The following is a 111912-nucleotide window of genomic DNA, read 5'->3' as shown; positions in this document are numbered from 1 at the left end:
ATGTCCTCGGCGCGGTGGATCCGCTTGCCCGCCCAGGCTGCGGCGACCTTCGCCGGGTCGCGGTGGGTGTAGACGGCGGCACGGTCGGCGAGCTTGGCGCCGCGGTGCAGGCGTTCGGCGTCCGGGGCGCCGATCTCGATCCACGCAACCATGCGCCCGGTGTCGTCGCGCACGAGCACCGCGGGTTCGTCGGTGGCGGCGATGCCCTCGCTGAAGGCGATGCCCTCCTCGTACTCGAGGCAGTAGGCGAGCAGGCGCGTGACCATGAACGCGTCCGTCTCGGACGGGTGGCGAGCCATGCGGAGCGTCAGGCTCTCGTAGCGGCCGCGGTCGACGTCCGCGAGTTGCACATCGAACGTGTGGATCGTCGCACCGAGGGCCATGGTCAACGAGCCTACGGGGCTGCCCGGCGGCTAGGCTGCGGGGCATGCGCCGGGTCCTCCGCTCGTTCGTCCTTCCGGGGCTTGGCGCGATCGCGGTGCTCGCCGCGGCCGGCCGGGCGGTGCGACTCGTCGGCGGCGACGACCCGCGCGAGGATGGCGCGGTGCGCGCGCTCCAGGGGGCGAGCGGCCATCCGCCCGTCGACGGCGGTGCCGTGGAGGACGACTCGGTCGACCGGGCCGAGCCGCGCGAGCCGCTCGATCGCATCACCGCCCCGCTCTCGTGGTACTCGGGAGTGCCGCAGACGATCGCCAACGGAGCGCTCTGGTGCGGCGTCACCTGGGTGCTCACGCGCGACCGGCGTTCCGCGATCGCCCCCGCCGCCGCGCTCGCGCTCGAGACCGCCTGCTTCGTGGCATCCGCCGCCCTGGTGGGACGACCGCGACCGCAGGGCGTGTGGCGGCCCGAGCCGCCGCACGCGACGTCGTCGTTCCCGTCGGGGCACACCGCGGCATCCGTGGCACTGCACACCACGCTCGCCGACCTGCTCGACCGGTACGACGCGCGCGGCGCGCGGACGCTGGGACCGGTGCTGCGGTACGCGATTCCGGCCGCCATCGCGTTCTCGCGCATCCACCGCGGGCAGCACCACATCTCGGACACGGTTGCGGGCGCGCTGCTCGGCCGCTGGAGCGCCGGAGTCGTGCGGCGGGAGCTCCTCTGAGGTCGTCGGGGACACGAGTGCCCGGACCGTAATGCGAACGATATTCGCGGGACCTACCCTGTTCACATGGCACCCGTTCCGCGGCGCACGGCCGCTCGACCCGCGATCACGTCGACGTCTCGCCGGGGGGTTCGCGGCGGGTTGGCGGTGGCGGTCGTCGCTGCGACGGCGCTCGCCCTGAGCGCGTGCACGTTCGGCCAGGACGACGTCGACTCCGGGCCGATCGACGGCGGCGACTTCGCCGACGACGGCTGCACGAGCGTCGTCGTCGCGACCTCGTCGGAGAAGGTCAACATGCTCGACGCGCTGGCCGCCGCCTTCAAGGAGTCGCCGGAGCATGCGGGCCTCGACGAGTGCGCGACCGTTCGGCCGGTCAACGTGTCGTCGGGCGACGCGACGCGGTTCCTCACCGCGGGCGGAGATTGGCCCGACGAGGACGCGCGTCGCTGGCCGACCCTCTGGTCGCCCGCCTCGACGGTGTGGACCGAGCGGGTCGCGGCCGCGGCATCCGCGTCGCTCGTGGGTGAACCGGTGTCGTTCACCCACACGCCGATCATCTTCGCGATGCCCGAGACGATGGCGAAGGCGCTCGGCTGGCCCGACGCCGAGATCGGCATCTCCGACTTCGAGGCGCTGTGCGCCGACCCCGACGGGTGGAGCAGTGCGGGCAAGCCGATCTGGGGCTCGTTCAAGATCTCCAAGACCAACCCGAACACGTCGACCACTGGCCTGTCGGCGATCCTGATGCAGTCGTACGAGGCATCCGGCAAGACGGCCGACCTCACGGCAGCGGATGTCGCGGGCGCCGAGGAGTTCTCGCGGGTGTTCGAGGAGTGCGTGATCCACTACGGCGACACGACGGGCAAGGTGCTCACGACGCTGTACGACGAGACGCAGAACGGTGCCGGGGGTTCCGGCTACGTCTCGGCCGTGGCGCTCGAGGAGACCTCGATGCTCAACTACAACCAGGGCAATCCCGACTCCCACACGGTGCAGCCGGGCGAGACCCTGACGCCGCCGAAGGAGAAGCTCGTCGCGATCTACCCGTCGGGCGGGTCGATGTGGTCGGACAACCCGATCACCGTGCTCGGCGCCGACTGGGTGACCGACGTGCAGCGCACCGCCGGCGCGGCGTTCGTGGACTTCCTCGCCACCGAGCCGGCGCAGCGGATCCTGCCCGAGTACGGGTTCCGGCCGCTCGACGAGTCCCTGCCGCTCGGCGACCTCTTCACCGAGCAGTACGGCGTCGACCCCGCCGGCCCGGCGATCACGCTGCCCCGACCGGCCGTCGACGTCGTCTCGGCGGCGCTCGACCAGTGGACGCAGATCCGCAAGCCGTCGTCGGTGCTCGAGCTCATCGACGTCTCCGGTTCGATGGACGACCCGATCGGCGACGGCCGCTCGAAGCTCGACGGCGCCATCGAGGGCGCCCAGGCGACGCTCGGCCACTTCCGCGGCACCGACGAGGTCGGCATGTGGGCGTTCACCACCGGCGTCGACTCGTCGGCGGGGGAGAACCTCATCGTGCTGCGGGATGTCTCGGCGCTCGGGTCCGATCGCGAGACGCTGAGTGCGTCGATCGACGATCTGCGGTACGCGAACCGCGAGGGCACGCCGCTCTACGACGCGATCGCCGTCGCGTACGACGAGATGGTCGAACGCGCGGAACCCGGTCGCATCAATGCCATCGTCGTGCTCTCCGACGGGCAGGACACCGATTCGTCGATCTCGATCGACTCGCTCATCGCGAAGATCGGCGGTGCCTCGCGTGAGGGCGGCGATGCGGCGCCCGTGCGGATCTTCCCCATCGCCTACGGCGAGGGCGCCGACACGGGCTCGCTGCAGCGGATCGCCGAGGCCACCGGCGGCCAGTGGTTCGACGCGTCGGATGCCGCGAAGATCGACCTCGTGTTCGCCTCGGTCATCAACAACTTCTAGGGGCGGCGGATGGCTGACCTGTTCCTCGCCGCGGCGGACGGATACGTCGACGACGCATCCGACGCGCTGCAGACCTCACCCGTCTACGTCTCGTCCGAGGTGGACGGCGCCTCCGCCCTGCAGGGCGCACTGCTGGCGCAGGTCGGCGACGACTCGATCGGCGTCGCCGTGTTCTCGGACAACGCCGCGCTCGAGGCATCCGGACCGGAGATCGTCACCCAGCTCGCCGAGACCACCGGCTACGACACGATCATCGTCGCGGTCGGCGACGACCTGTCCGCCGGGTCGCGCGTGCTCGAGGCGGGCGAGGCGATGCAGATCGCGAACGAGGCGGAGGCCGACGCCGACGGCATCGATGCCGCGCTCACCGAGACGGTGCAGGGCGTGCAGGCCGCAGACCAGCCGCCGCCGCTCGTCGTCGGCGGCGACGGCGGGGCCGGGATCGGCCCGGTCCTCGGGCTCGTGATCGGCGCGGCGGTGCTCGTCGCCGCGGCCGGCGCGGTGTTCGGGGTGGTCCGGACGCGACGGCGCCGTGGACGCGGTGGCGTCGACGCGAAGATCCCCGAGCCGATCCGCCGGAACGTGGCGATCCTGCGGGCGCTCGCCGCCGAGTACGCCCAGGTCGGGGCGCGCGGCAACGCCGTCGCCGCGCAGACCGCGAACGACATGATGGGCATCGCCCAGAACGTCGAGGAGCTGTTCGTCCGGCTCGACCGTGCGGGCGGCGGGCAGGCGGACGGACAGCGCGGCCTCGCCGCGATCGAGTACGACGACACGCTCCGCAAGCTCACCGCGGCCCTCGATCGCGACTACCTGCTCGACATCCTCACCCACCCGCACCTCTGGGACGATCCCGACGTGCGCGTGCGAGAGGTGCGCGACGCGGTCGTCGAGGTGTCGGGCGAACTCGTGCAGAACATCCGGCAGGTGAACGCCCGTCGCGGGCTGCACTTCCAGGTGTCGCTCGACGGCCTCATCGGCGGGCGCAAGGAACTGCAGGAGTGGGAGCGCGCGTTCGAGCGCGCGGCGGGCGAAGGCGACGGCCCGCCGACGGCGTCGCCGACGGCGTCGTGATGTCCTACTGCTTCCGATATCGGGCGCGAAGCACCAGATCGGGGTCGTGCTCCGCGTCGGGGGCGATGTCGATCGTGACGGTGGCGATCGTGCCGGTGAACGCACCCTTCGGCGTCGCATAGTCCTCGACGACGGGGTCGAGGCTGTCGCAGCCGATGTCCAGGCCCTCATCGAACGAGAACAGGCCGGGCACGGTCCGGTCGACGCGGCCCTCGCCGATGCGCGCGCCGTCGGCGAAGAGGCCGACATCGCCGCCCCTGCCCGCTCCGCCGCCGTCGTACGAGAATCGCAGCTCGAGCACGTGGTCGCCTGCCCCGACCGGTGCGTCGCTCCGCACCGTCGAGGTGTGCATCCCGACGAAATTATGCGCGTAGCAGAGGTGTCCGTCGCGGAGGTACAGCGCCCACCCGCCGAAGCTTCCGCCCTGGGCGATGAGCGCGCCCTGCGCGGGGCCATCCGTCGGCAACGTCACGACCGCGGTGACGGTGAACGAGCGGTTCTTGACGTTGAGCACCGTGTTCTCGTTCAGTCGCGACATGCCGGGCCGGAGGGTGAGGCGGGTGCGGCCGCGCATCAGGTCGGGCCGGCCGGCCACGACCGGGTCGAACCGCTCGCGTTGCCGGTCGTCGATGGGCAGGACGTTGTACTTCGCACCCTCGATCAGGAACCGCTGCTGCAGTTCGGCGAGCTTCTCGGGATGCTCCGCCGCGAGGTCGTGCGCCTGGGTCCAGTCGTCCGGGCCGTAGAGCTCCCACGTGTCATCCGCCAGCGCCGGGACGACGTCGTTCGGATCCGGCCACGGCAGCCAATGCTGTGTGACCGCGGTCCAGCCGTCGTGGTAGATCCCGCGGTTGCCGCCGATCTCGAAGTACTGGGTGCTGTGGCGTTCAGCGGCATCCGCATCGTCGATCGCGTAGGCGAAGCTCACGCCCTCGAGCGGCTTCTGCGCGATGCCGTCGACCTGTTCCGGTTCAGGAAGGCCCGCGTACTCGAGGATCGTGGGCACGATGTCGATGACGTGCGTGAACTGGGCGCGCCGCTCGCCCGCCGGGACGCGTGCCGGGTAGCGGACGATCATGCCGGTGCGGGTGCCGCCCCAGTGCGACGCGACGATCTTGCTCCACTGGTACGGGGTGTTCATCGCGTGCGCCCAACCCGACGGCATGTGGTTGAACGCCTTCGGGCCGCCGATGTCGTCGAGCCTCGGCTTGATGTCGGCCGTCGTCATGAGCACGTTGTTCTGGTACGCCATTTCGTTGAACGTGCCGTACGGACCGGCCTCGGCCGATGCGCCGTTGTCGCCGAGGATGTAGAAGACCAGCGTGTCGTCGAGCACGCCCTGCTCCTCGAGGGCATCGAGCAACCGACCCACCTGCTCGTCGGTGTGCGTCGCCATCGCCGCGTACGCCTCGAACAGTCGCGTGCCGACGAGCCGGTCGTCGTCGTCGAGATCGTCCCAGGCCGGGATCCTCCCGTTGGGCGCGGTCAGCTCGGCGTCGGGCGGGATGACGCCGAGCTCGCGCTGCCGTTCGAAGGTGAGCTCGCGCTCGCGATCGTACCCGTGGTCGAACCGGCCGCGGACGGCGTCGAGGTAGCGCTGCGGCACGTGATGGGGCGCATGCGTCGCGCCGAACGACAGGTAGGTGAACCACGGCTTGTCGGGCGTCAGGGCGTTCAGCCCGCCGAGCCACGCGATCGCCTGGTCGACGAGGTCCTCCGAGAGGTGGTACCCCTCCTCGGGCGTGCGCGGCGGCTCGATGGGCTTCGTGCCGTCGACGAGCGCCGGGACCCACTGGTGCGTGTCGCCGCCGATGAACCCGTAGAACTTCTCGAACCCCTCACCGGTCGGCCAGCGGTCGAAGGGCCCTGACGGGCTGGTCTCCCACGGCGGGGTCTGGTGATGCTTGCCGAACATGCCCGTCGAGTAGCCGTTCATCCGCAGCACCTGGGCGAGCGTGGCGCAGTCGTCCGGCCTCACCCCCGTGTACCCGGGGAAGGAGGTCGCCACCTCGGCGAGGGCGCCCATCTCGGCGGTGTGGTGGTTCCGGCCGGTGAGCAGGGCCTGCCGCGTCGGCGAACACAGCGCCGTCGTATGGAAGCGCGTGAACCTCGTGCCTTCGGCGCCGACGCGCTCGGCGACCGGCATCGCGCACGGACCGCCGAACGCGCTGCTCGCGCCGAAGCCCATGTCGTCGATGAGGATGATCAGGACGTTCGGCGCGCCGGTCGGCGGTCGGAGCGGTTCGGCAGGAGTCGGCTTCACCGCGTCGCGCGCATCGACCGGGGTGTCTGCCACGGTGCGCGACCGCCCGATCGGAAGGCGGCGCCGGTCGGGCTCGCTCGGTACGTCAGACGTCGACATCATCACTCCCCACCGCCGTCGGGCCCCGGATCGAGTCCGGCCGGACCGACGTCGTTCCCCCTGTGCACGGGTCGGTCGACCGCGTGTCACCTCCGATCCTGTCATCCGCGACCGCCGCGGAGTAGGACCCGGCGGTCATCGGAGTGGTCGCCGGTCCGGTAGGCTCATCCAGCCGGCCCGAAGCCCGGCGCACGGAGCGGCTGAGCCGCCCCACGCGGATGTAGCGCAGTTGGTAGCGCGTCACCTTGCCAAGGTGAAGGTCGCGGGTTCGAACCCCGTCATCCGCTCCGTTTCCCGTCAAGGTCTCGTCCACCCGTTCGCCGTCCCATACTCTGGGCGGACGAATGATCGCGATCGAGATTGGACCGCGCGTGCGCACACGGAACTGCTGGACGATCGGAGCCGTGCTCCTCGCCGCGGTCGGGCTCGCCGGATGCTCGGAACCCGCGGCGCCGCCGACGGCGAGCGACCCCGCGACATCCGCCGCCGACATGGCCGACGCGGCCGCGTACTGCGAGCAGAAGGGCGGCGAGGTGCAGCAGCGGCAGCCTGCGTGGCGCACCAACCTCGACGAGGAGGATTGGGTTCCGCTCGGCGACCCCGTGGCGGTGTGCCGGTTCCAGACCCTCGACGACGACGCCGATTCGCGGATCTACGTCGACCTCGTCACGATCACCTCCGACGAGCCGACGCTCGCCGCCCTCGCCTACCTGTCGCGGACCGAGATCCCCGACGATCCGCCCGGGAACCCGGCGTCGGCGCTCTGCGCGTCGCTCGGCGGCACGACGAGCTACGGCCCGAGCGTCGACGGCGGGGGCCTGACCGCGCCCGACGATCCCGACGACCCGGTCGTCGCGGCGTGCACCTTCGCCGACGGCTCGTTCATCGACGAATGGGGCATCGCGTACTACGCCGAGGGCACCGTACGCGGCATCGACCTCGCGGGCGTGTTCAGCTTCGACCGGTCGACCCTGCCCGACGTGTTCTGAGCCGTCGCCCGCTACGCCTGTGCGAGCGGGAGCACGTCCGCGCCCGGAAGCGCGGCGAGGAACGAACCCGTCACGAGCAGCTTCGAGCCGCGGATGCCGCTGCCGACGATGAGACGCCCGTGGGATGCGACGGCCTCGTCGACGAGGATCGTCCAGTCGGCGGGAAGACCGACGGGCGTGATGCCGCCGTACTCCATCCCCGTCAGGCGGACCGCGTCGTCCATCGAGGCGAACGAGAGCTTCCGCGCACCGAGATGGCGACGGACGACGCCGTTGAGGTCGGCTCGATCCGATCCGCGGACGAGGCAGGCGGCGTACCACGTGCGCTCGCCGCGACGGGCCTGCACGACGACGCAGTTCGCACCGTCGGCCATCGAGATCTCGTAGTGCTCGCAGAACGTGGCGGTGTCGGCCAGGTCGGGATCGATGGCGGCGACGAGCACGCCGCCGTCAGCGGCATCCGTCGCCCTCAGCGCCGCCACCGTCGGAGCGGCGAGCAGTTCGGGAGCCTCGAGGGCGGGAAGGAAGTCGAGCGTGCCGAAGCGCATGGCGCTCAGGCTACGACGGATGCCGCGGAGCGCGCGCGTCGTGCCGGGCCCAACGACCCGGTGGCGCCCGACGCGATCGGGTTGGCTGGATGGGTGGATCCGGTGCGGACCCCGGCGCGCACGAACGGAGGAGGTGACGCCGATGATGTGGGACTACGGCTTCGGCGGATGGTGGATGTGGCTTCCCGGACTGCTGTTCGGCGCGCTCGTCATCGGCGGCATCGTGGTGCTCGTCGTGCTGCTGGTTCGGTCGGCGTCGGGGCACGGCGGGACCGGCACCGCGTTCGGACCGGGCCCCGGTGGGGTCGCACGGCCCGACCGGGCGAAGGAGATCCTCGAGGAGCGGCTCGCTCGCGGCGAGATCACGCCCGACGAGTTCCGGTCGCTTTCGACGACCCTCGACGAGGGGCGGCGCGGCGGCGGACCGGCGTAGTTCAGTCGTGGGCGTCGAGCCGCAGCGTCACGCCGCGGACCTCGTCGCCGAGCACGGTCGCCATCACGTGCGCCGCATGGTTCGGTCCGTACTTGCGCCGGTACTCGGCGTCGAGCGCCTCGTGCAGTGCCGTGTCATCCGCCGGCACGGCGACGAAGGCGACATCGCGGATGACGCCGCCCGACTTGATCCGGCCGACGCCGGTCGCCTTCGCGCGCCGGTACCACCCGTTCTCTGGTCCGTAGGCGGAGCGAACGAACAGCTCGTCGCCGATCCGGACGACCCAGACGGTCGTGAACGGGCGCAGCGATCCGTCGTCGCGCACCGAGGCGATCTCGAGCTGGTCGGCGTCGCCCACGCGGTCGAGTTGGTCGTCGGTCCAGTCGGTCATGGTCGGTCCTCTCTCATACGGGAGCGGGCAGCGGGATTCACACGAGCGTCGGGTCGTCGCCGAGCGGTTCGATCAGCGTCGGGTCGTGCGGGTCGATGCGGCGGTGGTTGTTCACGCGAGGGTCGACCTCGTACTCGGAGATCGTCGGCGCGACGCGATCGGACTGCGCGATGAGGAAGTCGACCATCGCCGAGGCGTCGGCGGGGGAGAGCTTCTCGGGATCGAGGTAGTGGTCGATCGCGTCGAGGGGCAGGTACACGGGCATCCGGTCGTGGACCTCGCCGGAGGCGTCGCGCGCCTCGCGCGTGATGATCGAGGCGGACACCTCCCACGTGCCGTCGTCGAGCTTGCGAGCGGTGGAGATGCCGGCGGCGGCGAGCAGGTCGTCCTGGCCGTGCAGGTAATGCGCACGCTTCCGCCCCGGCTCGCCGGTCCACTCGAAGTACCCGCGCATCGGCACGACGCACCGGCCCGAGGCGAACGCGCCCTTCCACAACCCGTTCGTCGCCACGCTCTCGATGCGGCTGTTGAACTGGGGCCGCTTCGACTCCTTCATGAACGCGGGGTGGAAGTCCCAGCGAGCGGGCTCGAGGCGGCGCACGAACTCGCCCGTGTCGGAGCGGGCCCGCTCCCGGACGATCGGCACCGTGTCGGTCGGCGCGAGGCTGTAGGACGGCCGCCAGTCGGCGAAGTCGTTCTCGGCGTCGAAGACCGCGGTGAGGTCGTCTGCCTGCTGCGAGACCACGAATCGTCCGCACATGTCGGGTCGCCCTTCGATTTCCGGATGTCGCGAGCCTACGCCGCGCCCCCGACGCCCGTCACGGGCGCACTCGCACCGTCCCGTGGAAAACGCATCCTGTTGCAAATGCATTCGCATCGGTAGCGTGAGACGCAGAGATCGGCCCGTCCGGGCCGGCGAGCCGCCCGAAGTCGTGCGGCTCGCTCGTCGGAGGGCGTCGATCGACCGTGGAACACGTACGTGATGCGAAGAGAGAGGTCCCGATGATGAGATCCGATCCCAGACCAGTGCGGTGGCGCAGACGCGCGATCGCGGCATCCGGAGCACTGCTGCTGGGGGCGTCGCTGATGACGGCCACCGCCGCAGCCGCCGGTGACGACCCCCGCGAAGGGCTCGGCGGCGGCCTGTACGACGCCGAGATCGCCGCGAGCGGCGTCGAGCTGCTCGAGAGCCTGCCCATCCCCGACGGTTTCGTGATCAACTCCGACCTCGCGTTCACGGGCGACAAGGCCGTCGTCGGCAGCTTCGCGGGCTTCCAGGTCTTCGACATCTCGGATCCGGCCGCGCCGGTCCTCGAGACGGCGTTCGTGTGCCCCGGTGGCCAGGGCGACGTCTCGATCCACGGCGACCTGATGTTCATGTCGGTCGAGGCGACGAACGGTCGCATCGACTGCGGTACGCAGGGCGCTCCCGGCAGCGTGAACCTCGAGCGCTTCCGCGGGGTTCGCATCTTCGACATCAGCGACCTCTCGAACCCGGTGCAGCTGCCGGGCGTGCAGACGTGTCGCGGGTCGCACACGCACACCATCGTGACCGACCCGGATGACGCGGAGAACGTGTACATCTACAACTCGGGCACCTCGAGCGTCCGCTCGCCCCTCGAGCTCGCGGGCTGTGAGAACGCGGCGCTGACGACGGAGCCCGTGACGGCGGGCAACCCGACGCAGTGGCGCATCGACGTCATCAAGGTGCCGCTCGCGGCGCCCGAGACGGCGGCGATCGTCAGCCAGCCGCGCATCTTCACCGATGTCGAGACCGGTGCGTACAACGGCCTGCAGAACACGCTGCCCGGTTCGGCGCAGCACCCGAGCGGATCGGTGTACTCGCCCACGCCGAACACGAACACCTGCCACGACGTCACCGCGTTCCCCGAGATCGGGCTCCTCGCCGGAGCCTGCCAGGGCAACGGCATCCTCGTCGACATCAGCGACCCGGTGAACCCGGTGCGCATCGACGCGGTCGCCGACCCGAACTTCTCGTACTGGCACTCGGCGACGTTCAGCAACGACGGCACGAAGGTCGTGTTCACGGACGAGTGGGGCGGCGGCACCGGTGCCCGCTGCCTCGATTCGCACGAACCGTCGTGGGGTGCCGACGCGCTGTTCGACATCGTCGACGGCAAGCTGGAGTTCGCGAGCTACTACAAGCTCCCGGCCGCGCAGACCACGGCCGAGAACTGCGTCGCGCACAACGGCTCGATCATCCCCGTCCCGGGACGCGACATCATGGTGCAGGCCTGGTACCAGGGCGGTGTGTCGATCATCGACTTCACCGACACGGCGAACCCGGTCGAGATCGCGTACCTCGACCGCGGCCCGATCGACCCGAGCGCGCTCGTCCTCGGCGGGTACTGGTCGACCTACTGGTACAACGGCAACGTGCTGGGCAGCGAGATCGCCCGCGGCTTCGACAGCCTCGCGCTGACCGCGAGCGACTGGATGTCGGCGAACGAGATCGCGGCGGCCGGAGAGATCCAGCTCGACGTGTTCAACGCCCAGACGCAGTCGATGCTCGTGCACGCGCCGAGCTTCGCCGTGGCGGGGTCGTACGTCGACCAGGCCGAGCGGTCGGGCGACCTCAGCGCCAAGCAGCTCGCGCAGGTGCGCAAGCACCTGGCCGAGGCGGCGGCGCTCGAGGCCGGCGGATCGAGCAGCCGCGCGGTGATCGCGCAGCTCGACAACGCCATCAAGAAGTCGGGCGCTCCGTCCGACTCGGCGGTCGTGCAGGCGATCCTCGACCTGAAGGCGACCTTCAGCTGAACCGCAGGCCGGGGAGGCCCCGCGGCCTCCCCGGCATGACCTGACGATGCCCGGCGATCCGAGGACCGCCGGGCATCGCCATGTCCGCGGTGGCGCGGGGTGGTCGGGCGTCGTCGATGCCGCGCGCTACGAGCCCAGCTCGGCGAGCATCTGCTGCATCCGCGCGATCTCGATGCCCTGGTCGCCCTCGACGTCGTTGGCGAATCGGCTGACCATGACCTCCATGCCGCCGCCGGCTGCACGGAGGTCGGCGACCATCTGGAGGGCGCCGCTGTGGTGCTGGATCATGTACTCGAGGAAGAGGCGCTCGAAGTCCTCGCCGGTGGCCGCCTCGAGTTCCTCGAGCTGCTCGTCGGTGAGCATCCCGGGCATCATCTCGGCGCCGTGACTCGCGTGGTCGCCACGCAGCGGAGTGCCGCGGTCGCGCAGCCAGTCCGACATGAACTCGATCTCGTCCGACTGGCTGACGCGCATGCGCTCGGCCATGAGCCGGAGATCGCGGTCGGTCGTGCGCCCGTCGACCCACTCCGTCATCGTCACGGCCTGATCGTGGTGCAGGATCATCATCTGCATGAAGGCGATGTCGGCGTCGGTGTGCTCCGGCTGCTCGATCGCGGCGGCCTCGTCGGGCGAGAGCGTGCGGTTCTCCTCGCCGGGAGCGCCGAGCTGGACCACGGGACCGGTCGACTCGGGGTCGTCGCCGCCTGCGGTGCACCCGGTCAGGCCGAGTGCGACCAGGAGCGCCGCCGCGACACCGAAGGACCGAGCCGAAGCCGCCATGCGAGTACCTCATCCACGTCGAAGGGAACGTCACGCGAGCGGTCGGGCGACCCGCCGCGCCGCAGTCACGTCAGGCTAACCCGGATCCCCGCCTCGTGCGAACGTCGAGCCCGCGGCATCCGCTCGTTCCCACCCGGCAGGGTGCAGGATGACCGCATGGCCATCGGACTGCGCGCGGACGTGCTGCGTCCCTCGGATTCCGAGCGGGCGGATCGCGTCACCTACGTGGAGCTCTTCTTCGACCTCGTCTTCGTGTTCGGGCTGACGCAGCTCGGGGCGTACCTCTACGAGCACCAGACGCCGCTCGGCGCACTCGAGGGCACGATCATGGTGTGCGCGCTCTGGTGGGCGTGGGTGTCGACGACGTGGGTGACGAACTGGCTCGATCCGGTCCGGGTGCCGGTGCGGGTCGCGGTCATCGTGCTCGCATCGGTCGCGTTCGTCATGAGCGCGGCCATCGCGGAGGCCTTCGGCGACCGGGCGTGGACGTTCGCGCTCGCGTACATCGTGCTGAAGCTCGGTCGGGCGGTGTTCATGGTGTGGGCGACCGCGCGCCACGAGCGGCAGGTCTCGCGCGAGTTCGGCAACGTGCTCGTGTGGGCGCTGGCGGCGTCGGTGCTCTGGGTCGTCGGGGCCCTGCTCCCGCTCCCGGCGCAGCTGCCGTTCTGGGCGGCCGCCCTCGGGCTCGAGCTGACCGGCAGCATCCTCGGCTACCCCGTTCCCGGCCGGGGCCGCATGGAGATCGGCCGGTGGGACGTCTCCGGCCCGCACATCGCCGAGCGCACTGCGCTCTTCGTGCTCATCGCGCTCGGCGAGGGCCTGCTCGTGACCGGGTTCGCGTTCGTCGCCGAGGAGTCGTCGCCCGAGCGCATCGTCGCCGTGGCGACGGCCTTCGTCGCGGCCGCCGCGTGCTGGTGGATCTACTTCGACCACGGCGAGCGGATCGGGTCGGAGGCGATCGAGGCGGCCGAGGCGTCGGGCCGCCTGGCGCGGACCGCCTACTCGTGGGTGCACCTGCTCATCGTCGGTGGCATCGTGCTGCTCGGCGTCGGCGACAAGGAGATGCTGGGTCATCCGCACGAGCAGAGCGTCGCCGCGGTCTCGACCGTGCTCGGCGGTCCGCTGCTGTTCCTCGGCGGCACGGTGCTGTTCCGTCGGGTGCTCGAGCGGCGCTGGATGCGAGCGCAGCTGGCGGGCATCGGCGGCATCCTCGTCCTCGCGGCCGCGACGCCATGGCTGGAGCCCCTCGGCACCGGCGTGCTCGCGGCGCTCGTGCTCACCGCGACGGCGGTCGGGGAGAGCGTCGAGCGGATGCGGCGGCGCGCGCCGAAGGGCGGGTGAACGGCGCCGTCACCTGACCGTTGCCGATTCGAGACTTGACGCGATCTGAGTTCTGTATACAAAATACTGAGTGCTGGGAAGCTCCCGGCGGAACTCGATGACGGAAGAGGTGGGGCGCGATGCGCCGTGCGAACTCAATGACGAGGCGTCTGCTCGCGATCGGAGCTGTCGGCGCGATGACGGTCGGCCTGGCGGCCTGCAGCGGTGGCGGGGGAGGTTCGGACGAGAACACCGTCGTGTGGTCGACCTGGGGCACCCCCGAGGAGCTGACCCGCTTCGAGGAGTTCAACGAGGAGTTCATGGCGCGGCACCCCGACATCACGGTCGAGCTTCAGCCCGTCGCGAGCTACGGCGACTACCATTCGAAGCTGCTCGCCCAGCTCACGAGCGGCACCGCCCCCGACGTCTTCTACATCGGCGACGACAAGATCGGCCAGTTCGTCGACGCCGACGTCCTCCTGCCCCTCACCGGGCTCATGGAGTCCGATGCGAGCCAGACGCACCCCGACGACTTCTTCCCCGGTCTGTTCGGCGCGGCCGAGACCGACGGCGAGATCTACGCCGCCCCGAACGACTCGAACCCCGACGTGCTCTGGTACGACCGGCAGGCCCTCGAGGCCGCGGGCATCACCGAGGACCCCGCGACGCTCGCCGAGAACGGCGAGTGGACGACCGAGAAGTACCTCGAGATGAACGACGCGCTCGCCGAGGCCGGCCTCATCGGTTCGATGTTCTGGAACTACTGGGCGACGCACTACAGCTGGATCTCGGCGCAGGGCGGCACGGCGTACGACGAGTCGGGCGCGTTCGTCGGCAACGACGACGCCGCGACCGTCGACGCGGTCGAGACGCTCGGAGACTACTTCCAGGACGGCACCTTCGTCGTCGCCGACACGATGCCCGAGGGCGCGGGCGCCGACAGCGTCTTCGTCACCCACGAGGCCGGCTTCTTCGCCCAGGGTCGCTACACGATCGGCACCGTGACCAGCGCGGGCGAGCAGGACTCGTACGACATCGTGCGCTGGCCGACGCCCGACGGGCAGCCCGCGCCGACCGGCGTCGCCACCTCCTACCTCGCCATCAACGCCAAGACGGATGCCACGGACGCCGCGTTCACGTTCTGGACCGAGTTCCTCTCGGCCGAGGGGCAGATCTTCCGCCTCTCCGGCGGCGGCAACGCGGTGCCGTCGATCGCGGGCGCCGACGAGGTCGTGCTCGAGGACGGCTACCCGGCCCACGCGCAGACCTTCCTCGACATGCGCGACATCGGCTTCGAGGACTACGCCTCCGAGGCGCGCGTGCCCGGCCTCTCGACGGACATCAGCGACCTGTTCCTGAAGCTCTACGAGGGCAAGTCCGACGCGCAGTCGACCCTCGACGAGGTCGCCGACCTCGTCGCGGAGAAGACCGCGGAGTGAGCCACCCATGGTGATCACCTCGGGCGGCGCGGCCGGAGCCCCGGCCGCGTCGCCCGCGCCCGCCGCGGCATCCGCCCCGCCCCTGATCGGAGCGACCGGGACCGAACCCGGTCGCTCCGGCCGCCGGGCGCCACGACCCGAGGCCGCATGGCGCCGCCGCGACCGCCGGTGGGGGTACGTCTTCGTCGGCCCGCAGCTCATCGGCATGGCCCTGTTCGTCCTGCTGCCGTTCGTCGCGAGCCTCGTGCTCGCCTTCGCATCGTGGGACGGACTCACCGAACTCGAGTGGGTCGGGTTCGAGAACTTCACGGCCCAGCTGCAGGACGAACTGCTGCTCCGCTCGATCGTGAACACGCTGCTCATCGCGCTCATCACCGTGCCGGTCGGCCTCGGCCTCGCGGTCGTCGTCGCCGTCGCGCTCGAGAAGCTGCGCACCCGCACGCTCTACCTGATCCTCTTCTTCGCGCCCGTGGTCACGAGCACCGTCGCCGTCGCCATGATCTGGCAGCAGCTCTTCCGGGCCGACGGCGTGCTGAGCGGAGCGATCGCGAGCGTCTTCGGCATCGCACCGCCCGACTGGCTCGGCGACCCGCGCCTCGCGCTCATCGCGGTGTGCATCGTCTCGATCTGGTCGTCGCTCGGCCTGAACGTGATCATCTTCCTGGCCGGCCTGCAGAACATCTCGCCGTCGGTCATCGAGGCGGCGCGCATCGACGGCGCGGGCGCGTGGCGGCTCTTCCGCAGCATCCGCCTGCCGCTGCTGTCGCCCATCGTGTTCTTCTCCTCGATCGTCGCGTTCATCTCGTCGCTGCAGACCTTCGACACCGTCTTCGTCCTCACGGCGAACGCCGGACCGGACAACGCCACGCGCACGATCGTCTACCACATCTACGACCTGGGCTTCGGACGGTTCGAGTTCGGACCCTCCAGTGCCGCCTCCGTGATCCTGCTGCTGCTGACGCTCGTCATCACCGCGATCCAGTTCGGCGCGCAGAAGAAGTTCGTGCACTACGAGGACGATTCCGCATGACCGCCGCAGACCTCGAGTCGACGCTCGTCGGCCGCCCCGACCTCGAACGCACGAGCCGCCGCGCGCCAGGCGGGCGTGCCCGCCGATCCGTCGGCCGCATCCTGATCCACACGGCACTCGTCGTCGCGGGCCTGGCGATGGTGTTCCCGTTCCTGTGGATGCTGCTCACGTCGTTCAAGACGTTGCCGCAGCTGCTGCAGGACCCGCTCAGCCTCTGGCCCGACCCGTGGACGGTCGAGAAGTACGTCGACGCCTGGAATGCGGTGCCGTTCGGCCAGGCGTACCTCAACAGCATCTACATCTGCGTGCTGTCGGTCGTGGGCACGCTGCTCACGGCGTCGATGGCCGGGTACGCCTTCGCGCGCATCCGGTTCCGCGGCAGCCGGATCCTCTTCATCGTCTTCCTCGCGACGCAGATGATCCCGAAGCAGGTGACGCTCATCCCGTTCTACCTGCTGATGTCGAAGTTCGGCTGGGTCGACTCGCACCTCTCGCTCATCGTGCCCGCGATGCTCGTGAACCCGTTCGCGGTCTTCCTCATGCGACAGTTCGTGCTGAGCCTGCCCAAGGAACTCGAGGAGGCCGCACTCGTCGACGGCGCCGGTCGCTGGCGCACGTTCTGGAGCATCATCCTCCCGAACCTCAAGCCGGGCCTCGGCGCGCTCAGCATCATCGTCGCGCTCGACGTGTGGAACAGCTTCCTGTTCCCGCTCGTGCTGCTGAACTCGCCCGACCTGTTCACCGTGCCGCTCCTGCTCGCGAGCTTCCGCGGCCAGTTCGGATCGGTCGACTACGGCCTCGTGATGGCGGCCTCGGCCCTCGCGACGATCCCGATGCTCGTCGCGTTCGTGATCGGCCAGCGTCGGATCCTCAACAGCATGGCCGCGTCGGGCCTGGGCGGCCGATGAGCGCCGCGTCGACGCTGTCGCGCCGGGTCGTGGGGCGAGCGGATGCCGCGGCCGCAGCGTCACGGGCAGGGGAGCACCTCGACCTGGTCGAGGCGCCGTTCACGCTGCCGCGATCGCGCCTGATGGTGTTCCGCGACGGCGAGCGGCTCCGCGTGCACACGTCGGAGTACGAGCGCTCGCTCGAGGAATGCGTCGTGCTCGATGCGCTCGAGGTGCGCGACGTCGCGGGTGCGGCGCTCCCCGTCACCCGGGTCCTCCCGCACGCGGTCGAACTGGGCGACGCGGCGGTGACCCTCACCTTCGCCGGCCCCCACGCCCTGGGCATCGGCGTCGCCGGCGGCGGTGAGGCGGTGGTCTCCTGGACGGCGCGGGCGGGCGATGAACGGGAGGAGCTCCGGATCGGCGGGCGGCACGCGGCATCCGTCGTCCTCACGGTCGGCGACGACCGCGGCGTCGAATTCGCACGCAGCGACGCGCACGCCGAGCACCTCGCCTCGACCGAAGCGACCTGGCTCGACTGGTTCGCGCGCTGCCCCGTGGTGCGTGCGGACCTCCAGGGCATGGCCGCGTTCTGCTGGTGGGTGCTCGGCGCCAACATCGTCGAGCTGCCGCAGCTCGGCGACGCGCGCGCCGTCGTTCCGTCGAAGATCGGCTACGTCGGGCTCTGGCAGTGGGACGCGTACTTCATCGCGGTCGGGCTGCGGCACGGCGACCCGGAGCTGGCGCGCGAGCAGCTCGACCTCGCGCTCCGGTTCCCGTCGGCCGACGGGCAGCTGCCCGACGTCGTCCACGAACTCGGGGTGCTCGCCACGAGCGATGACCTGCCCCCGGCCGACCGCGAGAACCTGCGCCGAGCGGGATCGGCCGTGGCCGACCCGACCGCGCCAGTGCCGCTGACCAAGCCGCCGCTCGCGGCGTGGGCCCTCGCGAAGGTGCTCGAGGTCGAGGATGCGCCCGAGTGGGCGCGCGAGCGACTCGCGGTGATCCGCCGCTCGCAGGACTGGTGGTTCGCGCACTCCGACCTCGACGGCGACGGGCTCCCGGAGTACGGACATCCGTACTCGTCCGGTCTGGACGACAGTCCGGTCTTCGACGGCCCGCTGCCGACGACGACGCCCGATCTCGCCGCGTACCTCGTGCTGCAGGACACGGAGCTCGCGAGGCTCGCCGAACGCTACGGGGCGGACGCCGCGGGCGACCCGGTCGCGCACCGTGCGCGTGCCGCGCGCACGCTCGACCTGCTGCTCGGCATGTGGAATCCCGGCGCGGGCCGATTCGAGGGCCGCGCCGCGGGCGAGCGGGTCGCGACCGACGCGATCGTGGGGTTCATGCCGCTGCTCACGGGCCGCCTGCCGGAGCCCGTGCTCGACGCGCTGCTGGGCGCCCTCGCGGACCCCGACCGGTACGCACTGCCGTGGTCGGTGCCGACGGTCTCGGCGGCGGACCCCGATTTCTCCGCCACGCGCATGTGGCGCGGCCCGGTCTGGGTGAACACCAACCGTCTCATCGTCGCGGGCCTTCGCGCCTCGGGGCGAACGGACCTCGCCGACGATCTCGCCGAGCGCACGGTCGCGCTCGTCGTGCACGGCGGAGGCCCCCACGAGTACTTCGACCCGCTCACGGGGCGGAAGGCGCCGACCGCGACGACGGCCTTCGGGTGGTCTGCGGCGCTGTTCATCGACCTCGCGGTCGAGCTCTCGGCGGAGACCCGCATCCCCACGCATCACTCACGACAGACAAGGAAGTCAGCATGAAGACACGGACCCTGTTCGCCTCGACGGCAGCCCTCGCGGGCGTCGCCCTGCTTGCCGGATGCGCGATGGGCAGCGGTGCGCCCGCGGCATCCGTCGACCTCGACCCGAATGCGAAGCTCGAGGGGGAGATCACCGTCTGGTCGTGGGACGTCGCGGCGACCGCCCTCGACCGGCTCGGGGACGCATTCGAGGCCGAGCACCCCGGCACCACGGTGAACGTCGTCGACGTCGGCTACGACAACGCCTACGACAAGCTCTCGGTCGGCCTCCAGGCCGGCAGCGGGCTTCCCGATGTCGTCACGATCGAGACCGACCGCGCGCCCGGCTACATCAACGAGTTCCCGACCGGGCTCGTCGACCTCGACCCCGTGCTCGGCGACGACCAGGCCGACTTCGACCCATTCAAGTGGCACGCCCAGTCCGACGCTGACGGCGCTCTGAAGGTCGCGCCGTGGGATTCCGGCACCGTCGGGCTGTTCTACCGCACCGACTACTTCGACGAGGCCGGCGTCGACCCCGCATCGATCGGCACCTGGGACGACCTCGTCGCCGCGGGCGAGACCATCAAGGCGACGACCGGCCACACGCTGCTCTCGCTCGACGTCGCCACGGGTGGCGGCTTCCAGATGCTGCTCCAGCAGCAGGGGCAGGGGCTCTTCGACGAGGCCGGCGACATCACCGTCAACTCGTCGGAGGCCGTGGAGGCCCTCACCCTGCTGCAGACCCTCAACGACAAGGGATTGCTGAAGAACGTCTCCGGCTGGGACGGCCGCGTCACGAGCGCCAAGGACGGCGACTCCGCCGTGACCCCCGAGGCCGTCTGGTGGATCGGCACGCTCCTGGGCGACGCACCCGAGCTGAGCGGAACCTACGGCGTCACCGAACTGCCCGCCTTCGAGGAGGGCGGCGCGCGAACGTCGAACAGCGGCGGCTCGGGCCTCGCCGTGCCGACACAGGCGAAGAACCCGCAGCTCGCGGCCGCGTTCATCGCGTTCGCGCTCGCCGACGCCGACAACCAGGTGTCGATGATGGCGAACGAGGGCCTGTTCCCGTCGTACCTGCCGGCCCTCGAGGACGACACGTTCTCGGCGCCGCAGGAGTACTTCGGCGGCCAGCCCGTCTACGAGCTCTTCGCCGAGCAGACCGCGAACATCCCCGCGATCACGTTCACGACCGACAACGCCGAGGCGAGTGACATCGTCGCCAACGCGGTCGTCGCCGCCGTGCTGAACGGGGCCGACCCCCAGCAGGTGCTCGACGACGCCGCGAAGCAGATCGCGACCGCCACCGGGCGCGAGATCGCCGAGTAGCCATGACCGCCACCTCGCTCGAACCCGGGCAGAGGCAGGCGCAGCGGCGCGGCATCCCCTCGAATCGATCGGATGCCGCGCCCAGGCGCTCCCGGACGCTGGCACGCCGCCTGCAACGTCCGGGGGCGTGGTTCGCGCTGCCCGCTGCCGGCCTGCTCGCGATCTTCTTCGCCTACCCGCTCGTCACCTCGCTCTGGCAGAGCTTCTTCGCCACGTCGGGGGGCGTGTCGACGTGGGTCGGACTCGACCAGTACGCACGCCTCCTCGAGGACCCGCTCATCGCGAAGAGCCTCGCGAACGCGGGCATCATCCTCGTGGTGCAGGTGCCGCTCATGATCGCGCTCGCGGTCGGCCTCGCATACCTGCTGAACCAGTCATGGCTGCGGTTCCGTTCGGGCTTCCGACTCCTCACCTTCCTGCCGGCCGTGACCACCCTCGTCGCTTACGCGGTCGTGTTCCGGGTCATGCTCGCCACTGACGGCGGCGCCGTGAACCAGATGCTCGGCCTCGTCGGCGTCGCACCCGTCGACTGGTTGCACAACGAATGGTGGGCGCGCGTCGCGCTCATCGCGGCGATCACCTGGCGGTGGACCGGCTACAACATGGTCATCATCCTCGCGGGGCTCCAATCCATTCCCGGCGAGCTCTACGAGGCGGCGCGCATCGATGGCGCGGGACGGTGGCAGATCTTCACGCGTATCGTCATCCCGCAGCTGCGTCCGGTGCTCATCTTCACCACGGTGACCTCGACCATCGGCGCGCTTCAGCTCTTCGACGAGAACTGGATCCTCACCGAGGGCGGGCCGAGCGACGCGACCCTCACGCCCGTGCTCTACCTGTACAAGGTCGGGTTCCGGCAGTTCGACTTCGGCTACGCCTCGGCGATCGCGTGGCTGCTCGTGACGATCACCGCGGTCATCGCCGTCGTCCAGTTCCGACTCATGAGGGAGAAGCCGTGACTGCGACGAGCGCACTGACCAGCGTCAACCCGACGCACCGGCCCGGTGGGTACGGGGCGGGGAGCGGCACCGGCACGACTGCCCGACGCCCGGGGCTCGCCCGCGGCATCCTTCGCACGCCCGTCTACGTGCTGCTCTCCGTGGCGAGCGTGTTCTCGGTGCTGCCGTTCGCATGGATGGTGATCGCGTCGACGCACGAGACCAAGGACCTCTTCGGGACACCGCTACCGGTACTGCCGGGTGGGGCGTTGTGGGAGAACCTCGCGCGCCTGCAGGAGTCGGTGAACTTCAGCCAGGTGATGCTGAACAGTCTCGTCATCGCCGTGCTGTACACGGTGTTCTCGTCGGTGGTGAGCGCCATGGCGGGTTACGGGCTCGCGATGTACCGGTTCCGCGGACGCGGCGTGCTGCTCGCGGTCGTGCTCGTGACCATGATGATCCCGATGCAGGTGCTGCTCGTTCCGCTCTTTCAGATGATGGCGAGCGCCGGATGGATCGACAGCACGCAGGCCGTCATCCTGCCGTTCCTCGCCAACGCGTTCGGCATCTTCCTCATGCGGCAGTCGTTCCTGGACTTCCCGGTGACGCTCGTCGAGGCGGCCCGCATCGACGGCGCGTCGGAGCTGCGCACCTTCTACCGCATCGTGCTGCCGGTCGCTCGGCCGCAGCTCGCAGCCCTCGTGATCTACACGTTCATCAGCCAGTGGAACGCGTTCATCTGGCCGCTGCTCATGCTGAATACGGAGGACAAGTACACCGTGCCGGTCGCGCTGAACACCATGATCGGGATGTCGCGCGTGGACTACTCGGGGCTCATGCTGGGGTCGCTCCTCGCGACGCTGCCGCTCATGCTGCTGTTCCTGGTGTTCCAGAAGCAGTTCGTATCAGGGCTGCTGGGGGGTGCGGTCAAGGGATGACGAGAACCCGCTCAGGCGCTGAAGTACGAACTCGACGCGTTGTCGAGGATCCGGCGCATGCCGTTCATCCAGTTCGCCTTGAGGGCGACGGATGCCGCGGCCACGTCGCCGTCGGCGAGGTGCCGGGCGATCTCTGCATGTTCGGCGGCGACGCGCTCGATCATCACGTCGTTCGGGACGAGGAGGGACTCGTAGCGGTGGAAGGCGCCGCGCGTGGCCTCGATGGTGTCGAGGAGGCGCCGGTTCGGGCACGCCGAGAGCATGATCGCGTGCCACTCGTCGTCCTTCGTGACGACGAGGGAGTGCTCGACGACCTCCTGGTGGAAGTCGGCGGCGAGCTCAGACAGGCGGCGACCGATGGCGCGCAGCTCGTCGGGCGGGCTGAGCTCGAGGGCGAGCGATTCGAGCGCGGCCATGACGGGGGCGAGTTCCTCGAACTCGGTCGCCGACAGCGGCACGAAGCGGAACCCCTTGCCGTTCTGGCTCGTGATCTGGCCCTCGCTTTCGAGCGCGATGAGTGCTTCGCGGAGCGGAGTGCGGCTGACGCCGAGCTCGGCCGCGAGCTGGACCTCGTTGATGCCCTCGCCGGGGCTGACCAGCCCGGCGCGCATGCGCGCGAGCAGTTCTTCTCGCACCTGGGAACGCAGGTTCTTGCGTTCGATCGCCATCCATCCTCCAGCCGGTCGACCGACGCCGTAAGCCTAGGGCTTGACCCTCTTCGACTTGCGGCCTAACGTGTCTGTATACAAAATACAGTGCGCAAGGCGATCTGTACACCCCGACGGAGAGGACACCACGTGACGAACGCGACGCCGAGGCCGCTCCGCCTCGACGCGCTCGCCTACGGCGGCGACTACAACCCCGACCAGTGGCCGGAGGAGATCTGGCACGAAGACGTGCGGCTCATGCGCGAGGCGGGCGTGAACCTCGTGAGCCTCCCCGTGTTCTCGTGGCCGCAGCTCGAGGTCGAGCCGGGCGTGTACGAGTGGGCGTGGCTCGACCGCGTGATCGAGGTGCTCTGGGCCGGAGGCATCCGCGTCGACCTCGCGACGGCCACCGCGACCCCGCCGGCCTGGCTCGTCCGCAGCCACCCCGAGATGCTGCCGTGCGACGCCGACGGCCGCCGCCTCGAGTTCGGCTCTCGCCAGGCGTACTGCCCGAGCTCGCCGGTCTGGCGCGAGCACGTCGCGCGCATGGCGCGCGCAATGGCCGAGCGCTACGGCGAGCACCCGGCGGTCGTGCTCTGGCACGTCTCGAACGAGTACGGCGACCACGTCGCGCGCTGCTGGTGCCCCGAGTCGGCACGGCACTTCCGGCGCTGGCTCGAGGCGCGCTACCGCGACCTCGATGGGCTCAACGAGGCGTGGGGCGTCAACGTGTGGGGCCAGCGCTACACCGCATGGGACCAGATCGAGCCGCCGCGACGCGCGACCGGCCCGATCAACCCGACCCAGCTCCTCGACTTCGAGCGGTTCTCGTCCGACGCGCTGCTCGAACTCTTCCGGATCGAGGTCGACGTGCTGCGCGAGGTGACGCCCGAGCTGCCGGTCACCACGAACTTCATGAGCCTGTTCCGCGAACTCGACTACTGGCGCTTCGCGGAGGCCCTGGACCTCGTCACCGACGACGCCTACCCCGACCCCGCCGACCCGCGCGCCCACGTGCCCGCGGCGCTCAACTACGGCCTCATGCGATCCCTGAAGGGCGGGCAGCCCTGGTTGCTCCTCGAGCAGGCCGCGAGCGCCGTGAGCTGGCGCGACGTCAACGTGCCCAAGGCGCCGGGTCGCATGCGGATCGACAGCATGCAGGCGATCGCGCACGGCTCCGACGGCGCGATGTTCTTCCAGTGGCGCCAGGCCCGGTACGGGCAGGAGAAGTTCCACTCGGCGATGCTCGGACACCGCGGAGAGCGGTCGCGGACGTTCCGCGAGACCGCCGCGCTTGGCCGTGAGCTCCGTCGTCTCGCGCCGGTGAAGGGCACGCGCGTGCGCACTCGCGTCGCACTCGTCGTCGACTGGGACTCCTGGTGGGGATCGAGTGCGACCGAGTCCCTCCCCTCGCAGCGACTCTCCTGGGTCGCGCAGGCACGGGCCTGGCACGGCGCCCTCCACGCGCTCGGCCACTCGGTCGACACGGTGCGGGCGACCGGGCCGTTCGAGGGCTACGACCTCGTGCTCGTCCCGAACCTCTACGTGACGGATGCCGCGCAGGCCGTGGCGCTCGAATCGTACGCAGCGGCCGGTGGCACCGTGGCGGTCGGACCGTTCTCGGGCGTCGTCGACGGGACCGAGAAGGTCCACCCCGGAGGCGCACCCGGGCCGCTCCGCGCGCTGCTCGGCGTCGAGGTCGACGAGCCGTGGCCCGTGCCCGACGGCACGGCCGAGCAGGTCGAGCTCGACGGGCACCGCTACGACGCACCGGTCTGGACGGAGTGGATGGAGGCCGGCGACGAGGCATCCGTCATCGCCCGCTTCGCGACCGGCGCGCTCGCCGGACGCCCCGCCGTCACGCGGCGCGAGCACGGAGCCGGCACCGCCTGGTACGTCGGCGCCGCGCTCGCCGAGGACGGCCTCGTCACCGTCATGCGGCGCGCCCTCGCCGACGCCGAGCTGCCGGCGCGCCGTCGGATCGAGCGCGACCTCGAGAGCGTCACGCGATCCGACGACGAGCGCGACTACACCTTCGTCCTCAACCACGGCCCGCGCGAGATCGCGGTCGACGTGCCCGACGGCGCAGAGGACCTGCTCGACGGCGACCGACCCACCGGCGGGCGACTCGTCCTCGCCCCGCTCGGCGTCGCCGTCCTCGCGACCCCGCGCGCCGCCGAACCCCCGTTCATCACCCCGTCCGAGACCACCGAGTGAAGGCACCACCCATGAGCGAACCCTTCGTGCATCCGTACATCCCGAACACCGCGCCGGACGTCCGCGCCGAGATGCTCGCCGCCGTCGGCGCGGCATCCGTCGACGAGTTCTACGCCGACGTCCCCGCCGACCTCCGCCTCGGGCGCGCCCTCGACCTGCCCGAGCCGCTCGTCGCCGAGCAGGACCTCGTCCGCCACGTCTCGGGCCTGCTCGCACGGAACGTCCCGACGACGGAGCGGCTCAGCTTCCTCGGCCAGGGCACCTACGCCCACCACGTCCCCGCCGTCGTCGACGAGGTCATCGGCCGAAGCGAGTTCCTCACGGCGTACGCGGGCGAGCCGTACGAGGACCACGGTCGCTTCCAGGCGCTCTGGCAGTACCAGTCGCTCATGGGCGAGCTGCTCGCGATGGACGTCGTGAACGTGCCGACCTACGACGGGTTCCAGGCGACGGGCACCGCGCTGGCGATGGCCGGTCGGATGACCGGACGGCGACGCGTGCTCGTCGCGAGCGACGTGCTGCCCGCGAAGCTCTCCAAGGTCCACGACTACGTGCGCGTCCACCTCGACCTCGAGTTCGTGCCGCCCGTCGACGGGACGGCGGATGTCGCCGGCGTCACCGGCCGACTCGGCGACGACGTCGCGGCCGTGTGGGTCGAGACCCCCAGCCGTACCGGCGCGGTCGAGCATCGGCTCCAGGCGCTCGCCGACGCCGCGCACGCCGTCGGCGCCGTCCTCGTCGTCGGCACCGACCCGATCGGGTACGGCGTCCTGACGCCCCCGGCCGAGCAGGGCGCCGACATCGTCTGCGGCGACATCCAATCGCTCGGCCTCCACCAGTGGTACGGCGGCGCACACGGTGGGTTCATCGCGGTGCACGACGACCCGCGCTTCGTGATGGAGATGCCCTCGCGCCTCTTCGGGCTCGCCACGACCGATGTCCCCGGCGAGGTCGGCTTCGGCGACGTCGCCTACGACCGGACCTCCTTCGCCCACCGCGAGGAAGGGAAGGAGTGGGTCGGCACGGCCGCCGCGCTCTGGGGCATCGCCGCGGGCGTGCACCTCGCGCTGATGGGCCCGCAGGGCATGCGCGACCTCGGCGAGGTGCTGCTCGCCCGAACCGCGTACGCGCAGCGCGCCCTCGGCGCCATCCCCGGCATCCGCCTCACCGACGGTGCGGTGCACCTTCGCGAGTTCGCGATCGACGTCGCGGGCGCCGGTCTCACCGCACCCGGCGTCGTCGCGGCGCTGCGCGCGGAGGGCATCGAACCGGGCGTTCCCTCCGGCGAGCACGAACTCGTCGTGTGCGTCACCGAGCTGACCACCCAGCACGACATCGACCGGCTCGCCACCGCCGTCACCGGACTCGTCGCGGCATCCGCCGCCGAGGCCGCCGCAACCCTGGAGACCGCCGCGACCCCCGAGGAGCACCGCGCATGAGCCTGCCCATCGCCCCCAAGCCCGCCCACCGCCGCTTCCACCAGGCGCGCTGGGACGAGCCCGTCATCTTCGAGTTGTCGACGCCCGGAGAGCGCGGCGTGCTCGTCACCCCGCTCGAGCGAGGGGTCCGCGAGGTCGTCGGCGACGTCGTCGCGAGCCTGCCCGAGGGGTTGGCGCGTCGTACCCCGCCAGCGCTGCCCGAGATGGGCCAGATGCGAGTGCTGAAGCACTACCTCCGCCTCTCGCAGGAGAACCTCGGCGCCGACCTCAACGTCGATGTCGGGCAGGGCACCTGCACCATGAAGTACGCGCCGAAGGTCAACGAGCAGCTCATCGCCACCCCGAAGCTCTCGGCGATGCATCCCCTCCAGGACCCGGCCGACGCGCAGGGCGCCCTCGAGATCATCTGGCGCACCGAGCGGATGCTCGCCGAGATCTCCGGCATGGACGAGGTCTCGCTGCACACGCAGGGCGGATCGGCCGCGATCTGGGCGAACATCGCCATGATCCGCGCATATCACGAGGCCAACGGCGAGGGCGACCAGCGTCGAGAGGTCATCACCACGATCTTCAGCCATCCGTCGAACGCCGCCGCTGCGAAGGCCGCCGGCTACGAGGTCATCACGCTGCACCCCGACGCCGACGGATATCCCGACCTCGAGGCGCTGAAGCGTGCGCTCTCGCCGCGAACGGCGGCGATCATGGTCACGAACCCCGAGGACACCGGCATCTACAACCCGGCGATCCGGGAATGGGTCGATGCCGCGCACGCCGTCGGCGCGCTCGCATCGTACGACCAGGCGAACGCGAACGGCATCCTCGGCATCACGCGCGCCCGCGACGCGGGCTTCGACGTGTGCCACTTCAACGTGCACAAGACCTTCGGCACGCCGCACGGTTCGGGCGGCCCGGGGACGGGCGCGAACGGCGTCAGTGCCGCCCTGGCGCCGTTCCTGCCGGGCCCGCGGGTCGTGCGCGACGGCGACCGCTACACCGTTCGGGACGGCGACCCGCAGTCGATCGGCGCGATCGGGCCGTTCCACGGGGTCGTGCCCAACATCGTGCGCGCCTACGCCTGGATGATGGCGCTCGGCGCGGAGGGTCTCCGAGCGGTCGCCGAGACGGCCGTGCTGAACAACAACTACCTCATGAAGCGCATCCTCGAGATCCCCGGCGTCTCGGCGCCGTACGCCACGGGCCGCAGACGCATCGAGCAGGTGCGCTACTCGTGGCAGGAGCTGTTCGAGGAGACCGGCATCAGTTCGGAGGAGATCGGGATCCGCGCGAGCGACTTCGGCATGCACTACTGGACGAGCCACCACCCGTACGTCGTCCCGCAGCCGTTCACGCTGGAACCGACCGAGTCGTACTCGAAGGCCGAGCTCGACGAGTACGCCGACGTGCTCGCCGAGGTGGCGCGCGAGGCGCGTGAGACGCCGGAGGTCGTGCGGACCGCGCCGCACCGCCAGACGGTGCACCACACGCACCACGACGACCTCGACGACCCCGAGAGCTGGGCGATCACCTGGCGTGCGTACCGTCGCAAGTACCCGGACGCCGTCGGAGCCTGATGTGATCGGCCTCATCGTGAACCCCGTCGCGGGGATCGGCGGCCCGGCCGGGCTCGCCGGCAGCGACGGCGCCGACGTGCAACGCCGTGCGGGCGAGCGCGGCGCGCGACCTCGTGCGGGCGAGCGCGCCGCGGCGGCCCTGGCGGTCGTCGCGGCGGCGCGGCCCGACGAGCACGTCGTCACCGCGGCGGGCGCGATGGGCGAAGACGCGGTCTGGGCCGCCGGGCTCCGCCCGATCGTCGTCTGGCATCCGCACGCTCCGACATCGCCGGGCGACACGACGGATGCGGCGCGTGCCCTCGCCGACGTCGGCGTCGAGCTCGTGCTGTTCGCGGGCGGCGACGGCACGGCGCGGGATGTCGCCGCCGGTCTCCCGGCGACCGCCGTCGCACTCGGCATCCCCGCCGGGGTCAAGATGTACTCCCCGGTCTTCGCGGTCGGCCCGAGCGCCGCCGGCGCGCTCGCGGCGGCCTGGCTCGACGAGCGCGGACTGCCGACCGCCGAACGCGAGGTGCTCGACGTGGATGAGGAGCAGCTGCGCCGCGCCCGCGTCGAGCCGCGCCTCTTCGGCACGCTCCGTGTGCCCTACCGGGCGGGCCGCACCCAGGCGCGGAAGGCGGCGACGCCCGCCGACGAGCAGGCCGCGGTGCGACTCGCGGCGCGCGGCGCCGCCGCGCGCCTGCGGCCCGGCATCCGCTACCTGCTCGGACCCGGCGGCACCATGGCCGAGGTCGCGCGCGAACTCGGCCTCGAGAAGACTCCGCTGGGCGTCGACGTCGTCCTCGACGGCCGCGTCGTCACCGCGGGGGCGAGCGAGCAGGAGCTGCTCGAGGAGGTCCGACGCGGCCCGGCCCAGGCGGTCGTGTCGATCATCGGCGGGCAGGGGTTCCTGCTCGGTCGCGGCAACCAGCAGCTCTCGGCCCGGGTCGTCGAGGCGATCGGCGAGGACCCCGTGATGGTCGTCGCCCCGGAGCAGAAGCTGATCGACCTGGCCGGGCGTCCGCTCCTCGTCGACACCGGTGATGCGGGTGTCGACGCGCGGCTCGCCGGGTTCGCGCACGTCGTCACCGGCCCGTCCACCACCAGCATCTACCCAGTCCACGCACCAGAGAACGAAGGAGCGCTCCATGCGCCTTGACCAGAAGCAGGCCATCGTCACCGGCGGGGCGGGCGGCATCGGCCGCGCCACCGCCACGGCCCTCGCGGCCGAAGGGGCGGCCGTCGCCGTCGTCGACGTGAACGGTGCCGCGGCCGAGACGGTCGCCGCCGAGATCCGCGATGCGGGGTTCACCGCGATCGCGATCCAGGCGGACGTCTCGAACGAGGCCGACATCGAACGGGTCGTCAGCACCACCGTCGCCGAGTTCGGCGGCGTGAACGTCGTCTTCAACAACGCCGGCATCATCCGGCGCACCACCGCGGTCGAGACGAGCGTCGAGGAGTGGGACCGCGTCTTCGGCGTGAACGTCCGCTCGATCTTCCTCATGTGCAAGCACGTCGTGCCGGTCATGGCCGCGGCCGGCGGAGGCTCGATCGTCAACACCGGATCGGGCTGGGGCCTGAAGGGCGGCGGCCGGGCGATCTCGTACTGCGCGTCCAAGGGCGCCGTCGTGAACATGACCCGTGCGCTCGCGATCGACCACGGACCTCAGGGCATCCGCGTGAACTCGGTGAACCCTGGCGACGTGAACACCGGGATGCTGCGCGACGAGGCCAGCCAACTCGGCCAGGACGCCGACGCCTTCCTCGCCGAGGCGGCCGACCGGCCGCTGCGCCGAATGGGCGAGCCGCGCGAGATCGCCGCGGCCGTGGTGTGGCTCGCGAGCGACGAGTCGAGCTACGTCACCGGGTCGGCGCTCGTCGTCGACGGCGGAGGCATCGCGTAGCGGAGGTCGCGGAGACGGGTTCGGCGGCGCGCTCAGCGTCCGCCGAACTCCTCCTGGTCGTCCTCGGGGTCGGCGACCTCCTCCATGACGAACTCGACGTCGTCCTCGCCGACGCCCTCCGCCTCGAGCTCCTCCTCGTACTCGATCTCGGCCTCCTGGCCGCGGCTGAACGGTCCCTCGAGCGGGTCGACGAAGCTGCTCATGGCATCCCCTTCCGGCGGCCGGTCCGAGCGACGTCGACCGCGTGCCCTCAGGGTAGACCCGAGCCCCGCCGCGAGGGAACGGGGACGCAGGAACCTCCCACCTCAGCCTCGGGGGAGAGCGAGGATGCGCTCGAACGCGCCATCCGCCACCGGGTCGACGACCTGCAGGTCGGGGTGCGCGTCGTAGAAGTCGACGATGCGCCGGGCGCCGTCGTCGAAGGTGACCGTGGTGCGGAACTCGGGGACGAGGGCCTTCACCTTGGCGTTGTCGAAGACCATCGAGTGCGCCTTGTCGCCGAGGAGGCCCGGGCCCCACTCGGGGTGCACGGCGGCGATGGTCTCGGATGCCACGTGCACGAGCTCGGCGTCGGGCGCACCGGCGGCCTCGGCGAGCCAGCGGTAGATCTGGTTCCAGGTCGGGGCGTGGTCACCGGTGATGTGGAACGCGTCGCCGACGGCCATCGGATTGCCGAGGAGGCCGACGAACGCGACCGCGAAGTCGTCGTGGTGGGTGATGGTCCAGAGACTGGTGCCGTCTCCGTGCACGACGACGGGCTGCCCGGCGCGCATGCGCGCGAGGTCGGTCCAGTGGCCGAGGGTGGGGATGAGGGTGGCGTCGTAGGTGTGCGACGGCCGCACGATCGTCGCGGGGAACGCTCGTTCGCGCACCGCGTCGACGAGCAGCTGCTCGCAGGCGATCTTGTCGCGCGAGTACTGCCACTCGGGGTTCACGAGTGGCGTCGATTCGGTCACCGGCAGGCGGCTCGGCGGGGTCTGATAGGCCGACGCCGAGCTGATGAACACGTACTGCCCGATGCGTCCCTCGAACAGGTCGAGGTCGGTCTGCACGTGCTCCGGCGTGAACGCGAGGAACTCGCAGACGACGTCGAACTCGAGCGGATCGCCGGTGCCGTGTCCGAGCGCCTCGCGCACGGTGTCGGGGCGACGGATGTCTCCGACGACCTGCCGCACGTCGGCGGGCGACGGACGCAGCGACGATGATCCGCCGCGGTTCAGGACGGTCACGTCGTGGCCGACCGCGACGGCCCGCCTCACGCACGCCGAGCTGATGACGCCGCTGCCGCCGATGAAGAGGATCCGCTTCGCACTCATCGTCCAATGCTGTCACCCGCCGCGATGGTCGAGTAGTGCGGGCGGCGCGTATCCGGTCTCGATACGGTCGCTCCGCGGCCTACTCGACCACCGGGGTGGGAGGTCGCTCCGCGTCCTACTCGACCACCGGGGTGGGAAGTCGCTCCGCGTCCTCCTCGACCACGGGGTGATCAGGCGGCGGACCAGCCGCCGTCGGAGGCGAGCACGACGCCGTTGACGTTCACGCCGTCGTCGGACAGCAGGAACGTGATCGATGCGGCGAGGGCCTCGGCCTCCGCGGCATCCGGGAGCACCGCCATGGCCTGGCGCACGCGCTGCGCGCCGAGCGGCGAGGCGAAGGTGGCCTCGATGTTGGTGATGGTCGGGCCGGGGGCCACGGCGTTCACGCGGAGGCCGCTCGGGCCGTACATGAATGCGGTCGACTTGGTGAGGCCGACGACCGCGTGCTTCGACGCGGTGTAGGCGACGCCGGCGGCCGACCCGCGGAGGGCGGCCTCGGAGGCGGTGTTCACGATGGAGCCCGAGCCCTGCGCCAGCATGCCGGGGACGACCGCGCGCATGAGCTTCATGGTGCCGTCGACGTTCACGCGCATGACGCGCTCCCACACGGCGTCGGTGAGCTCGCCGACCGGGGTCATGTCGTCCATGATCCCGGCGATGTTCGCGAGGCCGTCGATGCGGCCGCCCGCGGCGGCGATGACCTCGTCGATCTTCTCGTCGTCGGTGATGTCGGCGACGAGCGTCACCACCTCGGCGCCGTCGTGCTCTGCAGCGAAGTCGTCGAGGCGCTCCTGCGACACGTCGACGGCGACGACCTTGCCGCCCTCGCGGACGATGCGCGAGGCGGTGGCGCGGCCGATGCCGGAGCCGGCACCCGTCACGATGACGGTCTTGCCGGTGAAGCGGCCCCGGTCGATGCGCTCGACCCACTCGGGACGCTCGACGGCGTCGGTCGCGTCGGTCGCGTCGGTCTCGTCGGCGACCTCCTCGACCGCGGTTCCGGCGCCGGTGGCGGATGCCGCGGGCGCGCCCGCCGGGACGTCGCCGGTTGCGGCCCGCGCAACGAGCTGGTCGACGAGCTCCTGGGAGAACTGGCCCTTGCTCAGCTTGACGAGGCGCTTGAGCGCGAGTCGACGCACCGGGCGGAGGACGTCGGGGTCCTGCCCGGACTGGGAGAGGAGGTCGCGGATGATGGGCCCGCCGACGGGGTCCTCGAGCCAGGTCTTGATCGAGGAGTCGCCGGTGAGGGGCGTGGTGGGGCTCATGAGGGATTCCTTACTTTTTCCGGTCCCGTGTCCTCGGAGGACACCGGACAACCTTGTCCGGTAGTAACCTAACACCCATGCCCGAGCGTCGACAGGGAGAAGGTCCCAAGCCGCGCAAGCCGAACCTCGGCCCGAGCGCCGGACCGGCGAACCGCCGCGCCCTGCTCGCGGCCGCGCGCGAGATCTTCGCGGCCGACGGGCTCTCCGCGCCCTTCAGCGCCATCGCCAAACGTGCCGGCGTCGGCCAGGGCAGCCTCTACCGGCACTTCCCCGACCGGCTCTCGCTGGCGGTCGCCGTCTACGAGGAGAACCTCGACGAACTCGAGGCCGCCGTGGCGCCACCCGAGGCCGGTCTCGACGAACTGCTCCACGGCGTCATCGCGCAGGCCCTCGTCTCGACGGCCCTCATCGACCTCATCAGCGCCAACCCGCACGACCCGCGCGTCGAGCGACTCGGTGCACGCGTGCGCGAGATCGCGATCGCCGCCGTCGAGCACGAGCGGGACGCCGGCCGGTTCGGCGAGCACGTCGACGTCGACGACGTGCTGCTCGCGATCTCGATGGTCGCCGGACTCGTCGCGCGCACCGAGCCGGACCATCGCGCTGCCACGGCCGAGCGGGCGTGGTCGCTGCTGCACTCGGCCTTCGCGCCTCGGCCCGCCGAGCGCGAATCGCACATCGCCTAGGCTCCCGGCCCGTCGGCCGGAATCGTGCGCCCGCTCGGTCGCATCCACGAGCGGGCGGATGCGGCAGCACGGTCTCGGACACCCCGTGCCGTCCGAGCGCAAGGGGGTGCGCGGGCGTCGCGCCCGCCATACCGTTCGAACGTGGGCGAGACGAGGAGCCGACCGACGCACGTGCGACGCGACCATGTCCGCGTTGCGCGCGCCGCGGCATCCGCCCTGGCCCTCTCGATCGCGTTCGCCCTCGCCGGCTGCACCCCGCCGTCCGAGGTCCTGGAGGATGCCGTCGAACAGGGCATCGCGTCGACGGCGACGGCCGGAATCGCGCTCGAACTCGAAGCCGACGGACGACTGCTCCGCACCACGGCGCTGAACGCGGTGGAGGACGCGAGGTCGCAGGCCGCGGACGCCGCCAGGACCGCGACCCTCGTCCGAGCCGGCGATGAGGTCGACGCCGGCCGTCAGGCGGAGGCGAGCGCGGCGCTCCAGGAGGCCGTCGACGCCCTCTCGGGCGCGGCCGACGCGCTCGACGGCATCGGCGATCCCGCGGACGCCGCCACCGAACTCGCCGCCGCCGAGGACGCACTCCGCGCGCTCACGAGGCAGGGCCGCCCGTGAAGCGCCTCTTCGCCGTCGCGCTCGGCATCCTGACCGCGATCGGGGGGTTCCTCGACATCGGCGACATGGTCACGAACGCCGTCGTCGGGTCGCGTTTCGGGCTCGGGCTCGCGTGGGCCGTCGTCCTCGGCGTGGTCGGCATCTGCGTCTACGCCCACATGGCCGGTCGGGTGGCGGCGGTGAGCGGGCGCGCGACCTTCGAGGTCATCCGCGAACGTCTCGGACCGCGAGCGGGCCTGGCGAACCTCGTGGCGTCCTTCCTGATCACCCTGCTGACCGTGACGGCCGAGGTCGGCGGCATCGCGCTCGCCCTGCAACTCGCGACGAGCGTCGGGTACGGCTGGTGGGTCGCAGTGGCGGCGTTCGGGGTGTGGATCGTGGCGTGGCGCGCCAAGTTCGACCTGCTCGAGAACGTCACGGGTCTGCTCGGTCTCGCGCTCATCGCGTTCGCGGTCGCGCTCTTCCTGCTCGGCTCGGACTGGGGCGCGCTCGCCGGTCAGGCGCTCGCGCCCGCCATCCCCGACAGCGAGACCGCGGCGACCTACTGGTTCTACGCCGTCGCGCTGTTCGGCGCGGCCATGACGCCGTACGAGGTGTTCTTCTTCTCCTCGGGCGCGATCGAGGAGGGCTGGACGCGGAAGGACCTCGTCACCTCGCGCGTCAACGTCCTCGTCGGGTTCCCGCTCGGCGGAGTGCTCTCCCTCGCCATCGCGGCGTGCGCGGCCCTCGTGCTCCTGCCGCAGTCCATCGGGGTCACCTCGCTCAGTCAGGTCGTGCTGCCCGTCGCCGAGGCCGGCGGGACGCTGCTGCTCAGCTTCGCGATCGTGGGGATCCTCGCGGCGACGTTCGGAGCGGCGCTCGAGACGACGCTCTCCACCGGCTACACGCTCGCACAGTACCTGGGCTGGTCGTGGGGCAAGTTCCGTCGGCCGGCGCAGGCCTCGCGGTTCCACCTCTCGATGATCGTCGTGCTCATCGTCGCGATGGGCGTGCTCGCCACCGGCGTCGACCCCATCGCCGTCACCGAGCTCTCGGTCGTCTTCTCCGCGGTGGCGCTGCCGCTGACCTACCTCCCGATCCTGCTCGTCGCGAACGACCCCGAGTACATGGGCGACGAGGTCAACGGGCGCGGCATGAACGCGATCAGCATGATCTTCCTCGTCATCATCGTGATCGCGGCGCTCGCCGCCATCCCGTTGCTCATCGTCACGGGAGCCGGAGCATGAGCCGACGACCACGTCCCGATGCGCCGCGTCCCGATGCCCCCGCCCCGGAAACCGCGGGTCGCGTCCTCGACGCCCAGCTGCACCTGCTCGACCGGCAGCTTCTCGACCGCGAGGGGGCACCGGTGTCGGTGGTGTCCGATCTCGAGCTGACCGGCATCGAGGTCGGGCAGCCCATCGAGCCGGGCGCACCGCCGCCCGTCGTCGCCGACCTGCTCGTCGGCATCGAGCTCGGCACGCGTCTGTTCGGCGGCCGCCCCCCGTCGTCGCGGCGCGAGCGGATCCCGTGGCGGCTGGTCTCGGACGTCGGAACCGTGCTCACGCTGGGCGTCGACGGCGGCGACCTCGATGCGACCTGGGTCGAGCGCTGGGTCGGCACGCACGTGATCGGCCGCATCCCCGGGGGCCGGCATGATCCTGAGTGAGCTCCTCGGTTCGGAGGTCGTCGACGCGTGCGACGACCGGGTCGGCACCGTCATCGACGCCCGGTTCGCGCTCGACGGCACGCCCGGTCAGCTGCTCGCCGAGCCCCGCCTCGTCGGCCTGCTCGTGAGCCCGGCCAGCCGGACCTCGATGTGGGGCTACGAGCGGACCGAGGTGCGCAGCCCGTTCCCGATCGCCCAATACGTCCGACGGGTCCACCGCGGCCTCTTCCTCGCGGCCTGGGCGGACATCGCTCGGATCGACGAGGGGCGGGTGACGCTCCGCGAGGGGTACCGGCGTCACGACCCGCGATTGCGCTCCGCCGCCCACGGGTCGTAGTCGGCGAGCAGCGGGCCCTGCTCGGGCCGCTCGGCCTCGGGGACGTGCTGCAGGTTGACGCGCACGCGGTACCAGAGCGAGCTCGACCCGCGCATCCCGTCGATCAGGACGTCCGCCGGACTGAGGTGCGCCACGACGCCGGGGTGCGCCGCCTTCCACCGTTCGAGGGCATCGAGGGCCTCGGGCTTCGTCTCGGTGCGCGCGAGCTCGATGAGCGGCATGGTCGAGACGCGGCGGCCCGAGCCGTCACCGCGCGACGCGCCGCGCGGCGCCTTCTCGGCGGGGCCGAGCTCCTCCGCGAGTCGGAGCAGCCCGTCGAGCGAGCCGACCGCGTCGTCGATGCCGGCGTGCGGGTCGCCCCGCTCCGCGAAGCGCTCCAGCACCGCCGGGACGGTGAACTCCTCGGGGCGTCTGGAACGGACCTCGTCCCAGTCGAGCGGTGTCGAGACGCGCGCGTCGGGCAACGGGCGGACCGAATAGGCGGATGCCACGGTGCGGTCCTTCGCGTTCTGGTTGAAGTCGACGAACACGCTCTCGCCGCGCTCCTCCTTCCACCACCGCGCCGAGGCGAGGCCGGGAGCCCGACGCTCGACCTCGCGCGCGAGCGTCTCGGCTGCGAGCCGAACCTCGCGGAAGTCCCAGCGCGGTTCGATGCGCACGAGCAGGTGGATGCCGCGTGAGCCGGACGTCTTGGGCCAGCCGACGAGCCCGTGGTCTTCGAGCACGTCGCGCGCGATCATCGCGACGTCGACGATCTGCGACCAGTCGACGCCGGGCATCGGATCGAGGTCGACGCGCAGCTCGTCGGGGTGGTCGAGGTCCTCGGCGCGCACGGGGTGCGGGTTGAGGTCGAGGCAGCCGAGGTTGACGACCCAGGCCAGGCCCGCGGCATCCCGCACGACCGCCTCCTCGGCCGACGTGCCGCGCGCGTACTGCAGCGTCGCGGTGTCGATGAAGTCGGGGTGGTTCTCGGGGACGCGCTTCTGGAAGAACGGCTCGGCGCCGATGCCCTTCACGAAGCGCTTGAGCACCATCGGGCGCCCGCCCGCGCCGCGCAGGGCGCCGTCGGCGACCGCGAGGTAGTACTCGACGAGATCGAGCTTGGTGAGTCCGGGCTCGGGGAAGACCACGCGGCCCGGATGGCTCACACGGACCTCGTGCGCCCCCACCTCGAGGACCACGGCGTCGTTGCTGCGCGCAGCCATGACACCACGCTAGGGGGTGACGGCCGCCGGCGCTTCCTCGGCGCCGCCCGAGTCGTCGGCGGAGTGCGCGACGGGACGGTCGGCGTCCGCCTCCGTCGCGTCGTCGAGCGGTGGGTCCGCGACATCGTCGCGGACCGGCGGGCGCCTCAGCTGGAGGAGGATCGCGGCAGCCAGGCACGAGGCCCCGACCAGCGCGAGCAGCGAGCCGACCGACGAGACGTCGCCGCCGACGGCGGCGAACGCGTCGGCGAGGTGCAGCCCGAGCCCGAATCCGGCCCACCACAGGAAGAACGTCGTGGCGTGGATGAGCAGCAGCCCGACGGTGACCACGTCGTGCGTCGTGACGACGCCGCGTCGCGAGCCCAGGATCGCGACGATCGACCCCGCCGCCGTCGCGAGCGCGGCTCCGAACGCCCACACGAACGGGCCGCCGTCGATGACCCCGAACCGTTCGACGAGGATCCCGTAGATCTGCGCGAGCGACAGCTGCGGCACGGTCGCCATCGGGTTCCAGACGAGCAGGTGCAGCATGCCGAGCGTGATCACCGCGAGTTCGGCGGAGGCGAGGACGACGACCGCGACTCGGACCCGCTCGGGCCGGCTCGGATCGCGGCGGTGCTCGGACAGGCCGAGCGCGATGAGCGCGTACCCGCCGACCGCGGCCGCGAGGGCGAGCAGGATCAGGTACGGCGAGCGGCCGACACCGGTGAGCTGCACGACGATCGGCGCCGCGACCGCGACGAGCACGGCGACCCAGCGCCGCCACGCCCGCGGCTCGCCCGCCAGGAGGAGCAGCAGCAGACCGAGGGGGAGCGCACCCCAGACCGCGACGACCTCGAGCACGTCGGAGAGGACCCCGACGAGCGTTCGCTGCATCGCCGCACCGATCCCGGGCACCGCGAGGTCGACCGAGACGCTCGTCGCCGCGAGGACCACCGCGACCGCGAGGAACGAGCCGCCGGCGCGGGCGCGACGCCCGGCGAAGACTCCGTTCCGCGGCATCCGGGTCATGACGACCTCATCTCGTGTCCGGCGGCAGGTGCCACTGGTCCCCACCATGGCACGGATCGCGAGACGGCGGAAGCCGTTGCGGGCGGCTCAGCCCGGGCGCGCGATGTCGGGCTTCGGCTCGTCGGCGTGCGTGCGATCGCGGTGCACGATCGAGTGCGCCCACGGGTGCAGGATGTCGAGCTGCACGAGCGTCGCCGCGAGCTCCGCGAGGCCGATGGCGAAGTAGATCGCCTGCAGCGGGCTGAACGGGATGAACATCATCTGGACGAACACCCACACGAGCATCGCGAAGCCCGCGGTCGCCGCGGCGATCATGGCCCAGCGCATGCGCCGCGCCAGCATCGCGAACGCCACGAGGTGCGTGCCGCCGACCAGGATCGCGAGCGCGAGGCCGGGCACCAGGAACGACGTGAACGGCGATCCCTCGAGGTAGTCGAGCGGGATCGCGAGCGCCGTTCCGCTGAAGTCGATCACGCCGCCGAGCACGAGTGCGGCCCCGCCGAGCACGCTCGTGATGCCCACGAAGATCTGGACGGTCAGCAGCACCAGCCGTGCGAGTCCCTGCATCGTCATCGTCGGCACCCCCTTCACGCGGGCCGGGTCGGGTCAAGCCTGTGCCGCGAGACCCCGGGGTGCGAAGGGCCGAAGGTCATGCGGATGCCGCCGGCGCGCGCCGCGGTCAGTATCCCGATGCCGTGGGCGGGACGGGGCCCGCCGTGGTGCCGGTCGCACGATCCTGCGCGCCGGCTGCCGGCGAGGCCGCATGCTCGAGCGCCTGCTCGAGGTCGCGCACGAGGTCGTCGACGTGCTCGAGCCCCACCGAGAGGCGCACGAGACCGTCGGGGATCGTCTCGGCCTCGGCCGGCCAACGGCGGCGACGCTCGAGCTGCGACTCGACGCCGCCGAGGCTCGTCGAGTGCACCCAGACGCGCGTGGACGACGAGACGCGCTCCGCCGCATCCGCGCCGCCCGCGACGACGATCGAGATGATCGTGCCGAAGCCCGGGTAGCGGACCTCGTCGAGTGCCGGGTGGCCCGCGAAGCGGGCGGCGAGTTCGCGCGCGTTCGACTGGGCGCGCTCGAGCCGCACGGGCAGCGTGCGGAGGCCGCGGAGCGCGAGGAACGCGTCGAGGGGACCGGGGATCGCGCCGCCGAGGCTCCGTCGGGTCGCGATGCGGTCGCGGAGGGCGGCGTCGCGGGCGATCACCGCGCCCATGACGACGTCGCTGTGGCCCGAGATCGACTTCGTCGCCGAGTGCACGACGAGGTCGGCGCCCGACTCGAGCGGGCGCTGCAGCAGCGGCGTCGCGAACGTGTTGTCGACCGCGAAGAGCGCGCCGGCCGCACGTGCCGCGCGGCCGATCGCGGCGAGGTCGGCCACCTCGAGCGCCGGGTTGGTGGGCGACTCGACCCAGACGAGGTCGGCCCCCTGCGCGGCATCCGCCACCGCGCCGGCATCGCGGACGTCGACGTACCGGACCGTCGCGTTCCGGGTCTCGACGAGGTCGTCGAGCAGCCCGATCGTGCCCGTGTACGAATGCCGCGGCGCGACCACGGCTCCGCCGGTCGGAACCAGCGCGAGCACGGCCGAGATCGCGCCCATGCCCGACGCGAACGCGACGCACTCCCCGCCCTCGAGCGCGCCGAGCGCCTCCTCGAAGGCCGTCCACGACGGGTTGCCGTAGCGGCCGTAGGCGGTCGGGCCGCCCGCGTGGAACGTCGAGGCGAGGTGAACGGGGGTGCTCATCGGGCCGTCGGGCTCGCGCGGCGGACGGCCGGCGTGCACCGCGACGGTCTCCGGGTGCAGGGCGGGTGCCTCTTCGTGGTCGTGCATTCGTGCTCCTCGTCGTGCGGCCGTCCCACGATCCTCGCAGACGGCGAGACGCGCTCGCGGGTTCAGCGATTGCTTCCGCGACGGTGGCGGGGCGCACACTGGATGGGTGAGCCCCGACCTCGCGCTCGACTGGCGCGCCCCGCACGAGACCGACGTCGCGCAGACGCTCGGCGTGCTGCGGCGCGGCCCGGGCGACCCGACCTTCACGCGCACGCCCGACGGCGCGATCTGGCGAGCGACCCTGACCGACGCCGGGGCCGCGACCCTGCGGATCGTGCAGCGCGGCGTCGACGTCGTCCGCGTCGAGGCGTGGGGGCCGGGCGCCGAGGCGGCGGTCGCGCTCGCGCCCTCGATGCTCGGGGAGCGCGACGACACGACCGGCTTCCGCACCGGCATCGACGAACTCGACGCGGCGCAACGGCGCAACCCCGGGCTGCGCGTGCCGCGCACCGCGCGGGTGATGGAGTCGCTCGTGCCGGCGATCCTCGAGCAGAAGGTGATCACCCTGCAGGCGCACGCCTCCTGGCGCCGGCTCGTGCTCGCCTTCGGCGCGTCCGCCCCCGGACCGGTGCCGCGCCCGATGCGGGTCGCGCCGGCGGCCGACGGATGGCGCGCCATCCCGGTCTGGGAGTGGCACCGCGCCGGCGTCGACCCCAAGCGCGCGGCGGCGATCCAGCGCGTCGCCGCCCGCGCGGCGCGCATCGAGGAGGCGGCCGACCTGTCGCACGTCGATGCCGCCGCGCGACTGACGCTGTTCCCGGGTATCGGCGCGTGGACGGCGGCCGAGGTCGGGCAGCGTGCGCTCGGCGACCCCGACGCCGTGTCGGTCGGCGACTACCACCTGTCGAACTACGTCGGCCACGCCCTGTTCGGGCGCGACATGACCGACGACGAGATGCTCGTGGCGCTCGAACCGTGGACCGGGCAGCGCTATCGCGTGATCCGGTTGATGATGGCCGCCGGTCTGCGCGGCAGGCCGCGCCGCGGGCCGCGGATGACGTTCGTCGACCACCGGGGCCGCTGAGCCGGGTCGCCCCGGCCCGGCCGCGCGGCATCCGTCGCCGCTGCCTGCCGAGTGACCTTCGGCCCGGCGACCGCCATCGCCCTCGGCGAGGCTGGGGACACGCAGTCGCAAGGCACGAAGGGGTGATCGCAGGTGTTCACGCAGGTCGTCGTCGGATGGGACGGATCGCCGAACTCGGAGGCGGCGCTGAAGTGGGCCGCGGAACGCGGCGACGCCGCACCGCTGCTCATCGTGCACACCCTTCCGGGATCCGACACGTCGAGCGAGTACCTCCGGGCGACGGGCGACCTGCCCGAGGCGCGCGTCGAACTCATCGACCGCGCCGACCGGTTGCGGGCCGAGCATCCGTCGCGGACGGTCGACACGCTCACCGTCCACGGACGACCCGACCGGGAACTGGCCGCCTACCTCGACGGCGGCGCGCTGGTCGTGGTCGGGTCGTCGCAGAGCGGCCACGAGACCGCGTGGACGCTCGGCGCCCGACTCGCCGGCCGACGGGGTCGCGGAGCGGTGGCGGTGATCCCGCCGGACTGGGAGGCGGCCGATCGCCGCGGCGTGGTCGTCGGGGTCGACGGATCCGCCCGGGCGAAGGACGCCGTGCGCTTCGCGATCGAGGAGTCGGTGCGGCTCGGCGAGCCGCTCGAACTCGTTCACGCGTGGGTCGTCCCGACGAGCTGGAACTCGGCGTACATCGAGTACCTCAGCGACGTCTCGCTGATGGAGGACATGCGTCGGGACGTGCTCGACGACGCGCTGGCGCACGCCCGCGCCCATGGGGCCGACCCCACGGGCCGCCTCGAGCGCGGATCCGCGGCCGAGGTGCTGGCCGCCGCGACCGAGTCGGCGAGCGTCGTGATCGTCGCGAGCCACACGGCGGGAGGCATGGCGCGATTCCTGCTCGGCTCGGTCAGCCACGACCTCCTGTTGCGCGCGACCGGACCGGTCATCGTCGTCAGCGACGTCGGGTAGACCGTGGGCGCCCGGAGCATCCGGTTCCTCGGTGCAGCGGACACCGTCACCGGGTCGCGCCACCTGGTCGAGTGCGACGGGGCGCGCGTGCTCGTGGACTGCGGCCTGTTCCAGGGCTACAAGGTGCTCCGAGCGCGGAACCGGCAGGCGTTCCCGGTGGAGCCCGCGTCGATCGACGCGGTGGTGCTGACGCACGCGCACCTCGACCACTCCGGGTACCTGCCGGCGCTCGTGCGCGACGGCTTCGCCGGCCGCATCCACGCCACGCCCGGCACGATCGAGCTCGCCGAGATCCTGCTCGCCGACAGCGCCTACCTCATGGAGGAGGAGGCCCGCCACGCGGCGTCCCGGCACTGGTCGAAGCATGCCGACCCCCGCCCGCTCTACACGTCGGAGGACGCGCGGCGGACGATGCCGCGCTTCGAACCGCTCGACTTCCACGAGCCGCGCTCGGTCGCGCCGGGCATCGAGGCGCGGCTCGTGCACGCGGGACACATCCTCGGGGCGGCGCAGGTGCGACTCGACGTCGACGGCGCCACGGCGCACTTCACCGGCGACCTCGGGCGCCCCGACGACCCGCTCATGCGGCCGCCCGAGCCGCTCGGATCCTGCGATGCGCTCGTCGTCGAGTCGACGTACGGCGACCGGACGCACGCCGACGACGATCCCGAGCGGCAGCTCGGCGACGTCATCCGTCGCGTGACGCGACGCGGCGGCGTGGTGCTCATCCCCGCGTTCGCGATCGGCCGCACCGAGAGCGTGCTGCTGCACCTCTCGCGCCTCGCGGACCGCGGCGAACTGCCCGACGTGCCGATCTACCTCAACAGCCCGATGGCCGTCGACGCCGCCGAGATCTACGAACGGCACCCTGAGGAGCACCGCCTCGGGCCCGACGAACTGCGACGCATGTACGGCCTCGCCCGGCGCGTCACGTCGGTCGACGACTCCAAGCTGCTGAACCTCCGCGGCGGCCCCCTCGTCATCATCTCCGCGAGCGGCATGCTGACGGGCGGACGGATCCTGCACCACCTCGAGGCCTACGGGTCGGATCCGCACAACGCAATCGTGCTGACCGGCTTCCAGGCCGGCGGCACGCGCGGCGCGGCCCTCCAGGCCGGTGAACGCACCCTGCGGCTCTTCGGACGGGACCTCCCGATCCGTGCCGAGGTGGTGACGATCGAGTCGATGTCGGCGCACGCCGATGCCGACCAGCTCCTCGGCTGGATGCGGACCGCACCCGACGCGCCGGGCACGACCTGGGTCGTGCACGGCGAGGCGCACGCGGCCGACACGCTGCGTGCGCGCATCAGGCACGAGCTGGGATGGCGCGCCCGCGTGCCCGACCACGACCAGGTCGCCCCGCTCGAGCCCGGACTCGCGCGGCCGGCACCGCCGCCCGACCCGGTCGCGGCGATCGACGCATCGATCTGACGACGGACTCGCCCGAGACATCCGCTCACTGGCACGCACGACGCACGGAGAAAGGAACCCCGATGGACGGACAGGACGACCGGCCCCCCACGCAGCAGCTCAGCGAGGAGGAGTGCTGGAAGCGCATCGAGGCGGCGGCGTTCGGCCGCATCGCGGTCTTCGCCGCGGGCGAGGTCGACATCTTCCCCGTCAACCACATGGTCGACCGCGACGGCCCCGACGCGCCGGCGCTCGTCTTCCGCACGGCGGCCGGCACGAAGCTGCTCGAACTGACGATCCACTCGAACGTCGCGTTCGAGGTCGACGGCTACACCGACGCCGACGCGTTCAGCGTCGTCGTCAAGGGCGAGGCGCGCCAGCTCGAGCGGCAGAGCGAGATCGAGCACGCCGAGACCCTCGGCGTGCACCCGTGGGCGCCCGAGGAGAAGGACCGCTGGGTGCGCATCCGGCCCACCGACGTGCGCGGGCGCGAGTTCCAGCGCTGACGGGTCCCCGGGCCGAGCGGATGCCGCGGCATCCGTCGTGCCTCAGCCGACGAGCGCGTCGAGCGTCGGGTGCAGGTGACGGGTGACCAGGACGGATGCCGCGTGCTGCGCGCCGACCTCGAGCGCCGCGTCGACGCCGGCCCCGTCGAGCATCGCGTGCAGCACGCCCGACATGAACGCGTCGCCCGCGCCGTTGGCGTCGAGCACCTCGACGGGCACCGCGTCGACCCGGTGCTCCGTCACGCGGCCGTGCTCGCTCGCGAGCGCCACCGCGCCCTCGGCGCCGAGCGTGCACACCGCGAGACGGGCACCCTCGTCGACCACGTGCCGCAGGAACGGGAGCGGGTCGCCGCCCAACCGGTCGGCGTTGAGGAACACCGCGTCGGCGGCCTCGAGGAACGGGCGGTGGAACGCGGCCTCGCCGTCGTAGTCGTGCAGGTCGGTCCAGATCGGCCGGCCGGCGGCGCGGGCGTCGGGGATCATCCGGCGCGACCGCTCCGAGAGGTCGAGCACGATCGCGGCGGCGTCCTCCATCGCGGCGGTCAGTCGCCCGTCGGCGGGCGCGGCGCGGTCGTCGGGCGTCGAGAGGTAGATCGACACGCGCTCGCCGAGTGGCGTCATGAGGTTGAGGTGCCGCTCGGTGCGGCCGCCGTCGACGACGTCGAGGTCGAGTCCGTGGACGCGCTCGAGGATGCCGCGCAGGCGCTCGCCGTCGGCATCCGACCCGATGAGCGTGAACAGCGTCACCGGCCGCCCGAATGCCGCGAGCCCGAGCGCCTTGCCGGCCGACGTGCCGCCGACCGTCTCGTGGTCGCCCGACGCGAACTGCATGTGCGGCACGGGCTCGGGCAGGTGCTCGACCTGCACCATCCGGTTCCACGACGCCGGCCCGGAGACCACGACCCTGCCGCTCACGCGCTGCTCCCGTCCGGCCGCGCGGATCGCGGCATCGGTCCCATCCTGTCGCGATCGGCGGCGCCGCGCCGCCCCCGCTACGCTGACGACCACCCCGGCCGCCACCCGCGAGGAGCCAAGCATGCCCTTCTTCGACCTGCCTGCCGCGGACCTGCGCGTCTTCCGTCCGGAGGTGGCCGAGCCCGACGACTTCGATGCGTTCTGGGCGGACACGCTCGCGGCCTCGCGCGGGGCCGCGCGACCGCCGCGGCTGACCCGAGTCGACTCGCCGCTCGCGCTCGTCGAGGTCTACGACGTCGAGTTCTCCGGGTACGCGGGCGACCCGGTCAAGGGCTGGTTCCTCGTGCCGACGGATGCCTCGGGGCCGCTGCCCGCGGTCGTCGAGTACAACGGCTACGGCGGCGGGCGGGGCCTTCCGCACGAGCGGCTGCAGTGGGCGGCATCCGGCTACGCGCACTTCTTCATGGACACGCGCGGCCAGGGCAGCGCGTGGGGGACGGGCGGGGGCACGCCCGACCCGCACGGCACCGGGCCGTCGTTCCCGGGGTTCATGACGCGGGGCATCCACGACCCCGCCGAGTACTACTACCGTCGCGTGTTCACCGATGCGGTGCTCGCCGTCGATGCGGTGCGCTCGCTCGACGCGGTCGACGAGACGCGGGTCGCCGTCACCGGCGGTTCGCAGGGCGGCGGCATCGCGCTCGCCGCCGCCGGGCTCGTCGAGGGACTCGTGGGCGCGATGCCCGACGTGCCCTTCCTCTGCTGCTTCGAGCGGTCGGTCGGGCTCACCGACCGCGATCCGTACAACGAGATCGTGCGGTACCTGTCGATCCACCGGGATGCCGCGCCGAACGTGTTCCGCACGCTCTCGTACTTCGACGGCGTGAACTTCGCCAAGCGAGCGAGCGCGCCCGCGCTCGTCTCGGTCGCGCTCATGGACCCGGTCTGCCCGCCGTCGACGGTCTACGCCGCGGCGAACCACCACGCGGCGGGCGCCGAGGTCGTGGAGTACGCGTTCAACGAGCACGAGGGCGGGCAGGGCGTGCACTGGGAGCGGCAGGCCGCGTGGCTCGCCGGGATGCTGCGGTCGCCGGGATCGGCGACGCGATGAGGTCTTCGGCGCGATTCAGAGCTCGCGCGCGACGTACCGTTCGATCTCGTCGTCGGATGCGGTGATCCCGGCGTCCGTCAGTCGACGGCGCAGTTCCGCCTCCTCGTCGCGCGCGTGTCCGAGGCGCACGTCGCTCCGCACCTGCTCGAGGATTCCGGCGATACGGTCGGCGCGGCTCGCGTCGGCCGCGCCGTCCTCGATCGGCTCATCCTGGGTGTCCGGTGTCTCGGCCATGGTCCCTCCTCCGGCGGCGTGCGGGCCGCCTCTCCGATGCTCGTCGCGGGCGCGACGTCCGTCGAGGCATTGACAGCTCACGTCACCGTGATCAGCGTGCGCTGCCAGCCCGTCGAGCCGTCGGGCGCGATCGGCGCACGCTCCTCCACCTGGAGGCGCCCGTCGCGGTCGATCGCGCGCACGGTCGCGTAGTGGGTGCCGGGCGCGGCATCCCACTCGAGCGCCCACTGCACCCACGTGTCGGCGTTCAGCGGCGTCGAGAGCCGCGCCGGCTGCCAGTCGCCGTCGTCGATGCGCACCTCGACGCGCTCGATGCCGACCGTCTGCGCCCACGCCACGCCGGCGAGCATCGTCGGCCCGGCGGGCACGGGGCGACCGGGCTTCGGAGTGTCGATGCGGGAGGAGAGCTTGATCGGCGCCTCGGCGCTGTAGCCGCGCGGGGTCCAGTAGGCCTCGTCGTCGGCGAACGTCGTGACCGTCAGCTCGGCGAGCCACTTCGTCGCGGAGACGTAGCCGTAGAGGCCCGGCACGACCATCCGCACCGGGAACCCGTGCTCGAGCGGCAGCGGCTCGCCGTTCATGCCCACCGCGAGGATCGCGTCGCGATCGGCCGCGGTGAGCGCGGCGAGCGGGGTGGAGGCGGTGAACCCGTCGACGCTCCGCGAGAGCACCATGTCGGCGCCGCGCTCCGGACCGGCGAGGGCGAGCACGTCGCGCACGGGCACGCCGAGCCAGATCGCCGTGCCGACGAGGTCGCCGCCGACCTCGTTCGAGACGCAGGTGAGCGTCACGGCGTACTCGTCGAGCCCCATCGCGACGAGCTCGTCGAAGGTCAGCTCCACGCGTCGCCCGACCCGCCCGTCGACGACGAGGCGCCAGGCCGCGGGGTCGACCTCCGGTACCGTCAGGGCGGTGTCGACCCGGTAGAAGTCGGCGTTCGGGGTGATCAGCGGGCTGAGGCCCGGCACGTCGAGCTCGGCGCCCGCGGGCAGTGCCACGGTCGAGCGGGGCGGCGGCAGGCGGAGCGCGTCGCGGATCGCCGCGATCGAGGAGGACGCCGCGACCGCGATGCGCGCGCCGACGCCCACGACCACCGCGGATGCCGCGGCGATGCCGGTCAACGCCAGGAAACGCCGTCGGTCGAGGCCCGGCTCGGCACCCGAGCGATCGGCGCGCCATGACCGGAGCCGCGCGATGGCGCCCTGCAGCACGAGGATCCCGGCGACCGTGCCGGCGACCGGGGGACCCCACGCCCAGTCGGTCGCGCCGGCGCGCGTGGTGATCGCCGCGAGGGATGCCGCGCCCGCGATGCCGACGGCGACGAGCCCGAGCGGAGGGCGGACGAGCTGCAGGACCCCGGCCGCCGCGCTCGCGACGATCACCGCGAGCCCGAGGCCGCCGAGCAGCACCGACTTGTCGGCCTCGCCGAAGGTCGCGATCGCGAACTCCTTCAGCGGTTGGGGGACCACGTCGATGACGAACGCGCCCACCGCGAGCACGGGACTCGCCTCGCGTGCCACGAGCAGTGCGACGAGTTCCGCCACCGCGAGGAACGCGGCGCCCGACACCACGCCCGCGATCGCGGCCCATGCGGCGAACCGGAGGCGGGAACGATGTGTGGTCCCGGTCGGGGTCATGGTCCCTCCGTGCCCGCGGGGATCTCGGAGCCCGCTGCACGGTGGTTCGGTGCGCACGGCGATCCGGTTCGGCCGAGATCCGATCCGGCCGAGTCCGCGGTCGGTGTCGGCGGCGCGTGATGGGCTGGGCGCATGGGGTTCGATGCGCAGTTCCTGGGGGTCGAAGCGCCGATGCCGGCGGTGCCCGAGGCGGAGGCCGGGGCATCCGTCGCCCTCGACTACCTGCACTTCACGATCGTGCTCGACACCCGCAGGCGGTTCGCGCGCATCACGGGTGTCAACGTCGACGGCGGTGCGCTCGTCGAGGTCGAGCGGGGCGACGACTGGCGGTACGACGCGCGCATCCCGGAGGACTGGCAGGCCGGGCCCGAGGTCTACGCGCGGAACGACCTCGACCGAGGGCACCTCGTCAGGCGCCGCGACCCCGTGTGGGGGCCGCCCGAGGTCGCCGTCCGGGCGAACGCCGAGACGTTCCGCTACCCGAACGCGGCGCCGCAGCAGGCCGAGTTCAACCAGTCGCTCGAACTGTGGAACGGGCTGGAGGACCACGTGCTCGAATTCGCGCGCGTCCATCGGCAGCGGCTCAGCGTCTTCACCGCGCCCGTGCTGGCCGCCGACGATCCGCCGTACCGCGGCATCCGGGTGCCGCTGCGGTTCGTGAAGGTCGTCGCGTGGCGGTCCGGCGACGAGCTCGCGTCAGCGGGGTTCCTGCTCGACCAGTCGCCTGTCGTCGACCTCGACGACCCGTTCCGGAGCCGGGTGGGCATCGCCGCGCGCGAGCGCGCCCGGGTCGCCGCGGGCGCCACCGAGGTGCCCGACCTCGGGCCGTTCCGCACGTTCCAGGTGGCGGTGGCCGACATCGCCGCGATCACCGGGCTCGAGATGCCCGCGATCGTCGCCGCCGACCGGCTGCCCCAGGCGCTCGCCGCCGCCGGCCCGCGCGAGGTCACGCAGCCGGAGGACCTGCGGCTCGGCGCGCCGTCGTCGCGGCATCCTCGAGCAGCTGCAGCCCCTCGGGCCACTCCCCGAGGCCGCTCTCGGCATTGACGTGCCCGCGGGGGCCGAGGTCGATGAAGCCGGCGCCCCAGGCCGCTGCGGTCGCCGCACTCCAGGAGAGCTCCGCGTACGGGTCGTCCGACGAGGCGAGCACCGTCACGGCGATGCCGAGCGGTGCGACCGGGAGCGTGAAGCCGCCCGTGACCGCCGCCGCGGGGAACGCCGCGCCGGCGGGGTCTGGCGGGGCGACGAGGAAGGCGCCCGAGATGCGCGTGGACGCGGCATCCGCCTCGGCCGCCCAGTGCGCGACGGCGAGGCAGCCGAGGCTGTGCGCGACGAGCACCGGCGGGGCTGCGCTCGCGGCCACCGCACGATCGATCGCGGCGACCCAGTCGGCCAGGTCCGGCGCGTCCCATGACCTCGGAGCGATCCGGACCGCGCGCGGCAGCGCGGCCTCCCAACGCGACTGCCAGTGCTCCGGACCGGAGCCGGCGATGCCGGGGACGATGACGAGGGGGTGGGTCACGGCGCCCAGCATCGCATCCCGTGCCGCGCCGCGTCGACGCATTCCGTCATCCGTCGCGCGGTGACAGGCTGGGGCCATGGCGGAACCCGAGATCCTCCGCACCGACGTGCTCGTCGTGGGCGCGGGGCCGAGCGGGCTCATGGCCGCGGTGGTGCTGGCCCGCCGGGGCGTCGACGCCCTCGTGGTCGACGGCAAGGACGGTCCGACGCATGAATCGCGCGCCCTGCTCGTGCAGGCGCGTTCGATGGAGCTCTACGACCAGCTCGGTCTCGCCGACCGGGTGCTCGCCGGTCGCGCGGACGCGAAGGGCGCCGTCCTCTGCTTCCGGCACCGCGAGCTCGGACGGATCCCGCTCCGCCGGTTCGGGGAGGGCGTCACGCCGTTCCCCGATCTCACGATCTTCGAGCAGAGCCGCAACGAGCGCCTGCTCGTCGACGCGCTCGCCGAGTCGGGGCACGAGGTCCGCTGGCGTCACCGTCTCGTGGGGTTGCGGTCGCAGTCCTCGCTCGTGTCGGCGACGCTCGAGCATCCGGGCGGCAGCGTCGTCGTCGAGGCACGACACATCATCGGCGCCGACGGGGCGCACTCGGCCGTGCGCGAGCTGCACGGCATCCCGTTCGAGGGTGTCACGAACCAGCACACGTTCTTCGTGGCGGACGCGGTCGGTGCGAGCGGCCTCGTCGAGGGCTGGGTCAACGTGCGATTCGCGCCCGACGACCTGCTGCTCACGTTCCCGATGGGCGGCGAGGGGCACCACCGCATCCTCGGCGTCGTGCGCGACACCGAACTCGAGGGCGCCGACGAGCTGTCCGAGAAGCTCCTCCGCTCGCGCCTCGCGCGAGGCTTCACGGTCGGATATCGCGCGTCGACCTGGTTCGCGACCTACCGGCTGCACCACCGGGTGGCGGCGAGATTCCGCGACGGGCGCTGCTTCCTCATCGGCGACGCGGCGCACATCCACTCGCCGGTCGGCGGGCAGGGAATGAACACGGGGCTCCAAGACGCGCACAACCTCGCGAACGCGCTCGGCGACGTCCTGGTCGGCGGCATGCCGCCTGCCCGTCTCGACCGGTACGAGGCGGAGCGACGCCCGGTCGCGCTGAAGCTCGTCTCGACCACGGATCGGCTCTTCTCGAACGTGACGTCGGAGTCGCGCCTCGCGCACACCATCCGCGGACGTATGATCCCGACCGTCGGTCGGGTGCTCGCGCCGGTGCTGCCCCGCATCCTCGGGGGCGAGCGGATCTTCGGCCTCATCTCGCAGATCCGCATCAGGTACCGGATGTCGCCCCGCCGCCCATCGCGTTCGCAGGTGCGCGACGACATCGTCGGCAAGCGGCTGCCCTACACCGGGGGCGACCCGTCGAACTTCGACGCGCTGCGCTCGTTCCGGTGGCAGGTGCACGGCTACGGGGCGCCCGCGGAGCTCGTGCGCGGCGTCGCCGAGTCGCTCGGCCTCGAGCACCACGTGTTCCCGCCCGCGGCGGGGCGGCTGCGATCCGACCGGCTGTACCTCGTTCGCCCCGACGGATTCGTGGCGGCCGAGGCGAGCGTCGCGGCGGGCCGGCGCGCACGGCGCGGCGCCGTGCCGGCGAGCTTCGTCGAACAGCTGGACGGGTGAGCTCTCGGGCGGGCGCCGAAGGCCGGCGCCCGCCCGACCCGCGCCGCGACCCATGTCGCGACCCGGGCGTCAGCCGCCGGTCGGCGCCTCCTCCGATGCGGCGACCGGCACCGGCGCGACGCGCGCCGACCAGGTCGTCGCGTCGCGCGACATCGTCCACGGTTCGGTGCGGCGCAGGCCGTGGCATCCGAGCACCACCTTCGCGACGCCGTCGGCGAGGTCTCGCGACGACGGCGGGTTGATGCGGTTCAGCTCGTCGAGGCTGAACGCGTCGACCGCGATCGGCTCGATGGCCCCGGCCGTGAAGAGCAGCAGGTCCCACGACTCGACGTCGTCGGTCACCACGACCCGGCGCAACTCCACTCGCCCCGCGTGCTGCACCTCGTCGTCGGTCAGGCTTCCGAATGGCTTCGTCATCGTGCACCCCTGACCACAGCCAACCGCAGCGCGCCGCGGGTGGCCGACAGGTTCTGGGGCGAGTCGCGCACCGCGTATCGTCGTTGCGTGCCGCACGAGACCGATCCGGGGTCGCTTCCCGCCCACACCGACGCCACCCTCCGGCGCCGCCGGTTCGCAGGGGCGGCGACCCAGCTCGGCACGGAGGTGTCGATCAACTTCGGCTCGTCGCTCGCCGGACTCGTCATCCCCGTCGTCGGCGCATTCGTCGTCGTCGCGGTGCGCCAGCTCGTGATGGCCGCGGCGGTCCTGCCGTTCTATCGTCCGAGGCGCGCCGAGCTCACCTGGGGTCGCCTGCGCCCGGCGCTCGCGCTCGGCGTCGTGCTGGCCGTCATGAACGTCACGTTCTACATGTCGATCGACCGACTCGGCCTCGGCATCGCGGCGACGATCGAGTTCCTCGGGCCGCTCTCGATCGCCCTGTTCACCTCGCGGCGCGTGCTCGACGTGGCGTGCGCGATCGCGGCCGGCGCGGGCGTCTACCTGCTGATCGCGCCGGGCATCGGCCGGGGCGGGGCGGATGCCGCGGCCGCGGCGTCGTCGGCGGGCGCCGGCGTCGACCCGGTCGGCGTGATCCTGGCGCTCGCCGCCGCGGCGAGCTGGGCCGCGTACATCCTGCTCACCCGTCGCGTGGCGACGCGGCTGCCCGGGCTCGAGGGCCTCACGGTCGCCAGCCTCGTGAGTCTCGTGCTGCTGCTGCCCGTCGCGCTCTGGACGTTCGACGCGTCCGTCGTGGACTGGCGCGTCGCGGGGCTGCTGCTCGGGGTCGGCGTGCTCAGTTCGGCGCTGCCATACAGCCTCGACACGTACATCCTCCGGCGCATCACGCCGCGCCTCTACGCGATCATCACGAGCTTCGGCCCGGTCATCGCGGCGATCTTCGGCGTGCTCGTGCTCGGCGAGTCGTTCACGGTGGTCGAGGCGATCGCGATCGTCGTGGTGTGCGGAGCCGCGGCGGTGGCGCTCGCGACGCAGCGCGAGCGCCCGGTCTCCGACCTCGAGGTGACGGCGCAGACGATCCCCTGAGCCACGTGGGCCGGCGCGGGACGAGCGACCCGTGCGCGGGGGCGCGCCGCGTCGTAGCGTGGGAGCGGGTGCGGCGACGGGGCCGTGCGCGACGTCGAGGAGGACGCGATGGCCGTGATCGGGTGGATCGGGCTCGGGCACATGGGCGGGCCGATGGCGGCGCACCTGGTCGAGGCGGGGCACGAGGTCGTGGGCTTCGACGTCGATGCGGGCATGGCCGAACGAGCGGCCGCCACGGGTGTGCGGGTGGTGACGGATGCCGCGTCGGCGGCGCGCGACGTCGAAGCCGTCTTCACCTCGCTGCCGAGGTCCGAGCACTCGCGCGAGGTCCTCATCGGGGGAGCGGGCGGCCGGGTCGGGGTGTTCGACGTCGTTCGGCACGACGCCCTCGTGCTCGACACGTCGACCGTGGACGTCGCTACCTCGCGTGCGTGTCACGATGCCGCGGAGGCACGCGGCATCCGGTTCGTCGATGCGCCGGTGTCGGGCGGGATCGCCGGCGCCCACGCCGGCTCGCTGACCTTCATGCTCGGCGGCGAGGAGGCCGCCACCGGCGAGGCGGCCGGGTTGGTGCGGCCGATGGCCGGTCACGTGTTCGTCGTCGGCGGACCGACCGCGGGCATCGCGGCGAAGCTCGCGAACAACCTGATGCTCTTCATCACGCTGCAGGCGTCGTCGGAGGGGGCTCGGCTCGCCGAGGCGCTCGGGCTCGACCCGACGATCTTCCACGACATCGCGACCGTCTCGTCGGGCGACTCGTGGCCGCTGCGCACCTGGTACCCGGTCCCCGGGGTCGTGCCGACGAGCCCGGCGAACCGCAACTTCGAGGCGACCTTCACGACGCGCCTCGCCGAGAAGGACCTGTCGTACGCGCTCGAGGCGGGCGAGGCGGCCGGCCTCGACCTCGCCGCCGGGCGGCTCGCGATGGAGCGGTTCACCCGCCTGATCGACGAGGGCCACGGCGACCTCGACTGCAGCCTCGTCGTCAAGTACGTGGGTCGCGACGGCCGCACGCCGGGGTTCGACCCCGGCGACTGAATCCTGTCGAGTTCTTGCAGGCACTCGCGTAGCATTGCCGCCGTGTCGAGGAGACTGGCGGACGTCGCGCGCAAGGTCGGCGTGAGCGAGGCGACGGTCAGTCGCGTGCTGAACGGCAAGCCCGGCGTCTCCGCGTCGACGCGCGATGCGGTGCTCACCGCGCTCGATGTGCTCGGCTACGAGCGGCCGACGAAGCTGCGCGGCGAGCGCGCGCGACTCGTGGGCCTCATGATGCCCGAGCTGCAGAACCCGATCTTCCCCGCGCTCGCCGAGGTCATCGGCGGTGGTCTCGCCCAGAACGGCTTCACGCCCGTGCTCTGCATCCAGACGGCGGGCGGGGTCTCCGAGTCCGACTACGTCGAACTGCTCCTGCACCAGCAGGTCTCGGGCGTGATCTTCACGGGCGGCGCCTACACGCAGGCCGACGCGAACCATGAGCACTACGACCGGCTCCGCGAACTCAAGCTGCCGACCGTGCTCGTGAGCGCGCCGGTCGACGGGCTCGGCTTCTCGACCGTCTCCTGCGACGACGCCGCCTCGATGGAGCAGGCGTTCGGGCACCTGCTCCAGCTCGGGCACGAGCGCATCGGCATCCTCCTGGGGCCGGGCGATCACGTGCCCTCGCAGCGAAAGCACGCCGCGGCGCTCGCCATGGCCGAGCGGCACGGCGTCGACCTTCCCGACGAGCGCGTGGTGCACTCGCTGTACTCGCTCGAGTCCGGGCAGACCGCGGCGGCGAAGCTGCTCGCCACCGGCGTCACGGGCATCGTGTGCGCGAGCGACCCCATGGCGCTCGGGGCGGTGCGCGCCGTGCGACGTGCGGGCCTCCGCGTGCCCGAGGACGTCTCGGTCATCGGCTACGACGACTCGGCGCTCATGAACTGCACGGATCCGCCCCTCACGACGGTGCGCCAGCCGATCGAGTCGATGGGCAAGATGATCATCGAGCTGCTCATGCGGCAGATGTCGAGCGACGGTGTCACGGGCGACGAGGTGTTCTTCGCGCCCGAGCTCGTGGTGCGCGCGTCGACCGCGCCCGCCCCGCGCTGACGACCGCGGGTTCCTGAGCTCGACGGGAGCGCGATCGGGCGCGCCCTCGAACCGCCGCCGACCCGGTTTCGCAAGCCGTTCCCGCAATGTCGCGCAAGTCGTCGCAAAGTTTTGTCTCGATGTTGAAAAGTTGCATCATCCTGTTGCTCTCATTACGTTGACGGGCATCGACGCCGTGGTCCTCCCGACTCGGCGCGCCGATCGCCGACGACAGGAGCACGACCGCCGTGACCACGCACCTCACCGAGGCCGCCGCAGCATCCGTCGGCGCACCCGCGGCAGCCGCCGCCGGCCCGGCGACGACGACCCACGCGACGCTCACGGCCGACCCGCTGTGGTGGCGGAGCGCGGTGATCTACCAGGTGTACGTGCGCAGCTTCGCGGACTCCGACGGCGACGGCACCGGCGACCTGCGCGGCGTCCTCGCCCACCTCGACCACCTCCAGGAGCTCGGCGTCGACGCGCTCTGGTTCAACCCCTGGTACCCGAGCCCGCTCGCCGACGGGGGCTACGACGTCGCCGACTACCGCGACATCCACCCGGCCTTCGGCACGCTGGCCGACGCGGAGGAGCTCATCGCCGCGGCACTCGATCGCGGCATCCGCACCATCATCGACATCGTCCCGAACCACGTCTCGCACGAGCACCCGTGGTTCCGCGCGGCGCTCGCCGCCGGTCCCGGCAGCCCCGAGCGCGAGCGGTTCTGGTTCCGCCCGGGCAAGGGGCCGAACGGCGACGAACCGCCGACGGGTTGGGTCTCGAACTTCCAGGGCGGCACGTGGACCCGCACGACGAACCCCGACGGCACGCCGGGGGAGTGGTACCTGCACCTGTTCGCGCCCGAGCAGCCCGACCTCAACTGGAACCACCCCGACGTTCGCGCCGAGCACGAGGACATCCTGCGGTTCTGGTTCGACCGCGGCGTCGCCGGCGTGCGCATCGACTCGGCCGGCCTGCTCATCAAGGACCCGGAGCTGCCCGAGGTCCCAGAGGTCGTCGCGCCCGGTGCGCACCCCACCGAGGACCGCGACGAGGTGCACGACGTCTACCGCGCCTGGCGGCGCATCGCCGACTCGTACGAGGGCACGCGCGTGCTCGTGGGCGAGGTCTGGGTGCCGGATGCCGCCCGCTTCGCGGCCTACCTCCGACCGGACGAGATGCACACCGCGTTCAACTTCGACTTCATGGCCCGCCCGTGGGACGCCGCCGAGCTGCGCGAATCGATCGACCTCATGCTCGACGCGCACGCGCCGGTCGGGGCGCCGAGCACGTGGGTGCTCTCGAACCACGACGTGACCCGGCCGGTGACGCGCTACGGCCGCGAGGACTCGGGCTTCGCGTTCGCTCGCAAGCGCTTCGGCACGCCGACCGACCTCGAACTCGGCACGCGTCGCGCCCGCGCGGCCGCCCTGCTCACCGCGGCCCTGCCCGGTTCGCTCTACCTCTACCAGGGCGACGAGCTCGGCCTGCCCGAGGTCGACCTGCCGCGCGAGGTGCTCGAGGACCCGATGCACTTCCGCTCGGGCGGCGTCGACCCGGGGCGCGACGGATGCCGCGTGCCGCTGCCGTGGCGCGGGACCGCGTCGCCCTTCGGCTTCAGCCCCGACGGCGCCGCCGCCGCGCCCTGGCTTCCGCAGCCTGCCGAGTGGGCCGCGCTCAGCGTGCAGGTGCAGGAGGCGGACGCCGGTTCGATGCTCCGGCTGTACCGCGACGCGCTGCGCATCCGCCGTCGCGAGGCCGGCTTCGGCGACGGGCCCATGGCGTGGCTCGACCTCGGGCCCGACGTGCTGGGCTTCCGCCGGGGCGACGACCTCGTCTCGGTGACCAACCTCGGCCGCGAGGCGGTCGAGCTCCCCGATCACGAGCGGATCCTGCTCGCGAGCGCCCCGCTCGCCGGCGGCCTGCTCGCACCCGACTCGACGGCCTGGCTCCGCGTGCGGACCGGGACGGAGAGCCCGCGGCGCGCCGCGGAACGCACCCACCTCCGCATCACCACCTGAACACAGCACCGAAAGGACCACGACAATGAAGTCATCACGCAGGATCGCGATCGCGGGCGTCACCGCGCTGGCGGTCGCGGGCGCCCTGGCCGGCTGCACGTCCGCCGGCGGCTCGGAGGACGGCAAGCTCGAGCTCCGCGTCGCGACCTTCCCGCCGGGCGCCGACCAGGCGGCCTACGACGCGTTCGCCGAGCAGGAGGCGCAGTTCGAGGAGGCGAACCCCGACATCGACATCGTCGGCGTCGAGTACGAGTGGACGGCCCCGACCTTCGCGGCCCAGCTCGCCGGCGGCAGCCTGCCCGACGTGTTCACCGTGCCGTTCACCGACTCGAAGACGCTGCTCGAGAACGGCCAGCTCGCCGACGTCACCGACGAGATCGAGGAACTCGGCTACGCCGACAAGTTCAACCCGATCATCCTCGAGGAGGTCACCGACGCCGACGGCCGGGTCTTCGGGTTCCCGCGCCAGGCGTACGCCAACGGCCTGCACTACAACCGCGCGCTCTTCGAGGAGGCGGGGCTCGACCCGGACAGCCCGCCGACGACGTGGGACGAGGTCCGCGACGCGGCGAAGCAGATCTCCGAGGCGACCGGCAAGGCGGGGTACGCGACCATGGCGACCGGCAACACGGGCGGCTGGCAGCTCTCGGTGCAGGCCGACTCGCGCGGCGCAACGCTGCAGGAGGCGAACGACGACGGCACCTACACATCGACGATCGACAACGAGGCCACGAAGGCGACGCTCGAGTACCTCCACGACCTCCGCTGGGAGGACGACTCGATGGGCGCGACCTTCGACTACGACTGGGGCACCATCAACCAGGAGTTCGCCGCCGGCAACCTCGGCATGTACACCTCGGGCTCGGACGTCTACACCGCGCTCGTGCGCGACTTCGGCATGGCCCCCGACGACTACGGCCTCACGGTCATCCCGACGGAGAACGGCGGCGGCGTGCTCGGCGGCGGCGACATCGCCGTGATGCCGCCGAACCTCGACGAGGAGACGAAGGCGGCCGCCGTCGCATGGATTGACTGGTACTACATGCAGAAGCTGCTCGACGAGGACGCGGCGGTCGCCGACGCGAAGGCGCTCTCCGACGCGGGCCAGGCCGTGGGCACGCCGGTGCTGCCCGTCCTCGACCAGGCGACCTACGAGGAGTCGCTCACCTGGATCGAGCCGTACGTCAACGTGCCGCTCGACCAGATGGCGGGCTTCACCGAGGGCATCTTCGAGCAGACGCCGATCGGCGAGTTCAAGGGCCAGACCCAGCCGATCTACGCGCTCATGGACAACCTCGTGCAGGCCGTCCTCACCGATGAGAACGCCGACATCGACGCGCTGCTGCAGCAGGTCGACGTCGACGCGCAGGCACTGCTCGACCAGTAGCCCCGCGCCCCGGTGGTCGAGTAGCGGCGGAGCCGACCCTCCCGGTGGTCGAGCTGACCCTCCCGGTGGTCGAGTAGCGACGCAGGAGCGTATCGAGACCTCATCGCGCGATCTCGATACGGCCGCAGGCGGCCTACTCGATCACCGGGGGCCTGGCGGCCCACTCGACCACCGGACTTCCGACCACGCACCCGACCCAGGAGCACCGATGACGATGACGCGAGAGCCGGACGTCGCGGCCGAGCCCGACCCCGGCACGCCCCCGCCGCACGTGACGCCCGCCCGCCGGAAGCGCCGCCGCACGCCGATGACCTGGCTGCGGGGCGGCGGCCTGTCGAACCTCGCCTTCGTCGCCCCGATGCTCGTCGTCTTCGCCGTCTTCAGCTGGGGGCCGATCGTGCAGGCGGTCGCCATGAGCTTCCAGAGGACGAACCTCGTCTCGCCGCCGGTGTTCGTCGGCCTCGACAACTTCGTGCGCGTGCTCTCCGACCCGAACCTCGGCACCGCCGTCGTGAACACGCTGTACTTCGCGGTGCTCGCGCTGCTCTTCGGCTTCCCGCTGCCGCTGCTCCTCGCCGTCATGATGAGCGAGGTGCGGAGAGGCAAGGGCCTGTACAGCGCGCTCGCGTACCTGCCGGTCGTGATCCCGCCCGTCGTCGCGGTGCTGCTGTGGAAGGTGTTCTACAACGCGAGCCCGGACGGCGTGTTCAACACGATCCTGGGCTGGGTCGGCATCCCGCCGCAGCCGTGGCTGCAGTCGTCCGCGACCGTGATGCCCTCGCTCGTGCTCGAGGCGACGTGGGCCGCCGCCGGCGGCGCGATCATCATCTACCTCGCCGCGCTCATCGCCGTGCCGCCCGAGCTCTACGACGCGGCCGAGGTCGACGGCGCCGGCATCTGGCGGAAGATCTGGCACGTCACGCTGCCGCAGCTGCGCGGGGTGCTCTTCATCATGCTGATCCTGCAGGTCATCGCGACGAGCCAGGTGTTCCTCGAACCGTTCCTCTTCACGGGCGGCGGGCCGAACAACGCGACGCTGACCATCCTGCTGCTCATCTACCGGTACGCGTTCCAGAACAGCCTCGGCGGCGCGTACGGCGAGGCGACCGCGCTAAGCCTCATGCTCGCGGTCTTCCTCGCCCTCCTCAGCTTCGCGTACTTCAAGCTCACGGAACGTTGGAGCACGAATTGACCGCCGCACCAGACGTCGACCGCGGCGTGCTCTCGCGCGCCGACCGCCGCCGCACCAGCGTGCGCGCCTCGATGACGTTCGTGCACGGATTCCTGTTCGTCGGCCTCGTCGTCGCCGGCCTCGGCCCGCTGCTGTGGCTCGCGAAGGCCGCCGTCACGCCGACGCAGGACACGCTGAGCCAGCCGTTCGCGCTCTGGCCGAACGGCATCGACTGGGCGAACCTGTCGACCGCGTGGAACGACATCCACATCGACCAGTACTTCCTCAACACGATCTGGGTCGCCGCGGGCTCCTGGTTCTTCCAGCTGCTCATCGCCACGACCGCCGGGTACGCGCTGTCGGTGCTGCGGCCGAAGTACGCGCCGATCCTCAACGCGCTCGTGCTCGCGACCCTGTTCATCCCGGCCGTCGTGCTGCTCGTGCCGCTCTACCTCACGATCCTGCACCCGCCCGTGATCGGCACGTCGCTGCTCAACACGTACTGGGCGGTGTGGCTGCCCGCCGCGGCGAACGCGTTCAACATCCTGCTCGTCAAGCGCTTCTTCGACGGCCTGCCGCGCGAGGTGTTCGAGGCGGCGAAGACGGATGGCGCGGGGCCGTTCCGGGTGTTCTGGTCGATCGTGCTTCCGATGTCGAAGCCCATCCTCGGCGTGGTGTCGGTGTTCGCGGTCATCGCGGCGTGGAAGGACTTCCTCTGGCCGCTGCTCGTGCTGCCCGACCCGGCGGTGCAGCCGCTGTCGGTGCGCCTGCCCGCCGTGCAGTCGCAGACCGAGCTCGACGTGTTCCTCGCGGCGCTCGCGATCTCGACGCTGATCCCCGTGGTGCTGTTCCTGCTGTTCCAGCGGCTGTTCCTGCGCGGGGCCGGGCTCGGCGGCGCGGTCAAGGGCTGACACCGTCGGATCGTCGAGATTGCGGTCCGCGCGGCGCGAGCTCGCGGCATCCGTTCACCTCGATCTCGGTACCCTCGGAGGGGGCGACGCGAGGAGGTGCGGATGGGGGGATTCCCGTGGCCGTGGCGGCGTGAGCGTCGCCGGGTCAAGATGGCGCCGTTCGACCGTTCCCGCCTGCCCGAGGCGCGCACGGCCTCCTTCGACGAGATGCTCGAGGAGGGCCTGATGATGGCCGAGTCGGCGGGGCGGATGGCGCTGAAGAACCGTCTCATCGTGCACGCCCTCCGCACCGACGAGCCGTTCTCCGACGAGCACGCGGCCACCGAGGCGCGGGCGGTGCTGTACGAACTCGTGCAGGAGGCCGACGAGGCCGCCGAGCACGTCGCCGAGGAGCGCGCGGCCGCCGGCACGCGCGAGGGCCGCTCGCAGCACCAGCACGACTACCACCGCGACGACCTGCTGAACCTGCGTCGCCGCGAGAAGGTCTACGCGTCGGTCGCGAAGCAGCTCTGGACGAAGCGGTCGGATGACGCGTACGTCGCGGCGTTCGTCGAGCGGGCGCGCGACGCCGCGTGGCAGGATCTCGGCGCTGCGATCGAGCAGGAACTCGACCGCCGCTGGCCGCGCTACGACGAGGAGCCCGACTACGCCGAGCACCGCGCCGAGCGCATGGAGGTCGTGGGCGACGACCTCATGCGCGACCTCGCCCGACTCGAGGCGCAGCGCGCCGTCGAGGCGATCCCGGAGTACTGACCCGCCGGCACGGCCCGGCACGGGCCTGCGCGTCGCGTCGCGACGGGCGCGCCCGCGGCATCCGTCGCTCGAGCCGGACCGACCGGCACACTGGGCGCATGACCCGTCACTGGACCCCGCTCGCCGTCGTCTACCTCGTGGTCGCGGTCGCCGGCCTCGTCGGCACCTGGACGTACAACGCCATCGCGATCGCCGAGCGGAACGACTTCATCGGCGACCTGGTCACGAGCGGACCGGCGGTGTCGTCGATCACGACCGACCTGCTCGTCGTCGCGGTGGCGGGCAGCGTGCTGATCGTCGTCGAGTCGCGCCGGATCGGGATGCGGTTCGCGTGGGCCTACATCGTCGGCTCGGCGCTGACCGCGTTCGCGTTCACGTTCCCGCTGTGGCTCGCGATGCGGGAGCGGCGGCTCGCTGCGCTGCGCGCCGAGGGGAGCGGCGTCGACGAATGACGGGATGCGAGCACGGAGAAAGGGAGAACTGGACCACCCGTCAGCCGCGGCCGGCCGTGATGGAGGCCGGCGCGACGAGCGCCTCGACGTCGTGCCGGACGCGCTCGCGGAGGTCGGTGTCGACGAGCGAGGGCCGGAGGCCGGGCGGCGCCTGGATCCACGCCGCGACGGCGCCCGTGACGCGGACGAGGAGCTCCGCGGGCGGGTCCTGCGCGGCGAGGCCGCCCGACTCCTGCGCGTCGCGCATCAGCTCGAGCTTCTCGCCGTAGAGCTCGAGTTCGCGTGCGGTGGGCTCGAGCGCCTCGAGCGTGCGCCGAGACTGGAATCGGGCGACGTCGGGGTGGCCGACCGCGTAGTCGAAGAGCGCCACGGCGTAGCCGGGCAGATCCTCGGGCGTGAACGGCACCTCGGCGTGGACACGCTCGATCACCTCGTCGGCGACCGCGTCGTACAGCCCCTCCTTGCTGCCGAAGTAGGCGTAGATCATGCGCTGGTTGGCCGCCGCGGCGTCCGCGATGCCCGCGACGCGCGCCCCGGCGAAGCCGCCCTCCGCGAACTCCGCGAGCGCTGCGTCGAGGATCCGGCGACGGGTCTGCGCGGCGTCCCTGGCCATGCGTCCTCCGAGGCTAAGTAAGTAGGTGTTGACATACTAGCCGAGGCCGCCTACGGTATGAAGTAAGCAAGCAGTTACTTACGTGGAGGATCCATCATGGCCAAGACCGCTCTCGTCACCGGCGCCTCGTCGGGCATGGGCCGGGAGATCGCCCTGCGCCTCGCCGCCGACGGCTATACGGTCTACGGCGCCGCGCGCCGCGTCGACCGGATGCGCGACCTCGAGGCGTCCGGCATCCGCGTCATCGCGATGGACGTCACCGTCGACGACGACGTGGTGGCCGCGGTCGACCGCCTGATCGCCGAGACCGGGCGGATCGACGTACTCGTCAACAACGCCGGATTCGGGCTCTACGGCGCCGTGGAGGACACGGCGATGGCCGATGCCCGCTACCAGTTCGACGTCAACTTCTTCGGCGTCGCGCGTCTCACCCAACTCGTGCTGCCGCACATGCGGGCGCAGCAGTCGGGCCGCATCGTCAACATCTCGTCGATGGGCGGCGAGATCTACACGCCGCTCGGCGCTTACTACCACGCCACGAAGCACGCACTCGAGGCGTGGTCCGACGCGCTGCGCTTCGAGGTGGCGCCGTTCGGCATCGACGTCGTGATCGTCCAGCCGGGCATCATCGCCACCGAGTGGGCCGGCGTGATGGCCGAGCCCGTGCTCGAGCGCAGCGGCACCGGGGCGTACGCGGCGCTCGCGCGCACCGTCGTCGTCTCGACGGAGCGCAACTACGCCGCTGGGGGCAGTTCGCCGACGGTCATCGCAGAGACGGTCGCGAAGGCGGTCTCGGCCCGCCGGCCCCGCACGCGGTACGCCGTCGGGCGCCTCGCCAAGCCGCTCATCGCGGCGCGCCGGATGCTCGGCGACCGCGGATTCGACCGGCTGCTCGCGGCCGCTGCGCGGTGACGCCGTCCGGGGTTAGCGTTGGCGGCATGACCGACGACGTCGCCGCCCAGGCCGAGACCGAGCCCGCCATGCCCGCCGCTCCCTGGGATGCCGGGATCTGGACCCGGGAGCCCGTCGACGTCACCGCCGACGGCGACGGCATCGTCGTCGAAGCGGCAGAGGGCAGCGACTTCTGGCGCACCACCCACTACGGGTTCGTTCACGACGACGGCCACGCGCTGCTCGCCCCATGGCCCTCGGATGCCGCAGTCGAGGTCGAGGTCGACACCTCGGCCCTGACGGGGCTCTACGACCAGGCCGGCCTGTTCCTGCGCGGCGGCGACGAGCTCTGGGTCAAGGCCGGACTCGAGGTCAACGACGGCGTGCTGCACGTCGGCGCGGTCGTCACGAACCGGGTGTCCGACTGGTCGCTCGCGCCGGTGCCCGAGTGGGCGGGCGCGGTGGTCACGATCCGGGCGAGCCGGTCGGGCGTCGACGGCGACGCGGTCACGCTTCGCGCTCGAGCCGGCGACGGGCCGTGGCGCACCATCCGCGTCGCACCGTTCGATGCGGATGCGGCGACCGCCGGGCCGATGGTCTGCGCGCCGACGCGGGCGGGCCTGGCCGTACGATTCACCGGGTGGGCCCTCGTACCCGCCGACGTCGACCTGCACGAGGATCCGCCGACGGCCTGACCGGCCCGGCGCCCGGTCGGCGCACCGACTCCGATCGGCCGCTGAGACGAACGGGACCAGGGTCCCATCGGGCGGAGCCCGCGCCACCTACGCTGGCCGCGCATGGACGAGCCGCGCGTCACGGAGCCGGCGGCATCAGGGCTGACGAGCGCGGATGCCGCAGCGCGCCGCGCCCGCGACGGTGCGAACGCGCTGCCCGGCGCGAAGCGCCCGTCGGTCCTCCGCCGACTGGTCGGCGAGCTCACGCACTTCTTCGCGCTGCTGCTGTGGGGCGCCGCGGTGCTCGCCGTCCTCGCGGGCCTCCCCGAACTCGCGATCGCGATCATCGCGGTGATCGTCGTGAACGCGATCTTCGCGGTCGTGCAGCAGGCGCGCGCCGACCGGGCGGCGGACCGGCTGCAGAAGATGCTCCCGACGCGCGTCACGGTCCGTCGGGACGGCCGCCGGCGCCAGGTCGACGCGGTCGACGTGGTCGAGGGCGACCTGCTGCTCGTCGAGAGCGGCGACCGCGTGCCCGCCGACGCCGAGGTGCTCCAGGCGAACCGCCTGCTGGTCGACACGTCGATGCTGACGGGCGAAAGCGTCGCCGCGAGCGTCGAGCCCGGCGGCACGCTCTTCGCGGGAACCTTCGTCGTCGAAGGCGACGCGCAGGCCGTCGTGACGGCGACCGGAGCCCGCACCCGCCTCGCCGGCATCGCCCGGATGACGACCACGGCGACCCCGGACACGCCGCTCACGCGGGGGCTCCGCGGCGTCGTACGGCTGACCGCGTCGATCGCGATCGGCGCCGGCCTGCTCTTCCTGCTGATCTCGACGCTCGTCGGCAACCCGCTCCAGGACGCCTTCATCTTCGCGATCGGCGTCACCGTCGCGCTCGTCCCCGAGGCGCTGCTGCCGACGGTCACGCTCTCGCTCGCTCTCGGTTCCGAGCGGATGGCGCGCCGCTCGATCCTGGTCCGGAACCTCGAGGCCGTCGAGACGCTCGGGTCGACGACCTTCATCTGCACCGACAAGACGGGCACGCTCACGCGCAACGAGATGACGGTCGTGCGGGCGTGGACGCCCGCCGGTGAGCTCGCCGTCGACGGTGGCGGCTACGGGCCGGCGGCCGAGCTGAGTTGGACCGCGCCCGGCGCCGAGCCGGCGACGCGGGAACTCGCCCTGAGCGCGGTGCGCTGCTCGACGGGGTACGCCGAGGAGGTCGCGGGCACCTGGCATCCGCACGGCGACCCGATGGAGGCCGCGTTCGACGCGCTCGCCCGCCGACTCGGCATCGACACCGACGCCGACCGGCATGCGACGCCGCCCGAACTGCGCTTCCCGTTCGACTCGCAGCTGCGCCGCATGGCGGTCGTGCTCGCCGACGAGATCCTCGTCAAGGGCGCGCCCGACACGGTCCTGCCGCAGTGCACGGATGTCGCGGGCGCCGCGTCGAACGCGACGCCGGACGGCGCGGCGGACGGTGCGGCCGGTCCGGGCGCGACGCTCGCCGCCGCGGCATCCGTCGTCGACGACCTCACGGCGCGCGGGCTGCGCGTCATCGCGGTGGCCGCCGCACCGCGCGGCGGCCGTACGCCCGCGACGCAGCTCGAGGCGGAGCAGGGGCTGCGACTGCTGGGCCTGCTCGCACTGCAGGACCCGCCGCGCGAGGGCATCGCGGACTCGCTGCTCGCGTGCCGGCAGGCGGGTGTCCGCGTCGCCATGATCACGGGCGACCATCCCGCCACCGCCCGTGCGATCGCCGACGAGGTCGGCCTGCGCACGGCCGACGCCCCGGTGCTGTCCGGTGAGGACCTGCCCGCCGACGACCAGCACCTCGGCGCCGTGCTCGACCACGACGGCGTCGTGGTCGCCCGGGTCTCACCCGAGGACAAGCTGCGCATCGCTCGCGCGCTGCGCGCGCGCGGACACGTCGTCGCGATGACCGGCGACGGCGTCAACGACGCACCCGCGCTGCACGAGGCCGACATCGGCGTCGCCATGGGCCGCGGCGGCACGGACGTCGCGCGCGAAGCCGCCGACCTGGTGCTGCTCGACGACTCGTTCGCCGGCATCGTCGCGGGCATCGAGCAGGGGCGTGCGACGTACGTGAACATTCGCCGCTTCCTGACGTACCACCTGACCGACAACGTCGCCGAGCTCACGCCGTTCGTCGTGTGGGCGCTCTCGGGCGGCCAGTTCCCGCTCGCGCTCGGCGTGCTGCAGATCATCGCGCTCGACCTCGGCACCGACACGCTCTCGGCCGTGGCGCTCGGCGCCGAGAAGCCTGCGAAGCACCTGCTCGAGGGTCCGCCCGTCGGCGGCCGGCTCATGAACGGCACCGTGCTGCGCCGCGCGTTCGGCGTGCTCGGGCCGCTCGAGGCCCTGCTCACGATGACCGCGTTCGTGGTCTCGCTCGTCGCGCTCGGATGGCGTCCGGGCGAGGCGTTCCCGACCGGCCCCGACCTCATGGCGGCGTCGGGCGCGGCGTTCATGACCGTCGTGCTGGCGCAGACCGCGAACGCGTTCGCGTGCCGCTCATCGACGAGGTGGCCGGGCGCCCTCGGATGGTTCGGCAACCGCCTGCTCGTCGTCGGCGTGCTCGTGGAGCTCGCGTTCTCGCTCGTGGTGCTGCTCCAGCCGACCGTCGCCGAGATCCTCGGGCAGGCGACGCCGCCGCCCGCGGGCTGGGCGGTCGCGCTCGCGTCGATGCCGATCCTCATCGCGGTGGACGCCGCCGACAAGCGGGTGCGTGCGCGGCACGTGCACCCGCACGCGGCCGCCGGCGCCGGTGGCACGACGCCACCGGCGGGGCGCGCCGCGGCGCCTACGGCGTGATGTGGTGGCTGGGGCGGAACACGTCGTCGGGGTCGACCTGGCGTTTGATCGCGCGCAGGCGCGCGAGCGTGTCGGGCGGGTAGATCTCCGTGACGGTGTCGTCGCCGAACTCGGGCGTGAAGTTGGAGTAGCGGCCGTTCGTGAACGCCATCGCCGCGTCGACACCGTCGTGGGCCGAGGTGAGCGCCTCGGGGCCGGAGCCCTCGGGCACGAACCGGTTCACCGCGAAGAGCGCCTCGCCGTCGCGCTGGGCGACCGCGGTGGCATCGGCCGCCACGCGGGAGAATGCACCGCCGAGACCGCGAAGCAGCAGCATGGTCGGCAGGGGGTGGTCGAGCGTCGACACGAACGCGTCGAGCGCCGCGTCGGAGAGGTCGGGCACGAAGCCGTTGCCGCCGACCATCTCGAACGGCGGCGTGCCGGGCGGGCCGTCCTCGAGGAGATCGGGGTAGTCGACGGGCCCGAGCACCACGTCGGTGACCGACGGCAGCGACAACAGCGGCTCCAGCAGGCGACGGAGCTCCTCCTCGGAGCCCTGCAGCGCGACCAGGAGCTGAGGCCCTCCGGGCATCTCGGGGCCTATCGGCGGCATCACGAGGAGCGTCGAGTTGAGCTCGTCTGGCCCGTCGCGCATGACGTCGCGCCACGCGCCGAGCACGGCACGCGGGTCGGACTGGTCGAACATGACGTGGCCGCCGACGAGTCCGTCGACCGGCGCGGCCTGGAACGTGAACCGGGTCGCGATGCCGAAGTTGCCGCCGCCGCCGCGCACCGCCCAGAACAGGTCGGGATGATGCTCCGCGTCGAGCGTGAGCACCTCACCCGCCGGGGTGACGAACTCGACCTCTCGGAGGATGTCGATGGTCAGGCCGTGTGCGCGGACCAGCCAGCCGATGCCGCCGCCGAGCGCGAGCCCGCCGACGCCGACGTCGCGCGTGTCGCCCGAGGTGACGCCGAGGCCGTGCGGGGCGAGGGTCGCCGCGACGTCGCCCCACTGGGCGCCGGGACCGATGCGGACGAGTCCGCCGTCGGCGAGTTCGATCGCCGCGAGGCCGGTGAGGTCGATGACGAGCCCGCCCGTGGCGGGGTCGGATCCGTGACCGCCCGCGCGGACGGTGATGGGGACGCCCGCGGCGACCGCGGACCGGACTGCCTCGGCGACCTCGTCGGCGGAGGTCGGGCGCACGACCGCGTCGGGCGTGCCCTGGCCGGCGAAGACGTGGGCGCCGGCCTCGTACTCGGGGGTGCCGGGCGCGTGCACGAGCCGCGGCATCCGCTCACTCAGGTCGGTGACGAACGACATGTCGGTCAGTCTGGGCCGCACCGCCGACATCCGCGACCCCAGTTCAGGCGTCGCCCGTGCGATGCATCGATCGAGTGCGCCTTCTGCGGTGGAGGCCCGTTCGGAACCGCACTCCACCGCAGAAGGCGCACTCGAACGGGATGGCGAGCGGATGCCGCTCACTCGCCGCTCGGGTGCGCCCCCGCCGCGTCGATGATCCACGCGTTCGCGAACGCGCGCTCGCGCCAGGCCGCGTAGCGGCCCGACACGCCGCCGTGCCCGGCCGCCATCTCGATCTTCAGCAGCGGGTCGGCTCCCACCTCGCGGAGCCGAGCGACCCACTTCGCCGGCTCGACGTAGAGCACGCGCGTGTCGTTCAGCGACGTGATCGCGAGGATCCGCGGGTACCCGACCGCGTGCACGTTCTCGACCGGCGCGTACGACTTCATGTACGCGTACACCTCGGGGTCGTCGAGCGGGTTGCCCCACTCGTCCCACTCGATGACCGTCAGCGGCAGCGACGGGTCGAGGATCGACGTGAGCGGGTCGACGAACGGCACCTCGGCGACGATGCCCGCGAACAGGCGCGGTGCGAGGTTCGCGACCGCGCCCATGAGCAGGCCTCCGGCCGAGCCGCCCTGCGCGACGAGGTGGTCGGGCGTCGTGATGTCGCGGTCGACGAGGTGCTCGGCCGCGGCGATGAAGTCGGTGAACGTGTGCTTCTTGTGCAGCTTCTTGCCGTGCTCGTACCAGAGCCGGCCCATCTCGCCGCCGCCCCGCACGTGCGCGATCGCGAACACCATGCCGCGGTCGAGCAGCGACAGCCGGGGGATCCCGAACGCGGGGTCGATGGCGTGCTCGTACGAGCCGTAGCCGTAGAGCAGGGTCGGCGCGGGCTCGCCGAGGGTGACGAGGTCGTGCCGGTACACGATCGAGATCGGCACCTTCGTGCCATCCGGCGCCGTCGCCCATTCGCGCTTCTGCGCATATCGCTCGGGGTGGTAGTCGCCGAGCACCGGCTGCTGCTTGCGTACCGTCCGGGTGCCGGATGCCACGTCGACGTCGATCACCATCGACGGCGTGACGAAGCTCCCGTAGCCGATCCGCAGCGACGGCTGCTCCCAGTCGGGGTTCGCGCCGACACCGGCGGAGAAGAGCTCCTCGTCGAAGGCGAGCTCGTGCAGCGTGTCGTCGACGGTCGCGTCGGCGGGGAGGCCCTGCGGCGGCACCTTCGCGATCGCCACGCGCGGCAGCCCGTCGCGCCGGTACTCGAGCGCGACGAAGTCGCGGAAGCCGTGCGCGGCCTCGATGCGCATGCGCGGGTCGTGGGGGAGCAGCATCCGCCTCGGTCCCTGCGGGTCGTCGGCCGCGACGCTCACGAGCTCGAAGTTCACCGCGTCGCCCTCGTTGTGGACGATGAGCAGCCGGTCCCGTCCGCCCGCGACGACGTGCTCGACGTCGTACTCGACGCCGTCGCGACGCGGCCACACGACGCGGAAGTCGCCCGTCGGGTCGGACGCGTCGAGCAGCCACGACTCGCTCGTGACGTGCGACCCGGCCTCGAGCACGAGGTAGCGCCGGCTGCGAGTGAGGCCCGCGCCGAGCCAGAAGCGCTCGTCGGGCTCGTGGAACACCTTCACGTCATCGTCGGCGGGGGTGCCGACCTCGTGCCGCCAGACCGTGTCGGGCCGCCAGGCGTCGTCGACCGTCGTGTAGAACACGTACCGGCCGCTCGGGTCGAACAGCGCGCCGGCCGCGGTGCCGGGGATCTCGTCGTCGAACGTGCGCCCCGACCCGTCGAGCGAGCGCAGCCGGATCGTGTACCGCTCGTCGCCCTCGACGTCGACGCCGAAGAGCAGCACGGACCCGTCGGTCGTCACGTCGAAGCTGCCGAGCGAGAAGAACTCGTGCCCTTCCGCCTCGACGTTGTCGTCGAGGAGCACCTGCTCGCCGGGGAGCGGCGAGCCGTTCTCGGGGATCGCGGGCGGCTCCCAGTCGTCGGCGGAGCGGACGGCCACGCGGCAGTGGATGCCGTACTGCAGCCCCTCGACCGTGCGCGAGTAGTACCACCAGTCGCCCTCGCGCGTCGGCACGCTGAGGTCGGTCTCCTTGGTGCGGTTCTTGATCTCCTCGAACACCTGCTCCTGGAGGAGCGACAGGTGGCGGGTCTTCGCCTTCGTGTAGGCGTTCTCCTCCTCGAGGTGGGCGATGACCGCCGGGTCGTCCTTGTCGCGCAACCACTCGTAGTGGTCGATCACCACGTCGCCGTGGTGGGTGCGTTCGGTCGGTCGCTTCTCGGTCACCGGAGGAGTCAGCACGACCTCAACGGTACGCCGCCGCGCTGCGCCGCGACATCCGTCGTCGATGACGTCGTGCGACCCGCGTCTTGGATCCTGGTGCGAGTGAGGTTAGCCTAAGCTCACCTCCCCTCCCTCGAACCGAAGAGGATCACCGTGTTCGCCACCTACCTGATCGGCCTCCGCGAAGGCCTCGAAGCCGGGCTCATCGTCGGCATCCTCGTCGCCTACCTCTCCAAGCTCGAACGGCGCGACCTGCTCGCCCGCACGTGGGCCGGCGTCGCGGTCGCCGTGGCGGTCGCGCTCGGCGTCGGAGCCGCGCTCACCTGGGGCCCCTACGCGCTGACGTTCGAAGCGCACGAGATCCTCGCCGGCGTGCTCTCGATCGCCGCGGTCGCCATGGTCACGTGGATGGTCTTCTGGATGGCGACGCACGGCGCCGGCCTCTCGAAGGAGCTCCGCGGCCAGGTCGACGCGGCGATGGACCGCTCGTGGTTCGCCTTCGTGCTCATCGGGGCGCTGTCGGTCGGGCGGGAGGGCATCGAGACCGCGCTCTTCGTGTGGGCGAACGTCGCCGGCGGCTCCGATCCCGTGCTCGGCACGATCGGCGCGCTCCTCGGCATCACCACCGCGGTCGCGATCTCGTGGGGGATCGCGCGTGGCCTCGTCCGCATCAACCTCTCGCGCTTCTTCACCTGGACCGGCGCGTTCCTCGTCCTCGTCGCCGCCGGCGTGCTGGCGTACGCGGTCGGAGAGCTGCAGGAGGCCGGCGTCATCCCGGGCGGCCCACCCGCCTACGACCTCGTCGGCCTGGTGCCGTCCGGGTCCTGGTACGGCGCCCTGCTCACGGGCATCTTCAACTTCTCGCCCGAGCCGACCTGGGCGCAGGTCATCGCCTGGTCGCTCTACGTCGCCGTCGTCCTCCCGCTCTACCTGCGCGTCATGCGCCGCCGTCCGACGCCGAAGAAGGTCGGGGCGACGGATGCCGCGGGCTCGGAGTCGTCGTCGGCGTCGCGCCCGTCCGCATCGGCCCGAGCCGTTCCCGCGTCCTGAGCGGGCGCCGGGCAGCGGTTCCGGAACGGGGGCGGCGCCGGGTTCGCCGCTCGGCGGTCACCCTCGCAGTGCCTCGCCGACGGCCTTCCGAACCCGGGTGAGCGCGCCCGCGAGCCGCGAGTCGGGCGGCGAGGCGTACCCGAGCACGAGGCCGGACGGTCCCTCGCCCGCGATCGCGGAGTACTCCGAGAGCGAGGTGACGAGCACGCCGTCCGCCGCGAGCCGGGCGACCACGTGCGCCGCCGCCGCGTGCGACGGCAGGCCGACGACCGCGTGCAGGCCGCCGTCGAGGCCCGAGAGCGGCGCGCCGTCGATGCCGTCGAGCGCCTCGATGACGAGTCGGCGCCGATGCGCGTAGTCGCGCCGCGCCGCGGCGATGTGCCGCCGCACGGTACCGTTCGCGAGCAGCTCGGTCATGGCGGCCTGCGCGATGCCCGGCACAGGGCAGGTCTCGTCGTCGCGGACGGCGGCGACGGCCGCCCGCAGCGCGGGGTTGGCGGGCAGCACGAGGTAGCCGAGCCGCAGCCACGGCGTGAGCACCTTCGAGAAGCTGCCGATGAGCACGGCGTGGCCCGACCGATCGAGCGAGGCGAGCGCGGGCAGCGGCGGCCCGACGTGGCGGAACTCGCTGTCGTAGTCGTCCTCGAGCACGAGCGCGTCGGAGGCCTCGGCCCACTCGAGCAGGTCGAGGCGGGTTGCTACCGGCAGGCGCCCGCCGAGGGGGTACTGGTGGCTGGGTGTCACGAGCACGGCGTGCGGGGCGGGGCAGATGGCGCGGAGCGCGTCGACCTCGATGCCGTCGCGGTCCACGGCGACGGGTACGGTCTCGAGGGCGCCGCGTCGCTCGAGCACGCGCCGGGCCGACGGGTAGCCGGGGTGCTCGACGCCGACGCGGGGCGTGCCGCCGACGACGATCCGGAGCGCGGAGGCGAGGAGTGCGACCGCGTCGCTCGTTCCGGCGGTCACGACGACGTCGTCGGGCGAGCAGGTCACGCCGCGCGCGTGCCTGAGGTGCTCGGCGATCTCGGCGCGGAGCCGCGGCGAGCCGAAGTCGGGCGGGGTGTCGTCGGGCACGGCGGCGCGGGCGGCGGCCCGCCATGCGGCCCGCCAGGCCCGCTCGTCGAGCCGTGCGGTCGACGGTCGCCCGGGGCGCAGGTCGACCGCCACGGCCTCGGCATCGCCACCATCCCGATCGCCCGCCGCACGTGCCCTCAGCGGGGGAGCTGCGGGATCTGCCGGGGCGGAGGCCGACGGCGGGGCGGCGAGCGGCGCGACGCGCGTCGGCGCGCCCTGCCGCACCTCGAGGTAGCCCTCACCGGCGAGCTGGTCGTACGCCGCGACGACCGAGCTTCGGGCGACGCCGAGCTCGGCCGCGAGCGAGCGCGTCGACGGCAGGGGATCGCCGGTCCTCAGTCGCCCCGAGAGGATGCCGCGCCGGAGCCCCTCGACGAGCTGCACGCCGAGCGGTCGGTCGCCCGTCCGGTCGACGGTGAGCAGTGGTCCATCCATCGGAACCCCCACTGGACTGCTCGAATGTACGGGAACTGGTCTGCTCACCATACCAGCGAACGGCGAACACTTGGTCCCATGAGCAGCACCAGCACCACTCGCCCAGCCGATGTCGCCGGCGCGTCCGCCCCGCCCCGGCGCATCCGACGCCTTCCCGATCGCGAGACCGTCGACCGCTTCGCCCTGCACGAACTGCTCGACACCGAGCTCGTCGGGCATCTCGCGGTCGTCGCGGGCGGCGTGCCGGTCGTCGTCCCGATGGGCTACGCGCGCGTCGGCGAGCACATCGTGCTGCACGGCTCGACCGGGGGAGGATTCGCGCTCCGCGCGGCATCCGCCCGCATGCCCGTCGCCTTCGCGGTGACCGCCCTCGACGGCCTCGTCTACGCCCGCTCGCTCTTCGACAGCTCGATGAACTACCGCAGCGCGACCGTCCAGGGCGTGCTCGAGACGGTGCCCGACGGCGAAGCGGATGGCGCGCTGCTGGCGCTGTCCGAGCGGCTCATGCCGGGGCGTTCGGCCGAGGTGCGCGGCATGCGCCGCAAGGAGGTCGCCGCCACGCGCGTGCTGCGGCTCGCGCTCGACGACGTGGTCATGAAGCAGCGCTCGGGCGGCCCGTCCGAAGAGGAGGACGACGGCGAGGACCACGCGACCTGGGCCGGCGTGGTGCCGCTCGAACGGCGATGGGGGCTGCCGATCGCGTCAGGGCTCACCCCTGAGGGAGCGCCCGTGCCGGAATCGGTGCTCGCGCTGGCGACACGCGACTCGCCTGCGGCCAGGCTCGACGAGGCGTCGGATCCGGCCGCCTGAGGTACCTCAGGCGCCACGGCCGGCGGAGATACGCCGAACTCCCGATGAACGCGCCGTACCTCAGGGCGCACCATCGTGTCACGTCCCGGTCCGATGCCGGACGGGGGACGTCGAAGGACTCGACGGGAACGACGAACGGAAGGAGGTGCGTGATGTTCGCAGCGTTGCTCGTGCTCGGGCTCGTCACGGCGGGGGCCGTGATCGCCTCGGTGATCCAGTTCCGCAGGGATGGATACCACCGCATGCCCACCCTGTCGCACTGAGGTCGGATCGACCCGGACATCCGCATCCGACCGATCGGGGCCCTGAGGACCGCCTCAGGGCCCCGGCCCACGGAAATAGGGACATCGCCCGATGAGCCGCGACCACCTCAGGGAGGAGTCTCGGAGCATCATCCGGACCGGGAGGACACCATGGACTACTCAGCAGGATTCGTCGCCCAGCAGGTGCACGAGGTGAACCTGCTCGGAGCCGAGCAGCGGATCGCACGCGCGCAGGCCGCCGCCGAGCGCGAGGCCGAGTCGCCGGCCGCCGGTCGCGGACGTCGCGTCCGGGCGCCGCATCGCCGCTTCCACCTGCCGCAGTTCGCGCGGTGAGCGCGATCGGGCGCGGGGGTGCGGCGGAGCGGACCGCCGACACCGCAGACGAGGGAACCGCGGTACGGCGCCGGCCCGAGGGGGCCGGCGCCGTTGTCGTCGGTGCGTGGGACGATATGAACGTGACCAGCTCTTCGTCGAGCCCCACGATGATCGCCCGCGACGCCGAGCTCGAGTGGCTCAACAGCCTGCTCGACGCCGTGCGCGCGGGCACGCCGGCGACCGCCGTCATCGGCGGTGAGGCCGGCATCGGCAAGTCGCGGCTGATGTCCGAATTCATCGCGGGCCTCGGCCCCGACGTGCGACTGATCCTCGGCCAGTGCGTCGACCTCGGCGACGTCGCGGCGCCCTATGCGCCCGTCAAGGGCGCGCTCCGCCAACTCGTGGGGCAGGTCGGCGCGGAGCGCGTGCTCGAGGCGGTCGGTCCGGGGCGCGCGGCGCTCATCGCCCTGCTGCCCGAACTCGCGGCATCCGACGCCAGGAGCTCCGGCGAGATCGTGATCACCCCGGGCGGCGCCGGCAGCGGCCAGCTGCACGAGGCCGTCGCGGTGCTGCTCGAGACCCTCTCGCGCGACCTGCCGATCGTCCTCGTCATCGAAGACCTGCACTGGGCCGATGCGGCGACCCTCGCGCTGCTGCGCTTCCTGCTCCGCTCACTCGGCTCGAGTCGCCTGCTCATGCTGCTGACCTACCGCACCGACGACGTCACGCGCGGCCACCCGCTCCGGCTGTTCCTCTCCGAGGCCGAGCGCGACCGCTGGGTCGAGCGGCGAGAGCTCGCGCGCCTGAACGAGACCGAGGTGCGGGCACTCGTGGGCACGCTGATCGACGACGAGGCGCCGAGCGACCGGGTGCTCGAAGCGGTCTTCCGACGCAGCGACGGCGTGCCGTTCTTCGTCGAGGAACTGATCGGCATCGACGGGTGCCGCGACGAGGGATTCGTGCCCGCGACGCTGCGAGACCTGCTGCTCGCCAGGTACGAGCGACTGTCCGACGAGGCGCAGGAGCTCCTGCGCCTGCTCTCCACCGGCGGCGTGCGCGTGCCCCACGCCCTGCTGGCGGCGGTGTACCGGCGCAGCGACGACGAGCTCGAGACGGCGGCCCGCGAAGCGGTCACCTACGGCGTGCTCGTCATCGACGGCGACGACTACGCATTCCGCCACGCGCTCGTGCGCGAGGCGATCCTGGCCGACCTGCTGCCCGGCGAACGCGCGAGGTTCCACGCCCGCTACGCCGAGGCGTACGAGGCCCAGGCCGCCGCAGGCGGGCGCCGGCTCGCTGCCGAGATCTCGTACCACTGGCTCGGCGCGCGCGACTCCGTGCGCGCGTTCCCCGCGACGATCCAGGCGATGCGCGAGGCACGTGCAGCGGTGGCCTACGCGACCTCCTCGCAGCTCGGTGAGCGCGCGCTCGAACTGTGGGACACGGTGCCCGACGCCGAGCAGATCGCCGGCATGACCAAGCTCGAGCTCATGGGCCGCACCGCGTCGCAGCTCCGGCACGCCGGCGAGGGCGAGCGCAGCCTCGCGATGGTCAAGCTCGCGCTCGCCGAGTGCCCGCGCACCGATCCGCAGTACGCGCGACTGCTGCGCGACAAGGCGCTCTACCTGGCGAACGTCGGGCGGGGCGGGTCGATCGAGATCCTCGAAGAAGCGCTCGCCGCGATCACCGGCGACGATTCCGACGACCTCCGGGCGACGGTCATGACCGGGCTCGCCGGTCGGCTCATGATCGAGGCGCGCATCGACGAGGCGGTCGAGATGGCCGATGCCGCGTACGAGCTCGCGAGTTCGCTCGAGTTCGACCGGTACGCGTCGGTCGCGATGAACATCAGCGCCGTCAGCCGCGCGTCGCGCGGCGAGGTCGAGCGTGGTCTCGCCGACATGGAGCGTTCGCGCGAGCTCGCGCGCGGAGACGGCGCCGCCCTCCTGCGGTACTGGGTGAACGCATCCGACCTCCGACACCTCGTGGGCGACTTCCCCGAGGCGGTGCGGCTCGCCGAGGAGGGCCTCGCGCGTGCCCGTGCACAGGGCGTCGAGCGCAGCTCGGGCGTGATCCTCGCCTCGAACGCGGTCGACCCGCTGTTCGCACTGGGCGAGTGGGAGCGCGCCGACGCGCTGATCGAGCGTGCGCTGGCGCTCGACCCGCCCGGTCCGGTCCGCACCTACCTGGAGCGGGCGAAGCTCTGGGCGCTCGTCTGGCGGGGTGACGCCGAGCACGCGGCCGAGCTGTTCCGCCAGGTCCGCCCGGCCATGACGCCGGTCATGCAGGTCGAGATGCAGACCCGGCTCGCGGTCGGCCGGGTGGCGGTCGAGATCGCGCTCGCCGTCGGCGACCTCTCGCAGGCCTGGCGCGACGGGCGGAGCGTGCTGCACGAGGAGGTCCTGCCGCTCGCCGGCTACGCCGAACCGCTGCTGTGGGCGCTCGCACGGGTCATCGCCGCGGTCCGCGCCGACCCGGCGCGGGTCTCCGAGTCCGAGGCCGACGAGATCCTCGCGGCGGAGCCCGGGGTCCGGGCGCTCATCGAACGCCTCTCGTTCTGGCCGACCCATGCGCTCTGGAAGGCGTTCGTCGAAGCCGAGCTGACGCCGACGGATGCCGCGTGGCGAGTCGCCGCCGAGCAGGCCACGGCCGACACCGCGCCGAGGTTCCTCCGCCCCTACGCGCTCCTGCGCCTCGGCGAGGCGCTGCTCGAGGCCGGTGAACGCCAGGGCGCTCGCGATGCGCTCCAAGAGGCGTTCGACGCGGCCGTCGAGGGCGGCGTCACGGCCGTGCAGACGCGCACCGCGCGCGTCGCGATGCAGGCCGGCCTCGCTCTCGACGGCGCGACCCGCCGCGACACCGAGCAGGGCGCGGCCGGGGTCGCGGGCACCGACGACCCCGCCGATGCCGTCGCCGACCTCACCGCGCGCGAGCGGCAGGTGCTCGACCTCATCGCCGAGGGCCTCAGCAACCGGCAGATCGGCGAGCGGCTCTACATCAGCGGCAAGACGGCGAGCGTGCACGTGTCGGCGATCCTCCGCAAGCTGGGGGCGTCGAGCCGCACCGAGGCGGTGTACCTGGCGCGCGCGACGCGCTGACGACCCTCCGGCCCGCACCGGAGGCGTTCAGCGGACTCCGAGCCGCCATCCACCTGCGCGCGGGTAGCGTGGAAGGACCGACCCGAGGAGCAGCGACGCATGACCGAGCTCGAGACGATCCCGTTCCGCACCATGTCCGGCGAGACCCGCACCCTCGGCGACTGGGCCGGCCAGGTCAGGCTCGTGGTGAACGTGGCCTCGCGCTGCGGCCTCTCACCGCAGTACGCGGGGCTCGAGGAGCTGCAGCGCACCTACGGTGATCGCGGGTTCACCGTGCTCGGCTTCCCGAGCAACCAGTTCCTCCAGGAGCTCTCGACCAACGAGGCGGTGTCCGAGTACTGCTCGACCACGTGGGGCATCACCTTCCCGATCCTCGATCGGGTCAAGGTCAACGGGCGGGGCGAGGCCCCGCTCTACACCGAGTTGAAGCAGGCGACGGATGCCTCCGGCAAGGCCGGCCGGGTCACCTGGAACTTCGAGAAGTTCCTCGTCCTCCCCGACGGCGAGGTCCGCCGGTTCCGGCCGACGGTCGAGCCCGACGATCCGGCGATCATCGCGGCGATCGAGGCGGCCCTCCCCGACGATGGCGACGATGCCGCCGCCGTCGGGCACGAGCGGTCCGATCGGGCCTGATGGTCGGGCAGGGCCCGGTCGCGTGAGCAGCTTCGCAGGGCTCGCGAGGACATCGCCGCCGACGCGGCGGCGGCCGCCGAACTCGACCGGATCGTCGCGGAGCTCGGGGCCGACGTCGACGGTCGCGCCGCGCGTCGCTGAGCGTCGCGTGCCGGGTCAGTCGGCCGCCGCGGCGGTCACCGCAGTCTGCTCCTCCTTCCGGCGTCCCGGCCCGAGCCCGAGCGTCGAGAGCAGGCCGAGCGAGAGGAAACCGGCGGCCGCGTACGCCGAGTACGCCGTGGCGGCGCTGAGCGATGCACGCGCGGCGTCCGCCGCGTCGGCGCTCCGCGCCTCGATCGCAGGGATCGCCGCCCCTGCCGAGTCGACGACGGCGGCGACCGCCTGATCGGCGAACGGCATCCCGTCGAGCCGCTGGGCGAGGTCGGCCTCGAGCGAGGTGAACAGGATGGTGCCGAGCACGGCGACGCCGAGTGCCGCGCCGAGTTGGCGCGACGTGCTCTGCGTGCCCGAGGCCTCGCCCGACCTGGCGACGGGCACGTCGGCCAGGACCACGTTGGTGAGCTGTGCGGTGGCGAGGCCGACGCCGAAGCCGTACACGGCGAGGCTGGCGGCGATCGCCCACCACGGGGTGTCGACCGAGATGACGAGGCCGAGCGCCACGAGGCCGACGATCTCGGCCATGATGCCGAACCGTACGGTCGTGAGCGCGGAGAACCGCGAGATGAGGGCGCTCGCGAGTCCGCTTGCGACGAACGATCCGCCCGCGAGGGCGACGAGCACCCATCCGGTCTGGAGCGCGGTGTAGCCGAGCGCGTTCTGCAGCCACAGGGGGAGCGCGAGGATGATGCCGAACTCGCCCAGCGACACGATCGCCGCGGCGATGTTGCCGTTGCGGAAGGAGCGGATGCCGAACAGTTCCGGCGTGAGCAGGACGGGCTTGCCGGCCCGGTGCCGCGACCGTGCTCGCAGGACGAAGATGCCGACGAACACGATGCCGATCGCGAAGGCGATCGGGATGGGCGAGAGCTGCCACGGCCACTCCCAGTCTCCGATCGTGGGCACCTCGTCGACCGTCCACCAACCGTATGTACGGCCTTCGATGAGTCCGAAGACGATCGAGCCCGCTGCCACCACTGAGATGGCCGCGCCGGCCCAGTCGATGGGTCGCTCGTGCTCGGCTCGCGACTCGGGCACGAAGAGCAGGACGCCGATCACGATGAGGATGCCGAGCGGGATGTTGATCCCGAACGCCCAGCGCCACGAGAACTCGGTGGTCAGCCATCCGCCGAGCAGCGGGCCGACGGCCGCCATCCCTCCGATCGTGGACCCCCACACCGCGAAGGCGATGCCGCGCTCGCGGCCCTGGAAGTTGGCGTTGATGAGCGAGAGGGTCGTGGGCAGGATGGCGGCCCCGCCGAGCCCCTGGACCAGCCGGGCGAGGATGAGCGCGGTGCCCGAGTCGGAGAGGGCGGCAGCGATCGACGACAGCACGAAGACCGCGATGCCGATGAGCATCACGAGCCGGCGGCCGTACCGGTCCGCCAGCGCGCCGAAGAGGAGCAGGAACGCGGCGAAGACGAGGGTGTAGCTCTCCTGCACCCACTGGACCTCGGTCGAGCTGATGCCGAGGTCGTCGATGATGGCCGGGATCGCGACGTTCACGATCGTGCTGTCGACGATGATGAGGGCCACGGCGATGCTGATGAAGACCAGCCCGGCCCATCGTTCGCGCTTCATATCTTTCGCCTTTCGAAAGGTCGTACGATGGAAGTGTAGACATCCGAGAGGCCAACCTCAATGCGCGACGACCAGCCCAGCACCCGGCCCGCGGTCGACGCCGAACTCACGAGGCTCCACCAGCGCCTCGCGACGCAGAACCGACGCATCGCCGACGCGTTCGCGCGCTCGGAGCGCCTCTCCGAGCGCGAACTCGAGGCCCTGCTCGCCGTCATGCAGGCCGAACAGCTCGGAGCCCCGCTCACCGCGGGCGGCCTCGGCCGCGCCGTTCGCCTGAGCCCGGCCGCGACCACCTCGCTCATCGACAAGCTCGAGACCGCCGGGCACCTCGATCGCCGTCGCGGGGTGATCGACCGCCGCTCGGTCACCCTGCACTACAGCCCGCAGGCGCGCGCCGTCGCCACCCAGTTCTTCTCGCCGCTCGGGCACCTCACCCGCGAGGTCTTCGCCTCGTTCGAACCGGGACAGCAGGACGTGATCGTCGAGTACCTGCGGAGGATGACGGAGGCCATGGAGCAGCACGCCCGGGCACTCGAGGAGTGAGCTCCCGAGCCGTCACCCGACCGGCGTGAAGCCCCTCGCGACCTCGACGAGCAGGCGCGCGCCGTAGCCGGTCGCACCCTTCGACCGCCACGAGTCGTCGCTGTCGGCGCTCATCGTGCCGGCGATGTCGAGGTGCGCCCACGGGGTGTCGCCGACGAACTCGGCGAGGAAGAGCGCCGCGGTCGTCGCACCGGCGTTCACGCCGCCGAGGTTCGCGATGTCGGCGACGTCCGAGTCCAGGAGCTTGCGGTACTTGCGCACGAGCGGGAACTGCCACGTCGACTCGTCGGTCGCGTCGCCCGCCTCGACCAGGCGGTCGACGAGCGGTTGGCTCGTGCCGAGCACGACCGAATGCGTCTCGCCGAGCGCGCGCAGGGCACTGCCCGTGAGGGTCGCGATGTCGACGATCGCGTCGACGCCCGCCTCGGTCGCGAGGACGAGGCCGTCCATCAGCACCAGTCGTCCCTCGGCGTCGGTGTTCTTCACCTCGACCGTCGTGCCGCCGCGCGCCGTGAGCACGTCGCCGAGCTTGTAGGCCGAGCCCGACGGCATGTTGTCGGTGCACATCAACCAGCCCGTCACCCGGGCGGTCGCCCCGAGGTCGCGGAGCGCGGTGAAGGCCCCGAGTACCGCCGCGGCACCGCCCATGTCCATCTTCATGAGCAGGTGCATCGGATCGCTCGGCTTCAGGCTGATGCCACCCGAGTCGTACATGATGCCCTTGCCGACGAGTCCGAGATGCCCGGTCGCCGTGCCCTCCGGCAGGTAGTTCAGGACGATCATGCGGGGTTCCTCGGCGCTCGCCGCGTTCACCCCGAGGATGCCGCCGCAGCCGAGCTCGATGAGCTGCTCGCGGTCGAGCACCTCGACGTCGAACCCGAACCGCCCACCGAGCAGTTCGGCGACCTCGCCCATGTCGCTCGCCGTGAGGTGGCTCGGAGGCGTGTTGGCGAGGTCCCGTGCGAGCGCCGTCGCCCGGGCCGTCGCGACGCCCTCGGCGATGCCGGCGGATGCCGCTTCCCCGTCCACGCCGTCCAGGAGGAGCTCGACGCGCTCGAGCGCGGGCTCGCGCGGCTCCGCCTTGAGCGCGTCGTAGCGGTAGCGTCCGAGCAGCACGCCCTCGGTGAGCGCACGCCCGGCGCCCGCGGCATCCGTCGACCCGACTGAGGGCACGCGCAGGCCGACGGTCGTCGCCTTCTTCACCGCGCGGACGAACGCCGCGCCGGCGTCGCGGAGCGTGGCCGCGGTCGCCTCGGGCTCGGGGCCGCCGCCGACGACGATGATCAGGCTGCGACCCGGCTGCGGCAGCATGAGCGTCTGGCCCGGCTTCGCCTCGAACCCGGCGCGTGCGAGGGCGTCGCGGTCGAGCCCGATGCCCTCGGGCAGCGGGCCCTCGTCGAAGACGAGCACCCCGATCGCGTCGAGTTCGGCGCCGCCGGTGCCGCCGCCGAACTCCTCGACGGCCGACACCCGCACCGCGTCGTACGCCTCGAGCGAGGGGACGGGCGAGAAGCCCTCGGCGATGAGCTTGACCGGATTCCGCGTCATGATCGTTCCTCCACAGGTTCGGGGTCGACAGTATCGGGGCACCGCCCGGCCCGGAAGGGACCACGGCGATAGACTCGGGAGGTACCCACGACCGCGACGTCCGGGCGGCGGTCGCCGCCCCCGGCGGTCGACGACGGCGACAGGCGGTGCGGTGGAGATCTTCGAGGGCTGGCCCCTTCCGGCGGCGATCGGCGCCCTGTTCCTGATCGTGCTGCTCCGTGCCGGAGGCACCTACGCACTCGGGCGAGGCTCGCGCGCCGGGGTCAGGCGGCTGCTCGAGCGGCGGGGGCGGATGGCTCCGCAACTCGCCCGCGCGGAGGCCGTGATCGAGCGGTTCGGCGCGCCGGTCGTCGCGTTGTCGTTCCTCACCGTCGGGTTCCAGACCGCCGTCAACCTCGCGGCGGGCGTCCTGCGGATGCCGCTCGCGAAGTACATCCCGGCGCTCCTCGTCGGTGGCGCGATGTGGGCGACGCTCTACGGTGTGCTCGGGCTCGCGACCGTGAACGCGATCATCCAGGCCGCGCAGCGCGATCCCGTCGCGACCGTCATCAGCGTGCTCGCGGTCGCGGCGCTCCTCGTGCTCATCGAGTTCGCCACGCGAAAGGCGCGCGCGATCGCAGCGCGGCACGCGGACGTGACGGAGCCGATCCTCCCCGACGAGGCCGGTCAGACCGAGTAGCCGCCGTCGTACGAGCCGGCGGTGTCGTGGCGTGCCAGGGCATTCACGAAGCGGATGAACACCGAGATCCACCCGAAGATCGTCGCGAAGGCGAGCAGCTCGAACGCCGTCAGGTTGTAGTAGCCGACGGGCTCGAACAGCAGGGCGCCGCCGAGCAGCAGCGCTGCGCCGCCGCCGCAGAACCAGAAGAACCGGCCGGGCATGCCGGCGAGCGTGAACGGCGAGGTCACCAGCAGCGCGAGGAACGACAGCGACATCCCGAGCGCGCAGACGTTGTGGAGCAGGAGGTTCACGTCGAACGGGAACACGCCGACGCCGGCCAGCATGATGCCCATGACGACGAACGCGACCGAGATGAACCTCGGTGCCCATGCGCGCCGCAGCACCCCCTGCCGCACGAGCGTCGTCAGGTCGCGGTCGACGTACAGCGCGAACGTCGTGACGAAGGCGCCGGCCACGATGAGCGCGAGGTTGAACAGGCCGCTCGAGAAGTCGTTCGCCGTACCGAGCTGGCTGAAGTGGTACTCCCACCATTGCGGGTCCTGTGCGGTGGCCATGCTCGCGAGCGTCGCCGACGCCATGAAGAACACCAGGAGCGACGCGAGCCGGTTCGTCGTGATCGCGGACACCGAGAGGAAGATCCAGTACCCGGCCAGGCCGGCGGATGTCGCGACCGCGCCGGTGCCCGTGAGGCCGTCGACCACGAGTCCCTCGAAGCTGCGCTGCAGCATCGTGTACGTGACGACCGTGAGGATCGCCGCGATGATGCCGTGCACGGTCGAGACGGTCGCGACGTCGAGCGAGAACTTCCACGGGCGCAGCGCGTGCCGCCACTCCTGCCCGGGCAGGTTTCGGGAGCGCCAGTACCCGACCGCGCCGAGCAGGATGCCGCTGGCGAGCACACCGATCGCGGCGACCGCGCCGACCGACCATCCGCCCCAGAGCGGCCAGACGTCGCCGGCGAAGACCACGGCGGCGACCAGGCCGGTGACGCCTGCGGCGATCAGTCCGCCGACGACCGCCTCGGTCTCGACGGCGACACGCCGCCCGACGGGGGCCTCGACGGCGACGGGCACGCCGGACGACGGATCAGCGGCGGGCGCCGCCTGCGATGACGCGGTCATGTCGTCATGGTAGGGACGACGGGCACCGGTCGGAAGGACCGATGGCGCGACGGCGTGGCTCAGTGCCTCGTCACCCCGCTGAGCACTGGTTGTAGTTCTGGCTGCCGCCGTCTCGTCGCTTCGTGACGAAGCCCGTCGTGTCGCCGGCCAGCGTGACGCCGGAGATCGCGGTGACCGTCGCGGTGACGGTGCCCTGCTGGTTGCTCCCGAGGGAGAAGCTGAGCGCGATTTGGCCGGTGAACGTCGTACCGGTGCCCGTGACGGTGTAGGTCGTTCCGCTCTGACTGGTCGGAGTGAAGTTCGGCGTCGCCGTGAACCCGCCCTGACCCGAATGGGTGAGTGCGATCTGGACGAGCGAGCCCGCGGGAAGGTCGTCGAGCGTGACCGTGATGGTGCCGGTCGGCCCCGATCCCGAGCAGCTTCCGACGACGGAGGCCCGCGACAGTTCGCGGACATCCGAGCTCGCCGCGTAGGCGGGTGCCGGGGTCGCGACGAGGATCGCCGGCACGCTCCAGGCGGTCGCCGTCGCCAGGCTCCGCCGACTGATGCCAGCTCCGCCGCCGGTCCTCTCGTGGTTCAGGTCCCCCATGTTCGTCCCCCATCCGCTGCCGAGCAGGAGAGCCCAGCCTAACCCGCCGGGTGGCGCGACGTCCCGGTCGCTCAGCCGATTCTGTCGGCCCGTCGTTCGGAGCCCGGCGGTGTCGTGTCGGAGGACTTCGCACCGGACGGATCGACCGAGCCGGCGCCGCCCGCGGTGAGCGACGACGAGCTGTATCCGATCGTGAGGCCCTTGATGGACCCGCGGACGGCGAAGTTCGCCGTGCCCGATGCGTCGAGCACGCCCTGGATCAGCACGTTGCCGTCGTCGAAGACGGTGAACGAGGTGCCTGGCGCGCCGGTGACCGTCAGCGGACGCCATCCGGCGTCGCCGGGATCACCGACGGTGAATGAGAGTCCGGCGCCCGGCTGAGCCGGTCCGGCGACCGGGGTGGACACGCCGTCGTCAGGGGTCGGCGCGGGCGGGCTGCCGGGCTCCGGCTGCGGTCCCGGAGCCGCATCGGGGGTGGTCCCCGGATCGTCCGCCTCCGGTGAGTCCGCACCGGAGGGCGGGGTCGCGGTGTCCGGTGCCGCATCCGGCGCGGTCGTCGTCGGCGGATCGCTGGGATCTTGCCCGTCGGGCGTCGGACCGGGATCGGCGGGGATGTCGGTCGAGATGATCTCCGGGGGAGCCCCGGCCGCCGGTGGGGCCGAGATGTCGGCCGAGCCGGCATCGGCGGTGACCGACGAGTCGAGTGAGCGGAGCCCGGGCACGCCTCCGGAGACGGCCGCGACGATCACGACCGCCGCGGCCGCGGCGGCGAGTGCGGCCGAGGTCGCCGCGAGTGCGGTGCGGGGCAGGCGGCCGGCCGTCCGGGCGACGTTCGCGGCCGCGGTTCCGGCGCCACCGGATGCCGGTGTCGCCGCTGCCGACGCCGCGCCGGACGCGCCCGCGGTCACGCCGGCCGCGCCGGCCGACGCACCGAGGGCCACGGCGAAGGCGGCCCGATCCCGCGGGACCGCCGGGATCGGGCCGAGGACGGCGGCGGAGGAACCTGCACGCGTCGCCTCGAGGAAGGCGGTGCCGGAGGCGCCGCCGAGGACGAGCAGCGGGACGAGTCCGACGAGCCGGTGGGCGAGGTCGGCTGAGGGGAGCGCTGCGGCGCGGCATCCGTCGCACTCGTCGACGTGCGCGCGCACCCGGGCAGGGATCCTGCGCCCCCCGGTTCCCGGAGCGCCGAGTTCGGCGAGCACGCCGTCGCAGTCGCCGCCCGCCGGCGCGGTGGCCGCGACCTGGCGGAGCCAGGCGTTCCGGATGCCCTCGTGGGCGGTCGCGACCAGCCCCTCGGTCTCGGCCGGGGTCAGCGCGAGTTCGGCCGCGAGCTCGACCGAGGGGAGCCCGTCGATCTCGGCGAGCCAGACGGCCTCCTGTGCAGCGGAGCCGAGCGAGGTGAACGCGACCGCGATCGCCTCGCCGTCGTCGAGGCCGGCCGGAAGTTCGGCCCGGTACCACTCCGCGGGCGCGAGGAGCGCGGGAGCGGGGCCGATGCCCGACCCGCCGCGGCCGTCGGCCGCAGCCGCGGCCTCGCGCACGGACGCGAGCACGTGCGGGCGCATCGCGCCGACCGGTGCGTCGTCGGCGAGGATCGCGGCGGAGAACCGGGCCGCGGCGGCCTCGACGACGAACTCGACGTCGGCCGAGCCCGGGGTCGCGGCGGCCGCTGCGGTCGCGGCTCCCTCGTGACGGTGCCAGAGCCGGGAAGCGGCGAAGCCGTCGCCGGAGCGGGCGGAAGCGACGAGCTGGTCGTCGGTCGGGGTGGCGACGACGGGGAGCGCGAGCGGCGACGTGGCCGGATGGCCACCGGCGGCATCGGGCACTGCCACTCCTCTCGTCGCGCCGTTCGCGCGGGTCGGCGCGTGGCGTCCGACGGGCGTCTCGTGGCGCGCGCCGGGGGAACTGGGGCTCGCCTCCGGCGTGGCGTGGTGCCGAGATCGGGTTCCGCGGGGGTGGGCGCCGATCGGGGGTGCGCACCGCGCCGATGTCGCCATCAGCGGTTGGCCCGAGTCTACGACCCGGCGCAGGGGCCGACGCAATACCCCCGTTCGGCGGGTCAGCTTCCGAGTTCGGCCGCGCTCGCGCCCGTGCGCAGCAGCGCGCCCTCGTGGCGCACGGTGGCCGCCGCGATCGTCATCGCCTCGCCGAGCGCCGCGCGCCAGGCCTCGGAGCTCGTCGGCATGCCGTCGTCGGCGATGTGGTGGACGATCGCCGCGAGGGTCGCGTCGCCGGCACCCATCGTGTCGACGATCCGGCCCGGGAGGTCGACGATGTCGGCGTGGACCTCGAGCTCGCCGTGGTGCACGTCGGCCCCACGGCGCCCGGCGGTGGCGAGCACCGCGGGGCCGGATCCGCCGGCGTCGGAGCCGTGTGCGCCCGAGCGGAGACGCGCGACGAACGCGTCGAGGGGCTCGCGGGCGAGGAGCTCGGCGTCCTCGTCGCCGGCCTTCACGAGCAGTGAGCGGGCGGCGACCCGCTCGAACGCGGCGAGGAACGCTGCTCGGTCGCGGAGCATCCCCTCGCGCGGGTTGCCGTCGACGATGAGCCGCTGCTCGGGGTCGGCGACCGCGGCGAGCAGCGCGTCGACCTGCTCGGCGTCGTCGAACGGGTAGCAGCTCACGACGACGAGGTCGGCGTCGCCGAGCGCCTGAAGCGTGGCCGCGTCGAACGCGAGCCGCCGGTTCCGGGCGGCGTCGTTGAAGACGTACCGCGGTTCGCCCCCCTCGCTCCGGTCGGACACCGCCCGCGACGTGCCGAGCGTCGACGGGCTCTCGACGAGCTGCACGTCGTAGTCGGCGAGGACGGCGCGGATCCGCGTCGCCGGCTCGTCGTCGCCGAGCATCGCGACGAGGGTCACGCGCTCGCCGAGCAGGGCCAGGCCGACCGCGACGTTGAGTGCGGCGCCGCCGACGAACTCGCGGGAGCCCGTGGGGTCGCGCAACTCGTCGATCAGGGCGTCACCCACGACCGTGATCCGTGCGGCGCCGGACTGCGTCATCCGCTCGACCTCCCTGTCCGAGGGCCGGGACGCGCGGTCACCGGCGATCCGTCCCCAGCGTGCCACGGGACGGCGTCCGCGTCCACGCGCCCCGGCGGTCCGCCCGGCCCGGCGCAACACTGTACGGTGTGTCGAGTCCCCCGACGGAAGGCCACATGAGACCCGGACCCCGACGCAGCCTCACGCACGCAGAGATCCTCGACGCCGCCTTCGGGCTGCTCGAGGCGAAGGGATTCGAAGCGGTCTCCGTCCGCGGCGTCGCCGGCGTGCTCGGGCTCACGCCCACGGCCATGTACACCTACTACCCGAACAAGGGCGCGCTGCTCGCTGGCATGGTCGAGCAGGTGCTCGGGCGGCTCGACACGGGCGGGGCGGATGCCGCAGCCGCGACCGATCCGACCGGCGAGGATCCTGCTGAGACGAGCAGCGGTCCCACGCGGTCCCGCACGCGCATCGTCGCCCTCGCCGAGGGACTGCGCTCGATCCTCGTCGAGCGCCCCGGCGCCGTCGGACTGCTGCTCGCGACCCCGCTGGACGGACCGAACGCGCGGCGCTTCGACGAGCGCCTGCTCGGGGCGTTCGCCGACGGCGGCCTCGACCCCGCCGAGGCCGCCCGCGCGACGCACGCCGTCCGGGTGCACGTGCTCGGCGCCGTCGCGTTCGACGCGGCCGAGGCGGAGCGCACCGCCGAGGCATCCGTGCCGGCCGACGTCGCGCCCGCTGCCGCGGCATCCGCCACGCTGTGGGACGACGCCGAGACGTTCCCACTCGGCGACCGCTCCCGCGAGCTCGCCGACGACCCGGCGGATCGGTTCGCCTGGGGCCTCGGGCGCCTGCTCGACGGGCTGCTCGCGCACCCCGCGCCCGGCGCACCGACGCCCTGACACGCGACGAGGCGCCGACCCCCGAAGGGGCCGGCGCCTCGCCGGTTCGGGTCGCTCGGGATCAGCCCGCCGCGGGCGGTGTCACCTCGATCAGCGCCGCGGTGTTGCCCGTCATCGCCTTCTTCACCGTGATCACGGTGCCGAGGCCCACGCCGTCGTCCGCCGGGTTGCCCGAGCCGAACGGCCCGAGTCCGATGTCGAGGCCGTAGTACTCGGTGGCAGGGGTGCCGTCGAGGTAGGTCAGCGGCACCGAGTAGGGGGCGGTGCCGACCGACGGGACGACCACGGAGGCGTCACGGTCGCGGTAGTACAGCGAGCCGGTGTCCGCGTTGATCGCGAAGCCCGGCACCCAGCCCTGGTCGTCGGTGAAGGTGCTCACCGCGGGCAGGGCGGGGATGTCGGTGCAGTACTCGGTCGTGAGGTCGGCCAGCGTGAAGCACTCCGTGAAGGGGTGCGTCTTCGCGAGGCCGAACGCCGCGTTCGACGACTGGGCACGCGAGGGCATCACGTTGAGCGTCGTCGGGTCGGCGTCGGCCGCCGCGCCGGTGCGCTGCAGCGGGTCGAAGTGGCTGTCCACGATGAGCAGACCGCCCTTCGCGCCGTAGCTCGGCAGGGCCGCCTCGTTCGAGATGATCTGGTTCGAGTTGCCGTACGTGGTGTCGCGGTACCAGACCAGGGCACCGGGTGCGTTGTAGGCGAGCTTCTCGACCTTCCAGGCGCCGTCGCTGTAGACGGTGTTGTAGCCGTACTTCAGGCCCTCGTCGAAGCCGTCGAAGTTGCGCCACTCGACGAGGTAGTACTGCGCCTTGACCGAGGTGCCCGTGTCGATGCGCCAGCCGGGGCCGGTCGTGTCGACGAAGGTGCCGGCCTCGGCGGTCCAGCCGTTCTCGCCCGACTCGACGTCGTCGCTCCAGACGGTGGTGTCACCGCTCTTCAGGGCGAAGTCGTCGGCGAACCATCCGCGGTCCTGGTAGGCGGCGTCGGTCGCGAGCCGCAGGCGGACCTGGATGGTCTGACCGGCGTACGCCGACAGGTCGACGTGCTGCTCGACCCAGCCGTGGGAGTCGCCCGTGAGGCCGTACTTCTTGCCGCCGAAGTCGCTCATGCGACCGTTCGGGTCGGCGTAGCCGTCGGGCGTCGACGCCTCGGAGCCGTCGGCCGCGTAGACCTTGAGCTCGCTCCACGAGGAGCCGCCGTCGGTCGAGACCTCGACGAAGCCGTAGTCCCAGTCCTCCTCGATCACGTAGTTGTTCCACATCGAGAGGGTGGCGTCGGCCGGCACGTCCGCGATGGTGCGCGAGAGGCGGATGTCGGCCCAGTCCTGGTCGGCGCCGGTGTACCACATCTCCTCGCCGCTGTGCGGCTCGGCGAGCGTGATCACCTTGTCGGGCAGGTTGACCTTGATGCCGTCCTCGGTGCCCTTCTTGGGGCGCGAGGTCTGGCCGACCTTGATGGTGCGCGTGTCGTCGCCCGGGTTCACGACCTCGGGGTCGGCCCAGCCGAGCACCCACTTGTCCCAGAGGCCCATGTGGGTCGGCATCGACTGGAAGATCGGGCCCGAGTGCGAGCCCGACGACATAAGGTCCCAGAAGTCGACGTCGGAGCTGCCGGCGCCGGAGACGTCGTAGAGGTCGGGCAGGCCGAGGTCGTGCCCGTACTCGTGCGCGAACACGCCGACGCCCGAGTCCTCGGGCTGCACGATGTAGTTCGACAGCTTGAGGTCGGTGCCGGGGATGTCGGCGCCGCCTGCGACGGCCGAGGAGTGAGCCCAGATGGCGTAGGTGCTCTCGGCGCCGCCGCCGCCGGACTTGTCCTCACCGGCGTGCACGAGCACGACGTGGTCGATCACGCCGTCGGGCTCGTAGTAGTTCCCGTCGCCGTCGCGGTCGGCCTGGTCCTCGATGTCGTAGTCCGACCAGGGGAAGTCGGGCTGCGCCTCGGCGAGGGCGGCCACGGCGTCGATCGGCAGCGCGTTGGCGCCGATGGGGTTGTCGGGGTGGCCCTGCATGCCCTGGTAGGCGCCGGCCTCGTACTCGCCCTCGTCGTTCAGGAAGCAGCGCGTGGCGCCGTACCAGCCCTCGGAGTGCGGCATCATGACCCACGGCGTCGCCTCGCCCGTGACGGTGTAGGCGCCGCGCGACATCTCCTCGTACATCGACTTCATCGTGTAGCCGGAGATGTCGATGCCCGGCTTGCCGTCGGGACCGGTCAGGTCGGGGCGCACGCGCTCGGTGATGCCCTCGTCGGTGTAGAGCATCGTGTCGAAGTGCTCGGGGGAGAAGTCCTCCACCCACATCGAGTTGTTGTCCTCGAGCGGATAGTCCGCGGGGTTCGGGATGTTGTTGTGCAGCGGGCCGTTGACGACCTCGCCGGGCTTGCAGGTCGAGGCGCCCCAGTACTCGGGAACCCAGCTGTCGGTGAAGTCGTCGTTCGCCTGGTCGTTGAACTCGATGAGGATCGTCAGGAGCTTGGCCTCCTGCGTCGCCTTCGCCTTCTTCAGCGCCTTCGGGCTCTTGCCCGACTTGATGGACTTCGCCTCGAGCTTGGCCAGCTGGCGTGCCGTGGCCGGGTTGCCCTGCGCGTACTTCTTGTCGAGTGCGGCCGACTGCTCCGCCACCGAGCCGCTGACGGCGCCGGCCTTCGCGGCGGCGCCGTCGACGGTCGCGTCGAGCGCCTCGTCGGTCTCGAACGCGGCCTCCGCGCGCGGTGCGGCGTAGTTCATGTAGTACTCATCGGCACCGATGACCGGTGCCGGTGCGGCGGTCGCCGTGCTCGTTCCCACGGTCGCCAAACCGGCGGCCGCGAGTGCGAGCACGGGGAGCGTCGCAACCACGCGACGACGCGCGCGGCTGGTCTTCCCTGACATGCTTCTCCCTCCGAGTGCCCGCGACGGTGGCCGCGGGACACGACGTCGTCCGCCGGTGGGCGGACGTACCCGGCATCCTGCCCCCCGTGCGGGGGAGGAGGGAAGGCTCCGGAAGGAGTGGAACCCGAATCGTTGCTATCGAGGTTTTCTCGCGTTGAGGGGGGCTTGCGTGACGGATGCTTCGACGGAATCCGCCGATGCCGAAGCATCCGTCACGAAACGACGCTCGCCGATGCTGCGGCGGCTCAGCCGATGAGCAGGCTGCGCAACTGGTCGGCCGAGTGCACGACGGCGATGGCGTCGCCCGCCTCGGCCGGGGAGCCGTAGCCCCACTCGACCATGATCGTCGGCACGTCGTGCGCGGCCGCCCCCAGGGCGTCGTAGCCGCGGTCGCCGACCATGACCGCCTCCGACGTATCGACGCCGAGGTCGTTCAGTCGTCGCAGCGCCTCGGCGACCACGTCCGCCTTCGTGCTGCGCTCCTCGTTCTCGCTCGCTCCGGCGATCACGGTGAAGTAGCGGTCGAGCCCGGTGTGCTCGAGCACCGCGCGAGCCATCGACTCGGGCTTGCTCGTCGCGAGCGCGATCGGCAGGCCCGCCGCCTGGACGCCCTGCAGCACGCCCTCCACGCCGGGGAAGACGGGGGAGTGCAGGAGGTGGTCGTCGTAGTGGTCGCGGTAGACGTTCAGGGCCTCCCACGCGTCGACGTCGCTGAATCCGGCGGTCATGCGGAGGCTGTCGAGCAGCGGCGGGCCGACGTAGGAGCGCAGCGTCTCCTGGTCGGGCACCGGCACGCCCATCTCGGTGAACATGTGCGCGAGGGAGTCCATGATCTCGCTCGCGGAGTCGACGATCGTGCCGTCCAGGTCGAACAGCACGGCGGACCACTCGCGTGGGGGCGCGAGGGTGGTGGCGGGGAGGGGGGAGGTCACCGCGACATCCTAGGCGCACGAAATCCGAGGAACACTCGGGAATGCTGTGCAGCGGCTGAACGTGACGCGCGGAGCGACCCGCCGCCCGGTGCGGCGCGAGCCGCGCTCTCGGCTCAGAACAGCCGTGCGTGCCCGCTCTCGACGCCCCGCATGGCGTCGTAGTCGAGCACCACGCATCGGATGCCGCGGTCCTCCGCGAGGGTCCGCGCCTGCGGCTTGATCTCCTGCGCCGCGAACACGCCCGCGACCGGGGCGAGCAACGGGTCGCGGTTCATGAGCTCGAGGTAGCGGGTGAGCTGCTCGACGCCGTCGATGTCGCCGCGACGCTTGAGCTCGACCGCGACCGAACGGCCCGCGCCATCCGTCGCCAGGATGTCGACCGGACCGATCGCCGTCATGTACTCGCGACGCACCAGGCGGTAGCCGTCGCCGAGCAGCTCGATCTGCTCGGCGAGGAGCCTCTGCAGGTGCGACTCGACGCCGTCCTTCACCAGCCCGGGGTCGACACCCAGGTCGTGCGCGGAGTCGTGCAGCACCTCGTGGATCGACACGACGAGCTGGTCGGCGGTCTTCGCGTGCGTGACCTTCCACACCTCGGTGACACCGGCGGCGCGCTGGTCGTCGTCGGGTTCGGCCGCGGCGAGCGTGCACGGCGGGCTCATCCAGTTCAGCGGCTTGTAGCTGCCGCCGTCGGAGTGGACGAGCAGGCTGCCGTCGCCCTTGACCATGAGCAGGCGGGTCGCGAGCGGCAGGTGCGCCGAGAGCCGGCCGGCGTAGTCGACGGAGCAGCGGGCGATGACGAGACGCACCCGACGAGTCTACGTCGGACGGTCAGCCGACCCGGCGGCTCCGCTCGCGGGCGGCGGGCGCGGCGATGCCGGCCATCACCATCAGCCCGAGGAGCACGAGCATGCCGTTCAGGATCCCGAACCGCTCGCCGAGGAAGCCGATGAGCGGCGGGCCCACCAGGAACGCGCAGTACCCGATCATCGCGACCGCGGAGACGCGGGCCGCGGCATCCGCTCGATCGGGCACGTCGGCCGCGGCCGACATGCCGACGGGGAACGCGAGCGAGCAGCCGACGCCCCAGAGCAGGGTGCCGACGACGAGCATCCACGGCTCGGTGCCGAAGATGAAGAGCGAGAGGCCGACGACGCCGATGCCGGCCATGACCTGCAGCATGAGCACACGGCCGAAGCGGTCGATGAACGGGCCGCCGACGACGCGCGCGGCGGTGATGGCGATGGTGAACACCGTGAAGACGGCGGCGCCGGTCGTCGCGTCGAGGCCGTGGCCGTCGACCACCGCGAGGGCGATCCAGTCGTTGGCACTGCCCTCGGCGAACGACATGCCGAGCATGACCACGCCGATGAGCAGGAGTCGAACGTCGGTCCACACCGAGAGGCTGCGGCGGATGCGGACGCCGAGCGGCTCGCGCGGAGCGTCGGCGTGCGTGTCGTCGCCGAGCTCCTCCCGACGGGGGACGAAGCGCACCGCGATGACGACGCCGACGGCGATGAACGCGGCGATGACGCCGAGGTGGAGCGCGATGGCGATGCCGAGGGCGGATGCCGCGGCCGCGAGCCCCGCGCCGGCGACCGTGCCGAAGCTGAAGAACGCGTGCATGAGCGGCATGACGGTCTTGCCGAGCTCGCGCTCGGCCTCGGCGCCCTCGACGTTCATCATCACGTCGACCGCGCCGTTGCCGAACCCGAAGAGCGCGAGGCCGAGCACGATGAGGGCCACGCTCGGCAGCGCCGAGCCGCCGAGGCCGACCGCGACGAGGCCGGTGGCCGCGGTCGCGAGCACGCCGATCATGCCGAGGCGCGCGCCGAAGCGGGCCATGAGCCACGGTGCGGCGACGAGCCCGACGATCGAGGCGATCGAGCCCATGAGGATGACGAGTCCGACGCCCTGCGTGCTCAGGCCGACCGCGTCGCGGATCGCCGGGATGCGCGCGACCCAGCTCGCGAGGCCGAAGCCGGAGAGGAAGAAGATCGCGAAGATCGCGTTCCGCCAGGCGACGAGCTCGCGGCGGGGCCGGGCGGATGCCTCGGCGCGCGTCTCGGCGTCGCCCGTTCCGGGTGCGTGCTGGTCGTGCTCGCTCATGGTGTCTGCGTGGTCTCGGTGCTGCGACATTACTGCCTCGTCGTCGGGGCCGGTGCGTCGGCCGGGGGCGGAATCCGCTCTCGAATCGATTCGAGTCGAATCGATTCGAGAGTACCGGCGGGCCGGTGCGCGCGCAAGGTCGGGGTCGTCACCCGCGCGACGTCGGCGGCCCGCGCCATCCGCCCGCCCCGGTCGTTACGATGAACGGGTCACCTCGACGCACGCCGTGACCCTCGGCGGGCGAGCCCGGCACCCGCACACCCCGTGGGCGCCCGTACGAAGTCAGGACAACGACGCCGATGAAGGCCCTGTACAAGTCCGCGCCCGGCGCGGGATTCGAGTTCGTCGACCGCCCCGAGCCCGAGCCCGGCCCGGCCGACGTGAAGATCCGGGTGCTTCGCACGGGCATCTGCGGCACCGACCTCCACATCGACGAGTGGGACGACTGGTGCTCGGCCGAGATCCGCACGCCGCTGATCGCCGGCCACGAGTTCTACGGAGAGGTCGTCGAGGTCGGCGAACTCGTGCACGACGTCTCGGTGGGCGACCGCGTGTCTGGCGAAGGGCACATCGTGTGCGGCATGTGCCGCAACTGCCGCGCCGGGCGCCGCCAGATGTGCATCCGCACCAAGGGCGTGGGTCTCCACCGCGACGGCGCGTTCGCCGAGTTCATCGTGCTGCCGGGCGAGAACGTCTGGGTGCACCACGACGACGTCGACCCCGAGGTCGGCGCGATCTTCGACCCCTTCGGCAACGCCGTGCACACCGCACTCGCGTTCTCGCTCGTCGGCGAGGACGTGCTCGTCGCCGGCTGCGGCCCCATCGGCCTCATGTCCATCGCCGTGGCCCGGCACGTCGGCGCGCGGTTCATCGTCGCGTCCGACGTCTCGCCGGCGCGGCTCGAGCTCGCGATGCAGATGGGGGCGGATGCCACGGTGGACGTGTCGCGCGAACGCATCCGCGACGTGCAGTCCCGGCTCGGCATGCGGGAGGGCTTCGACGTCGGCTTCGAGATGTCGGGCTCGGCGAAGGCGCTGCCCGAGATGATCGACAACATGAACCACGGCGGCCGGATCGCGTTGCTGGGCCTGCCGAGCGAGCCGTTCGCGATCGACTGGGGCAAGGTCGTGACGCACATGCTGACGCTCAAGGGCATCTACGGGCGCGAGATGTTCGAGACCTGGAACTCGATGAGCGCGATGCTGCAGACCAGCGCCGAGCTGCGCGGGCGCGTGGCATCCATCATCAGCGACCGCTACCCGGCGCGCGACTGGCGGACGGCCTTCGACGCGGCCGCCTCGGGCGGCGTCGGCAAGGTCATCCTCGACTGGACGGAGGTCTGAACGTGTACGGAGACGTGAAGGCGCAGCTGCGCGCCGAGCTCGACGAGATCGAGGCGGCGGGCCTGACCAAGCGCGAGCGCGGCATCCACGGGCCGCAGTCCTCGGAGATCGAGGTCGCCGGGCGCACGGTGCTGAACTTCTGCGCGAACAACTACCTCGGCCTGGCCGACGACGAGCGCATCGTCGCCGCCGCGCACCGCGGCCTCGACGAATGGGGCTACGGGCTCGCGAGCGTGCGCTTCATCTGCGGCACGCAGGAGCTGCACCTCGAGCTCGAGCGCGCAGTGTCGGAGTTCCTCGGCTACGACGACACGATCCTCTTCTCGTCGTGCTTCGACGCCAACGGCGGTGTCTTCGAGGTGCTCTTCGGGCCGGATGACGCGATCATCTCGGACGAGCTGAACCACGCGTCGATCATCGACGGCATCCGGCTGTCGAAGGCGCAGCGGTATCGCTACAAGAACCGCGACCTGGCCGACCTCGAGGCGCAGCTCGTCGCCGCGGCGGGTGCACGGCGGCGCGTGATCGTCACCGACGGCGTCTTCTCCATGGACGGGTACATCGCGCCGCTGCAGGAGATCTGCGATCTCGCCGAGATGTACGATGCGCTCGTCTTCGTCGACGACTCGCACGCCGTCGGCTTCGTCGGCGCGAACGGGCGCGGAACGCCCGAGCTGTGCGGCGTCGAGGGACGCGTCGACATCACGACCGGAACCTTCGGGAAGGCGCTCGGCGGGGCATCCGGCGGGTACGTCGCCGCCCGACAGGAGATCGTCGACCTGCTGCGCCAGCGTGCGCGGCCGTACCTGTTCTCGAACACGCTCGCGCCGGCGATCGTCGCCGGCACGATCGAGGCACTGCGCCTCGTCAGCGAGTCGGGCGAGCTGCGCGAGCGGCTCGTCGCCAACGCGGCGCTGTTCCGGTCGCTGATGACGGATGCCGGCTTCGAGCTGCTGCCCGGGTCGCACCCGATCGTGCCGGTCATGTTCGGGGACGCGGCGCTCACCGCGCGCATCGCGGACGCCCTGCAGGAGCGCGGCGTCTACGTGACCGCGTTCTCGTACCCGGTCGTGCCCAAGGGCAGGGCGCGCATCAGGGTGCAGCTCTCGGCCGCGCACTCGGAGGACGAGGTCCGCCGGTGCGTCGCGGCGTTCGCCGAGGCGCGCGACGCGGTGCTCGCGGCCGCGCCCGCCTGACCCATCCGTCGCGCGGGCGCAAGGGGGCTGTGGACGCGGTGCGCGCGGCGTACGGTCGGAAGCCGATGACAAGGAGGCACGAGATGCTGAAGGACCTCGTCGTGACCTCGACGATCGAGATCGACGCGCCCCCCGAGCGGGTATGGGAGGTCATCACCGACCCCGCCGCGGCGCGCGAGTACCTGCCCGGCACGACGCTCGACGCGGACTGGTTCGCGGGCGGGGCGCTCCGCTGGAGCGGGGAGTGGAACGGGCGGCCGTACGAGGACCACGGAACCGTGCTCGAGATCGACCCGCCGCATCGGCTGGTGCACACCCACTTCAGTCCGCGGCGCACGAGCGGCCTCGAGCCCGACGACCACCACACCCTGACCTGGACGGTCGACGGCGGTGGCGATGCCCCGACCGTGCTCACGCTCTCGCAGGACAACAACGCGACGCCCGAGTCGGCGGCGCACGCGAAGTCCGTCTGGGATGCGCTCGTCGCGAAGGTCAAGGAGATCGCCGAGCGCGGCTGAGCGCACCCCGCACCCGCCCCCGCCCCTCGCCCCTCGTCCAATCCTGCGGATATACGATCCGCCACCCCGGCCCGATTCGGCTGCAAGGCGGCGGGCCGGATCGTATATCCGCCAGGTGGGACTCGGGACGAGCGCATCGAATCGATTCGACCGTACAATCGAAGGGTGAGCCCCGAACCCGCCGCCGCGACCGGCGCCATCCCGCGCGTGACGCTCGCCGATGTCGCCGCGCGCGCCGGCGTCTCCGCGTCGACCGCGTCGCTCGCCTTCAGCGGCTCCGGCCCGGTGTCGGATGCCACGAAGGAGCGCGTCCTCGCCGCGGCATCCGAACTCGGCTACGCCGGCCCCGACCCCCGCGCCAGGTCCCTCCGCCGCGGCCGATCGGGGATCGTCGGCGTCGTGCTCGAGGAGCGCGTCCGCGCCGCCTTCCTCGACCCGGTGAAGATCCAGACCCTCGACGGACTCACCGAGGGCATCGCCCCGCTCGGCGCCGGCCTCCTGCTCTTCACCGACTCCGGCGACCCCGACGCGCCCGTCAGCCTCGACACGGCCCCGGTCGACGCGGTCGTGCTCATCGGATGCAGCCCGAAGTTCTTCCGCCAGGTCGAGGCGCTCCAGCGGCGCGGCATCCCGCTCGTCGCCATCGAGGGCGCACCGGGAGGCGACATCCCGGAGATCACGATCGACAACCGCGAGGCCACGCGGCTCGGGGCCGAGCACGTCCGCTCGCTCGGTCACACGGAGGTCGCGACCGTCACGCTCCCGTTCGAACCGACTCGCCGGCGCGGCGAACTGACGGCCGAGATGGAGTCGACCGCAACCGTCGACACCGCCGTCGAGCGGTTGCGCGGCGCGCGCGACGTCTTCCCCGAGATCCGCGTGAGCGTGGCCGGCGCGAGCTCGATCGAGGAGGGCCTCGAAGCCGCGAGACCCCTGCTGGCGGATGCCGCGACGCGGCCGACCGCGATCATCGCCCAGTCCGACCTGCTCGCGGCCGGCGTCATCCAGGCCGCCGAGGAGCTCGGCCTCGAGGTGCCGCGCGACCTCAGCGTCATCGGGTTCGACGGCATCCGCGTCGACGGACTGCAGCACGACCTCACGACCCTCGTGCAGCCCTCGGTCGCGAAGGGACGCGCGGCGGGCGAGGCGGTCGTGCGCATGCTGTCCGGCGAAGCGGCATCCGGCACCGACTTCACGAGCACGCTGCACGTCGGCGACACGACCGCGCCGCCGCGCGGCTGAACGCTCGACGCGGGGCCGGCTGATGGCGGCGTCCCGCTCAGGACGGCGTGATCTCGCCCGACCCCGACACGGTGCTGCGGATCTCCGGGCGCCCCGAGTAGCGCACCGTGCCGCTTCCCGACAGGACGACGTCGAGCGATTCGGACGCGTCGACCGAGATCTCGCCCGAGCCCGACAGCACGACCCGCGCCGAGTCGGCGCTGAGCTCAGACGCGTCGACGTCGCCCGAGCCGTCGACGTTGACGTGGAGTTCGTCGGTCGTGCCGCTCGGCCGGATCGAACCGGACCCGCTGATCGACGCCCGCACGGTCGACGCGTCGAGCTCGTCGGTCTCGATCTCGCCGGAGCCGCGGATCTCGAGCGTCACCTCGTCGGCATCGCCGAACTCGGCCGTCATGTCGCCCGATCCGGAGATCAGGACCGACTCGAGGGACGTGAGCGTGATGTCGAACACGAGGTCGCGGGCGCCGACGACGATCGGGCCGCGCTGCATGTCGATGATGAGCGCATCGCCCTCGACCTCGGTCGTGAGCCGCTCGAGCACGTTCTCGCCACCCGTGACCGTCAGCGACGGCGCTTCGCCCAGCCGGATCGTCACGTCGCCCGAGCCGCGCAGGACGACGGCCGTCGCATCATCGATCTCGCGGTTCTCGGTACGGGTGTCGCCGGGCGTCACGAACGGCACGCACGCGGTGACCGCGACGAGGACGCCGACGGCGAGCCCGGATGCCGCCGCGACACGGGAGGCTGGGCGGCGCCGGGCACGCGAGCGGACGGTGGGGTGGGGCAGGGCTCGACGCGCGGACATGTCGGCCTCCTTCGAACGACGGTGCCTCGAACGCTAGGTGCTGGCGCGCGTTTCCGCAGGGCCATTGGTCACGCGGGCGCGCCGGTCACCATCCACGCCCGGCCGCGCGCTCGCAGCGAGAGCGTCACCGCACGCGCGGCGAGGTACCCGAGTGAGAAGGCGGCCGTGAGCGCCGCGAGCGCTGCCGCGCCGGCGACGTCGGCGCCGGACGCATCCGCCCACCACACCACGCCGAACGCCATCGGGACGAACGCGGCGAGGTTCACGAGGCCCGTCCAGGCCAGGTACCGGGCGTCGCCCGCGCCGATCAGCACGCCGTCGAGCACGAACACCAGTCCGCCGAGCGGCGCCGAGAGGCCGAGCACGACGAGCGACGGCGGCAGCAGTGCCGCGACCTCCGCCGAGGAGGTGAAGAGGGCGGGCAGCACCCACGCGGTCGCGATGACGAGTGCGCCGATCACCGCACCCGCACCGATGCCCCACTCGACGCAGCGGCGCAGCACCGCACGAACGACGTCGACGTCGCCCGCGCCGAGGCCCTTGCCGATGAGGGCCTGCGCGGCGATGGCGAGCGCGTCGAGGGCGAACCCGAGTGTGAAGTAGATGGTGATCGCGACCTGGTAGGCCGCGAGTTCGTCTCGGCCGAGCGAGGTCGCCGCCCACGTCGCGAGCAGCAGCGCCACGCGCAGGCTCGCCGTGCGGAGGAACAGCCACCCGCCGTCGCGAGCACCCCGCAGCACGCCCGCGTGGCGCGGCCACGGGCTCGCGCCGACGCGCGCGACGTGCCGGGCGACGATGACGAGGTAGACGAGCACCATTCCCCACTGGGCGACGACGGTGCCGACCGCCGAACCCGCGATGCCCCAGCCGAGGCCGTAGATGAAGATCGCGTTCAGTGCGATGTTCGCCGCGAAGCCGAGGCCGGCGACCCACAGCGGGGTCCGCGTGTCCTGCAGCCCGCGCAGCAGGCCCGTCGCGGCGAACACCACCAGCATCGCGGGCAGCCCCGCCATCGAGATCGAGAGATAGACGGATGCCTCGGCGGCGACTTCGGCGGAGGCGCCGAAGGCGGCCACGAGCCACGGCGCAGCGAACCAGCCGGCGAGGGCGAGCACTGCGCCGAGCCCGAGCGCGAGCCAGAGCCCGTCGACGCCCGCGCCGACGGCACCGCGCTCGTCGCCCGCGCCGAGTCGACGCGCGACCGACGGCGTCGTCGCGTACGCGAGGAAGACCATCAGGCCGACGATCGTCTGCAGCACGGCGCTCGCGAGTCCGAGGCCGGCGAGGGGCGCGGCGCCGAGGTGCCCGACCATCGCCGTGTCGGCGACGAGGAACAGAGGCTCGGCGATGAGCGCGCCGAGGGCCGGGACGGCCAGGCGCAGGATGTCGCGGTCGACCGCGCGCCGCGCTGCGGCGGGTGCGGGAGCAGGGGGGCGGGGGCTCATGGCGGAACGAGCCTATGCGCGACCGCCGACGCTCACCGCGACTCGACGATCTCCTTGCCGAGGGGCGCGAGCGAGACCGGGATCAGCTTGAAGTTCGCGATGCCGAGCGGGATGCCGATGATCGTGAGGCACATGATGATGCCCGTCACGAGGTGCTCGAGCGCCAGCCACCACCCGGCGAGCAGCACCCAGATGACGTTCCCGATGAACGACCAGGCGCCGGAGGTCGGCTTGGAGACCACCTCGCGGCCGAACGGCCAGAGTGAGTAGTTCGCGATGCGGAACGACGCGATGCCCCACGGGATGGTCACGATGAGGATGCACATGAGCAGCCCCGCGAGCATGTACCCGATCCACAGCCAGATGCCCGCGAGGATCAGCCAGACGACGTTCAGGATCGTGTTCAGCATGGCTCGATCATCGCATCGGGCGGTGACGGCGGCGAGCCGGCGAACCCCCGGGTTCGGTGTGGCGCGCTGCACCCTGAACAGGCGTATGATTCCGCGGTGACCTTCCGAGGCACGGTCCGCGAACCGCGACCGCATCGCTTCCGACGGGGCATCCGGCTCCACCCGGCGCAGGCCGTGGTGGTCGGTTTCGCCGCCGCCGTCATGGGCGGCACCCTCCTGCTCTGGCTGCCGCCGATGACCGTCGTGCCAGGCGGCACGAGCTTCATCGACGCGCTCTTCACGGCGACGAGCTCCGTCTGCGTGACGGGCCTGACCGTGGTCGACACCGAGTTGCACTGGAGTCCGCTCGGTCACGTCGTGATCATGGTGCTCATCCAGCTCGGGGGCCTCGGCATCATGATCTTCGCCTCGCTCGTCGGCCTCGTGCTGGCGCGCAAGATGAGCGTCCGCTCGCGGCTCAACACGGCCGCCGAGGCGAAGGCGGTCGGGTACGACGACCTCCGCGGCCTGGTGCGCGGGATCGTGCTGATCTCGTTCGCGATCGAGGGCATCACCTGGATGTTCCTGTTCCCGCGCTTCCTCTTCGGCTACGACTACAGCCCGACGGATGCCGCGTGGCACGCGCTGTTCCACTCGGTCTCGTCGTTCAACAACGCGGGCTTCGCCCTCTACACGAACAACATGATGGACTTCGTCGCCGACCCGTTCATCTGCATCCCGATGTCCGTGGCGATCATCCTCGGCGGACTCGGGTTCCCCGTGATCATGCAGCTGCGCAAGGAGTTCAGTCGCCCGCTGCACTGGTCGATGAACACGAAGATCGTGCTGTGGGGCACCGGGGTGCTGCTCATCGTCGGCACCGCGTACCTCGCCATCGCCGAATGGGGCAACCCGGGCACCCTCGGCCCGCTCGACCCGGGCGCGAAGATGCTCGCCGCGTTCTTCATGTCGACCCAGACCCGCACCGCGGGCTTCAACTCGATCGACGTCGGCCAGATGCACGACGAGAGCTGGGTCGTGATGGACGTGCTCATGTTCATCGGCGGCGGCCCCGCCGGCACGGCCGGCGGCATCAAGGTGACCACGTTCGCGGTGCTGTTCTTCATCCTGCTCACCGAGTTCCGCGGCGAGGGCGCCGTCAACATCTTCGGCAAGCGGTTGAGCCGGGCCGTGCACCGCCAGGCCATCACGGTCGCGCTCGTCGCGGTGGGCGCCGTGATGACCGCGATCATCCTGCTGATGCACCTCACGAAGCTCGACCTCGACCTCGTCGCCTTCGAGGCGGTCTCTGCGTTCGCGACCGTCGGGCTCTCGACGGGCATCACCGGCGACCTGCCTCCGAGCGCCGAGGTCATCCTCGTGGTGCTCATGTTCCTCGGCCGCATCGGCCCGTTGACCCTGGGATCGGCGATCGCGCTCCGCGATCGGCGGATCCTCTACGAACTTCCGAAGGAGAGGCCCGCCATTGGGTAGGTTCACGTTGTTCGGCGGCGCGAGCGACACGTCGCGCCGCATCGCCGAGGCCGACTCGGTCGCGGTCATCGGGCTCGGGCGCTTCGGCAGTTCGCTCGCCCTCGAGCTCATGGCCGGCGGCACCGAGGTGCTCGGCATCGACGCCGACGAGGAGATCGTGCAGGCCCTGAACGGCGAGTTGACGCAGGTGGTCCGCGCCGACTCGACCAAGTCCGAGGTGCTGAGGCAGCTCGCGGTCGACGAGTTCGACCGGGTCGTCGTCGCCATCGGCACCGACATCACGGCGTCGATCCTCACCTGCTCGGTCCTCCTCGGCATGAAGATCCCGGTGATCTGGGCCAAGGCGGTGACCGAGCAGCACGCCGTGATCCTCGAGCAGCTCGGCGTGCACCACGTGATCCGCCCGGAGGCCGAGATGGGGCGCAGGGTGGCGCACCTCGTGCGGGGCGCCGCGCTCGACTACATCGAGATCGAGCAGGGGTACGCGATCGTGAAGACCGCGCCACCGTCGCGCCTGCACGGCATCCCGCTCGGACAGACCGCGCTCCGCAAGGAACTCGGGGTCACGGTCGCCGCGTTCAAGCGGCCCGGTGAGGAGTGGCGAAACGCCGATGCCGACACCGTGCTCGGCCCGGACGACACGGTGCTCGTGGTCGGCCCGACGCGCAAGGCCGAGGGCTTCGCGCAGCTGCGCTGACCGACGTGCGGCGCGGGTTCGCGGCATCCGCTCAGTTCCGGCCGCCCCGCGCGCTTAGGCTGTCGGAATGAGCGATGCGACGAAGCCCAGCGGCATCATCCTCGACGAACTCGACGCCGACGTGCGCCCGCAGGACGACCTCTTCCGCCACGTCAACGGCAAGTGGATCGAACGCACCGAGATCCCCGACGACAAGGCACGCTACGGCAGCTTCATCGTGCTCTACGAGGAGGCCGAGCAGGCCGTGCGGGAGATCATCGAGGAGGCGCAGGCCGCCGCGCCCGGCACCGAGGCGCGCAAGGTCGGCGACCTCTACGCCTCGTTCATGAACGAGGAGCGCGCGGAGATGCTCGGCGCGACGCCCATCGCGAGCCAGCTCGTCGAAGCGTCGCTGCCGGGCAGCGTCGCGCAGCTCCTCGAGGCGATCGGCCGTCTCGAGCGGCAGGGCGTCGGCGGCTTCGTCCAGCTCTTCGTCGACAACGACCCCGGCGATCCGGAGCGGTACCTCGTCTTCGTCGAGCAGGGCGGCATCGGCCTTCCCGACGAGAGCTACTACCGCGAGGAGCGCTTCGCTCCGATCCGCGAGAAGTACCTCGGCCACCTCGAGCGCATGTTCGGACTCGCCGCCCTCGACGACGCTGCCGCGCGTGCGCAGCGGGTGTTCGACCTCGAGACCGAGATCGCGAAGGCCCACTGGACCAACGTCGACTCGCGCGACAGCCAGAAGACGTACAACCTGATGCCGTGGTCGGAGGTCGCGGACGCGGCATCCATCGACCTCGACCTCTGGCGCGACGCGATGGGCGTCCCCGACGGCGCATTCGCCGAACTCGTCGTCCGGCAGCCGAGCTTCGTCGAGGGCGTCGGCGCGCTGATGACCGCCGATCGGCTTCCGGCGTGGCGCGACTGGCTCGCCTGGCAGGTCGTGCACGGCGCCGCGCCGTACCTCGGCAGCGCCTTCGTCGAGGAGAACTTCGACTTCTACGGCCGCACCCTCACCGGGACGCCGCAGCTGCGCGAGCGCTGGAAGCGCGCCGTGTCGTTCGTCGAGGGGGCGATGGGCGAGGCCGTGGGTCGCATCTACGTCGAGCGGCACTTCCCGCCCGCGGCGAAGGAGGCGATGGACGAGCTCGTCGCGAACCTCGTCGAGGCCTACCGCGATTCGATCACCGGGCTCGACTGGATGGGCGAGGAGACGCGCGCGAAGGCGCTCGAGAAGCTCGAGAAGTTCACGCCGAAGATCGGCTACCCCGTGAAGTGGCGCGACTACTCGACGCTCGAGGTCTCCGCGTCCGACCTCGTCGGCAACGTGCGTGCGGCGGCCGAGTTCGAGTTCCAGCGGCAACTCGGCAAGATCGGGAAGCCCCTCGACCGCGACGAGTGGTTCATGACGCCGCAGACGATCAACGCGTACTACAACCCGGGCTTCAACGAGATCGTGTTCCCGGCCGCCATCCTGCAGTTCCCGTTCTTCGACGAGACCCGCGACGCGGCGGCGAACTACGGGGCGATCGGCGCGGTCATCGGGCACGAGATCGGCCACGGCTTCGACGACCAGGGCTCGCGCTTCGACGGTGACGGCCGGCTCATCGACTGGTGGACCGAGGCCGACCGCGCCGCGTTCGAGGAGCGCACCAAGACGCTCATCGAGCAGTACGACGTGCTCGTGCCGGCCCAGCTCCTCGACGGCGACGGGCGCGGTGCCGTCGAGGCATCCGCTGCCGACGCGGCCGACGAGGACGAGACGGATGACTCGGGCGAACCCGCGCACGTCAACGGCGCGCTCACCATCGGCGAGAACATCGGCGACCTCGGCGGGCTCGCGATCGCGTGGAAGGCGTATCTGCTCTCGCTCGGCGGCAGCGAGGCGCCGGTCATCGACGGCCTGACCGGCGCCCAGCGGTTCTTCCTCTCGTGGGCGCAGGCCTGGCAGATGAAGGGGCGCGATGCCGAGGTGGAGCGGCTGCTGGCGATCGACCCGCACTCGCCGAACGAGTTCCGGTGCAACCAGATCGTCCGGAACATCGATGAGTTCTACACTGGGTTCGAGGTCACGCCCGATGACGAGCTCTGGCTCGACCCGGCCGACCGCGTCCGCATCTGGTAGCACCTCACCCAGACCCCCGTCCGATCCCGTCGAGCGCACCGCGATGCCGCGGTGGGGGAGCGCGAGACCCGAACGAAAGCCGCTGTTCCTGTCGTGGTGACCTCGTCCCAGGGTTCCGAGCGCCGTGCTCGGCACGCATCCTTCCGACGAAGCCGCCACCGCACCGACGAACATGTCGAGGACTTCTCGCGTGGCTTCGACTCCCTCGGCGAGCTCGCCCTCGGCGGCGTCCAGGTGTCGGCGCGGGCGACCGACCTGGCGACCGGCCGGGTGCTGTTCTCGGTCGACGACCACGTCGTGATGCCGACGGCCTCGATCGGCAAGGTGCTGCTGCTCGTCGAGGTCGCCTCCCGGCTCGGGCACGCGAGCCCCGAGGCGTTCACGGTGCTCGACCGGGCGCCCCGCGACGCGGTGGGCGACTCGGGCATCTGGCAGCACCTCCAGACCCCGTCCCTGCCGATGTCCGACCTCGCGGCGATGGTCGGCGCCACGAGCGACAACCTCGCCACGAACGTGCTCATCCGGCACATCGGCCTCGAGTCGGTGCGCTCGCGCACCGAGACGCTCGGGCTCACGCGTACGGCGCTGCTCGACCTCGTGCGCGATCACCGCGGGCCCGACGACGCACCGCAGCTGTCGATCGGCTCGGCCAAGGAGCTCACGTGGCTCTTCGCCTCCCTCGCCCGCGGCGAGATCGTGAGCCCCGAGGTGTCGCAGCGCGTCGTCGGCTGGCTCTCGCTGAATGCCGACCTGTCGATGGTCGCGTCGGCGTTCGGCCTCGATCCGCTCGCGCACCGCACGCCCGACCACGGGCTGCTCCTCATGAACAAGACGGGCACCGACGGCGGCGTGCGCAGCGAGGTGGGCGTGCTGCGCGGCCCGCGCGCGGGCGTGGCCTACGCGGTGTCGATGTACTTCGCCGACACTCAGCTCGCCTCGCGGCTCGCGGTGCTCGACGGCATGCGGCGCGTGGGCGCCGACCTGCTCGAGTACGTGCACTGACGGCCGGGCTGTTCCTGCAGCCGCCGTCGAGCGGCGGCTCCCGTCATCCGGTCGACCGGTCCCCGCGCCCCGGCCCGAGCGGAGTCGTGGTGCGGTCAGCCGAGCTTGGGGATCACGCGGCCGAGTCGCTCGCCCAGATCCTCCGCCTCGATCGGCGGAGACTCCCCGGTCGACGCCCTCCGCGCCCAGCTCATGCCGACATAGCGCATGAGGCCGGCGAGGAGGTGGGTGATGATCTCGGCCTGCTCGGGGAGGTCGGCGAGCTCGGCCTCGTCGGCGCCCGCCCTGAGCGCATCCTGTCGGAGCCGCAACTCGACGATCTGCCGGAGCTCCGCCTCGATCGCCGTGAGGCGCTCCATCTGACGGGCGAGGAGCATCGGGTTCTGCGAGACCGCGGTGATCCGCCGCATGATGAGCGACGGGTCGGACGGGATCCGGTCGGGTTCGATGCGGACGAGGCCGGCGGCCTCGGCGAGCAGCGGGCCGTCCGAGACGATGAACTCCCGCGCAGCCTGCTGGTCGACCGTCGGCTCGTCGGTGCCGAGCAGCGCGGCGTCCTTCGTCTTGAAGTGGTTGAAGAACGTGCGCTGGCTGATGCCCGCGGCCTGGCAGATCATGTCGACCGTGACCTGGTCGTAGCCGTGCTCGGTCACGAGGTCGATCGCGGCGCGCTCGATCGCCGCGGTCGTCTCCGCGACGCTGCGGCGCCGGGGGCCTGGTTCGGTCGACATGATCCGCCTCCTGGTCGGTCTACTCGTACCGTAGCGAGTCGATCGGATCCTGGCGGGCCGCCCTGCGGGCGGGGAGGACGCCGGACACGAACGCGACGAGCATGATCACGAGGACCACGCCGAGCACGTTCACCGGCTCGAAGAGCAGGATCGTGAGCCCGGGCAGGTCGGCGAGCGGTCCGGCCGACAGCGCGGAGGAGACCACCGTGCCGAGCCCGATCGCCGCGGCGGCGCCGATGGCCGACCCGAGGAAGCCGATGACGACCGCCTCGAGACTGAACAGCGAGAACACCTTCCCGTTCGACATGCCCATGGCCTTCATCAGGCCGATCTCACGCGTGCGCTCCTGCACGCTCATCAGCAGCGTGTTGACGATGCCGAAGGATGCCGCGAGCAGCGCGATCACGGAGAACGCGCTGAGCACGCCGATGATGCCGTTGATGACGGTCTGGATGACGCCGAGCTGGTCCTCGACGGTCTGGCCGGCGAGGTCGGCCTCGGCGAGCTGCGTCTTGACGCCGGCGACGTCGTCTTCGGTGACGGTGCCGTCGGGACCTGTTCCGTCGAGGTGGGCGACGGCGAGGACCCAGGCGTCGGGTCGCCCGGGGATCGCCTGCGCGTCGGAGACCGCGTCGGTCAGGCTCCGATTGGCGCCGGCGCCCGTGGCGAACAGGCTCGTCCGCGCGACCCCGGCGACCTCGACCTCGACGGTCTGCGCGGCCTGCGTCGCGTCGGTGTAGCCGAGCTCGACCGTCTCGCCGATCGCGGATTCCGCGTCGGCGAACCCGAGTGCGTCGACGTAGTCGTCGGGGAGGACGATCTGCGTTGCATCGGTCTCGTCGTCCAGCTGGCGGCCCGCGACGAGGTCGCTCCGGCCGAGCGAGGAGCTCGGGTTGACGTCGAGCTCGTAGCGGTCGGAGTCCGTGCCGTCGAGCGGCGCGATCCAGTCGATGGTGATCTGGCGGACGGGCTCGACGAGATCGACGCCGTCCATCTCCCGCATGGCGTCGAGGTCGTCGTCGTTCAGGAGCGTGCCCGCGCCCAGCGGGTTGGGCTGCGTGGCCTGCTGTCGGCCGTCGGCATCGTACGGCGTCGGTCCGTCGCCGGTGTCGGTCGACGCGGCCGGCGTGACGAGGAGCGCGTCGCCGGTGCTCACCGTCGCGACCTGGCGCTCCACGTAGTCGTTGACGCCTGCGCCGAGCGCGGTCGTGAGGGTGAGGGTGAACGCGCCGACGAAGAGGCTCAGCACCGTGAGCGTCGTGCGGAGCTTGCTGCGGAACGCGTTCCGCGTCGCGTTGGTGATGACGTCCGAGGTCCTCATCGTCCCGCTCCGTCCACGATCAGGCCGTCGGCGATGCTGACGCGGCGGTCGCAGCGGGCGGCGAGCTCGTCGTCGTGGGTGACGATGACGAGGGTGATGCCGTGCTCGCGCTGCAGGTCGAACAGGAGGTCCTCGACCTGGGCTCCGGTGGTCGTGTCCAGGTTGCCCGTGGGCTCGTCGGCGAAGATCACGTCGGGTTCGTTGACGAGGGCTCGGGCGATCACGACGCGCTGCTTCTGCCCGCCGGAGAGGTCGTTGGCGCGGTTCTTCGCCTTGTCGGCCAGGCCGAGCGAGTCGAGGACCGCCATGCCGCGACGCACCCGCTCGCGGGGCGCGACGCCGGCGACGAGCAGCGGAAGGGTGACGTTCTCGAGCACCGACTGCTGCGCGGTGAGGAAGAACTGCTGGAAGACGAATCCGAACCGTTCGTTGCGAAGGCGGTTGATCCGCTTGGCGGGGGCGGATGCCGCATCCTCGCCATCGATCTCGACGATGCCGGAGCTCGGCCGATCGAGGAGGGCGAGCAGGTGCATCAGGGTGGACTTGCCGGAGCCCGACTTGCCGACGATCGCGAGCGATTCGCCGCGCCGCACGTCGAGCGACACGCCCTTCAGCGCGTCGAAGCGCGATTCGCCGGCTCCGTAGGTCTTGGTCAGCGCCTGCGCGCTGAGCACCGGCGGTGCGCCGGATGCGGGGGAGGGGGTCATCACCGAGTTCCTTTCAGGTGTTGCAGCATTGAGTGCAGTTACTGCAACAGTGACTGGCGCAACTGGGAGCCTCCCGGGAACGGCGACGGGCGGCGGGCGGCGCGCTCGCGCCATCCGCCGCCCGGTGGGGACGACCGGCTCAGCCGACGTTCGGAACGACCTCGATGCGAAGGTCGAGTCCTGCGAACGAGACTCCGCCGGTCGGAGTCGTCCAGGCACGCGTCGACGGCTGGCGCGTCAGCACGGTCCGGAACTGCGGGGACACCTCGAAGCTCGTGCCGCTCCCGGTGCGGGCGCTCGAGGCGACCGTCTCGCGCGCGAGGTCGCGAAGCGAGTAGACCCCGCCCGCTCCCTCGAGCGAGTCCCAGATGTCCTCGCGCTCCTCGACCGGCGCCGCGACCGGGCGCACGGCCGCGGAACCGTCCGCCGCGAGCGCGAGACCGCGCTTCAGGTTCACCGTGTCACCGGCGGTCGCGTAGCTCCACCGGACGCCGGCGACGCCGCCGTCCGCTTCGACGGCGTCGCCCAGGTCGATGAGGGATGCGCCGTGCTCGCCGATGACGCGGCCGACGCCCGTCTTCCGGTCGAGGACCACCGCGGTCGTCTCGTCGACGCCGAGAACCAGGTCGTGACCGGTCTCGAGCCCGAGCTTCACGGCCCGGCCCTGACGACCCCACGTGGCGAAGTGGCTGTCGATCTGGACGCCCTCGACGAAGCCGAAGCCGCCGGACGGGAGGTATCCGAGCTCGGTCGGGTCGTCGAGGTATCCGGCCTGCGCCCCGTCGCGCCATGCCTCGTACGACTCGCCGCCGGTGACCATGTCTCGGCCCTGCTGGATGGCGAGACCGGCGCTGACGCCCGCGACGACGCCCCGGTCGGCGGCGGCGCGAAGTGCCGTGAGCACCGGGGTGTCCACGCACGTCCGGAATGCCTCGAGCGGCGCGGGCTCGCAGTCCTGGAGCGTGCGCACGTAGCGCATCTGGTCGCCGCCGCCGAAGAAGACGCCCGTGGCATGGGCCAGTTCGGCCACGACGGCGGGGTCCTCGGCGCGATCGGGCCGGTACTGGTCGCCGGGGTAGTCGACCGCGGTGTCGACCGGCACGGCGTAGGTCTCGGCGCCGTACTGCCGGAACAGGTCGGCGTAGTAGAGGCCGTTGGCCGCTGCGTTGTTCAGCGACGGATCGGCGGCCTGCTCCGGCGTCCGCGCGGAGCGTGCGGCAGCCGTGACGATCGCGATGCGCGCCCGTTCCGGCCCGGCGCCGTCCGGGTCTGCGAGGTCGACGATGGCGCGAAGGATCTCGGCGTTCTCGTCGAGGTTGCCGCCGATGAGCACGGCGTGGCGGGCCGGCCCCGCATCGGCGGGGCGCGGGGCCGCGGCGGCGGGCTGGGTCGCGGTCAGGGCGAGTGCGGCGGTGGTGCAGGCCGCGATCGACAGGGGGATTCGTCGCATGGTGCCTCCTTTGGAATGTCCGTTACATGAACGTGCAACTAGTGGCGGATGCTAACGCACGATACGAAGCCGCGGAAGGCCTCCGCGCCAGTCGTCCCGCGGACCCGACTGCGGAGACGAATTGTTACAGAAGAATAAAATGCTGGCATCTCTGGAATATCTGTTACATACTCGGACCCACCCGTTCCCGCCGCAGTGACCAAGAAGGGCCCGCACATGTTCGCTCCCATCACCACCCGGACGGCATTCGTCGTCGCCGCGCTCGCCGGCGCGACGCTGCTCGCCGGCTGCAGCACGACCGCCTCATCCGCCGATCCCGCCGAAGCGACGGGCGACATCGTCGAGATCGCCGGCATCGAGATCGCCGTCGACGAGGCCGCCGCAGACCTCCTGCCCGAGGAGGTCGCCGAGGCGGGCTCGGTGAAGGTCGCCACCGACGCGCCCTACGCGCCGTTCGAGATGTTCCTCGAGGAGGGGTCCGACGAACTCACCGGAGTCGATGTCGACCTCGGCCGCGCGATCGGCGCGAAGCTCGGCATCGACTTCGTCTTCGAGCAGCAGGCGTTCGACGGCATCATCCCGGCCCTGCAGGCGGGCAACTTCGACGTGACGATCACCGCCATGACCTCGAGCGTCGAACGCATGGAGGTGCTCACGTTCATCGACTACTCGGCCTCGGGCACCGGCATCCTCACGAGCGCCGGCAACCCCGAGGGCATCGAGGGCTACCTCGACCTCTGCGGCACGGACGTGGCCGTGCAGGGTGCGACGAGCCAGGTCGATCTCGTGAACGAGGTCTGGCAGGGCGAGTGCGAGGCCGAGGGCCTCGACCCCATCAAGCTGAGCGAGTTCCCCTCCGACGCCGACGCACAGCTGGCGATCACGAGCGGCAAGGCGGTGGCATCGCTGCTCACCAAGCCGAGCGCCGGCTACGTGGCGAAGACCACGAACGACGGCGGTACCTTCGAGGTCGTCGAGGACCCGGACGCCCCGAACGGCTACGACGCCACGCTCAACGGCATCGGCGTGCTCAAGCAGAACGAGCAGCTCGCGACGGCGATCCAGGCGGCGCTCCAGTCCCTCATGGACGATGGGACGTACGAGGCGATCCTCGACCAGTACGGCGTCACCGGCATCGGCATCGACGAGGCCACGATCAACGGCGCGGCCGACGCCGCGTGAGCCCCACGGGCACGCTCCGACCAGAAAGCACCACACCCATGACCGCAACGCAGCCGTCATCCACGGCGGCGCCCGGGGGAGCACGCACTCCCTCGGGCGCCCGCCCGGGACCGATCGAGGCCGTGCCAGTCCGCCACCCCGGCCGCTGGATCGCCGCCGCGCTGGTCCTCGTGCTCGGCACGGGGGCGATCGCCTCGATCCTCCAGAATCCGAACCTCGACCTCCCCACCGTCGCGGAGTACCTCTTCAAGCCGCTCACGATCAACGGCGTGCTCATCACGCTGTGGCTCACCGCCGCGTCGATGGTCATGGGTGTGTTCGGCGGCATCGTCGTCGCCGTCATGCGGCTCTCGGCGAACCCCGTCCTCTCGGTCGCCGCGTGGCTGTTCATCTGGGTGTTCCGCGGCACCCCGCTGCTGCTCCAGCTCATCTTCTGGGGCTTCATCGGCGCCTTCATTCCGAAGATCGTGATCGGCGTGCCGTTCACGTCCGTCGAGTTCTGGTCGTTCACGACGAGCGACCTGATCCCGGCGACCGTGGCCGCCCTCCTCGCCCTCGGCCTGAACGAGATGGCGTACGCGGCCGAGATCGTCCGCGCCGGCATCCAGTCGGTCGACCCCGGACAGACCGAGGCAGCGCACTCGCTCGGCATGTCGCCCGCGAAGACCCTGCGCCGCATCGTGCTCCCGCAGGCGATGCGGGTCATCATCCCGCCGATGGGCAACGAGACCATCACGATGCTGAAGAGCACCTCGCTCGTCGCGATCGTCGCCGGCGACGACCTCATGTCGAACATCCGCGAGGCATACACGCAGAACTACAAGATCATCCCGCTGCTGATCGTCGCCGCGATCTGGTACCTCGCGCTCACCTCGATCCTCTCGATCCCGCAGATGTGGCTCGAGCGTCGCTACGGTCGCGGCTTCACCGCGGCACGCCCGACGTTCGGCTCGCGCGTGTCGACGTTCACCCAGAGCATCGCGCTGCCCGCCCGCACCGGCCGCGCCTCGCGCGCCGAGAAGGAGTCGGCTTCATGACCGCCACCATTCCCCACGCCGCGCCGCTCGCGGCGACCGCCGACCGCCCG

General features: G+C 72.0%; 102 protein-coding genes and 1 tRNA gene (2 of these 103 cut by a window edge). 63 read left to right on the top strand and 40 right to left on the bottom strand.

Annotated features, from left to right (window positions below; translation table 11 throughout):
• A protein-coding gene (locus ACIQH8_RS16000; RefSeq protein WP_401000472.1) for a YaeQ family protein crosses the window boundary here: on the bottom strand, nucleotides 1-383 show its 5' portion. It extends 157 nt beyond the left edge of the window; 383 of the gene's 540 nt are visible here — the first part of the coding sequence; the start codon lies at nucleotides 381-383; its stop codon lies beyond the left edge, outside the window.
• 44 nt (nucleotides 384-427) lie between these two features.
• Between ACIQH8_RS16000 and ACIQH8_RS15995 the strand changes: the two genes are divergently transcribed.
• The 3 genes from ACIQH8_RS15995 to ACIQH8_RS15985 all read left to right on the top strand — a co-directional run bounded on the left by ACIQH8_RS15995 (nucleotide 428) and on the right by ACIQH8_RS15985 (nucleotide 4117).
• Nucleotides 428-1105: a phosphatase PAP2 family protein gene (locus tag ACIQH8_RS15995; RefSeq protein WP_401000470.1), complete on the top strand. Its 678-nt coding sequence runs from the start codon at nucleotides 428-430 to the stop codon at nucleotides 1103-1105.
• A gap of 66 nt (nucleotides 1106-1171) precedes the next feature.
• Nucleotides 1172-3043, top strand: coding sequence for a substrate-binding domain-containing protein (locus ACIQH8_RS15990; protein ID WP_401000468.1), 1872 nt, complete (start codon nucleotides 1172-1174; stop codon nucleotides 3041-3043).
• Nucleotides 3044-3052: 9 nt separating this feature from the next.
• Nucleotides 3053-4117, top strand: a complete 1065-nt coding sequence (locus ACIQH8_RS15985; protein ID WP_401000466.1) for a hypothetical protein — start codon at nucleotides 3053-3055, stop codon at nucleotides 4115-4117.
• Between the two features lie 4 nt (nucleotides 4118-4121).
• On the opposite strand, the gene ACIQH8_RS15980 is transcribed toward ACIQH8_RS15985, so the two are convergent.
• A complete protein-coding gene (locus ACIQH8_RS15980) occupies nucleotides 4122-6413 on the bottom strand; it encodes an arylsulfatase (protein ID WP_401000464.1) in 2292 nt (763 codons plus the stop codon).
• Nucleotides 6414-6693: 280 nt separating this feature from the next.
• Here ACIQH8_RS15980 and ACIQH8_RS15975 point away from each other — a divergent pair.
• Nucleotides 6694-6766: transfer RNA gene (locus ACIQH8_RS15975), tRNA-Gly, on the top strand.
• An 84-nt stretch (nucleotides 6767-6850) separates the two neighbouring features.
• Nucleotides 6851-7468, top strand: a complete 618-nt coding sequence (locus tag ACIQH8_RS15970) for a hypothetical protein (protein ID WP_401000462.1) — start codon at nucleotides 6851-6853, stop codon at nucleotides 7466-7468.
• Nucleotides 7469-7479: 11 nt separating this feature from the next.
• Here the strand turns inward: ACIQH8_RS15970 and ACIQH8_RS15965 are convergent, their stop codons facing one another.
• Entirely contained in the window at nucleotides 7480-8016 is a 537-nt protein-coding gene (locus ACIQH8_RS15965; protein ID WP_401000460.1) for a YbaK/EbsC family protein, read from the bottom strand.
• A gap of 142 nt (nucleotides 8017-8158) precedes the next feature.
• On the opposite strand from ACIQH8_RS15965, the gene ACIQH8_RS15960 reads away from it, so the two are divergent.
• Nucleotides 8159-8449, top strand: coding sequence for an SHOCT domain-containing protein (locus ACIQH8_RS15960; protein ID WP_401000458.1), 291 nt, complete (start codon nucleotides 8159-8161; stop codon nucleotides 8447-8449).
• Between the two features lies 1 nt (nucleotide 8450).
• On the opposite strand, the gene ACIQH8_RS15955 is transcribed toward ACIQH8_RS15960, so the two are convergent.
• Nucleotides 8451-8840, bottom strand: coding sequence for a DUF2255 family protein (locus ACIQH8_RS15955; RefSeq protein ID WP_401000456.1), 390 nt, complete (start codon nucleotides 8838-8840; stop codon nucleotides 8451-8453).
• 37 nt (nucleotides 8841-8877) lie between these two features.
• Entirely contained in the window at nucleotides 8878-9600 is a 723-nt protein-coding gene (locus tag ACIQH8_RS15950; RefSeq protein WP_401000454.1) for an SOS response-associated peptidase, read from the bottom strand.
• Nucleotides 9601-9842: 242 nt separating this feature from the next.
• Between ACIQH8_RS15950 and ACIQH8_RS15945 the strand changes: the two genes are divergently transcribed.
• Nucleotides 9843-11618 (top strand): LVIVD repeat-containing protein, encoded by a 1776-nt coding sequence (locus ACIQH8_RS15945; protein ID WP_401000452.1) that lies wholly within the window; start codon nucleotides 9843-9845, stop codon nucleotides 11616-11618.
• A gap of 126 nt (nucleotides 11619-11744) precedes the next feature.
• Here ACIQH8_RS15945 and ACIQH8_RS15940 read toward each other — a convergent pair whose 3' ends face one another.
• Entirely contained in the window at nucleotides 11745-12398 is a 654-nt protein-coding gene (locus ACIQH8_RS15940; protein ID WP_401000450.1) for a DUF305 domain-containing protein, read from the bottom strand.
• A 156-nt stretch (nucleotides 12399-12554) separates the two neighbouring features.
• Here ACIQH8_RS15940 and ACIQH8_RS15935 point away from each other — a divergent pair, with 156 nt between their 5' ends.
• The 8 genes from ACIQH8_RS15935 (at nucleotide 12555) to ACIQH8_RS15900 (ending at nucleotide 22035) form a co-directional block, all read left to right on the top strand.
• Nucleotides 12555-13739: a low temperature requirement protein A gene (locus ACIQH8_RS15935; RefSeq protein ID WP_401000448.1), complete on the top strand. Its 1185-nt coding sequence runs from the start codon at nucleotides 12555-12557 to the stop codon at nucleotides 13737-13739.
• Nucleotides 13740-13915: 176 nt separating this feature from the next.
• Nucleotides 13916-15157 carry an ABC transporter substrate-binding protein gene (locus tag ACIQH8_RS15930; RefSeq protein ID WP_401000446.1) on the top strand — a complete coding sequence of 414 codons (1242 nt, stop codon included), beginning with the start codon at nucleotides 13916-13918 and terminating at the stop codon, nucleotides 15155-15157.
• Nucleotides 15158-15164: 7 nt separating this feature from the next.
• Entirely contained in the window at nucleotides 15165-16187 is a 1023-nt protein-coding gene (locus tag ACIQH8_RS15925) for a carbohydrate ABC transporter permease (RefSeq protein WP_401000444.1), read from the top strand.
• Complete coding sequence (locus ACIQH8_RS15920; protein ID WP_401000442.1) at nucleotides 16184-17095, top strand: carbohydrate ABC transporter permease; 912 nt, start codon at nucleotides 16184-16186, stop codon at nucleotides 17093-17095. Before ACIQH8_RS15925 ends, ACIQH8_RS15920 begins: the two co-directional genes overlap by 4 nt.
• Complete coding sequence (locus ACIQH8_RS15915; RefSeq protein ID WP_401000440.1) at nucleotides 17092-18849, top strand: amylo-alpha-1,6-glucosidase; 1758 nt, start codon at nucleotides 17092-17094, stop codon at nucleotides 18847-18849. Before ACIQH8_RS15920 ends, ACIQH8_RS15915 begins: the two co-directional genes overlap by 4 nt.
• Nucleotides 18846-20159: an ABC transporter substrate-binding protein gene (locus ACIQH8_RS15910; RefSeq protein ID WP_401000438.1), complete on the top strand. Its 1314-nt coding sequence runs from the start codon at nucleotides 18846-18848 to the stop codon at nucleotides 20157-20159. The genes ACIQH8_RS15915 and ACIQH8_RS15910 overlap by 4 nt, the downstream gene beginning before the upstream one ends.
• 2 nt (nucleotides 20160-20161) lie before the next feature.
• Nucleotides 20162-21118 carry a carbohydrate ABC transporter permease gene (locus tag ACIQH8_RS15905; RefSeq protein ID WP_401000436.1) on the top strand — a complete coding sequence of 319 codons (957 nt, stop codon included), beginning with the start codon at nucleotides 20162-20164 and terminating at the stop codon, nucleotides 21116-21118.
• The gene (locus ACIQH8_RS15900) at nucleotides 21115-22035 is read left to right on the top strand and encodes a carbohydrate ABC transporter permease (RefSeq protein WP_401000434.1); all 921 of its coding nucleotides are present in this window, start codon (nucleotides 21115-21117) and stop codon (nucleotides 22033-22035) included. Before ACIQH8_RS15905 ends, ACIQH8_RS15900 begins: the two co-directional genes overlap by 4 nt.
• 11 nt (nucleotides 22036-22046) lie before the next feature.
• On the opposite strand, the gene ACIQH8_RS15895 is transcribed toward ACIQH8_RS15900, so the two are convergent.
• On the bottom strand, nucleotides 22047-22703 hold the full coding sequence (locus ACIQH8_RS15895; RefSeq protein ID WP_401000432.1) for a GntR family transcriptional regulator: 657 nt from the start codon (nucleotides 22701-22703) through the stop codon (nucleotides 22047-22049).
• A gap of 129 nt (nucleotides 22704-22832) precedes the next feature.
• Here ACIQH8_RS15895 and ACIQH8_RS15890 point away from each other — a divergent pair, with 129 nt between their 5' ends.
• From ACIQH8_RS15890 to ACIQH8_RS15870, 5 genes are read left to right on the top strand one after another with little or no spacing between them, the layout of a single operon-like run.
• Nucleotides 22833-24899, top strand: a complete 2067-nt coding sequence (locus ACIQH8_RS15890; protein ID WP_401000430.1) for a beta-galactosidase — start codon at nucleotides 22833-22835, stop codon at nucleotides 24897-24899.
• Between the two features lie 11 nt (nucleotides 24900-24910).
• A complete protein-coding gene (gcvPA, locus tag ACIQH8_RS15885; protein WP_401000428.1) occupies nucleotides 24911-26338 on the top strand; it encodes an aminomethyl-transferring glycine dehydrogenase subunit GcvPA in 1428 nt (475 codons plus the stop codon).
• A complete protein-coding gene (gene gcvPB / locus ACIQH8_RS15880) occupies nucleotides 26335-27909 on the top strand; it encodes an aminomethyl-transferring glycine dehydrogenase subunit GcvPB (RefSeq protein ID WP_401000426.1) in 1575 nt (524 codons plus the stop codon). The genes gcvPA and gcvPB overlap by 4 nt, the downstream gene beginning before the upstream one ends.
• Before the next feature lies 1 nt (nucleotide 27910).
• Nucleotides 27911-29047, top strand: a complete 1137-nt coding sequence (locus tag ACIQH8_RS15875) for an ATP-NAD kinase family protein (RefSeq protein WP_401000424.1) — start codon at nucleotides 27911-27913, stop codon at nucleotides 29045-29047.
• Entirely contained in the window at nucleotides 29037-29795 is a 759-nt protein-coding gene (locus ACIQH8_RS15870) for an SDR family NAD(P)-dependent oxidoreductase (RefSeq protein ID WP_401000422.1), read from the top strand. The genes ACIQH8_RS15875 and ACIQH8_RS15870 overlap by 11 nt, the downstream gene beginning before the upstream one ends.
• A gap of 32 nt (nucleotides 29796-29827) precedes the next feature.
• Here the strand turns inward: ACIQH8_RS15870 and ACIQH8_RS15865 are convergent, their stop codons facing one another.
• The 3 genes from ACIQH8_RS15865 to ACIQH8_RS15855 all read right to left on the bottom strand — a co-directional run bounded on the left by ACIQH8_RS15865 (nucleotide 29828) and on the right by ACIQH8_RS15855 (nucleotide 32376).
• The gene (locus ACIQH8_RS15865) at nucleotides 29828-29998 is read right to left on the bottom strand and encodes a hypothetical protein (protein ID WP_401000420.1); all 171 of its coding nucleotides are present in this window, start codon (nucleotides 29996-29998) and stop codon (nucleotides 29828-29830) included.
• A 102-nt stretch (nucleotides 29999-30100) separates the two neighbouring features.
• Nucleotides 30101-31111, bottom strand: coding sequence for an SDR family oxidoreductase (locus tag ACIQH8_RS15860; RefSeq protein ID WP_401000418.1), 1011 nt, complete (start codon nucleotides 31109-31111; stop codon nucleotides 30101-30103).
• 170 nt (nucleotides 31112-31281) lie between these two features.
• Nucleotides 31282-32376 (bottom strand): SDR family NAD(P)-dependent oxidoreductase, encoded by a 1095-nt coding sequence (locus tag ACIQH8_RS15855; protein ID WP_401000417.1) that lies wholly within the window; start codon nucleotides 32374-32376, stop codon nucleotides 31282-31284.
• Between the two features lie 77 nt (nucleotides 32377-32453).
• Between ACIQH8_RS15855 and ACIQH8_RS15850 the strand changes: the two genes are divergently transcribed.
• The 5 genes from ACIQH8_RS15850 (at nucleotide 32454) to ACIQH8_RS15830 (ending at nucleotide 35662) form a co-directional block, all read left to right on the top strand.
• Nucleotides 32454-33062: a TetR/AcrR family transcriptional regulator gene (locus tag ACIQH8_RS15850; protein ID WP_401000415.1), complete on the top strand. Its 609-nt coding sequence runs from the start codon at nucleotides 32454-32456 to the stop codon at nucleotides 33060-33062.
• Nucleotides 33063-33203: 141 nt separating this feature from the next.
• Nucleotides 33204-33677, top strand: coding sequence for a hypothetical protein (locus ACIQH8_RS15845; RefSeq protein ID WP_401000413.1), 474 nt, complete (start codon nucleotides 33204-33206; stop codon nucleotides 33675-33677).
• Nucleotides 33674-34903 (top strand): NRAMP family divalent metal transporter, encoded by a 1230-nt coding sequence (locus tag ACIQH8_RS15840; RefSeq protein ID WP_401000411.1) that lies wholly within the window; start codon nucleotides 33674-33676, stop codon nucleotides 34901-34903. Before ACIQH8_RS15845 ends, ACIQH8_RS15840 begins: the two co-directional genes overlap by 4 nt.
• Entirely contained in the window at nucleotides 34900-35325 is a 426-nt protein-coding gene (locus ACIQH8_RS15835) for a hypothetical protein (RefSeq protein WP_401000409.1), read from the top strand. The genes ACIQH8_RS15840 and ACIQH8_RS15835 overlap by 4 nt, the downstream gene beginning before the upstream one ends.
• A complete protein-coding gene (locus ACIQH8_RS15830; RefSeq protein WP_401000407.1) occupies nucleotides 35312-35662 on the top strand; it encodes a PRC-barrel domain containing protein in 351 nt (116 codons plus the stop codon). The genes ACIQH8_RS15835 and ACIQH8_RS15830 overlap by 14 nt, the downstream gene beginning before the upstream one ends.
• On the opposite strand, the gene ACIQH8_RS15825 is transcribed toward ACIQH8_RS15830, so the two are convergent.
• The 4 genes from ACIQH8_RS15825 to ACIQH8_RS15810 all read right to left on the bottom strand — a co-directional run bounded on the left by ACIQH8_RS15825 (nucleotide 35623) and on the right by ACIQH8_RS15810 (nucleotide 39712).
• On the bottom strand, nucleotides 35623-36867 hold the full coding sequence (locus tag ACIQH8_RS15825) for a DNA polymerase domain-containing protein (RefSeq protein ID WP_401000405.1): 1245 nt from the start codon (nucleotides 36865-36867) through the stop codon (nucleotides 35623-35625). The genes ACIQH8_RS15830 and ACIQH8_RS15825 overlap by 40 nt on opposite strands.
• Nucleotides 36868-36876: 9 nt before the next feature.
• On the bottom strand, nucleotides 36877-37878 hold the full coding sequence (locus ACIQH8_RS15820) for a hypothetical protein (protein WP_401000403.1): 1002 nt from the start codon (nucleotides 37876-37878) through the stop codon (nucleotides 36877-36879).
• A gap of 87 nt (nucleotides 37879-37965) precedes the next feature.
• Nucleotides 37966-38451 (bottom strand): hypothetical protein, encoded by a 486-nt coding sequence (locus tag ACIQH8_RS15815; RefSeq protein ID WP_401000401.1) that lies wholly within the window; start codon nucleotides 38449-38451, stop codon nucleotides 37966-37968.
• Nucleotides 38452-38557: 106 nt separating this feature from the next.
• On the bottom strand, nucleotides 38558-39712 hold the full coding sequence (locus ACIQH8_RS15810; protein WP_401000399.1) for a trans-sulfuration enzyme family protein: 1155 nt from the start codon (nucleotides 39710-39712) through the stop codon (nucleotides 38558-38560).
• 106 nt (nucleotides 39713-39818) lie between these two features.
• On the opposite strand from ACIQH8_RS15810, the gene ACIQH8_RS15805 reads away from it, so the two are divergent.
• From ACIQH8_RS15805 to ACIQH8_RS15790, 4 genes are all read left to right on the top strand, one after another.
• Nucleotides 39819-40736: a DNA-3-methyladenine glycosylase family protein gene (locus ACIQH8_RS15805; RefSeq protein ID WP_401000397.1), complete on the top strand. Its 918-nt coding sequence runs from the start codon at nucleotides 39819-39821 to the stop codon at nucleotides 40734-40736.
• A gap of 132 nt (nucleotides 40737-40868) precedes the next feature.
• Entirely contained in the window at nucleotides 40869-41705 is an 837-nt protein-coding gene (locus ACIQH8_RS15800; protein ID WP_401000395.1) for a universal stress protein, read from the top strand.
• 3 nt (nucleotides 41706-41708) lie between these two features.
• Nucleotides 41709-43136: an MBL fold metallo-hydrolase RNA specificity domain-containing protein gene (locus tag ACIQH8_RS15795; protein ID WP_401000393.1), complete on the top strand. Its 1428-nt coding sequence runs from the start codon at nucleotides 41709-41711 to the stop codon at nucleotides 43134-43136.
• Nucleotides 43137-43198: 62 nt separating this feature from the next.
• Nucleotides 43199-43621, top strand: coding sequence for a pyridoxamine 5'-phosphate oxidase family protein (locus ACIQH8_RS15790; protein ID WP_401000391.1), 423 nt, complete (start codon nucleotides 43199-43201; stop codon nucleotides 43619-43621).
• Nucleotides 43622-43663: 42 nt separating this feature from the next.
• Here ACIQH8_RS15790 and ACIQH8_RS15785 read toward each other — a convergent pair whose 3' ends face one another.
• Entirely contained in the window at nucleotides 43664-44536 is an 873-nt protein-coding gene (locus tag ACIQH8_RS15785) for a carbohydrate kinase family protein (RefSeq protein ID WP_401000390.1), read from the bottom strand.
• Nucleotides 44537-44657: 121 nt separating this feature from the next.
• On the opposite strand from ACIQH8_RS15785, the gene ACIQH8_RS15780 reads away from it, so the two are divergent.
• A complete protein-coding gene (locus tag ACIQH8_RS15780) occupies nucleotides 44658-45647 on the top strand; it encodes an acetylxylan esterase (protein WP_401000389.1) in 990 nt (329 codons plus the stop codon).
• Nucleotides 45648-45662: 15 nt separating this feature from the next.
• On the opposite strand, the gene ACIQH8_RS15775 is transcribed toward ACIQH8_RS15780, so the two are convergent.
• Nucleotides 45663-45881: a hypothetical protein gene (locus tag ACIQH8_RS15775; protein WP_401000387.1), complete on the bottom strand. Its 219-nt coding sequence runs from the start codon at nucleotides 45879-45881 to the stop codon at nucleotides 45663-45665.
• A 77-nt stretch (nucleotides 45882-45958) separates the two neighbouring features.
• Complete coding sequence (locus ACIQH8_RS15770) at nucleotides 45959-47518, bottom strand: molybdopterin-dependent oxidoreductase (protein ID WP_401000385.1); 1560 nt, start codon at nucleotides 47516-47518, stop codon at nucleotides 45959-45961.
• A 132-nt stretch (nucleotides 47519-47650) separates the two neighbouring features.
• Here ACIQH8_RS15770 and ACIQH8_RS15765 point away from each other — a divergent pair, with 132 nt between their 5' ends.
• Nucleotides 47651-48565, top strand: coding sequence for a DNA/RNA non-specific endonuclease (locus tag ACIQH8_RS15765; RefSeq protein ID WP_401000383.1), 915 nt, complete (start codon nucleotides 47651-47653; stop codon nucleotides 48563-48565).
• On the opposite strand, the gene ACIQH8_RS15760 is transcribed toward ACIQH8_RS15765, so the two are convergent.
• Nucleotides 48465-49040, bottom strand: coding sequence for an RBBP9/YdeN family alpha/beta hydrolase (locus ACIQH8_RS15760; protein WP_401000381.1), 576 nt, complete (start codon nucleotides 49038-49040; stop codon nucleotides 48465-48467). The genes ACIQH8_RS15765 and ACIQH8_RS15760 overlap by 101 nt on opposite strands.
• Before the next feature lie 76 nt (nucleotides 49041-49116).
• On the opposite strand from ACIQH8_RS15760, the gene ACIQH8_RS15755 reads away from it, so the two are divergent.
• Nucleotides 49117-50661: an FAD-dependent monooxygenase gene (locus tag ACIQH8_RS15755; protein WP_401000379.1), complete on the top strand. Its 1545-nt coding sequence runs from the start codon at nucleotides 49117-49119 to the stop codon at nucleotides 50659-50661.
• A gap of 69 nt (nucleotides 50662-50730) precedes the next feature.
• Here ACIQH8_RS15755 and ACIQH8_RS15750 read toward each other — a convergent pair whose 3' ends face one another.
• Complete coding sequence (locus ACIQH8_RS15750; protein WP_401000377.1) at nucleotides 50731-51078, bottom strand: hypothetical protein; 348 nt, start codon at nucleotides 51076-51078, stop codon at nucleotides 50731-50733.
• Between the two features lie 87 nt (nucleotides 51079-51165).
• On the opposite strand from ACIQH8_RS15750, the gene ACIQH8_RS15745 reads away from it, so the two are divergent.
• From ACIQH8_RS15745 to ACIQH8_RS15705, 9 genes are all read left to right on the top strand, one after another.
• Entirely contained in the window at nucleotides 51166-52143 is a 978-nt protein-coding gene (locus ACIQH8_RS15745) for an EamA family transporter (protein WP_401000375.1), read from the top strand.
• Between the two features lie 108 nt (nucleotides 52144-52251).
• The gene (locus tag ACIQH8_RS15740) at nucleotides 52252-53181 is read left to right on the top strand and encodes an NAD(P)-dependent oxidoreductase (RefSeq protein WP_401000373.1); all 930 of its coding nucleotides are present in this window, start codon (nucleotides 52252-52254) and stop codon (nucleotides 53179-53181) included.
• A gap of 42 nt (nucleotides 53182-53223) precedes the next feature.
• A complete protein-coding gene (locus ACIQH8_RS15735) occupies nucleotides 53224-54231 on the top strand; it encodes a LacI family DNA-binding transcriptional regulator (protein WP_401000371.1) in 1008 nt (335 codons plus the stop codon).
• Between the two features lie 227 nt (nucleotides 54232-54458).
• A complete protein-coding gene (locus ACIQH8_RS15730) occupies nucleotides 54459-56231 on the top strand; it encodes a glycoside hydrolase family 13 protein (protein WP_401000369.1) in 1773 nt (590 codons plus the stop codon).
• A 25-nt stretch (nucleotides 56232-56256) separates the two neighbouring features.
• The gene (locus ACIQH8_RS15725; protein WP_401000367.1) at nucleotides 56257-57618 is read left to right on the top strand and encodes an extracellular solute-binding protein; all 1362 of its coding nucleotides are present in this window, start codon (nucleotides 56257-56259) and stop codon (nucleotides 57616-57618) included.
• A gap of 208 nt (nucleotides 57619-57826) precedes the next feature.
• On the top strand, nucleotides 57827-58810 hold the full coding sequence (locus ACIQH8_RS15720; protein WP_401000365.1) for a carbohydrate ABC transporter permease: 984 nt from the start codon (nucleotides 57827-57829) through the stop codon (nucleotides 58808-58810).
• Nucleotides 58807-59700, top strand: coding sequence for a carbohydrate ABC transporter permease (locus ACIQH8_RS15715; protein WP_401000363.1), 894 nt, complete (start codon nucleotides 58807-58809; stop codon nucleotides 59698-59700). The genes ACIQH8_RS15720 and ACIQH8_RS15715 overlap by 4 nt, the downstream gene beginning before the upstream one ends.
• Before the next feature lie 102 nt (nucleotides 59701-59802).
• A complete protein-coding gene (locus tag ACIQH8_RS15710; protein ID WP_401000361.1) occupies nucleotides 59803-60453 on the top strand; it encodes a hypothetical protein in 651 nt (216 codons plus the stop codon).
• 98 nt (nucleotides 60454-60551) lie between these two features.
• Entirely contained in the window at nucleotides 60552-60905 is a 354-nt protein-coding gene (locus ACIQH8_RS15705; RefSeq protein WP_401000359.1) for a DUF2834 domain-containing protein, read from the top strand.
• A gap of 40 nt (nucleotides 60906-60945) precedes the next feature.
• Here the strand turns inward: ACIQH8_RS15705 and ACIQH8_RS15700 are convergent, their stop codons facing one another.
• The gene (locus tag ACIQH8_RS15700) at nucleotides 60946-61518 is read right to left on the bottom strand and encodes a TetR family transcriptional regulator (RefSeq protein ID WP_401000357.1); all 573 of its coding nucleotides are present in this window, start codon (nucleotides 61516-61518) and stop codon (nucleotides 60946-60948) included.
• A 96-nt stretch (nucleotides 61519-61614) separates the two neighbouring features.
• Between ACIQH8_RS15700 and ACIQH8_RS15695 the strand changes: the two genes are divergently transcribed.
• From ACIQH8_RS15695 to ACIQH8_RS15685, 3 genes are all read left to right on the top strand, one after another.
• On the top strand, nucleotides 61615-62430 hold the full coding sequence (locus ACIQH8_RS15695) for an oxidoreductase (RefSeq protein WP_401000355.1): 816 nt from the start codon (nucleotides 61615-61617) through the stop codon (nucleotides 62428-62430).
• A gap of 26 nt (nucleotides 62431-62456) precedes the next feature.
• Nucleotides 62457-63104, top strand: a complete 648-nt coding sequence (locus ACIQH8_RS15690) for a DUF1349 domain-containing protein (protein ID WP_401000353.1) — start codon at nucleotides 62457-62459, stop codon at nucleotides 63102-63104.
• Between the two features lie 102 nt (nucleotides 63105-63206).
• Nucleotides 63207-65921: a cation-translocating P-type ATPase gene (locus tag ACIQH8_RS15685; RefSeq protein ID WP_401000351.1), complete on the top strand. Its 2715-nt coding sequence runs from the start codon at nucleotides 63207-63209 to the stop codon at nucleotides 65919-65921.
• Here the strand turns inward: ACIQH8_RS15685 and ACIQH8_RS15680 are convergent.
• Complete coding sequence (locus tag ACIQH8_RS15680; RefSeq protein ID WP_401000349.1) at nucleotides 65911-67224, bottom strand: FAD-binding oxidoreductase; 1314 nt, start codon at nucleotides 67222-67224, stop codon at nucleotides 65911-65913. The two genes, ACIQH8_RS15685 and ACIQH8_RS15680, sit on opposite strands and share 11 nt — an antisense overlap.
• 158 nt (nucleotides 67225-67382) lie before the next feature.
• Complete coding sequence (locus ACIQH8_RS15675; RefSeq protein ID WP_401000347.1) at nucleotides 67383-69521, bottom strand: S9 family peptidase; 2139 nt, start codon at nucleotides 69519-69521, stop codon at nucleotides 67383-67385.
• A 135-nt stretch (nucleotides 69522-69656) separates the two neighbouring features.
• Between ACIQH8_RS15675 and efeU the strand changes: the two genes are divergently transcribed.
• The gene (gene efeU, locus ACIQH8_RS15670; RefSeq protein WP_401000345.1) at nucleotides 69657-70553 is read left to right on the top strand and encodes an iron uptake transporter permease EfeU; all 897 of its coding nucleotides are present in this window, start codon (nucleotides 69657-69659) and stop codon (nucleotides 70551-70553) included.
• A 57-nt stretch (nucleotides 70554-70610) separates the two neighbouring features.
• Here the strand turns inward: efeU and ACIQH8_RS15665 are convergent, their stop codons facing one another.
• Nucleotides 70611-72062, bottom strand: a complete 1452-nt coding sequence (locus ACIQH8_RS15665) for a PLP-dependent aminotransferase family protein (RefSeq protein ID WP_401000343.1) — start codon at nucleotides 72060-72062, stop codon at nucleotides 70611-70613.
• Nucleotides 72063-72140: 78 nt separating this feature from the next.
• Between ACIQH8_RS15665 and ACIQH8_RS15660 the strand changes: the two genes are divergently transcribed.
• From ACIQH8_RS15660 to ACIQH8_RS15645, 4 genes are all read left to right on the top strand, one after another.
• Complete coding sequence (locus ACIQH8_RS15660) at nucleotides 72141-72872, top strand: pyridoxamine 5'-phosphate oxidase family protein (protein WP_401000341.1); 732 nt, start codon at nucleotides 72141-72143, stop codon at nucleotides 72870-72872.
• 413 nt (nucleotides 72873-73285) lie between these two features.
• A complete protein-coding gene (locus ACIQH8_RS15655) occupies nucleotides 73286-73468 on the top strand; it encodes a hypothetical protein (protein ID WP_401000339.1) in 183 nt (60 codons plus the stop codon).
• Nucleotides 73469-73590: 122 nt separating this feature from the next.
• Complete coding sequence (locus ACIQH8_RS15650) at nucleotides 73591-76548, top strand: AAA family ATPase (RefSeq protein WP_401000337.1); 2958 nt, start codon at nucleotides 73591-73593, stop codon at nucleotides 76546-76548.
• 99 nt (nucleotides 76549-76647) lie between these two features.
• On the top strand, nucleotides 76648-77181 hold the full coding sequence (locus ACIQH8_RS15645; RefSeq protein WP_401000335.1) for a glutathione peroxidase: 534 nt from the start codon (nucleotides 76648-76650) through the stop codon (nucleotides 77179-77181).
• 156 nt (nucleotides 77182-77337) lie between these two features.
• Here ACIQH8_RS15645 and ACIQH8_RS15640 read toward each other — a convergent pair whose 3' ends face one another.
• Nucleotides 77338-78918, bottom strand: a complete 1581-nt coding sequence (locus ACIQH8_RS15640) for a DHA2 family efflux MFS transporter permease subunit (protein ID WP_401000333.1) — start codon at nucleotides 78916-78918, stop codon at nucleotides 77338-77340.
• A gap of 60 nt (nucleotides 78919-78978) precedes the next feature.
• On the opposite strand from ACIQH8_RS15640, the gene ACIQH8_RS15635 reads away from it, so the two are divergent.
• The gene (locus ACIQH8_RS15635) at nucleotides 78979-79461 is read left to right on the top strand and encodes a MarR family winged helix-turn-helix transcriptional regulator (protein ID WP_401000331.1); all 483 of its coding nucleotides are present in this window, start codon (nucleotides 78979-78981) and stop codon (nucleotides 79459-79461) included.
• Nucleotides 79462-79473: 12 nt separating this feature from the next.
• On the opposite strand, the gene ACIQH8_RS15630 is transcribed toward ACIQH8_RS15635, so the two are convergent.
• Complete coding sequence (locus ACIQH8_RS15630; protein WP_401000329.1) at nucleotides 79474-81009, bottom strand: leucyl aminopeptidase; 1536 nt, start codon at nucleotides 81007-81009, stop codon at nucleotides 79474-79476.
• Between the two features lie 151 nt (nucleotides 81010-81160).
• On the opposite strand from ACIQH8_RS15630, the gene ACIQH8_RS15625 reads away from it, so the two are divergent.
• Nucleotides 81161-81688 (top strand): DedA family protein, encoded by a 528-nt coding sequence (locus ACIQH8_RS15625; RefSeq protein ID WP_401000327.1) that lies wholly within the window; start codon nucleotides 81161-81163, stop codon nucleotides 81686-81688.
• On the opposite strand, the gene ACIQH8_RS15620 is transcribed toward ACIQH8_RS15625, so the two are convergent.
• From ACIQH8_RS15620 to ACIQH8_RS15605, 4 genes are all read right to left on the bottom strand, one after another.
• Nucleotides 81676-82812 carry a DUF998 domain-containing protein gene (locus ACIQH8_RS15620; RefSeq protein ID WP_401000325.1) on the bottom strand — a complete coding sequence of 379 codons (1137 nt, stop codon included), beginning with the start codon at nucleotides 82810-82812 and terminating at the stop codon, nucleotides 81676-81678. The two genes, ACIQH8_RS15625 and ACIQH8_RS15620, sit on opposite strands and share 13 nt — an antisense overlap.
• A gap of 70 nt (nucleotides 82813-82882) precedes the next feature.
• The gene (locus ACIQH8_RS15615) at nucleotides 82883-83401 is read right to left on the bottom strand and encodes a hypothetical protein (protein WP_401000323.1); all 519 of its coding nucleotides are present in this window, start codon (nucleotides 83399-83401) and stop codon (nucleotides 82883-82885) included.
• Nucleotides 83402-83472: 71 nt separating this feature from the next.
• On the bottom strand, nucleotides 83473-85227 hold the full coding sequence (locus ACIQH8_RS15610; RefSeq protein WP_401000321.1) for a hypothetical protein: 1755 nt from the start codon (nucleotides 85225-85227) through the stop codon (nucleotides 83473-83475).
• A 233-nt stretch (nucleotides 85228-85460) separates the two neighbouring features.
• Complete coding sequence (locus ACIQH8_RS15605; protein WP_401000319.1) at nucleotides 85461-86402, bottom strand: carbohydrate kinase family protein; 942 nt, start codon at nucleotides 86400-86402, stop codon at nucleotides 85461-85463.
• Between the two features lie 155 nt (nucleotides 86403-86557).
• Between ACIQH8_RS15605 and ACIQH8_RS15600 the strand changes: the two genes are divergently transcribed.
• Nucleotides 86558-87286 carry a TetR/AcrR family transcriptional regulator gene (locus ACIQH8_RS15600; protein WP_401000317.1) on the top strand — a complete coding sequence of 243 codons (729 nt, stop codon included), beginning with the start codon at nucleotides 86558-86560 and terminating at the stop codon, nucleotides 87284-87286.
• A 61-nt stretch (nucleotides 87287-87347) separates the two neighbouring features.
• On the opposite strand, the gene ACIQH8_RS15595 is transcribed toward ACIQH8_RS15600, so the two are convergent.
• The 4 genes from ACIQH8_RS15595 to ACIQH8_RS15580 all read right to left on the bottom strand — a co-directional run bounded on the left by ACIQH8_RS15595 (nucleotide 87348) and on the right by ACIQH8_RS15580 (nucleotide 93193).
• Nucleotides 87348-90152: an immune inhibitor A domain-containing protein gene (locus ACIQH8_RS15595; RefSeq protein WP_401000315.1), complete on the bottom strand. Its 2805-nt coding sequence runs from the start codon at nucleotides 90150-90152 to the stop codon at nucleotides 87348-87350.
• Nucleotides 90153-90397: 245 nt separating this feature from the next.
• The gene (locus ACIQH8_RS15590) at nucleotides 90398-91084 is read right to left on the bottom strand and encodes an HAD hydrolase-like protein (RefSeq protein WP_401000313.1); all 687 of its coding nucleotides are present in this window, start codon (nucleotides 91082-91084) and stop codon (nucleotides 90398-90400) included.
• 113 nt (nucleotides 91085-91197) lie between these two features.
• The gene (gene nucS, locus ACIQH8_RS15585) at nucleotides 91198-91893 is read right to left on the bottom strand and encodes an endonuclease NucS (protein ID WP_401000311.1); all 696 of its coding nucleotides are present in this window, start codon (nucleotides 91891-91893) and stop codon (nucleotides 91198-91200) included.
• 22 nt (nucleotides 91894-91915) lie between these two features.
• A complete protein-coding gene (locus ACIQH8_RS15580; RefSeq protein WP_401000309.1) occupies nucleotides 91916-93193 on the bottom strand; it encodes an MFS transporter in 1278 nt (425 codons plus the stop codon).
• 299 nt (nucleotides 93194-93492) lie between these two features.
• Here ACIQH8_RS15580 and tdh point away from each other — a divergent pair, with 299 nt between their 5' ends.
• The 4 genes from tdh (at nucleotide 93493) to ACIQH8_RS15560 (ending at nucleotide 97492) form a co-directional block, all read left to right on the top strand.
• The gene (tdh, locus tag ACIQH8_RS15575) at nucleotides 93493-94536 is read left to right on the top strand and encodes an L-threonine 3-dehydrogenase (RefSeq protein ID WP_401000307.1); all 1044 of its coding nucleotides are present in this window, start codon (nucleotides 93493-93495) and stop codon (nucleotides 94534-94536) included.
• 2 nt (nucleotides 94537-94538) lie between these two features.
• Complete coding sequence (locus ACIQH8_RS15570; RefSeq protein ID WP_401000305.1) at nucleotides 94539-95732, top strand: glycine C-acetyltransferase; 1194 nt, start codon at nucleotides 94539-94541, stop codon at nucleotides 95730-95732.
• A gap of 83 nt (nucleotides 95733-95815) precedes the next feature.
• On the top strand, nucleotides 95816-96250 hold the full coding sequence (locus ACIQH8_RS15565; RefSeq protein WP_401000303.1) for an SRPBCC domain-containing protein: 435 nt from the start codon (nucleotides 95816-95818) through the stop codon (nucleotides 96248-96250).
• 165 nt (nucleotides 96251-96415) lie between these two features.
• The gene (locus ACIQH8_RS15560) at nucleotides 96416-97492 is read left to right on the top strand and encodes a LacI family DNA-binding transcriptional regulator (protein ID WP_401000301.1); all 1077 of its coding nucleotides are present in this window, start codon (nucleotides 96416-96418) and stop codon (nucleotides 97490-97492) included.
• Between the two features lie 37 nt (nucleotides 97493-97529).
• On the opposite strand, the gene ACIQH8_RS15555 is transcribed toward ACIQH8_RS15560, so the two are convergent.
• The 3 genes from ACIQH8_RS15555 to ACIQH8_RS15545 all read right to left on the bottom strand — a co-directional run bounded on the left by ACIQH8_RS15555 (nucleotide 97530) and on the right by ACIQH8_RS15545 (nucleotide 100152).
• The gene (locus tag ACIQH8_RS15555; protein WP_401000299.1) at nucleotides 97530-98300 is read right to left on the bottom strand and encodes a head GIN domain-containing protein; all 771 of its coding nucleotides are present in this window, start codon (nucleotides 98298-98300) and stop codon (nucleotides 97530-97532) included.
• A 68-nt stretch (nucleotides 98301-98368) separates the two neighbouring features.
• The gene (locus tag ACIQH8_RS15550) at nucleotides 98369-99745 is read right to left on the bottom strand and encodes an MATE family efflux transporter (protein ID WP_401000297.1); all 1377 of its coding nucleotides are present in this window, start codon (nucleotides 99743-99745) and stop codon (nucleotides 98369-98371) included.
• Between the two features lie 32 nt (nucleotides 99746-99777).
• A complete protein-coding gene (locus ACIQH8_RS15545; RefSeq protein WP_401000774.1) occupies nucleotides 99778-100152 on the bottom strand; it encodes a YccF domain-containing protein in 375 nt (124 codons plus the stop codon).
• 99 nt (nucleotides 100153-100251) lie between these two features.
• Between ACIQH8_RS15545 and ACIQH8_RS15540 the strand changes: the two genes are divergently transcribed.
• The 4 genes from ACIQH8_RS15540 to ACIQH8_RS15525 all read left to right on the top strand — a co-directional run bounded on the left by ACIQH8_RS15540 (nucleotide 100252) and on the right by ACIQH8_RS15525 (nucleotide 105434).
• Nucleotides 100252-101628, top strand: a complete 1377-nt coding sequence (locus ACIQH8_RS15540; RefSeq protein ID WP_401000295.1) for a TrkH family potassium uptake protein — start codon at nucleotides 100252-100254, stop codon at nucleotides 101626-101628.
• Complete coding sequence (locus ACIQH8_RS15535; RefSeq protein ID WP_401000293.1) at nucleotides 101621-102325, top strand: potassium channel family protein; 705 nt, start codon at nucleotides 101621-101623, stop codon at nucleotides 102323-102325. Before ACIQH8_RS15540 ends, ACIQH8_RS15535 begins: the two co-directional genes overlap by 8 nt.
• Nucleotides 102326-102392: 67 nt before the next feature.
• On the top strand, nucleotides 102393-104432 hold the full coding sequence (locus tag ACIQH8_RS15530) for a M13 family metallopeptidase (RefSeq protein ID WP_401000291.1): 2040 nt from the start codon (nucleotides 102393-102395) through the stop codon (nucleotides 104430-104432).
• A 96-nt stretch (nucleotides 104433-104528) separates the two neighbouring features.
• Nucleotides 104529-105434 carry a serine hydrolase gene (locus ACIQH8_RS15525; RefSeq protein ID WP_271192330.1) on the top strand — a complete coding sequence of 302 codons (906 nt, stop codon included), beginning with the start codon at nucleotides 104529-104531 and terminating at the stop codon, nucleotides 105432-105434.
• A 95-nt stretch (nucleotides 105435-105529) separates the two neighbouring features.
• Here the strand turns inward: ACIQH8_RS15525 and ACIQH8_RS15520 are convergent, their stop codons facing one another.
• The 4 genes from ACIQH8_RS15520 to ACIQH8_RS15505 all read right to left on the bottom strand — a co-directional run bounded on the left by ACIQH8_RS15520 (nucleotide 105530) and on the right by ACIQH8_RS15505 (nucleotide 109643).
• Nucleotides 105530-106165, bottom strand: coding sequence for a TetR/AcrR family transcriptional regulator (locus tag ACIQH8_RS15520; protein WP_401000289.1), 636 nt, complete (start codon nucleotides 106163-106165; stop codon nucleotides 105530-105532).
• A 19-nt stretch (nucleotides 106166-106184) separates the two neighbouring features.
• Nucleotides 106185-107486: an ABC transporter permease gene (locus ACIQH8_RS15515; protein ID WP_401000287.1), complete on the bottom strand. Its 1302-nt coding sequence runs from the start codon at nucleotides 107484-107486 to the stop codon at nucleotides 106185-106187.
• A complete protein-coding gene (locus tag ACIQH8_RS15510; RefSeq protein WP_401000286.1) occupies nucleotides 107483-108193 on the bottom strand; it encodes an ABC transporter ATP-binding protein in 711 nt (236 codons plus the stop codon). Before ACIQH8_RS15510 ends, ACIQH8_RS15515 begins: the two co-directional genes overlap by 4 nt.
• Nucleotides 108194-108332: 139 nt before the next feature.
• Nucleotides 108333-109643: a cyanophycinase gene (locus tag ACIQH8_RS15505; RefSeq protein ID WP_401000285.1), complete on the bottom strand. Its 1311-nt coding sequence runs from the start codon at nucleotides 109641-109643 to the stop codon at nucleotides 108333-108335.
• Between the two features lie 216 nt (nucleotides 109644-109859).
• On the opposite strand from ACIQH8_RS15505, the gene ACIQH8_RS15500 reads away from it, so the two are divergent.
• From ACIQH8_RS15500 to ACIQH8_RS15490, 3 genes are all read left to right on the top strand, one after another.
• The gene (locus tag ACIQH8_RS15500) at nucleotides 109860-110825 is read left to right on the top strand and encodes an ABC transporter substrate-binding protein (RefSeq protein WP_401000283.1); all 966 of its coding nucleotides are present in this window, start codon (nucleotides 109860-109862) and stop codon (nucleotides 110823-110825) included.
• A 122-nt stretch (nucleotides 110826-110947) separates the two neighbouring features.
• Complete coding sequence (locus tag ACIQH8_RS15495; RefSeq protein WP_401000281.1) at nucleotides 110948-111862, top strand: amino acid ABC transporter permease; 915 nt, start codon at nucleotides 110948-110950, stop codon at nucleotides 111860-111862.
• Nucleotides 111859-111912, top strand: partial view of an amino acid ABC transporter ATP-binding protein gene (locus tag ACIQH8_RS15490; RefSeq protein ID WP_401000279.1) — the beginning only. Its footprint extends 753 nt past the window's final position; the window shows 54 of its 807 coding nt (coding positions 1-54); it begins with the start codon at nucleotides 111859-111861; the stop codon falls past the right edge of the window. The genes ACIQH8_RS15495 and ACIQH8_RS15490 overlap by 4 nt, the downstream gene beginning before the upstream one ends.

Source organism: Agromyces sp. GXQ0307 (genome assembly GCF_044769845.1).
Classification (GTDB): domain Bacteria; phylum Actinomycetota; class Actinomycetes; order Actinomycetales; family Microbacteriaceae; genus Agromyces.
This window is presented reverse-complemented; position numbering and strand designations above follow the sequence as displayed.

What these genes read in the sequence shown, in the direction of transcription:
- ACIQH8_RS15995 (WP_401000470.1), top strand. Translation starts at nt 428, where the DNA reads ATGCGCCGGGTCCTCCGCTCGTTCGTCCTTCCGGGGCTTGGCGCGATC.
- ACIQH8_RS15990 (WP_401000468.1), top strand. Translation starts at nt 1,172, where the DNA reads ATGGCACCCGTTCCGCGGCGCACGGCCGCTCGACCCGCGATCACGTCG.
- ACIQH8_RS15985 (WP_401000466.1), top strand. Translation starts at nt 3,053, where the DNA reads ATGGCTGACCTGTTCCTCGCCGCGGCGGACGGATACGTCGACGACGCA.
- ACIQH8_RS15965 (WP_401000460.1), bottom strand. Translation starts at nt 8,016, where the DNA reads ATGCGCTTCGGCACGCTCGACTTCCTTCCCGCCCTCGAGGCTCCCGAA.
- ACIQH8_RS15960 (WP_401000458.1), top strand. Translation starts at nt 8,159, where the DNA reads ATGATGTGGGACTACGGCTTCGGCGGATGGTGGATGTGGCTTCCCGGA.
- ACIQH8_RS15955 (WP_401000456.1), bottom strand. Translation starts at nt 8,840, where the DNA reads ATGACCGACTGGACCGACGACCAACTCGACCGCGTGGGCGACGCCGAC.
- ACIQH8_RS15950 (WP_401000454.1), bottom strand. Translation starts at nt 9,600, where the DNA reads ATGTGCGGACGATTCGTGGTCTCGCAGCAGGCAGACGACCTCACCGCG.
- ACIQH8_RS15945 (WP_401000452.1), top strand. Translation starts at nt 9,843, where the DNA reads ATGATGAGATCCGATCCCAGACCAGTGCGGTGGCGCAGACGCGCGATC.
- ACIQH8_RS15940 (WP_401000450.1), bottom strand. Translation starts at nt 12,398, where the DNA reads ATGGCGGCTTCGGCTCGGTCCTTCGGTGTCGCGGCGGCGCTCCTGGTC.
- ACIQH8_RS15935 (WP_401000448.1), top strand. Translation starts at nt 12,555, where the DNA reads ATGGCCATCGGACTGCGCGCGGACGTGCTGCGTCCCTCGGATTCCGAG.
- ACIQH8_RS15930 (WP_401000446.1), top strand. Translation starts at nt 13,916, where the DNA reads ATGACGGTCGGCCTGGCGGCCTGCAGCGGTGGCGGGGGAGGTTCGGAC.
- ACIQH8_RS15925 (WP_401000444.1), top strand. Translation starts at nt 15,165, where the DNA reads ATGGTGATCACCTCGGGCGGCGCGGCCGGAGCCCCGGCCGCGTCGCCC.
- ACIQH8_RS15920 (WP_401000442.1), top strand. Translation starts at nt 16,184, where the DNA reads ATGACCGCCGCAGACCTCGAGTCGACGCTCGTCGGCCGCCCCGACCTC.
- ACIQH8_RS15915 (WP_401000440.1), top strand. Translation starts at nt 17,092, where the DNA reads ATGAGCGCCGCGTCGACGCTGTCGCGCCGGGTCGTGGGGCGAGCGGAT.
- ACIQH8_RS15910 (WP_401000438.1), top strand. Translation starts at nt 18,846, where the DNA reads ATGAAGACACGGACCCTGTTCGCCTCGACGGCAGCCCTCGCGGGCGTC.
- ACIQH8_RS15905 (WP_401000436.1), top strand. Translation starts at nt 20,162, where the DNA reads ATGACCGCCACCTCGCTCGAACCCGGGCAGAGGCAGGCGCAGCGGCGC.
- ACIQH8_RS15895 (WP_401000432.1), bottom strand. Translation starts at nt 22,703, where the DNA reads ATGGCGATCGAACGCAAGAACCTGCGTTCCCAGGTGCGAGAAGAACTG.
- gcvPA (WP_401000428.1), top strand. Translation starts at nt 24,911, where the DNA reads ATGAGCGAACCCTTCGTGCATCCGTACATCCCGAACACCGCGCCGGAC.
- gcvPB (WP_401000426.1), top strand. Translation starts at nt 26,335, where the DNA reads ATGAGCCTGCCCATCGCCCCCAAGCCCGCCCACCGCCGCTTCCACCAG.
- ACIQH8_RS15870 (WP_401000422.1), top strand. Translation starts at nt 29,037, where the DNA reads ATGCGCCTTGACCAGAAGCAGGCCATCGTCACCGGCGGGGCGGGCGGC.
- ACIQH8_RS15865 (WP_401000420.1), bottom strand. Translation starts at nt 29,998, where the DNA reads ATGAGCAGCTTCGTCGACCCGCTCGAGGGACCGTTCAGCCGCGGCCAG.
- ACIQH8_RS15860 (WP_401000418.1), bottom strand. Translation starts at nt 31,111, where the DNA reads ATGAGTGCGAAGCGGATCCTCTTCATCGGCGGCAGCGGCGTCATCAGC.
- ACIQH8_RS15855 (WP_401000417.1), bottom strand. Translation starts at nt 32,376, where the DNA reads ATGAGCCCCACCACGCCCCTCACCGGCGACTCCTCGATCAAGACCTGG.
- ACIQH8_RS15850 (WP_401000415.1), top strand. Translation starts at nt 32,454, where the DNA reads ATGCCCGAGCGTCGACAGGGAGAAGGTCCCAAGCCGCGCAAGCCGAAC.
- ACIQH8_RS15835 (WP_401000409.1), top strand. Translation starts at nt 34,900, where the DNA reads ATGAGCCGACGACCACGTCCCGATGCGCCGCGTCCCGATGCCCCCGCC.
- ACIQH8_RS15830 (WP_401000407.1), top strand. Translation starts at nt 35,312, where the DNA reads ATGATCCTGAGTGAGCTCCTCGGTTCGGAGGTCGTCGACGCGTGCGAC.
- ACIQH8_RS15825 (WP_401000405.1), bottom strand. Translation starts at nt 36,867, where the DNA reads ATGGCTGCGCGCAGCAACGACGCCGTGGTCCTCGAGGTGGGGGCGCAC.
- ACIQH8_RS15820 (WP_401000403.1), bottom strand. Translation starts at nt 37,878, where the DNA reads ATGACCCGGATGCCGCGGAACGGAGTCTTCGCCGGGCGTCGCGCCCGC.
- ACIQH8_RS15815 (WP_401000401.1), bottom strand. Translation starts at nt 38,451, where the DNA reads ATGACGATGCAGGGACTCGCACGGCTGGTGCTGCTGACCGTCCAGATC.
- ACIQH8_RS15810 (WP_401000399.1), bottom strand. Translation starts at nt 39,712, where the DNA reads ATGCACGACCACGAAGAGGCACCCGCCCTGCACCCGGAGACCGTCGCG.
- ACIQH8_RS15790 (WP_401000391.1), top strand. Translation starts at nt 43,199, where the DNA reads ATGGACGGACAGGACGACCGGCCCCCCACGCAGCAGCTCAGCGAGGAG.
- ACIQH8_RS15780 (WP_401000389.1), top strand. Translation starts at nt 44,658, where the DNA reads ATGCCCTTCTTCGACCTGCCTGCCGCGGACCTGCGCGTCTTCCGTCCG.
- ACIQH8_RS15775 (WP_401000387.1), bottom strand. Translation starts at nt 45,881, where the DNA reads ATGGCCGAGACACCGGACACCCAGGATGAGCCGATCGAGGACGGCGCG.
- ACIQH8_RS15770 (WP_401000385.1), bottom strand. Translation starts at nt 47,518, where the DNA reads ATGACCCCGACCGGGACCACACATCGTTCCCGCCTCCGGTTCGCCGCA.
- ACIQH8_RS15765 (WP_401000383.1), top strand. Translation starts at nt 47,651, where the DNA reads ATGGGGTTCGATGCGCAGTTCCTGGGGGTCGAAGCGCCGATGCCGGCG.
- ACIQH8_RS15755 (WP_401000379.1), top strand. Translation starts at nt 49,117, where the DNA reads ATGGCGGAACCCGAGATCCTCCGCACCGACGTGCTCGTCGTGGGCGCG.
- ACIQH8_RS15750 (WP_401000377.1), bottom strand. Translation starts at nt 51,078, where the DNA reads ATGACGAAGCCATTCGGAAGCCTGACCGACGACGAGGTGCAGCACGCG.
- ACIQH8_RS15740 (WP_401000373.1), top strand. Translation starts at nt 52,252, where the DNA reads ATGGCCGTGATCGGGTGGATCGGGCTCGGGCACATGGGCGGGCCGATG.
- ACIQH8_RS15725 (WP_401000367.1), top strand. Translation starts at nt 56,257, where the DNA reads ATGAAGTCATCACGCAGGATCGCGATCGCGGGCGTCACCGCGCTGGCG.
- ACIQH8_RS15720 (WP_401000365.1), top strand. Translation starts at nt 57,827, where the DNA reads ATGACGATGACGCGAGAGCCGGACGTCGCGGCCGAGCCCGACCCCGGC.
- ACIQH8_RS15710 (WP_401000361.1), top strand. Translation starts at nt 59,803, where the DNA reads ATGGGGGGATTCCCGTGGCCGTGGCGGCGTGAGCGTCGCCGGGTCAAG.
- ACIQH8_RS15705 (WP_401000359.1), top strand. Translation starts at nt 60,552, where the DNA reads ATGACCCGTCACTGGACCCCGCTCGCCGTCGTCTACCTCGTGGTCGCG.
- ACIQH8_RS15700 (WP_401000357.1), bottom strand. Translation starts at nt 61,518, where the DNA reads ATGGCCAGGGACGCCGCGCAGACCCGTCGCCGGATCCTCGACGCAGCG.
- ACIQH8_RS15695 (WP_401000355.1), top strand. Translation starts at nt 61,615, where the DNA reads ATGGCCAAGACCGCTCTCGTCACCGGCGCCTCGTCGGGCATGGGCCGG.
- ACIQH8_RS15690 (WP_401000353.1), top strand. Translation starts at nt 62,457, where the DNA reads ATGACCGACGACGTCGCCGCCCAGGCCGAGACCGAGCCCGCCATGCCC.
- ACIQH8_RS15685 (WP_401000351.1), top strand. Translation starts at nt 63,207, where the DNA reads ATGGACGAGCCGCGCGTCACGGAGCCGGCGGCATCAGGGCTGACGAGC.
- ACIQH8_RS15680 (WP_401000349.1), bottom strand. Translation starts at nt 67,224, where the DNA reads ATGTCGTTCGTCACCGACCTGAGTGAGCGGATGCCGCGGCTCGTGCAC.
- ACIQH8_RS15665 (WP_401000343.1), bottom strand. Translation starts at nt 72,062, where the DNA reads ATGGATGGACCACTGCTCACCGTCGACCGGACGGGCGACCGACCGCTC.
- ACIQH8_RS15660 (WP_401000341.1), top strand. Translation starts at nt 72,141, where the DNA reads ATGAGCAGCACCAGCACCACTCGCCCAGCCGATGTCGCCGGCGCGTCC.
- ACIQH8_RS15655 (WP_401000339.1), top strand. Translation starts at nt 73,286, where the DNA reads ATGGACTACTCAGCAGGATTCGTCGCCCAGCAGGTGCACGAGGTGAAC.
- ACIQH8_RS15645 (WP_401000335.1), top strand. Translation starts at nt 76,648, where the DNA reads ATGACCGAGCTCGAGACGATCCCGTTCCGCACCATGTCCGGCGAGACC.
- ACIQH8_RS15640 (WP_401000333.1), bottom strand. Translation starts at nt 78,918, where the DNA reads ATGAAGCGCGAACGATGGGCCGGGCTGGTCTTCATCAGCATCGCCGTG.
- ACIQH8_RS15635 (WP_401000331.1), top strand. Translation starts at nt 78,979, where the DNA reads ATGCGCGACGACCAGCCCAGCACCCGGCCCGCGGTCGACGCCGAACTC.
- ACIQH8_RS15630 (WP_401000329.1), bottom strand. Translation starts at nt 81,009, where the DNA reads ATGACGCGGAATCCGGTCAAGCTCATCGCCGAGGGCTTCTCGCCCGTC.
- ACIQH8_RS15620 (WP_401000325.1), bottom strand. Translation starts at nt 82,812, where the DNA reads ATGACCGCGTCATCGCAGGCGGCGCCCGCCGCTGATCCGTCGTCCGGC.
- ACIQH8_RS15615 (WP_401000323.1), bottom strand. Translation starts at nt 83,401, where the DNA reads ATGGGGGACCTGAACCACGAGAGGACCGGCGGCGGAGCTGGCATCAGT.
- ACIQH8_RS15605 (WP_401000319.1), bottom strand. Translation starts at nt 86,402, where the DNA reads ATGACGCAGTCCGGCGCCGCACGGATCACGGTCGTGGGTGACGCCCTG.
- ACIQH8_RS15600 (WP_401000317.1), top strand. Translation starts at nt 86,558, where the DNA reads ATGAGACCCGGACCCCGACGCAGCCTCACGCACGCAGAGATCCTCGAC.
- ACIQH8_RS15595 (WP_401000315.1), bottom strand. Translation starts at nt 90,152, where the DNA reads ATGTCAGGGAAGACCAGCCGCGCGCGTCGTCGCGTGGTTGCGACGCTC.
- ACIQH8_RS15580 (WP_401000309.1), bottom strand. Translation starts at nt 93,193, where the DNA reads ATGAGCGAGCACGACCAGCACGCACCCGGAACGGGCGACGCCGAGACG.
- tdh (WP_401000307.1), top strand. Translation starts at nt 93,493, where the DNA reads ATGAAGGCCCTGTACAAGTCCGCGCCCGGCGCGGGATTCGAGTTCGTC.
- ACIQH8_RS15565 (WP_401000303.1), top strand. Translation starts at nt 95,816, where the DNA reads ATGCTGAAGGACCTCGTCGTGACCTCGACGATCGAGATCGACGCGCCC.
- ACIQH8_RS15555 (WP_401000299.1), bottom strand. Translation starts at nt 98,300, where the DNA reads ATGTCCGCGCGTCGAGCCCTGCCCCACCCCACCGTCCGCTCGCGTGCC.
- ACIQH8_RS15550 (WP_401000297.1), bottom strand. Translation starts at nt 99,745, where the DNA reads ATGAGCCCCCGCCCCCCTGCTCCCGCACCCGCCGCAGCGCGGCGCGCG.
- ACIQH8_RS15530 (WP_401000291.1), top strand. Translation starts at nt 102,393, where the DNA reads ATGAGCGATGCGACGAAGCCCAGCGGCATCATCCTCGACGAACTCGAC.
- ACIQH8_RS15520 (WP_401000289.1), bottom strand. Translation starts at nt 106,165, where the DNA reads ATGTCGACCGAACCAGGCCCCCGGCGCCGCAGCGTCGCGGAGACGACC.
- ACIQH8_RS15515 (WP_401000287.1), bottom strand. Translation starts at nt 107,486, where the DNA reads ATGAGGACCTCGGACGTCATCACCAACGCGACGCGGAACGCGTTCCGC.
- ACIQH8_RS15510 (WP_401000286.1), bottom strand. Translation starts at nt 108,193, where the DNA reads ATGACCCCCTCCCCCGCATCCGGCGCACCGCCGGTGCTCAGCGCGCAG.
- ACIQH8_RS15505 (WP_401000285.1), bottom strand. Translation starts at nt 109,643, where the DNA reads ATGCGACGAATCCCCCTGTCGATCGCGGCCTGCACCACCGCCGCACTC.
- ACIQH8_RS15500 (WP_401000283.1), top strand. Translation starts at nt 109,860, where the DNA reads ATGTTCGCTCCCATCACCACCCGGACGGCATTCGTCGTCGCCGCGCTC.